Genomic DNA, 113,728 nt, shown 5'->3' with positions numbered 1-113,728 from the left:
GGTGCGTTCACCCGGCTGGTCACCAACCGCGACGAGAGCGAAGCGCTGGCCAAGATCGTCAACTCGGCGCCGGGCACCGAGCATCAGGCGGTCTGGACCATCCGGCGCGACGACGACGCGTTGCGCGCCGGGCATTTCGCCTGCCGGATCGTCGAGGTGCGCGACGACTCGGGCGCGCGTCAGGTGCTGCTGCGCGGAGTGACCCAGGACATCGGCGCCGCCATGGCGGTCTCGGCCGCACCGCCGCCGATGATCCTGGAGTACGCGCTGCTGGAAGCCTCGGCGGAGCCCGGCGAGTACCGCGCCATCGTCAATCTGCGCTCCCTGCGGCTGATCCGGTGGATCGGCAGGCCGATGCCGGGCATCGCCTGGGAAGATCTCCCCGGTCAGCCGCCACCGCAAATCCATCCGGACGATCTGGCGACGGCGAAGACGATGTCACGCGAGCTGGCAAGGCATCGCACCGAAGGGACGGTGCGCATCCGGCGACTCGATGGTGGTTGGCAACCGGTACGGATACGGGCCGCGTTGATGGCGCTGGATCGGCACACCACGGCCGGACTCGCCACGGTCACCGCGACATCGTGACCGCGGCGTCGAAGTCATTCGCGCGGCAGATCCAGCTCGGCCATTTCCTTCTCGATCGCATTCGCGGCGAAATCCACGCCGCGGGAACGCAATTCATGAACCCGGCGCTGGAGTGCCTCCACTCCACCGGGCTGGGCCGCGATGTCGGCGACGCTGATCCGGCCCTTGGGCCGATGCACACCCGACTGCACGTACGACACCGTGATACCTCCTGCCTGCACGCTCACCCACCCACCGACCCGGGTGGGTTCCCCACTGCGCTACAAGTCGCACGACATCCGTGTCGACAGGAGAGCCCGGGTCGCCGGGCACGCTGGCTGAATGCTATCAGCGATTTCTGCTGGACACTTGATCGATGTGCTCTGTATCACACCGCATTCGCCGTGCGGTGCTGGGCGGTATTTGCTATGTAGACAGTCGCATTCAGGCGAATGCCATCTTGCTCTTCGGGGTGGAGTTCCCTGCGGACCTTACCGGGCACGCCCGCCACCAGTGAGCCGGGCGGAATCTGCGCGCCCTCCGGGATCAGCGCATTGGCCGCGATCAGGCTGCCCGCCCCGACGGCGGCGCCGTTGAGAACGGTGGCACCCATCCCGACCAGCACGTCGTCGCCGATGGTACATCCGTGCAGGATCGCGTTGTGTCCCACCGAGACACCGGCGCCGACGGTGAGCGGGAAGCCCGGGTCGGCGTGCAGCACGCAGCCGTCCTGGATATTGCTGCGGGCGCCGACCTCGATCTCCTCCAGGTCGCCGCGCAGCACCGCGCCGTACCACACGCTCACCTCGCCCGCGAGCCGCACGCGGCCGATCACCGTGGCGTTCGGCGCGATCCACGCGCTCTCCTCGATCTCCGGCGCATACTCGCCCAGCTGAATCCGCATGATCACGAACTTAATGGGCGCGGCCGGAGGAAGCCTGCCCGCCTACCGCGGAATCCGCCTGGTCGTGTCCCTGGAAACTGGCGCGGTGGGCGGCGGGGCTGGTGCCGAGGATGCGGTGGAAGTGGTGACGCAGGCTGACCGCCGTGCCGAAGCCGGTGTCGGTGGCGATGCGTTCCACGGAGTCGGCGGTGGATTCCAGCAGCAGCCGCGCGCGGTCGGCGCGTTGCAGCAGCAGCCACTGCTGCGGGCTGCTACCGGTGCGATCGCGGAAGCGGCGGGTGAAGGTGCGCCGCGACATCAGCGCGACCCGGGCCCAGCTGTCCAGGTCGATCGGGTCGCTCAGGTGTGTTCGCGCCCAGACCATGGCCCGCTCGATCGGGTCGTCCTCGGCGGCCTCGGGTACCGCGACCGGAATGTACTGCGCCTGTGAGCCGCTGCGGTGCGGGGCGGTGACCAGCACTCGGGCGAGCTCGGCGGCCGCTTTGCTGCCCAGATCGCATCGGACCAGGTGCAGGCAGCAGTCGAGGGCGGCGGCCACGCCCGCGGAGGTGACGATGTCGCCCAGATCCGACCAGAGGGTGTCGGCACGGACTCGGACCGCGGGGAACGCGCGGGCCAGTTCGGCGGCGGCGGCCCAGTGCGTGGTGACTTCGCGTCCGTCGGCCAAGCCGCTGGCGGCCACCGCCCAGGAGCCGAGGCACAGGCCGACGATCCTCGCGCCGCCCGCGTGTGCGGTGTGCAGCGCGGAGCGCAGCTCGGTGGACAGCGGCATGCCGGGCAGCCAGCTCGGAATCACGACCGTCTCGGCACGGGTGAGCGTATCGAGTCCGTTCCGCACATCGATGTCGAAACCTGCTGGAGTCCGCAAGATGCCGGGGCGTTCCGCGCACACGTCCACCTGGTAGGGAGCGGGGCTGCCCGTCCCTACTCGTCCGAAGACGAGGGAGGGCACGGACAGGTGGAAGGGGCTGATTCCGTCGAAGGCGACGACGGCCACGGTACGCATGGCCTGATATTAGCGATAGGCGACTCGTGGGCCACTGTTGGTGTGCGTTCCGGCTGGACAAGCTCAACGGCATGAGCAAGCAAGCCGTCACCACAGCCTCCATTCCGCCCAACCGAGCCGAGCGCCAGGTAAGCGCGGTCAGCAGCGACACGATCGAGCGCACCGCGTTCGAAGTTCTGCACGTCGGCGGCCCCACACTGCGGTTCCGCTACGCGGGCAGCACCTGGCTGACCGACCCCACGTTCGACGAGCCGGCCGACTACCCGGGGCGCGTCACACTGCACAAACTGATCGGGCCCGCGGTGTCACCGCAGGAGGTCGGCCCGGTGGACGTCGTGCTGCTCTCGCACGACGAACACGCCGACAACCTGGACGCCAGCGGCCGGGAATTCCTGACCACCGTGCCGACCGTGCTGTCCACTCCCGGCGCCGCGACCCGGATCGACGGTGTGCGCGGACTCGAGAACTGGGAGACCGTCACGGTCCAAGGGGTCCAGGTGACCGGTGTGCCCGCCTTGCACGGCCCCGAGGGATGCGAGCCGATCACCGGAATCGTCACCGGCTTCGTGCTACGCGCCGACGGGGAGCCCACGGTGTACGTCTCCGGCGACAACGCCTCCGTCCGGGTGGTGGAGCGGATCGCCGAGCGGATCGGCCGCATCGATATCGCCGTGCTCAACGTCGGCGCCGCGAACATCGGTCTCTTCGGCGACGCCGACGCCACCCTGAACGCACGCACCGCCCTGCTGGCCGCCCAGGTGCTCGGCGATGCTCTGATCGTGCCGGTGCACGGCGAAGGTTGGGCGCACTTCAGCGAGACGCTCGACCATCTTTCCCGTGTTTTCGGCTATGCCGGTCGCGCTGACCAGCTGCGTATTCCCCCCTTGGGCCGGGTCTCCGGCATCTGAGTGCGGGCGGTCGCCCCAGCTGGGCAACGTGCCGAGAAAGTCGCAGGAAAAACCGGACCGGGTGGTCGCCGTGCGCGATCGGCGCGTCGGTCGTGGCGCGGGCCCGGCGCCGGGGCCACGATGGCGGTATGAGGATCGGAGTACCGCGGGAGGTCAAGGAGCAAGAATTCCGGGTGGCGCTGACTCCGGCGGGCACCGGGGAACTGACCGGACACCGACACGAGGTGCTGGTGCAGGCGGGCGCGGGCATCGGCTCGGGTTTCCCCGATGCCGACTATGCCGAGGCCGGGGCGCGGCTGGTCGCGGACGCCGACGAGGTGTGGTGGGACGCCGAATTGGTGTTGAAAGTGAAGGAGCCGATCGCCGAGGAGTATCCGCGAATGCGTCGCGGGCAGGTGTTGTTCACTTTCCTGCACTTGGCCGCATCACGTGAGTGCACCGACGCCGTACTGCGTTCCGGGATCACCGCCGTCGCCTACGAGATGGTGCGCGCCGCCGATGGGTCGCTGCCGCTGCTGGCCCCGATGAGCGAGATCGCGGGCAAACTCGGCACGCAGGTCGGCGCATACCACCTGATGGCCCCGCTCGGCGGCGCCGGACTGCTGCCCGGCGGCGTTCCCGGAGTGCGCCCGGCGGAGGTGGTCGTGCTCGGCGGCGGCGTCGCGGGCTCGAACGCGGCCACGGTCGCCGTCGGGATGGGTGCGCGGGTGAGCGTGCTGGACACCAATCTGCAGCGGCTGCGCGACCTCGACGCCCGCTTCGGCGGCCGGGTCACCACCATCGCGTCGAACGCCGCGGAGATCCGGCGCGCAGTGTTGTCGGCCGACTTGGTGATCGGCGCGGTGCTGGTCCCCGGCGCGCGTGCGCCGAAACTGGTCTCGGAGGACCTCGTCGCGGGCATGCGCCCCGGCGCGGTGCTGGTGGACATTTCCATCGACCAGGGTGGCTGCTTCGCCGCCTCACGCCCGACGACCCACGCGAATCCGACCTTCCGGGTGGCGGACTCGCTGTTCTATTGCGTCGCCAACATGCCAGGCGCGGTGCCGCACACCTCGACGATCGCGCTCACCAACGCCACACTGCCGTACGCGCGCGCGATCGCCGATCTCGGCTGGAAGGATGCGTGCTCCGCCAACCCCGACCTCGCTCACGGGCTCACCGCGGACGCGGGACGGTTGCTGTCGGTCGAAGTCGCGGCCGCGCATGGGTATTCACGTCCGCTCGGCGTCGCGGGTTGACCGGCGACGAGCGTGGCACGCCGGGGTCGCCGCCGGAACGGGGTTTGTATCTCTCCGTCGGCTGACGGGCCGGAAGGAGACGTGGCCGGTAGCCGACCTTGCCTCGCGGACGCCGGTCCGTCGAGGTCGGCACCACGGGTTTCGCCGCCGGGCGGCTATTACTGATCCCGGCCTTCGCCCAGGTACCAGTCGGGCTGACCGGTGGCGGGCAGGTCGCGCAGTTTGTCCGGGTTGCGGACCACATCGATCGCGACGATGCGGCCGTCGTCGACGGTGAAGGAGAAGACGCCGGTGTGCGTGCCGTCGAACACCACGAGGCCGGGCTGGCTGTTGACCAGAACCGCGCGCCCCCAGGCGCCCGTGGCGGATGGCGCGTGGTACCAGCCGAGCAGGAGCTTGGCCACGAGTTCGGCGCCGTGGACGGGCTGCCGGATCGCGGGCACCTTGCCGCCGCCGTCGGCGGTGAGGCTCACGTTGGCGTCGAGTACGCCGAGCAGGGCGCCGAGATCGCCGGAACGCCAGGCCAGCGCGAAGGCCGACACAACCTTTTTCTGCTCGTCCGGTGACGCCGGGAAGCGTGGGGTGCCGTCCTCGACTCGTTTGCGGGCTCGGGAGGCGAGCTGCCGCACCGCGGCCGGGGTGCGGCCGACCACCTCGGCGACTTCCGGGCCGCTCATGCCGAAGACGTCTTGCAGGACGAACGCGGTGCGCTCGGCGGGAGAAAGGGATTCGAGAACGACCAGTAGCGCGGTGGTGACCCGCTCGTCCTGGGTGATCCGGTCGGCCGGGTCGTCCCAGGTGGTGACCTCCGGCTCCGGCAGCCATTCGCCCACGTACTGTTCGCGGCGCACGCGGGCGGAGCCGAGGTGGTCGAGCGCGAGCCGGCCGGTCGCGGTGGACAGCCAGGCGAGCAGGTTGTCGATCTCGCCCGCAGTACCAGCCTCGTACTGGCGCTGCAACCGCAGCCACGCCTCCTGCACCACATCGTCGGCGTCGGTGAGGCTGCCCAGCGTGCTGTAGGCGAGTCGGCGCAGATACGGCCGGTGCTCCTCGAACCGCCGGGCCAGCTCGGCCTGGTCGAGGGGCTCAGGGGAAGGCTGCTCGGAAGTCACTGCTGTTCGCCGTTCGTCGTTGGCCCCGCGGGGGCGAGTCTATGGATGCGTCACCGGTTCGACGACGCAGGGGCACAGAGTGTGACACGTGGGTGACGGCATGGTGTGCGGGTAGGTCGGCGAGCCCACCCGATACTCTCGCCGGGTGCAAAAGGGGACTTCCACCGCAGCCGGGCTGCTGCTCGGATTCGCGCTCGATCGGGTGTTCGGCGATCCCAGGCGGTGGCATCCGGTGGCCGGATTCGGTGCGGCGTCCGCCGCTCTGGAAGGGGTGACCTACGCCGACCGGCGTGTGGCCGGACTGGTGCACGAGGCGCTCGCGGTCGGCGCGGTGGTCGGGTTCGGCGCGGCGGCGCGGCGCGGCGGGGTAGTCGCGACGGCGGTCGCGACCTGGACCGTCCTCGGCGGTCGCAGCCTCGCGGGCGCCGGCCGAGCGATGGCCGATCGGCTGGCGGCCGGCGATCTGGATGGCGCTCGCGCGTTGCTGCCCGGACTGTGCGGTCGCGACCCGGACGTGCTGGACGCGGACGGCCTCGCGCGTGCCGCGCTGGAGTCCATCGCCGAGAACACGTCGGACGCGGCCGTCGCTCCGGTGGTCTGGGGTGCCGTGGCCGGTGTGCCGGGTTTGCTGGGATATCGCGCGATCAACACCCTCGACGCGATGGTCGGCTATCGCAACGAACGCTACCGGCGGTTCGGCTGGGCCGCCGCGCGCACCGACGACGTGGCCAATCTGCTCCCGGCGCGGCTCACCGGCCTGCTCACGGCAGCGCTCGCACCGGTGGTCGGCGGTCACCCCGCGGCGGCGCTGCGGGCCTGGCGCCGCGACGCGGCAGGGCATCCCAGCCCCAACGCCGGAGTCGTCGAGGCGTCGATGGCAGGCGCACTCGGCGTCCGGTTGGGTGGTCGCACGCAGTATCCGCACGGTGTCGAACTGCGTCCGCTACTCGGCGAAGGCCCCGCCCCCACCGTCGCTGACCTGCGCCGAGCCGTCCGCCTCTCCGAAGTGGTGCAGCTGGCCGCCACCGTCTTCGCCGCCGCGGTCGCCGTCGCCGAGCGCTGACCCGTGTACTTCTCGCCGGGTCATCCGGGCGTGCTGATCCCGCAAAGCTCCGCCCCCGGACGATCGCGATCCCGCAAGCCTACGACCAGTCGGCCGGCCCGATTACCGCGTCAGCTCGGGCGGCATCAGGCAGCGCACAGCCGAAAGGGACTGCGCCGCTGGGCAGAGCCGCCCGCTGATCGTGCACCGGATTTCGTTTCGGGGCAGAGTATCTGCGTTCGGCGGCACAGTAGGTGTATTCGAATGAAGTGACGAACCTCCGCGGTCGACACTGATCCGGCAAGCACACGATTTCCGGAACAACCGATCGACCGAGGAGGCATCGTGACCGTTACGGCCATCCAGTTACCGGGGCTGCCCGAGGACTCCGGAAAGCCTTGTGGTGGTGGTTGATTCATGACCGTCCTGGCTTTGGAGATCGGTGCGGCGGGATTCGCCGCAAGCCGGGTGGCCGCTGGCATCGGCACGCTGGACATTCAGCGGATACCGGTACCGGCGGATGGGGTGTGGGACGCCTGCCGAGATCTCCTCCTCGATGTCGCCGGAGACGATGAGATCACCGCGGTCGGCATCGCCTGTCCGAGTCCGATCGACAAGTCGGCCGGGGTGGTCGCTCCCGCCGGAATCACCCAGTGGCGTGCCGGCTTCGGCATCGTGGCGGCGGTGCGCAGACTGTTCCCGGTCGCCATCGTCCGGATGGCATCCGATGGCCTGTGCCTCACGCTCGCGGAACGAAGCATCGGCTCTGCCGCGGGAGCCGAGGCGATCTTGACCGGTGCCGGCATCCTCGCCTTGATCGCGGAGGAACGGGCAATCCGCGGCACACCACTCGGCCACGGCGATGAACGTGCACACAGGCACCTTCGCACTCGAGACGACTACCGACCGGCACAGCGGATGGTGTGCGTTCGCCGCCGGCCGCGGTGAGCGCAGTCCCCCTTCGATGGCGGCCGGGCCGGCACAAGGGATGCGCGAACCAACCCGGACTTCGGCACGACGGCGTCAAAATTTCGTTGTGAGGCAACGAATCACGGTTCCGGCGTTCCGGTGCGCAACCGCGACCGACACTGGTCGGGCACGCGCCGACACGGTCGCGTATGACCGACCGCACCCTGGGAGACACTATGACCGAGCCCGTCATTCAGCTGCCGACCGCCGGCGAGCCGGTATTCGATACGTTCGATCGAATCTGCCGACGCGGTCCGGTCGTTCCGATCGAACTGCCCGGCAACGTTTCGGCCTGGATCGCGGTGAGCTACCAGGCGGTGAGCGAGATCCTCGCCGCTGACGGCACAGTGTTCAGCAAGGACGCGCGCAACTGCCCGGCACTGCACGACGGCACGATTCCGGCGGATTGGCCGATGCGCGCCTTCACCGACATCGAGCACATGCTGAATATGGACGGTGCCGACCATCGAAGGCTGCGCAAGACGATCGGCCAGGCATTCAGCCCGGGGCGGGTCGCCGCACTCGAGCCCCGGATCCGGCGCATCATCACCGAACTCATCGACGCCATTGCAGACCCCACCGGCGAGGTCGACCTCGTCGAAGAGGTCACCATGCCGTTTCCCGTGCGGGTGATCTGCGAGCTGTTCGGGGTGCCGATATCGGATCAACGGCAATTCCGGAGCTGGGCTGCCACGATCATGTCGCATCTGAGTACCGGCGATCAGATTCAGGCGGCGATGGGCGCCCTGATCGGCTACCTCACAGAATTGCTGAACAGCAAACGCCATCGTCCCGGTGACGACCTCACCTCCGCCTTGCTGCACGCCAATGCCGACGACGGTTTGGCCGACAAGGAGCTGGTCGACATGCTGTGGCTGGTGCTGATGGCCGGTCATGAAACCACGGTGCATCTGCTCGGCAATGCGGTGGTGACACTGTGCACCCATCCCGAGCAGCTGGCCAAGGCCCGCACCGAGGACCGGTGGGCGGATGTCGTGGAGGAGATGCTGCGCTTCCGCTCCCCGGCGGGCAATATGTTCAACCGCTACGCGCTCCGGGACGTCACCATCGCCGGCGTCGATATTCCCGCTGGGGCCATCGTGGGATGGTATGGCGGCGTCGGGCGGGATCCTGATCATTACCCGGGCGCCGATGCGTTCGACATAGACCACGACTTCCGAGACCAACTGGCTTTCGGCCGGGGACCGCATTTCTGTCTCGGTGCGCATCTGGCCAGACTGGAAGCCCGCATAGCGTTGTCGGCGTTGTTCAACCGGTTTCCGCGATTGCGCCTGACCTGCGACCCCGCCGTGATTCCCTACAGTCCGCAATTCATCACCTGCGGGCCGCTCACCCTGCCGGTGCTCCTCGGCTCCAGCGCATAGCGCGGGACGGCGGCGCCGATCCAGTTTCATCGAGGTGTCATTGTGAGGTATTCCGAACTGAGCGTGGACGATGCCGAGGAGTGGACCGCGCTCAGCGACAGCTTCATCCCGATGGGGCACAGATACCGTGCTCCGCACACGTGGTGGGCCCATCTGACCGCTCAGGACACCGCCGCGCACACCCTGCTGCGGACGGAGCAGTGTGGAGACAAGGTGGCCGCTCGGACGCTGTCGCACACCCGCCGCGGTCCCGACGACTTCCATTGGTTGGTGTTCCCGCAGCGGGGTGTGTTCACCGCTGTCGAGAACGACACGTCGATCCGGCTCCCGCCCGGTCGCGCGTTGCTGATGAGACTGGACCGGACGTGGCGGCTGCATATGCCTGCCTCGGTGGCGTATGCGTTTCGGGTACCGCGCGTGGAGATCGACTGCAGGCTGCCACCCGGGGGGCCACCGTCGACGGCGCTGGACATGCGATCCGGCCTGGGCCGGGTGGTGCAGACCATGATCCGCGCCACCCATGCCGAGCAAGCCGATCTCTCCGGCCGCGAGTTCGACGCCGTCTGTGATCGAATCGGTGAGCTGCTCTGCATGATGTGGATCGGGGATGTGCGTCCGCAGCAAGGCCATCTGGCCGAAGTGGCCGATTCCGTCCGCCAGTATGTGCGGCAGCACATCGGTGCCGGGGACCTGCGGTTGCCCGCCGTGGCAGCGGCTCTCGGGTGGTCACCCCGGCAACTGCGTTTCGCCCTGCAGCAGTCGGGCACCACGTATCGGGAGGTCCGACAGGAGGCGGCCCTGCGTGCCGCACGCGATCTGCTCGCCGGGCCCGGACACGCCGCGACCATCGGCGAGGTGGCGGCATACTCCGGCTTCACCGAGAGCTGGTTCTCCACCGCATTCAAAGCGCGGTACGGCGAGACACCCCGCGAGTTCCGGCAACGCAGGCTGAGCGAACCGGCCAGCGGATCCGCATGGTCCGAGCGGGTCGCGACCGCGATAGACGCGGCCCTGGCCGACGACACGATTTCACTGGTATCCGTCGCGCGCCGCTTGGCCGTGGGACCGCGGACACTGCAACGGCGGCTGGCCGAGGAAGGTACTACTTGGCGCCGAGAGCTGGACTCCGCGCGCCGACGGCAGCTTTACGATGCGACGGCACAGGATCGCTGATGTTCGTCGCGCTCTGCGGTTGACGCCAAGCGGCTCTTGGGTGCGCGCGCTCGCGCGGTTGGGGCAGTCCGGGATCAGCTGCGGCCGCGGCCGTAGCGGTCGGCGAGGCGGGCCTCGGTGGTAGGCGCGGCAGGCGCGGTGGACTGATTCGCAGAGGTCGATCCAGCCAGAGTCGCTTCGGCGGGAGTTGTCGCGGCGGACCTCTTTTCCTTCCTCCGCTCCCGGATCTCGGCGTAGATGAAATAGCCCAGTCCGAGTGGAGCCATGATGCCGAAGGCCAGCCATTGCAGGCCGTAGGACAGATAGGGGCCCGCGTCGAGTTGGGGGAGGGGGGTCGGGGTGAAGGCGCCGGGCTGGTTCTCGCTCAGCTGCAAGTAGCCGCCGCGTTCGCCGGTCGGCAGCGGCGTGAGTGGCTGGTGCAGCACAGCGGATTCCTGGGTGGTGTCGATGGAATACACCTGGCGGTAGCCGTCCTGGATGCTCGGGTCCTTGCCGGGCGTGACCCCTTCGGACATCCGGATCCGCGCTTCGATCCGCTGCGGTCCGGCGGGCGGGTCCGGGATCGAAGGCGGGCGGGTCCCGTCCACGGCGGATACCAGCCCGCGATCGACGAGCAGTACGCGTCCGTCCGCCAGCCGGAAGGTCGCCAGCACCGCGTAGCCGGGAGCGCCGTCGAGGTGGCGCAGCCGGACCAGCACGGTCGAGTCCGGCACGTAGCTACCGGAGGCGGTCACGCGTCGCCACTCGGTGGCGGCATCCGTATCGGAGAGCACCGCGGTGAGGTCAACGGGGTCGGCCTTCACCGAGTCGGCGATCAGCTGATTGCGGTGCGAGGTGGCCGTGTTCTTGCCGAGCTGCCACGGCGCGAGCACGGTGAAGCACAGGTAGGCGAAGGCGGCGACCAGCACGGCCAGGATCAGCCAGCTGGGGCGGAGCAGGAACGCGAGCCTGCGCATCAGGCTCGTCCGTCTGGGGCAGGTAGCAGGTCGGGTGGCTCGGCGGTGCCCAGCTCGGCGCGGACCCAGTCGAGCAGGCCGGGGACGGCTGCCTCGATCTGGTCGCGCACGAGTTCGAAGTCCGCCGCGTCGCCGTAGTACGGGTCGGCGACGTCCTGGCCGTTGGCGGTGGGATCGAAGGTGCGCAGCAACCGCAGCCGCTGCGGCGGGACGCCGAGGCGGGCGAGTTCCCGCTGGTGTGAGCGATCCAGCGCGACCACGAGATCGGCGTCGAGGTGCTCGGCGCCGAACGCGGTGGCCACGTGGCCGGTCGGATAGCCGAACTTGCGCAGCGTTGCCGAGGTCCGCGGATCCGCGTCGTCACCGACGTGCCAAGACCCGGTGCCCGCGCTGCTCACCCGCACCCGATTGGCCAGTCCGGCCCGATACAAATGCACCGCGAAGATCTTTTCCGCCATCGGAGAACGGCAGATGTTGCCGGTACAGACAAACGAGACGTGCAGCTGACCCACGACTGCCATTCTGGCCGGTGCCGCTACGGGTTCGCCACGTAGGGTGTGGTCTCGTGCCCGAGGACCGCGTCGATCGCGTGAAACTGCGCCACCACGGCGACGTGGACGCGCGCCCGGGCATGCTCGATTTCGCGGTGAATGTCCAGGGTGTCGCCCCGCCGGAGTGGCTGCGGCAGCGCTTGGCGGTGCGGCTGTCCGACCTGGGCCGTTACCCGAGCGCCGAGGACGCCGATGCCGCTCGCCGTGCGGTCGCGGCCCGGCACCGCCGAACTCCTGGCGAGGTGCTGCTGCTCGCGGGCGCGGCCGAGGGGTTCGCGATGCTGCCCCGCCTCGCGCCGCGTCTGGCCGCGGTGGTGCATCCGTCGTTCACCGAGCCCGAACTCGCGCTGCGCGAGGCGGGTGTCCCGGTGGCCAGGGTGGTTCTGGAGCCCCCCTACCTGCTCGATCCCGCCGCGGTGCCCGTCGGCGCCGACCTGGTGGTGCTCGGCAACCCCACGAACCCGACCTCGGTACTGCACCCGGCCGACGCCATTCGTGCCCTGCGCAGGCCGGGCCGCACCATCGTCGTCGACGAAGCCTTCGCCGACGCCGTGCCGGGCGAGCTCGAGTCCGTCGCCGCCGACCCCGCACCGGATCTGCTCGTGCTCCGCAGCCTGACCAAGACGTGGGCGCTGGCGGGCTTGCGCTGCGGATACTTTCTCGGCGCACCTGCTCTCCTGGCCCGCCTCGACCACGGGCGCGCCCACTGGCCGCTGGGCACCTTGCAGTTGGAGGCGATCACGGCGACCGCGAGCCCCGCGGCCGTGGCCGAGGCCGACCGCCGCGCCGCGACCCTGGCCCTGGCGCGTACCGCGATGATCGAACGGCTGACCGGCCTCGGCGTGCACGTCCATATCCCGGCCGACGGCCCGTTCCTGCTGCTGCGCGTCGCGGACGGTGAACTGCTCCGCAAACACCTGGCCGAACAGGGGATCGCGGTTCGCCGTGCCGACACCTTCCCTGGTCTCGGCCCGGACCACCTGCGCGTCGCGGTGCGGGGCGCCGGCGAAGTCGACCGGCTGGTCGCCGCGATTCGATCGGCAGGTGTGTGATCAGCCCGCCGTGTCGGCCGCGTGGGCGTCTCGGCGGTGCGGACGCTATGTAATGCCGGTACGGGTGGACGATTCCTCCCGGAAGGAAATCGACTGTCGTAGGGCAGGACCGAAGCGAAGGAAGGTGGACGATGACGACGCTGGCGGATCTCATCGCGGTGCTCGACGCGGCGTACCCGCCCGCGCTGGCCGAGTCGTGGGACTCGGTCGGCCTGGTCTGCGGCGATCCGGCCGAGGAGCTGACCCGCGTGCTGTTCGCGGTCGACGCCACCGCGGCGGTCGTCGACGAGGCGATCGACTGGCGCGCCCATGCCTTGGTGGTGCACCATCCGCTGCTGCTGCGCGGCGTCGACACCGTCGCGGCGAACACGCCGAAAGGCGCGCTGCTGCACCGGCTCATCCGCTCCGGTTGCGCCCTGTTCACCGCACACACCAACGCCGACTCCGCCGAACCCGGCGTCTCCGACGCGCTCGCCGCGGCACTCGGGCTCACCGTGACCGGCCCGCTGGACGCGAAACCCGAGTCCGCCGTGGACAACTGGGTGGTCCGAGTACCCCGCACACATACCGATGCCGTGCTTGCCGCCCTTTTCGCCGCAGGAGCGGGCGGTGTCGGGGACTATCGCGACTGCGCGCTGCGGGTACCTGGGACGGGGCAGTTCCGTCCGCTGGCCGAGGCGGGTCCGGCGGACGGTGCGCTCGGCGAGCTCCAGCGCGTCGAGGAGGACCGCGTCGAGGTGGTCGCCCCGCCCACGGCGCGCTCGGCGGTGCTCGCCGCGCTGCTCGCCGCCCATCCGTACGAGCACCCGGCCTACCACATCAGCGAACGGGCCCCGCTGCCCTCGTCGCTCGGTATCGGCCGGATCGGCACCCTGCCGGAACCGGAGTCGTTGCGCGCCTTCACCGATCGCGTGGCGAGCGCGCTCCCGCCCACCGCCTGGGGCGTGCGCGCCGCGGGCGATCCGGACCGCACCATCTGCACCGTCGCGGTGTGCGGCGGGGCGGGCGACTCCTACCTGAACGCGGCCACCCGCCTCGGCGTCGATGCCTACGTCACCGCCGACCTGCGCCACCACCCGGTCGACGAACATCTGCGCAAGGGCGGCCCCGCGCTGGTCGACGCCGCGCACTGGGCGACCGAATTCCCTTGGTGCGCACAGGCGCAATCCCTGGTCCGGACCGCGCTGCCCGATCTAGAGACGAGGGTATCCACGCTGCGCACCGACCCGTGGACGGTGGGCGCGTCCGCCTGACCGGCGGCGCGAGCGATGGTCCGAGTCGCGGCCGGGGGCAGGGGCAAGCTCGCGGGAGCGACGATCCCCGAGGCGGTGGTTCGCATAGTCACGGAGGGCCCGGCGAGCAGGGTGGCGCGGGTTCGGCGTCGGCGTGTCCAATGCCATTGTCCTGACGACGAAGTGGCAACGGTTCCAGCGTGTCGGGGCGTGTCGGCGCCGAGCTGGAACGGGGTGGGCGGTTTGGGTGAATCGAGCCGTTTGCCGGGGTAGAACTACTTCATGAGCTTCCCGGTTGATTTCGGGCTGGTGCAGATCGGCCTGATCCTGCTGCTGTTGGTCGGTGTCGCGCTGATCGTTTCCGGTCTGATCGCGGCCCGCCGGGTCGGGATGCGGGCGCTGCTCGCGCGTGGGGCAGGCGGGCTCGCGTTGCTGCTGGTCGCGGCGGTGCTGCTATGGGTCGCGACCCTGCTGCAGACGTATCTGGGACTCACCGGGGAGATCAAGGCGGCGCATGTGGTGGCCAAGCCGGTGGCGGGGCAGGAGCACCAGCTCGACGTCGACCTCACCCTGTACGGCGACGACGACCACGCCGAACAGCGCAGCACCTACCGGGTCGAGGGCGACATGTGGGTGCTGCAAGCGGGCATCGTCGAGCTGGAGCCCTGGGTGAACGCCCTGGGTTTCCACTCCGGCTACCGGATCAGCCGCCTGTACGGCCAGCGCCTCGACGGCGTCGCCACCACGCAGAACCAGATCTTTCTCGGCGGCGGCGACCAGGACTTCTTCGCCGACATGCGCGCGGGCCGCTGGTGGACCCAGCCGTTCGTGCGCTCCGCCTACGGCAACGCGGTGATCGCGGTGCCCGGCGAATACGACGTCTACATCTCCCGGGACGCGATCAAGACCCGCACCGTCGGGGGCTAGCGGCTGCTCGATGGACTTCCTCCGGCTACGCCCATTACACGGGGCGGCCGCCGCGGCGCGGTACGGTTGAGCACCAGTCCCGTCCACCCATCCAGGAGTTTGTCCGCGTTGAATGTCGAACCCACGATCCAGGCCGAGCTGCTCCGGCTCGCCGCCGTCGACGCCGAGCTGACCCGGATCGCGCATCGCCGCACCGTGCTGCCCGAGCAGCAGGAGGTCGCCCGGCTGGAGGCCGAGCGCAACGCCCACTCCGACGCGGCGGTGGCCGTGCAGATCGTGCTGGACGACCTCGACCGCGATATCCGCAAGCTGGAGGGCGAGGTCGAGGCGGTGCGCAAGCGCGAGGACCGGGACAAAGGAATGCTCACCGCGGGAACGGTGAACGCCAAGCAGCTTTCGGAGCTCCAGCACGAGCTGGGCAGCCTGGAGCGCCGCCGTTCGGTGCTGGAGGACGAACTGCTCGAGGTGATGGAACGGCGCGAGGCCTCCGCCGCCGACTACGAGCACGCGGGCGCCCGGCTGAGCAAGACCGAGGCGGATCTGGCCGACGCGCGGCGGCAGCGCGACGAGGCGCTGGCGGATCTGGATGTGGCGCAGGGCCGCTGCGACACCGATCGCGCTGGTCTGGTCGGGAAGCTGCCCGCCGAATTGCTCGCGATCTACGACCGTCAGCGCGCGCAGCACGGTGTGGGCGCCGCGCTGTTGCAGGCCCGCCGCTGCGGCGCGTGCCGCATCGAACTCGACCGCGGCGAGATCGCCCGGATCGCCAAGACCGCCCCCGATGTGGTGGTGCGCTGCCCGGAGTGCGGGGCGATCCTGGTCCGGACCAAGGAATCGGGGCTGTGAAGCCGGGTGCCGAGCGGGCACGGCGATGACCTACCCCGAGGTGATCGTCGAGGCCGACGGCGGCTCTCGCGGCAATCCCGGTCCGGCCGGGTACGGCGCCGTGGTCTACGACGCCGATCACGCCCACGTGCTCGCCGAACGCCGGGAGTTCCTCGGCACCGCCACCAACAACGTCGCCGAATACCGCGGCCTGATCGCCGGATTGGAGGCGGCGGCGGAACTCGGCGCCGAAACCGTGGACGTGCGGATGGATTCCAAGCTGGTCGTCGAACAGATGACCGGCCGCTGGAAAGTCAAGCACGCGGCCATGATTCCGCTCGCCGACCGGGCGCGCAGGCTGGCCGCCGGGTTCGCGCGGGTGCGTTTCACCTGGATTCCCCGCGCTCAGAACGCCCACGCCGACCGGCTGGCGAACCAGGCCATGGACGACGCCACCCTGGTCGGCGAGGTCCGCGCGACGCCGGAGTCCGCGCGGTCGACCGAGGCCGCCGACCCAGCCCTCGCGGTCACCGAGCGCGATCTGCCGAGCTGGATCGACGAAGCCAGGCAGGCGGCCGCGCAGCCCGAGCCGGTGCGGCAGGGCCCCGGCTGGACCCGGGCCATCGGCCGTCCCACCCGGCTGTTGCTGCTGCGCCACGGCCAGACCGAGCTGTCGCTGGAGCGCCGCTATTCCGGTCGCGGCAATCCGCCGCTCACCGCGCTCGGCCGGGAACAGGCCGCACGGGCCGCGAAAATGCTGGCCGTCAGAGGTGGTATCGCCGCCGTGGTCAGCTCACCACTCGGCCGGGCCAGGGAGACCGCGGAGGCCGCGGCGACCGCCCTCGGTGTGCCTGCCGAGATACACGACGGTCTGATCGAGACCGATTTCGGCGCGTGGGAGGGCCTGACCTTCGCCGAGGCCGCGCAGCGCGACCCCGATCTGCACGCCCGCTGGATCGGCGACCCGGCCACCGCCGCGCCCGGCGGGGAAAGCTTCGATCAGGTCCGGGAACGAGTGGCCGCGGCCCGTCGTGATCTGATCGAACGGTATCCCGGTGCGAACGTGGTTGTGGTCAGCCACGTCACCCCGATCAAGACGCTGCTGCAACTGGCGCTCGATGCCGGGCCGTCGCTGCTGTACCGGTTGCACTTGGATCTGGCGTCGCTATCCATAGCGGAGTTCTATTCCGATGGCGGATCATCGGTGCGTCTGGTGAACGACACGTCCTATCTCTGAGGACGCCGCCACCCCTGGAACGAGGGCGAACGCGGTGCGCGAAGGGCGAATTATGCCCTATTGCAACATGTTTGCGTTTCACATTCGCGCGATGCGGTGAATCTCACTTCGACTCGGCCTTGCGCGCCGAGTAGCGGTAGGCTTCCGGACGGTCAGGCACAGGCGTCCTACCCTGCCAGCCTGGTCGGGGCCGACGCTGTTGTGTGCCCTCGATCGGGTGTCACCAAGGGGGACGATGGTCGGTGGGCAGCGCCGCCCATGGACCGCGTCACGGCGGGAAGGGCCTGTGCCGTCGCGTAGTTCGAGAGAGTGCAGGTTCGATGAGCAGTCCGATCAAGGTAATCGTTCTGGGGGCGGGGATCGGAGGACTCACTACCGCGGCCGCGCTGCGGCACGCGGGTTTCGCCGTCGAACTATACGAAGCGGGCCCCGAGCTGCGTGCGCAGGGTTTCGGTCTTTCGGTGCAGGCCAATGGAATCAACGCGTTGCGCACCCTCGGCCTCGGCCTCGATGAGCAACTGCTCGAACGCGGCGGCCGGGTCGAGACCTTCCGCTTCTGCAACCCGGACGGCAGCCCGATCAGGGTGCTCCCGGTGCACCGGCTCGATGCCCAGCTCGGCGCGCCCGCCGTGGCACTGCACCGCACCGACCTGCACGACGTGCTGCTGCGCGCGATCGGCGACACGCCGACTTTCGTCGCCGCGCAGGCGACCCGGTTCGTCGACGACGGCGAGCACGTGCGGGTGGAGTTCGCCGACGGCCGGGTTTCCGAGGGCGATCTGCTCGTCGGCGCCGACGGCATCCATTCCATGGTGCGCGCCCAACTGCACGGCCGCGCCGAACCACGCGCGGGCAATTTCGTGTGCTGGCTGGCCTGCATCCCGTTCGAGCATCGCAATGTCGCGCGCGGCCTCTCGGCGCACTTCTGGGGCACCGGAATGCGGTTCGGCATCCACGACATCGGTCACGGCCGGGTGTACTGGTGGGGCACCCAGACCTTGCCCGCCGACGAGGCGGCGAACTGGCGCGGCGGCAAGGAGGACCTGCTGCGCTTGTACGCCGATTGGGCGCCGGAGGTGCGCGCCTGCATCGAGCAGACCGACGAATCCGCGATTCTCGCGGTGCCGGCCCAGGACCGCCCGCCACTTCCGCGGTGGGGCCGCGGCCGGGTGACCCTGCTCGGTGACGCGGCGCACCCGATGCTGCCCAGTCTCGGCCAGGGTGCCAACTCAGCCATCGAGGACGCGGTAGTGCTGGCGAACGTGCTGCGCAACGCGCTGGATCCGGTTGCGGGCCTGCGCCGTTACGAGCAGCTGCGCGCCGATCGCACCGCCATGTTCGTGAACGGCTCGGCCTCGCTCGCCAAGATCGAGCAGACCACCGATCCGCGTCTGGTGCGGGTGCGCGACACCTACTTCCGGCACGCGCCCACCGAATTCTTCCTGCGCGAGCTCGCCAAGCCGATGTCGTTCCCGCCGCTGGACGGGCCGACCGCGCGGCTGCCGCGCCCGTTGTCGCCGGTCGAGCGCTGGCACTGGATCGCCGATCAGCTGGCGCCGCTGCACATCTTGTCGCGCGTGCGGATCCGCGGACAGGTCGACGCCGGACAGATCCGGGCCGGCCTGGACGAAGTGCAGCGCCGACATCCGCTCTTGCGGGTCGCCGTGGCCGCCGAACCCGACGGCACCGCACCGCGTTTCGTCCCGGTGCAGGCGCCCATCCCGCTGCGCGTGATCGAATCCGAGGACAGCACCACGTGGTTGACCGAGGTCGACGAAGTCGAGCTGCGCGAGCCGTTCGACTGGCGCACCGGGCCTTTGGCCAGGGCGGTGCTGATCAAGGAGACCGACGGCACCAACGAGCTGATCGTGACGTTGCACTACGCGATCGCGGATGGCGAGAGCGCGCTGTCGGTGGCCGAGCAGGTGCTGTACGCGGCCGCCGGGGAAGCGGGCGAGTTCCCGCCCGCCCCGGTGCGGCCCGGCCCGGAAGATCTCTTCCCGCCGCGCTTCCAGGGCGGCAGTGGCGCGCTTCGCACCGCGGGTTCGCTGCTGCGCGACCAGAAGTCACAGCTGCGCAGGCCGCGCAGGCTGGAACCGACCTCGCTGGCTCCGCCCGCACAGCGGCGCAGCCGGGTGGTGCATCGCAGCCTCGACGCCGACCGGCTCGACGCGCTCACCGCCGGCTGTGCACGCCACGGCGTCGGCTTGCAAGCCGCCTTGTCCGCGGCGCTGCTGATGGCGGCGGCCAGGGAGGCGGGCACCGGCAAGGCGACCTGGTACACCGTCGGCAGCTCGGTGAACTTCCGCGACCATCTCGACGGCGCCGCCGCGGACACCGAGGTCGGCACCTATCAGGGCATGATCGCCACCCCGGCGAAGTATGCGCCGTGGGCCTCGCTGTGGGAGATCGCCCTCGAGATCGAGCGCGAATACGGCGCGCGGATGGATCGGCGCGATCATCTCTCCGCCTTGAACCTGTTGAAGGTGGCCGCGCCGAAATCGGCGGCGGCCAGCGCGTCCACCGTCAAACTGATGGATACCCGTGGTCCCGGTCATCTCTGTATGACCTACCTGGGCAGCTATCCCTTCCCGGACAAGATCGGCTCCTGGCAGCTGGAAGGCGCGCAGTTCGTCTCCGGCATGTCGGTGAGCGGGTTCATCATGGCCACCGCCAATGCGACCCACGACGAGTTGTCCTTCAACATCGGTTACGTCGAACCCGCGGTGTCGCGGGATCGAGCCGAACGCCTCGCCGATGAGAGTGTGCGCGCGCTGCTGTCGGCCTGCTGACCCGCCTACACCACAAGACGACAGGAGAGTCCCGGCATCGGCGAAGTCGATGCCGTGATTTGCGATATCGATAACTGGATAACTGTGGTAGCAGCTTTGCGTGTCAGAGATCAGGGTGGGCTTGGTTATCCGCGCACAGCCGGTGCCGCGAGTGTCGCGATAGGAGTGACTGTGACATCCGAACCGAGTGCTACTCCCCATCGACCCGAGGCGTGGCCGGTCAGCGCGTACCAACGAGATGTGTTGTCCGTGGCCTTCCGGTACGGGCCCGCGCCGGTCACCAGGAACGCTTACTGCGCGTTCCTGGACGAGCCCTTCGACATGGCCCGGCTGCAAGCGGTGGTCCGCCGGGCACTGCTCGCCGACGCCGCGCTGCGGCTGCGTTTCGAATTCTCCGAAGGCCGCTTCTGGCAGTGGATTTCCGACGAGCTGCCGGAAGTCGAGCTGATCGACCTGAGCTGGGCCTCGGACCCGGCCGCGGCCCGCCGGGACTGGGTGAACCGGGCCAACCTGACGCCCTCCCCGCCGCGCCGGCCGTTCCGGATCGCCGCGCTGGTCGACGGACCCGACCACTTCTATCTCTACGTGGCGATGCACCACGCGATGATCGACGGGTGGGGCGTGAACGCGTTGTGGGCCGCCCTGGTGGACAACTACAGCCGTTCGGACCTGCCACTCGAACTGCTCGCCGAACCGGAACCGGTCACCGAGGAGACCGACCGCGGCGTGAGCACCTACCGCAAGATCGCGGCCGAACACGAGGAGTATCTGTCGTCTCCGCAGTGGGTCGCCGACCGCGACGCGCTGGTCCGCCGCTTCGAAGGAGTGGTTCCGGCGCTCTTCTCCGGCCGGGCGAGCACCCCGAACGTGGACCGGGGACGCCGGCGCGTGGTGGTGGAACCCGCATTCCTGGACCGGATTCGCGCGACCGGCTTCTCCGTCTTCGCCTTCACCGTCTCGGCGCTGGCCGCGTACCTGACCACCGTCCATCGCTCCGAAGAAGTGGTGATCGGCGTCCCGATGCTGAATCGGCACAGCGCGGAGACCTTCCGCACCGCCGGGCACCGGACGAACGTGGTGCCGCTGCGCATCCGGGTCGACCCCGCCGAGCCGCTGTCGGCGGTCGCGTCCGAGGTGACCGCGCAGATCCGGGAGCTCAAGCGCTACGAGCGCTTTCCCTACGGTGACCTGGCCCGTGCGCTCAGCAGCGATCCGACGGCACCGCCGCTGTTCGACGTGGCGTACTCCTACATCAAGATGCCGTCGTCGGATCATCTCGACAAGATCCTCGGCACCATCGACATCATCAATCCGGGCACGGTGCTCGAGGCGCTGAACATCCTCGCCGTCGAGCACGCGCGCGACGGTTCGCTGAACCTCCAGCTCTACTACGATCGAGACGTCTTCGACGAGAACTTCCCGTTCGAGTCGGTCGTGCGCAGCATAGGTGCGCTCCTGGCGGCGGCGCTGGACCGGCCCGACACCCCGATCTCGGCCTTGCCGCTGATGCCCAGGCGAGAGTTGGCCGCCATCACCGCTTTCGAAACCGGGCCGCGCGAAGAGTTTCCGTACACCACGATCGACCGTTTGTTCCGCGAGGCGGCCGCCGAGCACCCGGACCGAGTGGCGATCGAGGCGGTCGCGGGCTCGGGAGAGCGGGCGCTGCGCTACGGCGAGCTGTCCGCGCTGGCCGACGGATTCGCCGCCCGGCTGCGGGCGCTGGGCGTGACCGGCAACGAATGTGTCCCGGTGGTGCTGACGCGTTCGACGGAGCTGCTCGTCGCGATTTTCGGCACGCTGCGCGCCGGGTGCGCGTACGTGCCGTTGGACCCGGACTTTCCGGCCACGCGCATCGAAACCGTGCTCGCCGACTGCGGAGCGCGCTTCGTGGTGGCCGGACCCGAGCACCAAGCGGTGTTCGACAAGCTGCGCGTCACCCGGATCGCGATGGCCGAGATCGTGCCAGCGCGCGGTATCGACAACGTCTCGCATCCAGCTGATTTGAGCTATCTCATCTACACCTCGGGCTCCACGGGAGTGCCCAAAGGCGTCATGATCGAGCACCGGTCGGTGGTGAACCGGCTGACCTGGATGCAGCGACGCTACCCGTTGCACGCCGAGGATGTGATCCTGCAGAAAACGCCGGTCACCTTCGACGTCTCGGTGTGGGAGCTGTTCTGGTGGGCGATCACCGGCGCCAGATCGGCGTTGCTGGAGCCGGGCGGCGAGCGCGATCCGCGCCGCATCGTCGACGCCATCGGCGCGCACACGGTCACCGTGCTGCACTTCGTGCCGTCCATGCTGGCCGCGTTCGTCGACGAGCTGGCGGCCCACCCCGCGGCGGTCGCGCGGATCGGCAGCCTGCGCCGGGTGTTCTGCAGCGGCGAGGCGCTACCACCGGCGCTGGTGCGCCGATTCCACGCGGTCTTCACCGCGGCCGGGGCGACGGCACCGGAACTGGTGAATCTCTACGGCCCGACCGAAGCCACGGTCGACGTCTCCTATTTCGACTGCCCCCGCGACGATGCGCTCGACGTGGTGCCGATCGGACGGCCGATCGACAACATCGACCTGCTCGTGCTCGACGAAATGGGCCGCCGTGTACCGGTCGGGGTACCGGGCGAACTGAACATCGCGGGCGTCGGCGTGGCGCGCGGATATCGCGGCAGGCCCGAGCTGACCGCGGCCGCCTTCGTCGACGATCGCGCGGTGCCGGGACGGCGGCGCTACCGCACCGGCGATCTGGCGCGCTGGCTGCCGGACGGCAACCTCGAGTATCTGGGCCGCTTCGACGACCAGGTGAAGATCCGCGGCAACCGGGTCACGCTCGGCGAGGTACACAACGCCATGCTCGGTTGCCGCGGGGTGCGTGCCGCGGCCGTGGTAGACGAACTGTCCGAGGCGCACGGTGTGCAGCTGGTCGGCTACTTCGTCGGAACCGACGTGACCGGTGAGGAGATCGCCGCGCAGATCGCCGACCGATTGCCGCGCTACATGGTGCCCACCCGGCTGATCCGGGTAGACCGAATCCCGCTGACCCGCAACGGGAAACTCGACCGCTGGGCGCTCGCCGAACAGCTCGTGCTCGGACACGGCGCCGAGCAGGTCGCGGGTGTCCAGCCGCGCAACGACGTCGAGGCGCGGCTCGCGCGAGTCTGGTGCACGGTGCTCGGCGTCGAGTCGATCGGTGTACACGACAACTTCTTCACCCACGGCGGCGATTCCATTCTCGCGCTGGCCGTGCGCACCACCGCCGAGCGCGCCGGGCTCTACTTCGACGTGGACGCCTTCTACCAAGCGCCGACCATCGCCGAGCTGGCGCGCGTGGTGCGCGACGACCGGGACGGCGACGAGCACGCGCGTGTCTTGTCGCCGCTGGAGACGGTGCCGCTCATCGACCGCGCCGCGCTGCACCGGGTCGAGGACGCGTTCCCGGCCACGGCGCTGCAACTGGGCATGCTGTATCACAGCATCGAGCGCGCCGACTCCGTCACGTACAAGGACGCTTTCCGGTATCGGCTCGAAATGCCCTGGGATGACGCGGAGTTCCGTGCGGCCGTGGACCGGCTGGTGCGGCGTCAGCCCGCGCTGCGCTCGTCGTTCGAGCTGAGCAAGTACTCGATTCCGCTGCAGATCGTGCACACCGAGGCGCCCTACGAGCTGGAGATCGTCGACCTCGGCGATACCGACGAGCTGGACGGTGCGGAACTGATCGAGTCCTACCTCCAGGAACGCACGCACGCCCAGTACGACATCTCGGTCGCTCCGCTGTTCGCCATCCGGGTGTTCGTCCGCCCTGGTCCACACGAACCGGTGGGCACGGTGGACCTGGTTCTGAGCTTCCACCACGCCATCCTGGACGGCTGGAGTGTCGCCACCTCGGTGCTGGAACTGCTGCTGGACTATCTGAGCCACCTCGGCATGACGCAGACCCGCATCGAGGCCACGCCCCATCCGGCGACCGTTCTGGCCGAGTACGCGCAGGCCGAACAGGGCAGCGCGCACGACACGGCGCGCGAGTACTGGCTGACCGCGCTCGCCGGGGCGGAACCCACCGCCCTCACCGCGCTCGGGGCGCACCAACCGGCGGTCGCCGAGGTCCCGCAAGCGAAGGCGCTGGTGCCGCGCCGCTTGGCCAAGCGCGTGACGGCCTTCGCCACGCGACACCAGATTCCCGAGAAATCGGTCTATCTGGCCGCGCACTGCCTGGCGCTGCGGGCACTCACCGGGCGTACGGATGTCACCACCGGTGTGGTCAGCCACGGTCGCCCGGACCGCGCGGGTGCCGAACGAGTGGCCGGGCTGTTTCTCAATACTCTGCCCATCCGGCTGGACAACACCGCGACCACGTGGCGCGCGGCAGTGGAGCAGATCGCGCGCCGGGAACGCGAGGCCTATCCGTACCGTCGCTATCCACTGCGGTCGATCCTCGCCGATGGCGCCCCGGCGTTCGAGACGGCGTTCAACTTCGTCAACTACCACGTCTTCCAGCCCATGGTCGTGCTGGACGGGGTGCGTCTGGTGGACGTCGACGTCCGCGAGGAGACCAATTTCCAGCTGCTGGTGACCGCGGCGACCGACCCCCGCGACGGCCGGATGTGGCTGCGGGTCGACGGCCACCACACGCTGACCACCGAGCAGTGCGAGACGGTGGTGCTCACTCAGCTGCGCATGCTGGCGGGGATCGTGGCCGACCCCGATGGGGTGATCGACCGGGGTGTCGGCCCGGCCACCGCCCGGGACGCCGGCACACTGGTGGCCGAGGCCGCCGCGCTGAACCCGGCGGGCATCGCGGTGGCCGGCGATGACGAATCCGTCACCTACGCCGAACTGATCGAACGCTCCGACCGCCTGGCGCGTCGCCTGGTCGGGCTGGGGGTGTCGCAGGGCGACCGGGTCGGCATTCTGATGAGGCGCCGTCCCGAACTGGTACTGCTCGTGCTCGCGCTGACCAGGATCGGGGCCGCATGTGTTCCCCTGGACGTCAGCTACCCGCGGGCCAGACTGAATCTGATGATCGACCGCGCACGCCCGCACCGCGTGGCCGCCGACGCCGACTATCGCGACATCGTCGACGACGCCGCCTTGGTGCTCGACACCACCCTGCTCTTCGACGACTCGGCAGACGACGCGGATGTCGCACTGCCCGATCATGTTTCGCCCGACGCGGTGGCCTACGTGCTGTTCACCTCCGGCTCGACCGGCGAGCCCAAGGGCGTCGCGATGCCACATCGCGGCCTGACCTCGCTGGTGGATTGGCAGATCCGCGCGGCGACCGGCACCGGCCTGCGCAGCACGCTGCAATTGGCGCCGTTGAGTTTCGACGTGTCGTTCCAGGAGATCTTCACCACCCTCGCGGCCGGGTCGACTCTACGGGTGAGTTCGGCCGACCTGCGGTCGAACGTCGAGCAGCTGCTGAACACGGTGGTGGACGAGGGCATCGAACGGCTGTTCCTGCCGTACGTGGCGTTGCAGGCGTTCGCTGAGGCGGCCGTGGGTCTGCGGAAGTTCCCGACCGAGCTGAAGGTGCTGATCTCCTCCGGCGAGCAGCTGCGCATCACCGACGAGATCCGCGCCCTGTGCAAGGTGGTTCCGGGTTTGGTGCTGGAAAACCAATACGGCCCCACCGAATCTCATGTCGCCACGAAATTCACTTTGCAGGGCCCGGCCGACGAGTTCCCCGCGCTGCCGCCCATCGGCCGGGCCGTCGACGGCGACACCGTGGACCTGCTCGACAGCGCGCTGCGCCCGGTGCCCGACGGCGTGATCGGCGAGATCTATCTCGGCGGCCGTTCCCTCGCGCGCGGCTACGAGGGCCGCCCCGCGCTCACCGCCCAGCGGTTCGTGGCCACCCATGCGGGCGGAATCCGCTACCGCACCGGGGATCTGGGCGTTCGGCTGTTCTCCGGCGACATCGTCTGCCTGGGCCGCAGCGACAGCCAGGTGAAGATCCGCGGCTTCCGGGTGGAGCCGGCCGAAGTGGAGCTGTGCATCCTCGGCCTGGTGGAGAAGTTCCCTGGCATTACCGAAGCGGCCGTGGTGGCGCGCGGCTTCGGCGGTATCGACGGGTCGCTGATCGCGTTCCTGGTCGGCTCGGCGGAACAGACCGATCTGGCCGCGCTGCGGCACGACTTGCGGGCGGTGCTGCCCGCGCACATGGTGCCGTCGCGGTTCGTCTGGCTCGACGAGCTGCCCCGCACGCCCAGCGGCAAACGCGATGACGCGACGTTGCGCGATCATGGCGCGCACGTCACGGATTCCCTAGCGGCGCAACGGGAACCGGCCGACGAGTACGAGCGGTCGGCGGTGCAGGTGCTGGCCGAATACGCCGGTCTGCGCGCGATCGGCGTGGACGACGATTTCTTCGCGGCGGGCGGGACCTCGATCGGGGCGATGCGGGTGGTGATGGCGCTGTCGCGCCGATGGGGTGTCGAAGTGCCGCTGGACGCGTTCATCAGCGCGCCCACCGCGGCCGGGCTCGCGACGCTGGTGCGGGCGGGCGGCGACGTTCACCGCACTTTCGACCCGCTGGTGCCGCTCAACCCCGACGGCACCAAGCCGCCACTGTTCCTGGTGCACCCGATCGGCGGGAATGTGCTGTGCTATTTGACCCTTGTGCGGTATCTGGATCCGGATCGCCCGGTGTACGGACTGCAGGCGGCCGGCGCGGACGCGGGTAGTGCGCCGGAGAAGTCGATCGCGGCGATGACCGAGTCGTATCTGGAAGCGCTGCGGCGGGTGCATCCGACCGGCCCATATCATCTGGCGGGTTGGTCGTTCGGCGGCTATGTCGCCTTGGAGATGGCACGTCAGCTGCCGGAGCATGAAGTGTCCAGCGTGACGCTGCTGGACACCATGGCGCTACGCGCGCAAGCGCGCACGCCGATCCCGGAGGAGAAGCTGATCCGGTGGTTCTTCCTCGAGCTGCTGTGGTACGCGCGCGGAAGCCAGTCCGCCCTGATCGATTTCGAGCCCGACGTGCACGGTTCCGAAGAGCTGTTCGCGGCGATGCTGGCCGAGGCGGTGCGGTCGGAGATTCTGCCCTCCGCCAGCTCGCCGCAGGCGATCCGGCGCCTCTACGAGGTGTTCTACGCCAACTACTCGGCGATGCTGGACTACAAGCTCGAGCCCTACGAGCGGGATATCACGCTGCTGCGTGCCAGCGAGGGACTGCCGCCGGGCGTCGACCTGGCGCACCAGACCGTCGGCAGCATGTTCGACAGCGCGGACAACGGCTGGAAGCAGTACGCGGCCCGCCGGTTCACGGTGATCTCCGTCCCCGGTGATCACCTGGACATGATGACCGAACCGAACATCAGCGAGGTGGGGCTGCGCTTGGACGAGGTGCTCTCCGCCGCCGATCCCGACCTGGATCGGGAGTGGAACGAATCCATGCTGGACGCTTGACTAGCTCACGAACTCACCGCGGCCGCCATTCCGCGCAGCGCGGCCGTGGTGAATTCGTCCAGCGGATAGAACAATTCGATGGCCAGCTCCGACAGCGTGACGTCGGCCGGCGCGCCGAAGGTGGCCATCGTGCTGAACATCGACAGCTCGCCCGCCGGTGTGCGGATCCGGATCGGCACGTCGAAAGGGCCCGGCGGCGTGCCGGCCTCCGCTGTGGCGTCGGCGTCCGGCGGGTCCGGGTAGCCGGACACCTCGTCGTACAGCGCCGCCAGCTCATGGTCGCCGCTCGCGCTGACCTGCCTGGCCAGCCGCTCCAGGAACAGCGCGCGCACCTGGGCGAGGTTGGCCAGCCGGGACGCCAGTCCGTCCGGGTGCAACACCAGCCGGTACACATTCGGGTGCGGTGCCCGCAGGTGCGCGGGAACGCCGTCCATCAGCACGCTCATCGCGGCGTTGCCGGTGACCACGTTCCACAGGCGATCGATGACCACGGCCGGGTAGGGTTCGTGCGCGGCCAGCATGGTCTCCAGGGCGGCTCGGACCGATGTGAGATGCGCGTCGTCGAGGCTGCTCTCCCGATACGCGGGCGCATAACCGGCTGCCATCAGCAGCGTATTGCGTTCACGCAGCGGCACGTCCAGTGTGTCGCACAGACGCAACACCATCGCCCTGCTGGGCATGGCGCGCCCGGTCTCCACGTAGGAGAGGTGCCGCGCCGAGGTATCGGCCGCCAGCGCCAGGTCCAGCTGACTCAACCTGCGCCGCTGCCGCCATTCGCGCAGCAGGACGCCCGCTCTCGATCGCGTCTGCACCGATGTCATTCGGTCAGCTAAGCACCCGTGCCGCCGTCCGGCCATGACCTGTGAGGTTATTGAGACGCTCACTTCCGGCCAGCAGTGTTGGTCCCGACGGATCGACCACAGGAGGACGATATGAGACCCACGACCCTGGCCGGCCGGAGCGGCAACGCCACCTTTCTGCGCACCGCGCTCACGGTGGACGGCTGGAGCACCGGGATCTTCGGCGGGGTGCTGGTGGCCGGCGCCGCATTCCTGCGCGACCCGATCGGGCTGCCGATCGCGTGGAGCATCCCGTTCGGCGTCGTCATGCTGGGCGGTGCGCTCGTGTTGCTGATGATCGCTCGATCCCCGGTGATATCGGCGCGGCACGCACAGGCGGTCGTCGCCGTCAACGCGCTCTCGGCTGCCGGAATGATCGGGCTGGCCGGTTCCGGTGTGCTCGCGCTGACCGGTCTCGGCGTGGCGTTCCTCATGGTCGGCGCCGTGGCGGTCGCGATCTTCGCCGGGCTGGAGTTCGCCGGGCTGCGCAGGCTCGGTTGACGTGGCGGGACGCCGCAAATCCTTTGCGCACGTTCTCGGTGACCAGGTAGAGAAATCCGGATGGACGTCTCGACACCCGAGGTCAGATTGCTCATGCCGGACGATTGGGCGGCATTCCGGCGGGTCCGTCTCAGGGCGCTGGCCGACACGCCGCAGTTCTTCGGTTCCACCTTGACCGAGGCGCGGGCCCGCACCGAGGGGGACTGGCGGCGCGCGCTGACCGATCGGGCGCAGTTCCTGGCCGAGTCGGCGGGAGCCGAGCTGGGCACAGTCGCGGGCATGCCCGATCGGGAACGCGGTGGTGTGCACCTGATTTCGATGTGGGTGGCGCCGCGGGCGCGAGGCACCGGGGTGTCGGACCGCCTGGTTCGCGCGGTGCTCGATTGGGCCGTGGCGGGCGGCCACCGCGTGGTCCGCTTGGAGGTCGCCGAGCGCAATAACCACGCCGAGGGGTTGTATCTGCGTAACGGCTTCGTGCGCACGGGTGTGAGCGGACCCGTGGCCCCGGGCGACGCGCGCAGGGAATTCGAGATGCAGTGGCGTCTGCCGGAGTCCCGTTTGTCCGATCGTTCGTAGGGTAACCGGCCAGCGATGGCATCCAGGAAATCTGTCCGGCGCCGCGCAGCCGAGGACAGGAGACGGTGATGAACGAACACGAACGCCCGGATCCAGACGGTGTCCATGACATCGCCGATGTGGGCGAGAAGGCCGATTCCGAGCGGGAACACGGTTCGGGCCACCATGCCGCGAAAGAATCAGAGCAGGCGGAGCCGGAGGCGGCGACCGCAGGGCGACAGGCGGACGACACGGCAGCCGAAGTGGGCGGCCCTACCGCCGGAGCGGCAGGTATGACGGGGTTGGAGACGCCGACCGTGGGGCGTGCGGGGGAAGAGAGCGCTGCCGAGCTCAGCGCCGCCGCTGCTGCCGGAGTGGCAGGTATGACGGGGTTGGAGACGCCGGCCGAAAGGCGTGCGGCGGAGGAAACCGCTGCTGAGGTGAGCGGCCCTGCGTCCGGAACGGCACCCTTCGCGGAGGCGGAGGCGGAGGCGACCATGACCGGGCGAGAGGCCGAGTTGAGTGGCGCTGCGGCCGCGGCGGCACCGCAGGCCACGCCAGCGGTGGACGAGTCCGTCCGACGCGCAGCCGAGCGTGCGGAGCTGGCCGAGGCCAATGCCGCGAGCGCTGCCGAACTCGGCGCCGCCGGACTTCCCGAAGCAGTAGCCCACCCGGGCCGCACGCTCGTGGACATGGTCCGTGACAAGCCCATACTGGCGGCCGCGCCCGCCGCGGTGCTCGCCTTCATTCTCTGGCGCGCCGTCCGTGGACGATGATGTTCCGGCCGGCGTGCCTCAGATATGCCGCCGGTAGACCTGCCGTGAACCGCCCTCCGGCCCGGTGGCCGCGGCTTCCGCGGGATTGAATCCCATGTGCTCGTAGAACGCACGGGCGCCGCTGGCCGCCGCGCCGGGATGATCGGCCCCGAAGGTGACCACTTCGAGTGTGCCGGGGCAGTGCACGTACCGGCGTATCGCGTCGGTGGTCAAGGCCCGTCCGATGCCATGTCCGCGGGCCTGCTCCGCGACGACCAGCCAGTCCACCCGGTAGGTCGGCGGCTGCGCGCCGAACATGATGGCGCCGAGCACTTCGGCTCCCGCGGACCGGGCGACGAGCGCCGTGCCCGCCCGAATGTGCCGTAGCACCGCCGCATGGAACCCGGCCTCGTCGACCATCGGGCCGAACCAGTGCTCGACTTGCCCCGCCAGTTCGAGCAATCCGGCGAGGTCGTCTTCCCGCGCAAGCCTGACAATCATCCGCGCCATCGTGACAGGATCGGCCGCTGTCGTCGACCCCTGGGACGGATTCAGTCGGCGAACCGCAGGGCGAGGCCGAGTTTCACCGGGCTCCGTTCATGCCGGAACGGGCTGCGCGATATCCGGCCGTGGGGCCGGTAGCCGCATGAGCGTGATGCCATACGTCGCGATCCAGGCGACCCACAGCAGCCAGCTCACCAGGCCGAGCATGCCGAGCGGGGTGAGGTGGTCGAGTACGAGCGGACCCACTGTCGCCCAGCCGAATTGACCTGCGGCCGCAGTCAGTCCGAGCAGGGCATGCCACCGCCGGATCAGTCCGGTACGCCATCCGCCGATGGAGAATCCGAGCATGGCCACGGCGAGAAATGTGCCGTTGAGCGCGAACAGGGCGTTGTGCAGGGCCCAGAGTCCCGCGGCGTCGCCGGTGCTGTGCGAGAGCGCGAGCCGCGTGGCGGCCACGCCGACGAAGGTGCTGTTCTGTAGCAAGAGTCCCGCGAAGCCGACCAGCGACCAGGCCGACCCGAGTGTCCGTTCACGCGGCCACAGCACCGCGACGGCGGCGGCGCCGAACACGATGACGCACGCCCACGCCGCGGGAAGGAATACCGACGCCAGTCGAACCGGACTTACCGCATCGGCGAAGAAGGCTTCCGCGTCGGCGATGTCGGCGCCGAACCGTGGCATGCCTGCGGGTTCGAGGATCAGGTTCGCGCCGACGATGACGAGCGCGAAGCCGAGGCCCGCCAGGCCGCCGATCCATGTGAAGGGACGCGCACATTTCGATTCTTCTATCATGTATTGAATATAAGTACCGTAAACTGAAAGGGGAACCATGATCGCGGAACCGGCCCGGCGCCGCTACGACTCGCTACGCCGCGCCGCCCAGGCACAGCAGACCAGTGTGGAGATCGCTCGGGCTGCGCGAGAGCTGTTCTTGGCCAAAGGCTGGGCGGCGACTACGGTGCGTGACGTCGCGCGCGTCGCGGGTGTCTCGGTGCCGACGGTCTACGCCGCGTACGGCAACAAGACCGGTCTCACGAAAGCGCTCGCCGACGCGGCCGACTTGTCGGCCGACGTACCTTTGTTGCTCGCCGATCTGGAAGCCGCCACCGAGCCGCGTCGGCAGCTGGCCGCGATGGTCGCCTACGACCGTAGGCTCTATGAGCGAGCGGGCGACGTGATCGTGCTGCTGCGCGAGGCGGGACGCACCGAACCCGAACTGGCCCAGGCGTACCGCGACGGCCGCCGCCGTGGCGACGACGCGCACCGTCAGGTCCTGTCCGCGTGGCCCGCCGGCACGCTGCGCGATGGCATCGACGTGCCGGCCGCCGTGGATATCTACGCGGCGGTCTGCAACATCGACGCCTTCACAGAACTCACCGCCGGGCGCGGCTGGTCACCCGAGCGAGTCGGGGCATGGTGGACCGCGCTGCTCACGCGTGAGCTGCTGGAGGAACGGTGATCAGCACAGTCCCGCCAGTTTGTAGAGGACCAGTGATCCCGCCACCGCGACGTTGAGGCTGTGCCCGGTGCCGACCATCGGGATCTCCACGGTGATGTCGGCAAGTTCGAGTCCTTCGGGTGGTATGCCGGTGGTCTCGTGCCCGAGGAGGACGATGGTGCGCCGCCGGGCCGCGGGAAGGTCGGCGAGGCGGACAGATTCGTCGGTCAATTCCACGCCGACGACCGCGGAGCCGCCGTCCCGCTGCCGGGCCAGCCATCGCTCGACGCGTCCATCGATCCAGTGCACGCATTGCCGGTGCCGAAGCGTATTGCCTTGCGCCAGCGCGTCGGGCACCCAGGGCCGTCGCGGCACCGCCAGGCACGCGCCGACCGCGTCGCAGGTGCGCAGCAGCGTCCCCAGATTCACGCCGTGCTTCGGCCACAGCGGTGCGGCGAGTAGATGATTCCAGCAACCGTGGCCGCGCCTGCGGCGCTGTCCGCGCAGTTCCGTGCGGGTCTTGACCCGCGCGGCAGTCATAGCGAAACGGGAACTGCCTTCCCGTGGGAGAGAGTGATATTCATCGAGACGATGCTTGGCGGCGCATCGGAGCCATCACCGAGGGCGGAAACACCCGAGATTTAGTCGTTTCCCACGATACGCCGAGAACGCGGGCCAACCCGCTCAGCGGGGCCGTACGTGCCACCATCCGTTCGCAAGGGTGTTATTGCTGGCACGGAGTTGTCGTTGCCGTGGCACGCGGGCGGCGCTCTGTCGTCGGCGTGGCGGGCGTGAGCCATTCGGCCTCAGAGGGCGCCACGCCGAACAGCATTCGAGGCAATCCTATGACAGCAAGCAACCGGTCTAGGCCACCTTCGCGGCCCGGCCCGCTCGGGCCGGGCCCGCGAATGCATAAGGGCGCAGCCGGATGTGCTCCGTCCCCAGCCCCGGGCAGGCGGAGCGAAGGCCCGGTGCAGCCGCTTACGGCCGCAGCACAGATACCAGGAATTCGGTCTGGTCGTATACCGCCTTTTCGAAGACTTCGTCGAAGTAGATGTCGAAATGTCCCGCCGGATAGCGCTTTACGACGGCGTGCTTGGTGCGTTCGGCGGCGCGCAGCGCCGATTTCACCGGGGCGACCGAGTCGTCGTCGCACAGTGCGTACAGCACCGGCATCTTCAGGGCCTTCGCGCGTCGCCCCGGTGCGTCGAACAGCACCGAGAACGCCACGCGCGCGGCCACTTTCGGCTCGTAGGTCTCGCTCTCGTCGGTCAGCCTGCGGAAGCCATCCAGCACGTCGGGTGCGCTCATCAGCGCCGCGGAGCGCTTGCGCCCGGCCAGCCGGATACGGACGGGCTTGCGCCGGATCGTCCCCAGCAGCAGATCGGTCGCCGCGATGGTGGCCACCTTGGTCACGCTGATCGGTCCCTTCGCCAACGCCGAGGACAGGCCGCTGGTGAACGGCACCTGCGCGACCACGGCCGCGATGTAGTCGTCGTCCGGCGCCACCGACAGTACGTGCCCGCCACCGAACGAAGTTCCCCACAACGCGATTCGGGTCGCGTCGATCCCGCGCACGGTGCGCGCGTAAGCGATGGCGGCATGCCAGTCCGCACGCTGGCGCGCGATGCTGAGCAACTGCCGCGGCGTGCCCTGACTGGCGCCGAAATGCCGATAGTCGAACACCAGCACCGCCATGTCCGCGGCCGCGAAACGCCGCGCGTACCGGTCCAGTCCCATTTCCCGATTTGCCCCCAGCCCGTGTCCCATCACCACTAGCGGGCGGGGTTTGGGTGCACCGTCCGGGCGATAGAGCCACGCCGCGCACTGCTCGCTTCCGGAAGGGAAGCAGACCTCGACACGTTCCATGGCCACTAACCGTACCCAGTATTCTGTTATCGCGGACGAGTTGGTCGGGCGGCCGCGGCGCAGGGAACGGGCACGGTCGTGCCGCCGCCCGGCGCCGAGGAAAGTCCGGACTCCACAGAGCAGGGCGGTTGCTAACGGCAACCCGGGGTGACCCGCGGGAAAGTGCCACAGAAAACAGACTGCCCACGGCCGTAGCGGCCGTGCGGTGAGGGTGAAACGGTGCGGTAAGAGCGCACCAGCGCCCCGGGTGACCGGGGTGGCTCGGTAAACCCCGCCCGGAGCAAGGTCGAAGGCCGCACCGTTCGCGGTGCGGCTGCGCAGGCGTTCGAGGGTTGCTCGCCCGAGCCTGCGGGTGGACCGCTCGAGGCACCCGGCAACGGAGTGTCCAGATGGATGGCCGTCCCCCGGTGCGAACCGGGGACAGGATCCGGCTTACAGACCAACTCGTCCGCCCACCCGCGCTTGCGGCCCTGCCGAGTTCGCGCTCAGCAGCGGCGAGAAGAGGTGCCCTCGTCGGCGGCATGCCGGATCCCGCGACCTGGACCGGCGCATCGCTGCCGGGTAGCGGTGGGCAGCTACCGCCGACTTCGACGGTCCTACGTCCTCCAGCGCGGAGGGATCAGCACATCAGGTTGGCCATCTGATAAATGGCCTTGGCTTCCTCCGCGGTCGGCTGGGTGTTGCCGCCGCCCGCCCGCTTGGTGATGTCGGCGACGACGTCGTTCTCGGACTTGCCCGCCTTGATGTCCGCGCAGGTCTCGGACAGGATGCTCGCGATCTTCGCGTCATCCTTGCCTTCGGCGAGCTTCGGGAACGCGCCGCGGAAGCTGACGACGAATGCACCCGTCTTCACGGTGTCGACCGGGGCGGTGGCGCCTTGCGACGCGGCCGCGGTGGTGGACGAGGCGGCGCTGCTGGGCTTGTCGTCCCCGCAACCGGTGAGGAGCAGGGAAAAGAGGGTGGCGCTGGCCGCGATCGCGGCGGTGGTTCTTATCACGCGCGGGATGCTAGCGGCCGAGGATCACTGCCGCCTCCCGTCAGGTTAACGGGAGGCAACGAGTGTGGGAGAACAAACGCGCGGTCAGGTCGGGTTGATGGTGAAGACCTGAGCCCAGTACGCGGCCTGTTCGGGACCGAGCAGAGGCAGCAAGTAGTCGAACAAAATCGATGACATAAGTGTGCAGCTCCCAATTGTCGACGTACGGCACATTTTCGAAAGCGCGGGCGAACGCGACGCCCGACACGCCGCGTCACGTTAGCAGCGCGGGCGCTGTGGTGTCGCAGCGCGAGATTTTCGCCGCCCCGGTTCGTGCGCCACTGGCCGTAAGAGTGATCGACGTCATAAAGTAGTCGCCGTTGGCAAGGCCCGGTGCGGGGCAGCACCCGGCCATTCATACTTCGATCGCGGGAAAGCAGGTCTCAACACATATGCGAGTAGTTCGCTCCATGGTCGCCGGCGCATTGGTCGCAGGCGCCGCCTCGGTTTTAGCGGTGCTCGGCGCCGGCTCCGCCAACGCGGTCGCGGTGACGCCGCTGCCGGGTGGGGTTCAAGTCGACCTCAGTCCCACCGACACGGTGTGGGTGCATCAGAATCACGTCGGTCTGGCCATCGCCGGGCTGCCGCATCCGTCCGCCGCCTCCTTCGGTCAGGCGCTGGACGCCGCGGCACAGGTGTCGTCCTCGGTCCCTGGTGGCCGGGTCACCTTCACCGTGTACGGTCCGTTCGATCAGTTGAGCGGCACCATGCTGGCGCTGCAGTAGGACCGGCGCCGTAGCGTGGAACTCCACCAGCGGATCGTCTCGGCGCCGGTAGATTTCGGCGCCATTCGTTCCGAGTTCGGCTTGGCCTCGACGTATCCCGCCGAGGCCAGCGCGGAGGCCCGTGACGCGGTCGACGCGTTCGCGGGCAACCGGGTCGATCGCACGGACATCCCGTTCGTGACGATCGACCCGCCCGGGGCCGTGGATCTGGACCAGGCCCTGCATCTCGTACGTACCCCCACCGGCTTCCTCGTGCACTACGCCATCGCCGATGTCGGTGCCGTGATCGCTCCCGATGGCGCGCTCGCCATGGAGTCCGGCGCCAGGGGGCAGACTTTCTATCTCCCCGACGGCACGGTGCCGCTGCACCCGCCGACCCTGTCGGAAGGCTCGGCGAGCCTGTTGCCCGGGCGAACTCGCCCGGCCGCGCTGTGGACCATCGAACTCGACGAGCATGCCGAACCCCAGCGTTTCTCGGTGGTGCGGGCCGCGGTGCGCTCCCGCGCCCGGCTCGACTACTCCGGCGTGCAGGCCGACGCCGAGGCCGGTCGGTTGCATCCCTCGATCGCGGCTCTGCCGGAGTTCGGCGCGCGGCGCATCGCGGCGGGGCTGGCGCGTGGCGCGATCGGGCTGCGGCTGCCAGCGCAATCCGTCGTCCAGGACGAGCGCGCCAACGGACACTGGCGGCTGGTGGTCGAACCGCGCACCGCCGCCGACGACTGGAACGAACAGGTCTCGCTGCTGACCGGCATGTGCGCGGCGCAGATCATGCTGAACGGGAACGTTCCCGCCGAGGAGCGGCTCGCGCTGCTGCGCACCATGCCGCCACCGGCCGAATCCGCGATCGACTCCATGCGCCGCACCGCGCACGCGCTGGGCGTGGTCTGGCCCGCCGAGGAAGCGGTCGGGCAGATGCTGGCGCGCCTGGATCCCAACACCCCCGCGGCGCTGGTGCTGATGTCCGAGGCGACGACTCTGCTGCGCGGTGCGTCCTACACCGTGGTCGCGGGTGCGGCCGGGGCACCGCCCACGCCGGAAGCACTGCGGCACAATGCTATCGGCGCGCCGTACGCGCACGTCACCGCCCCGTTGCGACGGCTGTCGGATCGATTCGCGACCGAGATCTGCCTGGCCCGCTGCGCGGGCACGCAGGTGCCGCGCTGGGTACGGGACGGGCTGATGCGCACGGCCGACAGCATGCGGCGCAGCGATGGCGTCGCGAGCAAGATCGAGCGTGCCTGCATCGATCTGACCGAGTCGACCTTGCTCGCGCGGCGGATCGGCACCGAGTTCGATGCCGTGGTGGTGCGCGAGGCCAACGGCAATCGTCCCGCGGTGATCTTCATCGCCGATCCGCCGGTCCTCGGGCCGTGCCTGGGCGAGCCGCCGGAGGGGTCGGCGGTGCGGGTACGCGTGGTGTCTGCGGACCCGAGAGAGCGGAAAGTGAGCTTCGCGTACCCGGCGTGAATATGCGCCTCAGTGAGCGCAGCGCGCTCGGGGCGCATCGGCTACGTAGGCGAGCCGCCGGAACGGGCGACAGTCCGGGTGCGCCTGTTGCCGGCTGGATCAGTGGAGCGACCTTCGCTGCCTCGGATGGATGCGCGTATTGGGTGTACGCGACGGAGGCGGCGATTACGCGCCCGCCCCGGTGCCGTGTCGGTCCATCGATGCCCTGCCGCGCTGGGGCTGGTGGGGACCTGGCCAGCGGTGATCTACCCGAACAGCGCCGCGGCGGTGGCGGGATAGCGGCTCAGTTCGCGACCGGCCGCGGCGTCCTCGGCGTCAGCGAGGATCTCGTAGAGGTCCGCGGGCTCGCCCGCCGCGGCGGCCTCGGCCGCTCGATCGAGGATCGCATGGCGGGATTCCACCGCGTCCCGGTGGTCGCCGAGTACCGTCTGCAGCTTCTTCGCGCGGCTGCCCAGATCGGCGGCATCGCCCACTTCCTGCGCCGCGGCCTCGCATGAGTAGCGTAAACGCTTGGCGCTCTTGCGAATATCGTGTAGCAGCTCGATGCGCTCGGTCGCGGCGACCGTCGGCTCGGCGCGGACGAGGGATTCGACCCTGGCGAGATCGCTGCGCAGTATATCGCCGAAGACGTCGGCGGCCTCGCCCGTGACGCGGGAGTGGCGCAGCGGCGGGTCGGTGCGCCATTCGGACAGTTCGTCGCGCAGCTTGCGGTAGCGCTCGCTGTCCAACGCGGTCAGGACCTCGGCGTGGGCCAGGCGATAGCGCTCGCGCTCGGCGATCACCAGGCGCGCGGTGACCGGGCCGAGCTCGGCAGGCGGGGTCTGCCCGCCATGGTCGGCCAGGAGGGCGGCGAACCGGTCGGCGCGCACCTCCGCGTCCCGGGCCTCCCCGAGCAGTCCGGCCACCCACTTGAGCTCCGCGACCATCACCGCGACCGGCTCCTTGACGAAAAGCCCACGATAGGACCGCAACACGCTGCGCAGCCGGCGCGTGGCCACCCGCATCTGGTGCACCGAATCCGGTGCGTCGGAACGTACTTCGGGCTCCGCGGCCAGCAGCCGGTCGATATCGTCCCGCAGTGCCGCGACAAGAGCGTTCGCCGCCGTGGTCACCGCGCTCACCCCTCTTTCGCGAATCGGTCGGTCGCTTCGATCAGGTGATGGGTGATGCCGGGCTCGTTCGCCGCGTGCCCGGCGTCGGCGACGATGTGCAGGACCGAACCGGCACACGCCCGATGCAGCTCCCACGCGCTGACCGCAGGGCAGACGATGTCGTGGCGGCCTTGCACGATCACGGCGGGGATGTGCGTGATGGCGCCGATGTCGCGCAGCAGCTGGCCCTCGTCGAGGAAGCCGCCGTGGCGGAAGTAGTGGTTCTCGATCCTGGCGAAGGCGAGCGCGAACCGGGGCTCGGCCGTTTCGGCGACCCGATCCGGGTGTGGCAGCAGCGAACTCGTCGCGCCTTCCCACGTGGACCACGCGATCGCGGCCGCGCGGGCGACCTGCTCGTCGGGCGAGTGCAGCAGCCGGTGATAGACCTCGACGAGATCGTTATCGCGCTCGTCCTCCGGCACCGGCGCGAGGAACTTCGCCCACTCGTCCGGGTAGACGTAGCCGGCGGCGCCGTTGTAGTACCAGTCGATTTCCTTGCGGCGTAACAGGAAGATGCCGCGCAGCACCAGTTCGGTCACGTGTTCGGGATACCGCTGCGCGTAGGCCAGCGCGAGCGTGGAACCCCACGAGCCGCCGAACACCTGCCAACGCTCGATGCCGAGATGTTCGCGCAGCGCCTCCATGTCGGCGATCAGGTGCCAGGTGGTGTTGTGCTCCAGGCTCGCGCCGTCGGCGAGGTGTGGCGTGGAGCGGCCGCAGCCGCGCTGGTCGAACAGCACGATCCGGTAGGCGGCCGGGTCGAAGAACTGCCGGTGGTACGGCGCGGTGCCGCCCCCGGGGCCACCGTGCAGGAACACCACCGGCTTGCCGTCCGGATTGCCGCTGACCTCCCAATACACCGACTGGCCGTCACCGGCCGCGAGCATGCCGGAGTCGTACGGTTCGATCTCGGGGTAGAGGGTGCGCATTCGGCCCGCCCGGCTCAGAAGGCGAGTCCGGAGGCCAGGTCCGGAATTCCCAGTGCTTCGATGGCCTGCTGGCGCACGTCGGGGCAGCTCTTGGTGGCGGCGCGGTCGATGATCGGCTTGTCGGCCAGCACCGCGGCGTTGATGCCGCCGTTGCGCAGCGCCCACTCGTGCACGAGCGCGTTGAGCCCGATCTTGCCCAGCGTTCCGCCCTGGATACGCCAGTTGGACAGTTCCGGCCGGAGCATGTCGCACAGTTGGTTCGCCGCGGCGTCGGAGATCTCCGGGCTGGCCGGTGTGGTGCGGCCGGTGGTTGTGCCCGGCGTCGCGGATGCCGTGGTCGAAGTCGCGCTGCCGGTGGGAGCCGGGCTCGACTCGCTGCCGCACGCGGTCAGGGCCGCGGCGGCGAAAACGCCCGCGATCAGCAGGGAGCTGCGTGAAATCCAACGGCTGTACGGCATCGGTACCTCTGGTCGTGTCGGTATTGTCGGCATCGAGTCTGCCATTGATTTCGCCGACCGGCCCGAACCGGTTGGTTCCGCTGGGAATAGTTCAGCCGAGCGGTTCCAGCGTTGGGCCGGGCAGCGCGAGGCATGGGCGCACTGCCCGGCCGGTCGTCGTCTTCGGTGCGAACGCCGGGTCAGAAGCTGTGTTCGGGCCCGGGGAAGATGCCCTGGCGCACTTCGTCGGCGTACGCGGCTGCCGCGGCGCGCAATTGGTCACCGATGTGGCCGAAGCGCTTGACGAACTTCGCGGTCTTGCCGCTGGTGTAGCCGGCCATGTCCTGCCAGACCAGCACCTGTGCGTCGGTGTCGGTGCCTGCGCCGATGCCGATGGTCGGAATGGTCAGCTTCCGGGTGACCTGTCCGGCCAGCTCGGCCGGCACCATCTCCATGACGACGGAGAACGCGCCCGCCTCCTGCACCGCGATCGCGTCGGCGATCAGCTGCTCGGCACCGTCCCCGCGGCCCTGCACGCGGAAGCCGCCCAGGGTGTTCACGCTCTGCGGGGTGAAGCCGATATGCGCCATCACCGGGATGCCCGCCGCGGTGATCACCGCGATCTGCTCGGCGACGCGCTCGCCGCCCTCCAGCTTCACCGCGTGCGCACCGCCTTCCTTCATGAACCGGGTCGCGGTGGCCAGCGCCTGCTGCGGCGAGGATTCGTAAGCGCCGAACGGCAGGTCGGCCACCACCAGCGCGTGCGGGGCACCGCGCACCACACCGCGCACCAGCGGGATGAGCTCGTCCACGGTGATCGGCACGGTGGTGTCGTAGCCGTACACGACGTTGGCGGCCGAGTCGCCGACCAGCAGTACCGGGATGCCTGCCTCTTCGAACAGCCGTGCCGTGGAGTAGTCGTAGGCGGTCAGCATCGCCCAGCGCTCACCGTCGGCTTTCATCTGCCGCAGATGGTGCACCCGGGTCTTGCGCACGACCTTCTTGGTCTCAGCGGGCACCGCACCGTAGGCAGGGGTTTCCGAATCGGATACGGACATCATCGTCCCTTTCGTCTGTGTCGCCTCGGGGCCCGTCCGGGTCCCCGGGATTGCTTGACGAAACCCAGTGTGCCACCCGTGGCCCGGGCGGCTTAAGGCCGATGACCGGTGCAATTGGTCACAGCGCCGGGCGGGTTTGCCCGAGGAGGTGGCGGTGTTTGCTGGCAATATCGAGGTATGTCGACGGTGTGGAGTGAGCGCGGTGCGCTCGTGGTGGCGGTGCTGGCTTCGGTTGCTGTGCTCGGCGCGGGGTGCGCCATCACCCGCACCGAAACGGGACAGCCGATGCCGACGCCGCCCGCCGGCCTGGAAAAGTTCTACGGCCAGACCGTGCAGTGGGGCGAGTGCACCGGATTCGGCGGACGGGACGACCGCCTTCCACCGAACACCGACTGCGCACGGATCACCGTTCCGGTGGACTACGCGGCGCCGGACGGGCCGACCGCGCAGATCGCGGTGTCCCGGGTCCGCGCGACCGGTCACCGCATCGGTTCGCTGCTGATGAATCCGGGCGGGCCGGGGGAGTCGGGGCTCGGCATGTCGTCACTGGGCAACAAGACACCGTTGGCCGAGCGCTTCGACCGGGTCGGCTTCGACCCGCGCGGCGTCGGCTCCTCCACTCCATCGATCGTCTGCCAGACCGCGCAGGAGCAGGACGCCGAGCGCGCCGAGCCGCAGGAGGACTACTCGCCGGAGGGCATCGCCGACGCCGAGGCGGACAACCGCCGCTACGCCGACCGCTGCACGGAACGGACCGGCAAGAACTTCCTCGCCCACGTGGGTACCCGCGAGGTGGTACAGGACCTCGACGTCCTGCGGGCCGCGCTCGGTGACCCGAAGCTGAGCTATGTCGGTTACTCCTACGGCACCAAGATCGGCTCGGCGTATGCGGAGAAGTTCCCGGAACGCGTGCGCGCCCTCGTGCTCGACGGTGCCATCGATTCCTCGCAGGACCCGGTGCAGGAGTCGTTGCGGCAGGCGGCGGGCTTCCAGAAGGTGTTCGACGCCTACACCGCCGACTGCGCCCGGCAATCGGACTGCCCGCTCGGCACCGATCCCGCGCAGGCGGTACGGCGGTTCCGCGAGCTGGTCGACCCGCTGTGGGACAAGCCGGCGCCGACCACCGATCCGCGCGGGTTGAGCTACGGCGACGCGCTCACCGGTGTGCGTCAAGCGCTCTACACCGACGAGCTGTGGAAGGCGCTGACCCTCGGATTGTCCGAACTGCGCGACGGGCGCGGCGACACGCTGCTGTTGCTGGCCGATCTGTACGACGGCCGCCGCGATGACGGCACTTACACCAACACCACCGACGCGTTCAACGCCATCCGTTGCGTGGACGATCCGCGCATCACCGACCGCGCCGTGACGGGACGGCAGGACGCCGAATACCGCAAGGCGGCGCCGTTCCTGGACGACGGCCGCGGCACGGGTGCGGCGCCGCTGGAGCTGTGCACCGCCTGGCCGGTGCCGAACACCAGTGAACCGCACCGGATTTCGGTGACCGGCTTGCCGACGACGGTGGTGGTGTCCACCACCGAGGATCCGGCGACGCCGTACCAGGCCGGTGTCGACCTGGCCGCCCAACTGGGCGCCGCGCTGATCACCTACCGCGGCAACCGGCACACGGTGGCGCTGGCGGGCGGTGTGCCGTGCGTGGACGACGCGGTCATCGCCTATCTGATCGACCTGACCGAACCCGCGCCGGGACTCACCTGCTGAGCTCGTCCGGATCGGTTGCTGAACGGTGACGCGGAGCGTCCCGCGCGGGGAAAAGCTCACAAAGCGGACGATCCGGCTGTGCAGAGTCTTCCGAAAAAATCCTGCTCAGCAATCTTAAGCGTGTATGTAACACAGATTTAACGCCGGGTGCTTACGCTCGCGGGCATGGATCGCCAGAAGGAATTCGTGCTGCGGACGCTCGAAGAGCGGGACATCCGCTTCGTACGTCTCTGGTTCACCGACGTCTTGGGCTACCTGAAGTCCGTGGCGATTGCCCCCGCTGAGCTAGAAGGCGCGTTCGAAGAGGGTATCGGCTTCGACGGCTCGGCCATCGAGGGCTTCGCCCGGGTCTCGGAGGCCGACATGGTCGCCCGGCCGGATCCGTCGACCTTCCAGGTGCTGCCGTGGGCCACCAGCAAGGGCCACCAGCACTCCGCGCGCATGTTCTGCGACATCACCATGCCCGACGGCTCGCCGTCCTGGGCCGACCCGCGCCACGTGCTGCGCCGCCAGCTCAACAAGGCCGGCGATGTGGGCTTCAGCTGCTATGTGCATCCCGAGATCGAGTTCTTCCTCCTGGAGAACGGCCCGCACGACGGCAGCCTGCCGATTCCGGCCGACACCGGTGGCTTCTTCGACCAGGCCGTGCACGATTCGGCGCCGAACTTCCGCCGCCACGCCATCGACGCGCTGGAGTCCATGGGCATCTCGGTGGAGTTCAGCCACCACGAGGGCGCACCCGGCCAGCAGGAGATCGACCTGCGTTACGCCGACGCGCTGTCCATGGCCGACAACGTGATGACCTTCCGCTACCTGATCAAGGAAGTGGCCATCGACGAGGGCGTGCGTGCGACGTTCATGCCCAAGCCGTTCCCCCAGTACCCCGGCTCGGCGATGCACACGCACATGAGCCTGTTCGAGGGCGAGACGAACGCCTTCCACGACCCCGACGACCCGATGAACCTGTCGGAGACCGCTCGGGCGTTCATCGCGGGCATCCTCGAGCACGCCCCGGAGATCAGCGCGATCACCAACCAGTGGGTGAACTCCTACAAGCGCCTCATCCACGGCGGCGAGGCGCCCACCGCGGCCTCCTGGGGCCGGTCCAACCGCTCCGCCCTGGTGCGGGTGCCGATGTACACGCCGAACAAGGCATCCTCGCGCCGCGTCGAGATCCGCAGTCCCGACTCCGCGTGCAACCCCTACCTGACCTTCGCCGTGCTGCTCGCGGCCGGTCTGCGGGGCATCGAGAAGGGCTACAACCTGCCGCCCGAGGCGGAGGACGACGTGTGGTCGCTGACCACCGCCGAGCGGCGTGCGATGGGCTTCCGCGAGCTGCCCGGCACGCTGGACGAGGCGTTGCAGGCGATGGAGCGCTCCGAGCTGGTCGCCGAGACGCTCGGCGAGCATGTGTTCGACTTCTTCCTCCGCAACAAGCGCAGGGAATGGGCGGACTACCGCAGCCAGGTCACGCCGTTCGAACTCAAGGAATATCTCGGGTTGTAACCCGGGAATGACCTTCGGCGGCATGCCCGCGGTCTCGGCCAGGTAATTTGAGAACCATGGTCCGGCCACCGTCTGCCCGCTCCGCTGTCCCCGGCGTCGGTCGGCTCGGATTGCTCGAGCCGTCCGCTGCCGCGTCGCTGCGCGAACTGGGCTGGGACAACGTCGAGAGCATTCCCGTGCTGTGGGCGCTGTCCCGCGCGCCGGACGCCGATCTCGCGTTGAGCACGCTCATGCGGCTGCGCGAGAGCATCGGCGACGAGTGGGCCGCGGTCGATTCGGCGATTCGCACGGATACGTCGTTGCGCGGCAGGCTGTTCGCGTTGGTCGGCTCGTCCAGCGCGTTGGCCGATCACCTGGTCGCCCGGCCGTCGGCCTGGGAGATCTTGCGCCGCAAGGACTTGCCCGGTCGCGACGAGGTGATCGCCGACCTGCTGGCCGTCATCGAAGCCGAGCCGGAGCCGGGGCCCAGCGCGGCGCCGATGCTGTTCCGTGCCGGGATCTCGGGCCCTGAGGTGGTGGCGTCGCTGCGTCAGCGCTACCGCGACCAGCTGATGCTGCTGGCCGCGCTGGACCTGGCGGCCACCGTGGAGAACGAGCCGGTGCTGCCGTACCAGGTGGTCGGGCGACACCTCACCGACCTGGCCGATGCCGCCCTGACCGCGGCACTGGCCGTCGCGGTGGCACGGGTCTGCAAGGACGAACCGGTGCCGGTGCGGCTGGCCGTCATCGCGATGGGCAAGTGCGGCGCGTGCGAGTTGAACTACGTCAGCGATGTCGACGTGGTGTTCGTCGCCGAGCCCGCCGACGCCACCGCAACGCGGCTGGCGGCCGAGCTGATGAGTGTGGCCGGCCAAGCGTTCTTCGAGGTCGACGCGGCGTTGCGGCCGGAGGGCAAGGCCGGTGCCCTGGTGCGGACGCTGGACTCGCACATCGCCTACTACAAGCGCTGGGCGCGCACCTGGGAGTTCCAGGCGCTGCTGAAGAACCGCCCGGCGACCGGTGATCTCGTGCTCGGCCAGCAGTACCGCGACGCGCTGATGCCGATGGTCTGGACGGCCTCGGAGCGTCCCGATTTCGTCGCCGACGTCCAGGCGATGCGGCGCAGGGTGGAGGACCTGGTGCCCGCCGATCTGCGCGAACGCGAACTCAAACTCGGGCACGGCAGCCTGCGCGATGTCGAATTCGCCGTGCAGCTGCTGCAATTGGTACACGGGCGGGTGGACGAGACCTTGCATGTGCAGGGCACCGTCGAGGCGTTGACCGCGCTCGCGGTGGGCGGGTACGTCGGCCGCGACGACGCGGCGAACCTCACCGCGTCGTACGAGTTCCTGCGCCTGCTCGAGCACCGGCTGCAACTGCAGCGGCTGCGTCGCACGCATACGTTGCCCGCCGCCGACGACGAGGAGGGGATGCGCTGGCTGGCCCGCGCCGCGCACATCCGCCCCGACGGCAGGCAGGACGCGGTGGGCGTACTGACCAGCGAGATCCGCCGGAACGCGGTGCGGGTGCGGCGATTGCACGCCAAACTGTTCTACCGCCCGCTGCTGGAATCGGTGGTGCGGCTGGAGCCCGACGCGCTGCGGCTGAGCCCGGAAGCCGCCATCCGGCAGCTCGCCGCGCTCGGCTACGCGGCGCCGGAACACGCGCTCGGACACCTGAAGGCGCTGACCGGCGGCGTCTCCCGCAAGGGACGCATCCAGGCTCTGCTGCTGCCGACGCTGCTCGAATGGCTCAGCGACACACCGAATCCCGACGCGGGCCTGCTGGCCTACCGGCGGGTGTCGGAGGGGCTCGCCGACCAGATCTGGTTCCTGCGCGAGCTGCGCGACGAGGGTGCCATCGCCCAGCGGCTCATGATCGTGCTCGGCTCCTCGGAATATCTGCCCGACTTGCTGATCAACGCGCCCGAGACGATCCGGATGTACGCCGACGGTCCCAGCGGTCCACTGCTGCTCGGTCCGCAAACGGAGGAGGTCGCGCGCGGCATTCTCACCGCGGCGGCCCGCTACGACGACCCGAAACGCGCTGTGGCCGCAGCGCGTTCACTGCGCAGGCACGAACTGGCGCGGGTGGCGTCGGCCGATCTGCTCGGCATGCTGGACGTGCCGCAGGTGTGCCGGGCGTTGTCGTCGGTGTGGGTGGCAGTGCTGGAGGCGTCGCTGCTGGCGGTGATCCGGGCGAGTGAAGCCGAGCGTGGATCTGCGGCGCCGGCCGATATCGCGGTGATCGGCATGGGCAGGCTCGGTGGCATGGAACTCGGCTACGGCTCCGACGCCGACGTGCTGTTCGTCTGCGACCCGCGCCAGGGTGAAGACGAGACCAAGGCCGTCAAATGGGCGATCGGGGTGGCCGACCGGGTGCAGCAACTGCTGGGGGCGCCGAGTACCGATCCGCCGCTGCTGGTCGACGCAGGGTTGCGCCCGGAGGGCCGCAACGGCGCGCTGGTGCGCACGCTGGCCGCATACGCCGCCTACTACGAGCAGTGGGCGCAGCCATGGGAGGTGCAGGCGCTGCTGCGTGCCCATCAGGTGGCGGGCGACCAGGAACTCGGGGTGCGCTTCCTGCACGTCATCGACAAAGTGCGGTATCCGAAGGGTGGTGTGTCGGCCGACGCGGTGCGCGAGATCCGGCGGATCAAGGCCAGGGTCGACGCGGAGCGCCTGCCCCGTGGCGCGGACCCGGCCACCCACACCAAGCTGGGGCGCGGCGGTCTGGCCGACATCGAGTGGACGGTGCAATTGCTGCAGCTGCGGCACGCTCACGAGGTGCCGGGCCTGCACAACACGTCCACGCTGCAGTCGCTGGACGTGATCGAGCAGACCGAACTGCTCGACGGGAACGACGTCGCGCTGCTGCGCGACGCCTGGCTGGCCGCCACGAAGGCACGCAATGCCCTGGTGCTGGTGCGCGGCAAGCCCACCGACCAGCTCCCCGGCCCGGGCCGCCTGCTGTCCGCCGTCGCACGTGTGGCCGGCTGGCCCTCCGGCGACGGCAGCGAATTCCTTGACCACTACATGCGCGTCACCCGGCGCGCCAAAGCCGTGGTCGAACGCGTCTTCGGCGCTTGATTCCGTCAGTTGCCGATGTGCAGCGCTCCGGCGATGGTGGGCCAGGACCGGGACAGTTCGTCGGCCCAGTACGGCCAGGAGTGTGTGCCGGTGAGCCGTAGATTCACCGTCGCCGGAATCTGCAGTTGGTTCAGCCGGTTCGCGAGTGCGAGGGCGCATCCGAAGGCTCCGGCTTCGAGCGGGCCTCCGACGGTGATGGTGTCGGGGAGCTCGACCTTGCCGGGTAGATCGTGTTCGCCGGGGATTCCACTACCGCTGGACAGGTAGATCGCGGTGCCGCGCAAGGCTTCCGCGTGTGCCATGACGTCGTGGGCGAGCCAGTCGGGATCATTCGGTGGGCCGAACATGTTGTCCGGATTACCGCCGTAGGTTTCGACGATCCCGCGGGCTTGGGCTTGACCAGCGCCTGTGAGGGTGTAGCAGCCGCTGTGGGCCGCGACGACGGAATACATGCCCGGTGTCCGGAACGTGAGCATCATCGCGGCTTCGGCGCCCATGGAGACACCCTGGATTCCGTTGCGGCCGCTGCCTTCGAAGTGCGCATCGATCAGTGGCGGCAGTTCGCGGGTGAGGAACGTCTCCCATTTGTTGGTGCCGAGGACCGGATCGCGGCGCTGCCAGTCGGTGTAGAGATTGGCCGGACCGCCCGTGGTCAGCACGACGTTGACGTTCTTGTCAGCGAAGAATTCTCGCGCCCGGCCGTACTCGATCCAGCTGCTGCTGTTCTCGGGAGCGCCACGACCGTCGAGCATGTACAGAGTCGGTCGCGGTCGGCTACGTTCGGCAGGCACCAGCACCTGCACCTGCACCACGCGTTTCATCGCGGGTGAGTTCACGAATACGCGCAGCCACCGGTCGGTGATCGGCTCGACACGGTCGACAACCGGTAGGGCCGGGAGGGCGGAGCTTTCCGAGGGGGCTTTGTAGCCGTCGGACGACCCCGTATTCGGGCGAGACGACGGCGGGTCCGCGACAACCACCCCGGACGCTGTCGTCAGAGCCCCTAGCATCACCGCTGCCGGCGCAAGCACCCTGGCGATCCACCGCGTCCGCAAGCGCCGACCATCTGGGCGCATCGGGGTCGAACTACCTCGCCGTGCCCGCCGCCCTTCTGCGGTAGGGCGGTGTCGATCAACAGTTTCTTCGCCGCTGGCATTACCAGCACGAACAGCAGGACCCTCGAAGACGCGTTGCACTCCTCCAAGTAGACCAGGAAACACGCAGTTTCCTCACATTGGGAACGAGCAAACCGTGCGACTGTGATGCATATGTTTCGGAGCGGCCGCAACTACCCCGCATCCCCGAGTCCCGGTCACCCGATTCACCCGCTCGGACGACCACGCCATTCGCTGTCATCGGAACCGCAGAAGCATTGTCACGCTGGTGGTTCCGGCGCGGTTGGTGATTTCGGAGCCGACAACTTCGGTGAAGCCGAGGCGGGCGTAGAGGCGGCGGGCGGGGTTTTCGGCGCGGACGCTGAGGCTGATGGCGGGGTATCGGGATTGGATGTCGGTGATGAGGCGAGTCAGCAGAGCGGTGCCGAGGCCGGTGCCGCGGGCCGCCGGTGAGACCGCGATCGCGAGTTCCGGGGTGGTGTCGTCGACGTAGCCGTAGCCGGGGTTCTCGCTGGTGAACAGCCGGATCCAGGCGGCGCCCTCCGGGTGGGTGGCTGTCGCGCCGACAACGCCGAGGTCGTCCTGTGCGCCCCAGCCGTCGACGTAGCGGGACAGGTCCGGGAGGGTCCGGAGAGCGTCGGGTGAGGTCAGGCCTTGTTCGGCGGCATGCGACGCCTCGTACAGCATTTCCCAGAGGAATGACTCGTCATCGCGGGTAGCGGGGCGCAGCAGCGGGGGTGTCACGCCATCGACAGTAGTGGCGGTCGGAAGCGCGTCGTTCGCCCCGGTCTGCGGCCGTTCGTTGTCGGCGCGGCTGACACCCCAGTTTTGTTGGCTTGCGGTGACTTTCCATGTACGCGATGCTGGACTGTTCGCGAACTGATGGGACGATGCGACGGCGGCCGGCGCTTCCGCTGCTCGATCGCTTGTCCAAGTGCTAAGTGGCAGCGCTTTCGGCATACCAGGTCATCGCACCGGTGCCGAGATGAGCGACGCGGCCGACGCGTCTCGACTTGTGCAGGGGCAAGGAAGGGGATTTCGGATGACGGATTTGTCGGCTGAAGAGATTCGCCGCGTGTGGGACGGGCGTGTGCAGCCGGTTTCGGCGGAGTTGCTGCCGGTCGGCGTACCGTCGGCGACCCGGGAATTTTTGACCACGATAGGACTTCCCACACTCCCGGTACTGGATTACACCTTCTTCCGCGACGATCGGTTGTCTGCGCCGATGCGGCGCGGTGGGCGCGAGTATCTGGTGTTCGCCGAGAACACCAGCAACAGCGTGTTCGGGGTGGAACTCGAATCGGAGGCGGTGTACCGGATGCACCGCGCTTACCCAGGTGACCAGAGAGAGTTCTACAACTCGAATCTCGCCCTTTTCGTGTACTTCCATGGCTTGCTCAACCACAACGTGCTGAGCCTGGAGGAGGTCGACGAACAACTGCTCCTGGATGCCGTGAACAGCGTCCGAGTGCCGCTCACCGAGCGAGATCCAGCGGCATTGTCCGACGACGCGCCCTGGCGATGGACCCTCTCGGATCTGGAGACGGAGTGGCAATGATCCCGATCCCGTCCGCACCTGACCGAAGGTCGTGGCGCCGTGGCGCCGACTGTCCGGCCTCGTCCTCGCAATAGTTCTCGCGCTGCTGTTCAGCGGCTTCGACCTCGCGCCGGTCCATGCCGGGCCGACTGGTGCTCCGAAGGAGAATTACCAGCTCAGAAAGGTCTTTCCCGGCGACCCCATGCACATCCCGATCCTGCTGTATCGGTACCGGCATACCGAGGATCTCGCCACTGGGGTACCGAAAGATCAGCAGCCTACGGCGAACGTCTCCTGGGACCGCAACGCCGCGGGTTTCCAGTTCTCGGTCGGCGGAACGATCTATGTCGTGGTCGCCCCGAGTCTGTCCCGATTCAACAACGCCACCACGATCGCGGTCATCGACATCTATCGTCTGGACAATCCGGCCACCGGTCAGTGGACGGTGGTCGACCCGCAACTGAGACCCTTGGCCGACCCCCAGGGGAGGCCACTCGGTGACTGGCGGACCTCCTGGTATCCCAGTGATCAATGGGATGTGAAGAACTTCCCGGCCATCGACGCCGAACGGCGCTCGGGACTGCACTCGGAACGGGTGGCCGACCTCTACTTGGAAGAGGTGGTCAAGAAGCACCACCCCTCGGCCAGAGCCGATGTCGGCCTCTCCGAGCGGATCCCCTGCAACGGGCCTACCCAGTGCCGGGCGAATCTGCAGGTCGGCGCATGGTTTCCCGACCTGCGGGACATGCGCTATATCACCGAGGAGAAGAGCGACAAGCCGCCTGCCGCCGCGCAGAACGCCATGATGAAGATCTACGACACATGGACGTCGCGGGACTTCCCCGTGGGCCCGGACGCTTCCGCCCAGCTGGGATATCACGACTTCACCACGCCTGGCGACGATCCCGCGCAGGGGCCAGCGGCTCGGGCGCTTGCACCTGGCGCCGACCCGGGAGGCATCGACTTCTCGACGCTGCAATTGCGCTACCTGGCGGAAGGGCAGGGCGGCAAACTGGAATACGCTTTCGACGCATCGGCCACCACTGGCACCGACCACGGGCCCACCGAGGGCCGGCTCGCGATGGCCCGGGCCTCGGACGCCTTCTTCGTGTGGCTGAGCCTTCCCTCCTCCACATTCTGGGTCAATTTGAATCCCGCTGAGCCCGATCGGATCGTCGATGACCGACTCGGTAGCACCGACGTGGGGCGCATTCTGCTGCAAGCGGACTTCCAGATGAAGAAACTCGTCGGCACCCTCATCCATCCCGACAGCCCGATAGGACAGCAGTTCTGGGGAAGCTCGAACCTCGCCGGCGGGAGCTGCATCGCCATAAGGCAGTGGATCGTCCCGGAGCCCGGCCGGCGTGTACGAGCAGAATGGCGGCCTGTACATCGTGGATGCGCCGCTGGACGTCAAGTCGGAGACCGACTATTTGCGGGCACAGGGGTCGACCGGCAGCGCCTGTGTCGTTCCGGACGCGGGTTTGGAAACCGCCTTCCGAAATCTGGTCTTGCCCAGGATCAAGGACGCGATCAACGGTGCACTTGAATTCGCCGAGCTGCGTCAGGTGTATCTGAGCCGAGTGGCTGCCGAGTGGTACCGCCAGCGCCATGCCACCGGTGGGGCGCTGGCGAGCATCATCGATAGTGGCGATGTGACCAACTGGCCGGCGCTGCAACCATGGTCTGCACGGGATGTGTTCAACCAGTATGTCGATTCATACAACAAGCACGAATTCAATGTCACCAAACGGATCGAGCGTGGCGACTACCTCTATGACATGACCTACACCTATGGTGGCGTCGACTTCAGCCAGATACCACTGAATCAGCTCACTCGGTCGTCACTCGAGCAGGTCCACCCGGATCTGACCAACGTAATCGGTCAGTCTCTCCAGCATGTGGTACCTGGTCGACGTGGGAAGGTCTGGCTCGGCGCCACCAGCGAACCACTGCGCGAGCAGAACGCCGCTGCCAGGGACTCCTCTTCCATGCTCGACAGCGTCGGCCCGTTGGCTCTTGTCGCGATGTTCCCCCTCGCCGTGCTGATCGGGTGCTATCTGTGGTCTCGCCGGCAGCGCTCGTGACGCGGCAGATCGACGACTTTCGCACCCTCACTGCACAGAGTGGTCAGGTGGGTTTTTGTCGAACGCCCTGACGCGGACTCGAGCGTGGAGGGTGAGGCTGGTGCGGGCGGCGCGCTGTTCGCCCCAGTCGTAGAGGGCGGTGAGGACGGGGACGAGGGTGCGGCCTTCCTCGGTGAGGGTGTATTCGACCTGTGGCGGCACCGTGTCGAAGACGGTGCGGTGGACCAAGCCGTCGAATTCCAGCTCACGCAATTGCTGGACGAGCATCTTCTCGCTGGTGGTCGGCATGCGTCGGCGCAGTTCGCCGTAGCGGTGCACGCCCTCCTTGAGGTGGGCGAGGATCACCGGCTTCCACTTGCCGCCGATCAGGTCGACGGTCACCTCTACGGCGCAGTTGTAGCGCTTGTCGGGCACATGGCCTCCGGGTACTCACCAAAAAGTGCGTTCTTGTAACACTGTAATCGTCGCGATTCCATGTATGCCGTTCGTATCGACCAACGCAGACATGGAGCAAAACCCTATGAAGGTCATCGTTTTCGACCGATTCAAGCCGGGCGTCACGCTGGAGACGATCAACCCCTACCTGCCCGAGGAGGTCGCCAATGTGTGGCGGCTGTGGAAGGCGGGCATCGTGCGGGAGAACTACGCCCGCGCCGACGAGCCCGGCGTGGTGATCGTGTTCGAAGTCGACAGTGTCGAAGAGGCGCAGAAGTACGTCGCGGACTTCCCGCTCACCAAGGCAGGCTACCTGGAGTGGACCTATGTTCCGGTGCAGGCGCCGTTGCCGCTGGAGGCGCTGATGGACCCGGCGGTCGACGTCGCCGAGCCCTACGACCGGACCGCGTGAGCATGCGGCACGCCTTCGGCCTCAGTATTCCGCAGACCGTCCCGGACGCCTGCGATCCCGCGCGGATGGCCCTGCTCATCTATGACATGCAGGTCGGCATCGTGCGCCAGATCCCGGACGGCGACAAGATCGTGCGCGCGTGCGTCCAACTGCGCGATGCCGCGCGGGCGGGCGGGTTCCGGGTGTTCTACACCCGCCACATGTCGCTGCCGATCGCCGCGTCGGGCGTCGCCCAACTGCGCACCGCCATGCAGTGGCAGCGCGTGGACGACCCCGCTGAGCTGATTTCCAGCTTCCCGCAGGGCTCGCCGCAGTTCCAGCTGGTGCCCGAGTTGGCCCCCGGCCCCGACGAGGTGGTGTTCGACAAGATCACCATGTCCGCCTTCGCCGCGACCCCACTCGACATCGCGTTGCGCGACTGCGGAATCGACACGTTCGCCGTCGCGGGCATCGCCATGGAGGTGGGCATCGAGCCGACCGTCCGGCACAGTGTGGATTTGGGCTACTTGCCGATCGTGGTAGCCGACGCCTGTGGGGCGGGCCATCCTGATGCCGCCGAAAGATCCCACGCCGCACTGGAATTCACTGGAGGATCGCTTACGACCGACACGGCGACCTTGAACGGCCTGATGAGCCGGGGCGCACCGTGAGACGATCCATCGCATAGCGATTCAGCAGAAGCTCCCGGCAGCTGCTGGCGTCGCCCGGCGACTGCTAGCTGTCGCGGGTCATGCCGTTGGTGACGCGGTGGCGAAGGTGGTGAGCTGAGGGCGGTTCTTTCGGCGGCAGGATGTGAAGCGCCAACTACCACGTCCGCCCTTGTCGAAAGAACCGCCGTGAATCACCGTAATGCCCCACTGACCGTGGAGCGGGCGCTGCCGCTTGGTGCAGCGTTGTTCGGCGAACTGCCACGATCTCGACCGGGTCGATCTCGGCTGTCGGCGCGGTGCGCAAGAACGGTCCAGCAGGCCCAAGGCCGTCGCTCCCACGAAGAGACGCACTCGGGCAGGCTATGCGTTTCTGCGCACCGCGATCGACGGTTACTCGCGGCTGGCCTATACCGAGGCGCTGCCCGACGAGAAAAGCCGTCACCCCGGCGGAAATTCGGTAGAGGGACGGCATCTCATCATGAAGCGAAACATATTGGGCGGCACGATTGTTTGTGAGCTCACAATGGTGGCAATATCCGGAACGGCCGGGCATGCGAATGCCAGCTGGGCTTGTGGAGGAGGCTGCGAGGGAAGTTATTACCGCCAGGTGGGCACCGGACGGTACGAATTCAGGATCGAGGACAGCAAAAAGGACGGGTATGGCGTCATGGGCTACATCCGCAAAAAGTCCAACGGAGATACGGAGGAGAAGTACGTCGGGGGTGGCGCTGGTGATTCCATGACCGTTGTCCGTGAGTATTCGGCCGGTTACTATGCTTTCCGGCTGTGCACGGTCGATGGCGGGGACCACGTGAAAATCGATTGCACCGACTGGGTGGACGTCGGATAACGACTTCGGTGTCGCACGGTGATGCTGGTAGTTCGAGTCTACGCCGCACCGAAAGATCCGAACCGAGAACGGGTCTGCTCACCGAGTGAGAAAATCAATCTCTGCGAACCCGATGCCACGGTCATCGCCCCGCCACTCCTCGGGCAGCTATGTCTGCGGCACGCGCGAGCATACCGCTGCGCTACCAACCGGACGTTTCGAAGGCCCGCTGGTTGACCGAGCGCGGTGATTCGTGGACACCACTGCGCTCGCTAGGGCCCAGCGGGTTCGCGCGGTACGCCAGGTTGTTCCATCCCGCTGACCCTGATGAAGATCCGGCCGATCCTGATCCATTGGTGTATCGCGAAGGAAACCTCGAACCCGAATCACTCCACAGCGCGTGTCCAGCATTCTCGCCGGGTACACGGTCAATCGCGCGTGGCCTTGCCGCCATCCGGGGCTACTGCGAACCATGTCCCGCCGACGCCCTGCCCGAGCAGATCCCCCGGCTTCTTGTCCTTGGAGAAGTAGTACACCGGCCAACCTGCGATGGTGATTTGGCATGTACCGTCGGGACGTTCGATGAACCCGACGAGCTGAGGGTCGACTCCCGCTGCGTAGACCGATTGGTCCCGGGCCACGATCAGCGGCGGCCACGTCACGGCACACGGCCCGGCGCAGTTGGACACCGACGGCTTCGCGGTGTCCTTGTCGAACCGGTACAGCGCCCGGCCCGACCCGTCCGACACATACTGTCCGACACTCGGATTGTCGGTCACATTGAGCTGCACCACATTCGCGGTCCCGGCCGGTGCTGCGCCGCCGTAGATCTTCAGCCAGCCCTGCGTTTTCGCCACTGCGGAGGCCTGTCCCGCAGCGGTTGCCAGCGTAGCGGTGGACGTGGTGGACGATGCCGCCTGCGACGTCGACGCGGCCGCCGGCTCTGGCCGGCCATCTTTGTCGCCACCACAGGCGCTCAGCAGGCCTGCAAGAACGACCGCGGCCGCCGCGGCCGGTACAGCGGCACGCTGGAATCGATTGGCTGAGCTCATGTTTCGTACCCTTCGTCACTGTTCGATGAGCGCACATTGCATCTCGTCACCCGTATTACGAACTGCTGCGGCCACCGGTTCACTCGGTCGCCACCGTTGCGGTGTGCGCTCCGTCATACTCGCTGTGGCAATGGGCTGGTTCCTCGGCGGCAACCCATCGACCAGGTGATCCGGCAGCCGGGGGGACGGTGAACTTCGGACGGGCATGCCTGCGTCGCTGCGAGGCGTGAATCTGATCTGCTGGCCGCATTTCTGCTGAATCGGTGCCCACTTTCCAGGGGGAACCTCACGCTCGCTGGGCTTGCCCACCTGGAGCGACAAGATCGTCGGGGAAGTGGTGCGCCTGCTGTTGGAAGCGTACTACGAACCGACGTTCTCCGATCGGTTCCACGGGTTCCGTCCGGCGAAAGACTTATCGGGTGCGGGTTTCGAGGCGTCCGTTCCTCCGACACTCTCACCTGCGCTGACACCGCTGTTGTCGTCGACCGGGGGTGGTGTCTCGGCGGGCCGGGTGGATGTGGAAGGCGGTGGGGTGGTGCTGGGTGGGGCGAAGACCGGTTGTGGATGGGTGGGTTTCGACCACGGGGTGCTGCCCGCGGTGGCAGCGGGAGCTACGCGTTCGGCCGGGAGGACGGAGTCCTCGGGTAAGGGAGCGGCAGGAACGGGGACGGGGGCAGCATCACGCTTCCGACGCGTGCGGGTCGGGCGACCGGGCAAGGCGGTTCCCGGGGCAGGTGTGGAGGATGCCGGTTGTTGACCGGATTCGGGCGCCGACCGGAGGAATTGGTCTTCCTCTGCGGTCGCAGGAGTGGCTGCGGATGCGTCGTCTCCGGCATCGGGGATCGGTTCGGTCGCGGCGACAGCGGCGGCAGATACAGAAAGTGGTGCCTGTGAGTGCCCGGTTCCGGAGTCGGCGGAGGTCTGGTTGGCGGGCGTTTGGCCGGCTGCGGCAGGGAGGGTGTTCACACCGGGGGTGCGATGGTGGTCGACCGGTTCCGGAGTCGCAGGCATGGTCGGTTGGTGTACGGTCCAGGGATGTCGCGGCTGATCTGCGGCGGCCGCCGCACCGGTGCCTTCGCCTGCCGTAGCCGGCGCAGCAGTCTCGGGCCCGGCGCCGCCGGTTGGGTGCGTGCCTGTCTCGGGTGCAGGGTCGGCGCTAACAGGATCGCGGTGAGTAGCAGCGAGAGCGGCGGCGGTGGGTGGTCCGGGGGTGGGAGCCGCGGGGGTTACCTGGTGTCCGGTCGACACCCCGATGAGACCATCCGGCATCGTCAGGGCAGGAGGCAGTGGTCCGAAATCGAATGGGGTCGGCGGCGTTGCCGCAGGGGCGTCGAATTCGATGCGTGCCAGTTTCTCGACGAACCGCCGATGGTGTTCGCCGATATCATCACCGAGTGCGGCGAGCCGGTCGGCGCGGCGCAACACCTCCTCCGGATTGATGTGCATCGAGGTGCGGGAATCCGGCACGCCGAGGATGTCTTGGGCGATGTCGAAGACACTCGCGTTGAGGTCGGCGATCAGCTGTTTGATGGCATCCTCGAATTGCATGATGGCCTGTTCGATGATCTTTCCGAAGATGTACTCGGTGACAGTGTCTTGCACCGCGGTGACGATCCGGCGCACCGCCATCGCGACCAGCGGCTGCATGGCGGCGCCCACACCGGTGAACAACAGTGCACCGGCCGCCCCTGCCAGTGCGACGAGTTCGGCGATGGCGACCACCTTCAAGGCGGCGATCATCCCGGCGGCCATGTCCATGGCGTCGGCGACCGCAGGGCCCGCGACCGCAAGCGTTTCCATGTGGGATTTGTCCAAGCGCGCCCACGATGCCACCAGTGCCTGATAGGAGTAGCCGGAGAAATCATTGCCGAGTGCCGTGATCTCGGTGCCTGCCTCACCGAGCGTGGCTTCCACATCGGAGACGAAGGTTCGGACATGCTCGGCTATCTCGCGGACACTGTCTTCATCCACGTTGATCCACGGGATTCCGAGAAAATTGAGGAATACCCCAACCTCTGTCGGTAGCACCACACCCATGAAACCCAACCAACCGGCCGCAACATTCAATGGTCTGAGGACCTGCCGTGAGTAAACACGCTCACGATGCTCGACGCGACGCCTGGTGGTGAGAATTGACCATCAGTTGATGTGGGCCGGGCCGCTCATCGGTCCGGTGTGTCGTCTCCTGCGCGCAGGGTGGCGGTGACGAGCCGGAATGGGGCCGGGCCTGCGGGGTTCAGCAGGATGTCGACGCCGTCGGGGATGATCTCGGGCAGTTTCGCGCCTGCTACCGAGCGCCAGCGCGGCACCAGCGCGCCCTGCTTGTGCCGCTCGGCGGTGACGACGAGCACGCACGGCGCTCCGTCCGGTGCCCGGCTGAGCACCGGCCGGTCCTTGTCGTCGCAGGCGATGTGCAGCATCGAATCCCGTATTCTACCGATAAGATCGTCGGCGAGCTGCTGTCCCTCCGCGATCAGGTGCAGTACGGCGTCGGTCGGGTCGGTCGGCGCGTCTGGATCCTTCGGAATGTAATACGGATTCGGCTGGAAGGGTCCGACGCCGCCGTCCTCGTCCACCATCCAGCCGCCCACGATGACTTCTGCGGGCGGTTCGGACCATGGGGTGACCGACGTCCACGACGGATCGAGGATCACGAACCAGTTGTTCTGCCGGATGGCGCCGCGCATCGGCTCGTCCACATGCCTCCCTGCTGCTCATAGCCTATGTCAGCCCAACGGCCTGTCGCGGGCGGGCGCGTAGTAGCGCACGAAGGGGGATCCTCCGTCGTGTGGCATGCCCACCGATAGCTCGGTGCCGTCGTCGCTGCGGTTGAACTGGGTTCGCGCCGCGATCACATCGCGGGTCAGGCCGGACACTCCCGCCACTGCCGCCTCGCCAGTCTGGAATCTCCACCACGAAACCGGGGGCGGATTCCTCTGGTCAGAGTAGCGGACGGTCAGGGTGACGGGCCGGCTCTGGGGCTCTTGCCGGTGGCGGGATACTCATACTTGACCAAGGGAGAGCTGCCGTCCGGGAGCTGGTCGACGGTCAATGCATTCTCGCCGTCGTAGATCAGATCGAAATAGGTGCGGGACGCGTAGATGTCCCGTTTCAGCTCGGGCTGCAGCACCTCGACCGCGCGGCGTGCGACAGAGCCATCGGCGGCTTGGCACGACACCAATACCAGCGGCCCACTTCGGCCCGCCTTTCCCGTCGCGGCAGCGAGGTGCTGGTTGGCCAGCAGCATCCGCCCGTACTCGGCGCCGTCGAGCGCGACTTGGTATTTGCCGCCGTCACCGTCGCGCACCGTCACGTATATGCGGCTCTTCCCGCCATGCGCGACGGCGAAAACCGGCTTGGCGCCGCGCATGGTGTCCGCGGCCCACGGAGCGGTCATCAGGGAGCCGATTTCGGCGCCGGGATTCCACAGCCGGAGGGTTTCGTCGGCGCTCAGATACTCGCCGGACAGCTCGGGCCACTCCCGGTCACGCTCAACGGTCGGAAAAGTGACACCCGCCGGACGCCCGTCCATGTCAATCAGCGCGACGCTTTCGACCTGGGACGGATGGAACTCGATGCGGCGTCGGAGGGAGGGAGTGAAGCCCTCGATGCGCAGATCTCTGAACGTCTTCGCACTATCCGCGTCAAGGTGTTTGAATCTGGGCACGGCCATGCGCAACTCGTTGCCGAGGCCGGTCAGCTGCTTGCGCAACGCCGCCGCCACGTCCTCGACCGGAGGAGTCAGTCGAATGACGAGCCCGGCCGTTGTTGCCGGAATCAAGACGATACCACTTCCGGCACCTTGACATTAATTCGCATTGGCCACACCGGCGTTCATCATCGAGATGGCGCCGCCTACCGGCACTGTAGTCATAATACTCATAATTACGCGTCGCAAAACGAGACACTTTTAGTCAGAGTCGGACTGGATGGGAACCATTGAAACAGACGTAGATAACGAATAGATTAACATGATCGTTTTCTCGGCACATCAATCGAAAACTTTACGATCCCTTGAAGATCCGTCGTCGCGCCGTCGGCTGGAACCGCAATTCCGCAACTGCGGGCAGGCTTCCAGCCAAGCGGTCGATCGGAGCGGCCGGTACGTTCAGCGCACCCATTGTGCAAAGATTTGAGCGAGCGTTGCGAGCACTCGGCCCCTGGGCTCGGGCGGAAGTGGGTCGGCGGGGCCATGGCCTGTGGGATGACAAGCGAAAGGAGCGCCTCACCTCAAGGGATTGAAAAATGAACTCTTCAGCAGGTGCGCGGGCATGCCCGTGAACTGTCGCGGCCATCGGTTCACTCGGTGCGCCGCCCTGCGTGTGCGCTACGTCATAGCTGCGGTGCCCGAGGTACTGCCGGGCAGTCGGCGGCCGTGGGGACAGCTATCCCGTCGAATGTTCACTGCCTGCCGCGCCGCTGCCGGGTGCTGACGTCTGCGTGACACCGAGCGCCCGCAGTTCGCTGATCTGGTCGGCGGCCAGGCGGCCGCGGCGGTAGTCCGCTCGGCATCGGCCGACCAGGCACCGAGCCGGAATCCCTCTGGTGTCGCTAATCTTTGGGGTGGATCGGCATGTCCGTATTCGCGGCGGTAAGCCGCCAAGTCCGCCAGGTGCCATGCCGCAGGTGCTCGCCCCAGGTCTGCACCATCAGGTCGACTCCCGACCCGAACGACAATCCCGCCATCGAAAGCGCCCTCCGTTCCGCACCGCCGGAAGCGTGGCACCGGCTATGGTCCGCAGTCGACGAAGTCCTCACCGAAACCCCGGAATCCCAAGCAACCTGGAGATTCCAGAACTCCGACGGCTCCCTGTCGATGCCCCACGTCGACTACAGCGTCGCCATCTATCGAATGACCAGCGCCCTCTACGACGTCGATGCGATCGTCGGCTGTCCGTGGATGAAATGGGACCTCGTGACCGCCTATCCGGGCGGTCACGGACTGGATGCCGGCCCCGGTCGCCGACGCCGCCCGGATGCTCACTGCCGTGGTCCGCGCCGAGCGCTTCTGCGACGGCGCAATCCTCGCAGCGCTGCGAGACGGCACCTTGCCCGCCGCCCTGCAGCGGCTGCGCATCTGGTATCAGCAGCAGCCGAACCACTGATCCAGCCGCCAGCCACCTCGACCATTCACAGCTTGGAACGACGCTGCTCTCCAGCGATTGCAAGAAGACCGGGACGACACCTGGTAGCAGTGCGGCCGAGCTGCTCTCCGTAGTGCTGCCGCGTCGGCAGGGGATCGGCCCCGTCCCGGCACTCACTTTCCCAGTCGTGGGGGTTGAGAAGTTCCATGGCACTGTTGGCGCAAAACTTCACGGCCTCCGACGGGGGTCACATGTCGATGGGGTTCGTACTGTGGTTTTGCGCATGTCGGTGTTGCGAGGGCGCCGGGGATTCCGGCACATGGGTTCGGTTGCCGCAGCCGCAGTGGTCGCCGTCGCATCGCTGTTCGTCGCGGCCCCACAAGCCAACGCGGAGGCCGTCGTCGAGCGGATCGAGCGCACCTCTGCGCAGCAATGGCAGATGTACGTCCGCTCCCCTGCGATGAAGCGGACCATTCACCTCGACGTGCTGGTGCCGGCGAACCAGGCGCCATCCCGGCCGACCTTGCTACTGCTGGACGGAAACGGGGCGTCGGAAGCCCAGCCGAGAAGCACCTGGACCCTGCGCGGCGGCGCCAAGGAGTTCTTCGCCGACAAGCCGGTCAATGTGGTGATGCCCGTCGGCGGCGGGGGCACCTATTACACCGACTGGTTGAAGGACGACCCCAAGCTCGGGCACCAGAAGTGGGAGACGTTTCTCACCTCGGAGCTGCCGCCGCTGATCGACCGCGAGCTGAAAGGCAACGGGGTCTACGCCGTGGGCGGACTTTCGATGGGAGCGGGAGCGGCGGCCATTCTGGCCGTGCGGCACCCCGACATGTTCCGGGCCCTGGCAGCCTTCAGCGGCTGCTACTCGACCGACGGTCTCGGGCAACTCTCGGTGCGCCCCGTGGTCCAAGCGAAAGGCGGCAACCCGGACAACATGTGGGGTACCGCGGGCAATCCGGAGTGGGACGCGCACGATCCGAGCAAACACCTCGACGCGCTGCGCGGTAAACCGGTCCACCTGTACGCCGCCACCGGCGTGCCCGGCCCCAACGATGCCCCGTTCGACGATAACTGGTCCTGGCCCAACGACCCGCTGCGGGCGAACGAGATCGAACACGTCTCGCATGACTGCACCGTCGCCATCGCGCCCGCGATGAAACTCTTCGGCGCCGACCTCTCGATCGACTACGCCGCCGTCGGCGTCCACTCGTGGCCGTACTGGAAGGCCGCATTGCCCAAATCCTGGCCGACCCTGCAAGCAGGTCTTGGCGTTCGATAGGACTGGAAGCTCTCGTCGGGAGCACCGAATAGTAGGCCACGCCTGGCCCGCCGGCACGTCAGTGCGAGATTCGCGACAGCGGAGCCCAGCACGCTTGACCCCGCCGATATCCGCGCCAGCACAGCGCTCTACGAGACGTTGTACGACTTCCGACCGCCAACAGATCGGCAGCCCGATGGCCCCGGCGTCACCTTCATGAACATCTTCGAGATTTCCCCCGACGCGGTAGACGGTTTCGCCGTCGGATGGAGCGACCGTGCCCGTCTCATGCGGTCGGCTGCCGGTTTCCGCGATGTACGCCTGCACCGCGCGGTTACCCCGGAGGCTCGCTTCCGGCTGATCAACATCGCCCACTGGGACAGCGTGGTGGCTTGGCAAGCCGCCGCGCAGAACTCGACCATAACCGCCGCGACAGACGCGGCTCGCACCCACGCGACGCCCAACACCGCGATCTACGAGGTCGTAGGCGAACTAGCCGGAAGCGCAGGGTTGGTCGATCAGCAGTAAAATTCGGAGCGGCGCTTTCGTGGCGGCGATGGTCCGGCATTGCCTAGGCTCGGCCGCATGCGTAAATGGATAGACCGGGCATTGCTCGGGGCGGGGTGGTGCGCTGTAGCTGTGGGCGCCGTCGGGATCGTGCTGCATTTCGGAGCGTGGGAGCGGCGAGGACTGGTGTTGCTCGCGTCGGGGGCGTCGTACCTGATGATCGCGGCGGTCGTCGGTCTGGTGCTGATGCTGGTCGCGCGCGGGTGGCGCAGTGCGGCCGTGGCCGCAGCGCTGGCCGTTGCGGTGCTGTGGACGTTGGTACCCGCGTTCGTACCGGAAGGGCGTGCCGCGATCGGCCCGCGGATAACGGTCATGCAATCGAATTTGCTGTTCGGCAGGGCGGATCCGGCCGCCGTGGTCCGCGCGGTACGGGACAACCGGGTCGACGTGCTGACCGTGGAGGAGTTGACCGACGCGGCGGTCGAGAGCCTGGCGGGCGCGGGCCTGCTCGACGAGTTGCCCTACCGCTACACCGAACCCGGTGGCGGCGGTGGCGGCACCGGCATCTACAGCCGGTATCCGTTGCGGGACAACAAGAAGTACGACGGCTACATCCTGAACAACGTCTCCGCGACGATGGATCACCCGCAACGCGGGCCGATCACCGTCTTCGCCTTCCATCCGGTTCCGCCGCCGTTCGATTCCCCCGCCTGGACCGCGGAGATGCGCAAGACTCGCGAAATCCTCGACGCGCACCGCGGCCCGGCCATCGTGGGCGCCGACTTCAACGCGACCCGCGATCACACGGCCTACCGCGACCTGCTACGCGGCCGCTTCGTCTCGGCCGCCGACCAGACCGGCGCGGGCCTGCTGCCCACCTATCCGGAAGACCGACGCTGGGGCCCGGTGATCGGCATCGACCACATCCTGCTGGCCGACGCCACCGCCGAAGACCTGCACAGTCTCACCGTCCCCGGTTCCGACCATCGCGCCCTCATCGCCCGAATCCAGCTGCACTGACCGGCGGCTGGCACCTATCGGAGCTCCGGGCGCCAGCTCCGCGAAGCCGGTATGGTGGTCGGCGACAACGTCTTCCATGGGCAGGGGGCGAGCATGGACAACATCGAGCGATTGCTGCTCGGGCTGTCGGCCTATCTCAGCGAGGAGTTCTCGGTAGCCGGCGCCCGCGACGTTCGGCGTCAGCTCGATGCCGTTCGGGACAGGATTCCGTTTCCGCCTCCGGACACGATCGAGCAGAGTCCGTTGCGAAACTTGTTCGACTACCTCGAGCTGAAGAGCCACGACGCCGTCCTCGGGCGAACGCAATGGCTGCGGGGTGAACTGGCCGAAATCGATCGAGAACTGCTATCGGCGTTGGCCGAAACTCAGCGTGGCGACCTGACCGTGAACGATCTTCAAGAGATCGACAGCCTCTTGTGGGATATGCGCGACCGTGTCGACACATTCGAGCTGATGGACGACGGTCGCTGGCCGCTGCAATGCCTCATCGCTTACGTCGACGCGAGGATGAAACGCTGCCTGGAAACGAACTGAAGGCCAGGCCGAGCGTATCGGCCCCGGAGCAGTCCGAGCGCGTCGCGGGCCACGTCCCGAACATGTGTCAGGTTCCCTGATATTCGTTGGTGATGACTACCCCTCATGATTTCGAATTCGAAGAAATCTACCGAGGCAAAGGCGGCCCGTTCGGGCCGGGCGTCAAACCGCCGTGGAGTATCGGAGAGCCACAGCCGGAACTCGCCGCCCTGATCGAGCAGGGCAAATTCCATGGCGATGTCCTCGATGCCGGATGCGGGGAGGCGGCGATATCGCTGTATCTGGCCGAGCGCGGCTTCACCACCGTTGGACTGGATCTGTCGCCGACCGCGGTCGAGCTGGCCCGCGCCGAGGCCGCCAGGCGCGGCCTGGCCAACGCCTCTTTCGAGGTCGCCGACATCACCTCGTTCAGCGGTTATGACGGCCGCTTCGGCACCATCGTCGACAGCACGTTGTTCCATTCGATCCCGGTCGAGTCGCGGGAGGGCTATCAGCGGTCGATCGTGCGCGCCGCCGCGCCGGGCGCGTCGTATTTCGCGCTGGTGTTCGACCGGGCCGCCCTGCCCGAAGCGCCGCAACCGGGGCCTTCGCCGGTCACCGCCGACGAGCTTCACGAGGTGGTGTCGAAGTACTGGGTGATCGATGAGATCAGGCCGGCGCGAATCCATGGCAACCTGCCTGCGGAGTTGCCCGCGGACGTGGGTTTCCGGTTCGAGGGCATGCGCGACGAGCCGGGCGGCCGCAAATCGGTTCCGGCCTGGCTGCTGTCGGCTCATCTGGGCTGATCCGAGGATTTCTTGTGGCACGCTGTGTTTCATGATCGCCTCCCGGCACACCGCAGCTGAATGGGCGTGGCAGCGGCAGAACGTGTGGTCGAAGACCGCCGATAATTTGAAGTCGGGGCAACATCGTGCGCACCGATTGCGCCTAGGGGCAACGGTGATGGGGGCCGGGCTCGCTCTGGCAGGAAGCCAACTGGGGCCGGTGAACGAGCCCGCCGCGGTCACCGCTGCCGTGGCGGGCGCCGTGATGATGGCCGCCGTCGGTGTATCGGGTAGCCGCCACAGTGTTCGCAACGTCCGCGAATGGACCCGAGCGCGGTCGGTATCCGAGGCGATAAAGAGTGAAGTGTATTTGTTCCTGACCTCGGCTGGGGGCTATGCCGGAGACGACCGGGACCAACGGTTGGAAGCCGAAGTGCAACGGCTGGAACGGGAAGCGGGCGATTTGCAGCGCTACACCGATGACGTCACGGCGACGGTACGCCCGCTGCCAGCGGTCGACGACGTGGACTCGTATGTGCGTCTGCGGGTGCGCCGGTCGCAGTTGGAGCACTATTACGAGCCGAGAGCTCGGCTGATGCGCCGGCGCGTGCGGATGTTCAAGGCGATCGAGGTGACGCTGGCGCTGGTGGCCGCGGCGCTCGCTTCCGTCGCCGCGGTGTCGCCGAATATCGGGGCCTGGGCCTCGGTGGCGACGACCGCGGCCGGGACGGTCGCAGCCCATGCCGCCGCCGAACGCTACGAAATGCTGTGGATCGAATACAGCCGCACCGCCGCCGAGCTGCGTCGCCTCGCCGACCAGCGCACCGCCGCCAACGCGACATCTTTGGCCCCGTCGGAATTGATCGTCGAGTGCGAGAACGTCATCTCCGTACAGAATCAGGCGTGGATGGCCAAGTGGGGAGAGGAGAACAGTTCCGGCTCCGGCGGCAACTGACCCGCTGGTCGCTACACCGGAAGGGACCGCAGCGAGCTGAGCGTGCCCGCCAAGGCGCGGGCCGCTTCGGCGCCCTTGGTGAGGAAGTGCTCGGTGAAGTATGTGACGTGCTCGCTGTGCTCGTGGAAGTGGTGCGGCGTGAGCACGACCGAGAACACCGGCACGTCGGTGTCCAGCTGGACCCGCATCAGCCCGTCGATCACCGCCGACGCGACGAAATCGTGCCGGTAGATTCCGCCGTCCACGACCAAGGCGGACGCCACGATCGCCGCGTACCGGCCGGAGTGTGCGAGACGCTTGGCGTGCAGCGGGATCTCGAAGGCGCCCGGCACCTCGTACACGTCGACGGTGGCGGGATCGAAGCCGAGATCGGTGTATTCGGCGAGGAAGCCCTTGTACGCCTTGCCGACGATCGAGCTGTGCCAGCTGGCACGGATGAACGCGATGGATCCGGTAGTTCCCATGCCGGGATACTACTGGCCGGTAACGTGCGCTTCCAGCCAGCCGACCACGTCATCGAGCACCTTCTCCTGCTCGGGCTCGTTGAACACCTCGTGGTAGAGACCTTCGTAGCGAATCACCGTGAGGTCCTTCGCGCCCGCGCCCCGCTCGATGAGATCCGAGCTGGACGGTGCGGCGATCGCGTCGGCGGTGCCGTGCAGCACCAGCAGCGGCACGGTCAGCTTCGCCAGTCGAGTCTTGACCGTGTTGGTCGCGTTCAGCATCTCGGCGCCGGTGCGGGCGGGCAGCATCCCCCGGTAGACCAGCGGATCGTTGTCGTAGGCCGCGACCACCGCCGGATCACGGCTGATCTGCGACGAATCCAGTTTCAGCACACCGAGATTCGGAGTGAACCGGCTCAGTACCGGCGCGAGCATGCGCTGCAGCGGGTTGCCCACCGGAATGTCCAGCGGCGGCGCGGACAGCACGATGCCCGCCACATCGATCGGCGCCCTGGTGGCCAGATACAGGACGATCAGGCTGCCCATCGAATGCGCGAGCAGGAAGCGCGGCACGCCGGGCTGCTCCCGGCCCGCGATGGACAGCATGGCGGCGACGTTGTCGGCCGCGCCCTCCATCGAGCCGATGTTGGCCTTGCCGCCCGCCGACTTGCCGTGGCCGATATGGTCCAGCGCGTAGACCGCGAAACCGGCGCCGACCAGGCGCTGACCGACGTGAGCGTAGCGGCCGGAGTGCTCGGCCACGCCGTGCACCAGGACGATTACGCCACGCGCCGGGCCGTCGGGCAGCCACGCGCGCCATGCCACCCCGCTGCCGACGCCCTCGAACTCGCCCGACTCGGTGCGAATCGCGGGCGCGACGGGCGGCTCGGTCGGCGTGGCGTCGCGCGCCGTCGGCTCGGTCGTCATGCATCGGCTCCTGACGTCAGTGGCACGCTGGTCGCCGCGAAATGCTCGATCAGCCGCCGGTTGAACTCGATGAGTCGAGCGTAGTTGACCCGGGAAAGGCGCTCGTCGGTTCCGTGAATCGAGGCCAGGTCGCCCTCGTTCAGCACGATCGGGGCGAAGTTGCACCGGGTGGCCGCCAGATCGTCGTAGTGCCTGGAGTCGGTCGCGCCCGGAACGATGCCGGTGGTCACCGCTATTCCCGGAACGACGGCGCGAGCGAGGTCCGCGATCACGTCGAACGCGGGACCGGGGCCGGTGATGTGCGAGGGTTCCGCCGACATTCCCACCAATTCGAACCGGATACCCCTGTCCCGCACCACCTTCCGGCAGTGCGCCAGCACCGCCGCCACCGAGTCGCCCGGCAGGATGCGGAAGTTCACCAACGCCTCGGCGTGCTGCGGCAGCACGTTCGCCCGCACCCCGCCGCGGATCACCGTGGGGGCGGCGGTGGTGCGCACCAGTGCCTCGGTCTGCGGCCGGGCCGCCATCACGCGGGTGATCACCGGCGCGGCGACGCCCGCGAGACCGAGCAGGCGCCGGCGCGGCTGCGGCAGGACCTCCCGTAACCTGGCCAGCATGTCCGCGATCACCGGCGTCAGGCGCAGCGGCATCGGATGATCTTGGATCCGGCCCACCGCTCGCGCGATCCGGCCGACCGCGGTCTGCTTGCCCGGCATGGACGAATGCCCGCCCACCTCGGTGACCGACAACCGGACGGTCGCGTAGCCCTTCTCACCGAGCATGATCGTGGCCACCGGTTGCCGCACGCCGTCGACGACGCCCGCGGTGATCACACCGCCTTCGTCGAGCAGTAGGTCGGCGTGCACGCCCGCCTGCCGCAGATGCTCGGCCATGCGCTCGGCGCCGTACCCTCCGAAGACCTCCTCGTCGTGCCCGAACGCCAGATACACCGTGTGCCGGGGCCGCAAGCCCGCCGCGAGGGACGACTCGACCGCCTCCAGGATGGCCAGCACGCGGCTCTTGTCATCGATCGCGCCGCGGCCCCAAATGTATTCGTCGTCGACCACGCCCGCGAACGGCGGATGGGTCCAGCGCGGTGGGTCGTCCACCGGCACCACGTCCTGGTGCGCGAGCAGGATCGCGGCGACCCGGCCGGGTTCGCTGCCCGCCCACCGGTACAGCCTGCTGTGGCCGAACCGTTGGAGTTCGAGTTCGGCGTGCACCCGCGGGAAGGACTGTTCGAGGTGGGCGTCGAGACACTCGAATGCGGCGTTGTCGGCGTCGAGCGGGTCGTCGGTGGACACGGTCGCGCACCGCAGCGCGGCGGCGAGGCGTTCAGCGGTGAGGTCGTCGACGGGTTCCGTCATCGGGCACCGGTCCGATCCGGCACATTCATGGACACCGTTGCATTGTTCAACATGCCGGGATCGAGGGCGATCGTCTTCTCGTTTCGCCACTTCACGATGCCCTCGGTGAGGCCGCCGGTCAGGTCCGGCTGCCGCGTGCCGGTCAACAGCGGCAGCTCGACATTCGCCGCGGCGACGGTGACCGGGGCGAAGGCGGGAGAGTGCGACCACACGTCGTCGACTACGTCGATGATGCGCACGCCGATCCGGTGTCCGGCCGGAATGGGCCAATCCTGGGCGAGCAACCGGACCTCCGCGGTGTCGGAGACGGGGGCGATGCCGCGGGTGATGACGGTGGCGCGTAGGTCGGGCGCGATGTCGTAGAGCTCGACGGCCACGGTCGCGGTGGGCGGGCCGCTCAGGCGCAGTGTCGCGGTCGGGATGCCGGACAGGTGCTGGTCCTGCGCCAGTGGCGCGGACACCGACCAGAACTCGCGGTCGGGTCCGGGAACCAGGCCGCGGTCGGTGTAGCGGCCGGGACGCAGCTCGACCGGGACCCGCTGCGCGTCGGCGGGCGGCCACGCGGTTTCCGCGCGCCAGCGGCCGTCGAACTGGCCGACGGTGATCCGCGGTCCGGGAATCTCGACGTCGCGGCCCGCCACGTGCTTGTCGAAGAATGCGAGCAGTTCGGTGTCGAAGTGCGGCGTGCCGCATTTGTCGTGGCAGGTGCGGTGGCCCCACTGACCGAACCAAGCCCGGTGCGCACCGGGGCCGAGACCGTTCCACAGGTCGAACACCCGGTAGGCCCGGGTGTTGTAGTCGACGAAACCTTGACCGAGAAACAGCGGAATCGTGTTGCCGCGCAGGGGCGCGACGAGATCACGATCCCGCCAGAAGGCGGTACCGGGGTCGTGATCGCCGATTTCGGTCAGGTAGTGCTGATAGCACTGCCACGGCAATTGCGTTGCGTTGGACCGGTACTCGCCGCTGTCCTCCGGCCGCGGCGGCGTGGACGCGATGAGCAGATGTTCCAGACCGGCGGAATCGGCTGGGCGCACGCCGCTCTCGGTGATGGGCTTCCCCGAGAACTTCCAGGAAATGCCCTGCATGTACAGGTACGAGTACGGGTCGACGACCGGCTCGAACGCGGCGACCGCCGCGAGGCCCTCCGGCTTGCCGGCCAGGCCCATCAGCCCGGTCCATCCCTCGTAGGAGACGCCGAACATGCCCACCTTCCCGGTGGACCACGGCTGCCCGGCCGCCCACTCCACCGCGGCCGCGACATCCGCGCGCTCGCCCGGGCCGCCGAAATCCGGGCAGCCGTTGGAGCCGCCGAACCCGCGCAGGTCCACGATGACGTAGGTGTAACCCGCGGCCAGGAACAGGTCGGCGCTGAGGTTGTCGGTGGACGGGCCACCGGTCAGGCGTGGGTCGCTCAGGTACGCCAGATGCGCGCGGTACGGGCTGACGGTGAGGACGACCGGAGTGCGGGTGTCCTCGGATATACCCGCTGGGCGCAGGATGTCGGCGTGCAGCCGGGTGCCGTCCTTGCTGTCGATGAACGCCTGCTTCCACTGGTAGGGCACCCGGAGCGGTTCGGCGTTCGCCGTAACCGGGGTGACGGCTCCGAGCAGGAGCAGCACCCCGCACAGGGCGCGCAGTAGGACGGGTCGTTCGGTCACCATTGGACTATCGAGTTTGCCCGGGCGGTCGTCCAGCCCCCGGAACCGGGGTAGTCGGCCGAGCCGTCGTCCGCGCGCCGAGCGGACGCCATCCTGTGTTCATCCAGCTGGACCAGCATCGGCACCGTGCCAGCGGCGAATGAACTCGGTGCCGGGTCGGTCGACGCCGTCGCGACGGTCACCCTGGCGCTGCTGGCCGCGTTCCTGTTCGCGGTGTCAGCGGCGCTGCAACAGGGCGCGGCGCGGCAGGCGGCCACCGATTCCGGGCAGGGACGGTTCCTGCTGATCGCCACGATCGCCCGCCGTGTGATCACCGACCACCGCTGGCTGGCCGGTCAGGGCGCGAACGTCGCGGGGTTCGCCGTGCACGCGGTCGCGCTGCGTTTCGGCGGCATAGCTGTGGTGCAGGCGCTGCTGGTCGTGCAATTGCTCTTCGCATTGCCGCTGGCAGCCGTGCGGCGTGGTCGCAGGTTGCTCGCGCGGGACCGGGCCGGGACGACGGCGGTGTGCGCGGGCCTGATTCTGCTTGTCGCGCAGGGCGTTTCCGCGCAGTCCGCGGTGAACACCCAGTTTCTGCCGGAGGCGGGCGCCGGTGTGATCGTCACGATCGTCCTGCTGTTCGGTGCGTCCCGATCGGCCCGCGCCAGCATGCCGTCGACCGTCGCCGACCACGGAAACCGTTCCGCGGCCGCACGAGCCGCAGCGCTGGGCCGGAGGCAGGGCGAGCAGTGCACGGACCCCCTTGGCGAGGCCGTGCGGGGAACCGTCGCAGACAACGCCGGAACCGGGCCCGCCGACGGGCTCGCGCGCGGCGCCAGCGGCGGGCACGACCACAGGCGTGCCGCAGGCCGGCGACATGCCGGGACGCTCGCCGGACGGGTCGTCGCCGGGAGCGGCAGGCTAGCGGATCGGCAGTGTCACGCCGGGTGAGGACGGACTGCCGTGCAGGACCAAGTGGCTCGGGACGGCGGCTGCGCGGTCGTCCTTCTTGTCCTCCTTCTTGTCGTCCTTCTTCTTCTCGTTCTTCTTGTCGTCGCCGGAGAGGTCGAAGGCCAGCCGGATGATGCTGGTGCGGCCGGGATCGATCTGGTCGAAGTCATTGCCGGACGGGTCGAGTTCGGCGGTGGCCGCAGCGTCGGGGGCGACGGCGCGGCCGTCGGCGGTGACCAAGCGCTGATCGGCGAAGGTGAAAGCTTGTCTGCCGTCGGACACGTTGGTGACCGTCAGCGTCACGATGGTGTAGGTACCGCCTGTGGTCACCGGACCGGTGGCGTGGGCGTCGGAAACCACATCGGTCACGATGAAAGCGAAGTTCCCGTCGCGCACCCCTCGGTCCGCGTCTGCGGGCTGCGCGCCATCCGAGGTCAGCGGGGGACCGGTCCAGGCCGTCGCGGGTGCCTCGCGTGTGGACGTGTTCGGAACGGGATCCGACCCGATGCCGCCCAGCAGCCACAGTGCCGTCACGGCTACGAGCGCTGCCCCGGCGGCGACCGGTGCCCACCGACGCAGCGCGGCCTTTCCCCGCGAAGCAGCATGCGATTCCGGCGCGGGCGCCGCCGAGGTCGGCGGCAAGTCGGCGATGGTCATGACGCGGGTCGGTGGTCCACCGTGCGATGCCGCGGAGTCCAGGACCGGTGGGGCCGGTTGCACCGGCGCGGGCAGCCCCAAGGCTCCACGCGCCGCCTCGGCGAATTCTCCCGCGCTGGCGTAGCGTGCGCCCGGTTCCTTGGCCATGCCGCGGGCGATGACGCTGTCGAGCGCGGGCGGGACATCGCGGGCAGCCCGCGACGCGCGCGGGGGCGCGGACATCAGGTGTGCACGCATCTGCTGTGCCGGGTCGCAGTCGCCGTAGGGCAGCTGCCCGGTGAGGGTTTCGTAGAGCACGCAGGCCAGCGAATAGACGTCGGATCGGGCATCGACGGTGCCGGTGAAGCGCTCCGGCGCCATGTAGCCCAATGTGCCCACCACCTGCCCCGTGGCGGTGAGCGCGGTGCCATCGGCCGCGCGGGCGATACCGAAGTCGATCAGATACACGAAGCCGCTGGTGTGCTCGAGAATATTGCCCGGCTTCACATCCCGGTGCACAAGCCCTTCCGCATGTGCGGCATCCAGCGCCTCGGCCGCCTGGGAAATGATCTCGACGGCCCGGCCAGGCGCCAGAACACCCGACCGCAGCCGCGTGGCCAGGTCGACTCCCTCGATGTACGCCATCTCCAAGAACAGATGCCCGTCGACCTCGCCGAAAGCACGAATCGGCACGATGTGCGGGTTGCGCACCCTGGCCCCCGACCGCGCTTCCCGCTCGAAGCGCTGCCGATAGCGTGGGTCAGCGGAATACGCCGCAGACAACACCTTCAGTGCAACGGCTCTGCCGGTACGGTCGCGCGCCAACCACACATCCCCCATACCGCCACGACCCAGCAGCCGTTCGAGGGAATAGTTCCCGAACGAACCGCTGGTACTCCGCACGGACATACCCTGACCGTATCGTCCGCGGTTCGCCGCAAAACGACTGGTGCGCCCAACGCTCGGTGTGCGCCGCTCCGAAGGGTGATCGACCGGGACACCGCAGGTCCAGGCCGTGGAATTGCGTGCGCGCCGAGCTATTCGATATAGCTATGGCATGTGCGAACCAGCCAGGGGCGCAATGTAATCAGCCTGTTGTCGCAAGCGGGTCGGCGTATGATCAGGCCAATGCTGAAGCCCGGGGGAAGAATGAGCGAGGCGGTGACCGCGGACTGGGCCGGGTTCGTGCAAGCGCTGGCGCTGTGTCTGTCGGAGCTGCCCTCGCGTGCGACGCTGATCATCGCCGCGCCGGGCAATCGCTTTGTCCAATTCGTTCAGTACGACATCAAACTGTCCGCTGAGCTGGCTGGAAACGATTACTTGAGTCAACCGATACCGGATGCCGCCGCGCAGGAGTTGCGCGCACTCGGCTGGCATGAGCCGCCGCGGCGCGACGCGGGCAACTGGACCAGAACCCTGTTCTGGCCGATCGCGCCGAACAGCCTGCTCGAGTTCGCCCGCTCGGTCGCCGTCGGGCTGCGCGATGCCCTGGGCGTGGCCGATCCCGTGGAACTGCGCGCGATGGGCTGGACCGAGGCGTCCGGTGATCTGGATCTCACCGTGCTCGGGTCGATCGCCCGCCGCGGCTGGAATTGATCGACCCCGCGCTCCCACGGCATAGCCGCGACTACCTGGGCACTATTCTGAGAGACATGGCAGCAGGTAAGCCCACCAAGGAAGCGAAGGCCGCGGCGAAAGCGGCCCGCAAGCAGCAGTCGCGAGAACGCCGCAGGCAACTGTGGCAGGCGTTCCAGATGCAGCGCAAGGAAGACAAGCTGCTGCTGCCACTGATGATCGGCGCCGTGGTCGGCAGCACTGCCGTCGCCGTCGTGATCGGCCTGATCTTCGGGCTGACCTGGTTCCTGGTGCCGCTCGGCGTGGTGCTCGGCGCGCTGGTCGCGTTCATCATCTTCGGCCGCCGGGTGCAGAAGAGCGTCTACCGCAAGGCCGAGGGCCAGGCGGGCGCCGCGGCCTGGGTGCTGGACAACTTGCAGGGCAAGTGGCGGGTGAGCAACGGCGTCGCCGCCACCACACAGCTGGACGCGGTGCACCGCGTGATCGGCCTGCCGGGCGTGGTGCTGGTCGCCGAGGGCGCGCCGCAGCGGGTGAAATCGCTGCTGGCCCAGGAGAAGAAGCGCACCGCCCGGCTGATCGGCGACACCCCGATCTACGACGTCATCATCGGCAACGACGAGGGCCAGGTTCCGATCAAGGACCTGCAGCGCTACCTGACCAAGCTGCCCCGCAATATCGACACCAAGCGCATGGATCTCATCGAAGGCCGGCTGTCCGCGCTCAGCGCACGCAGCGGGCCCGCGCTGCCGAAGGGCCCGATGCCCGCCGGCGCCAAGATGCGCGGCGTGCAGCGGACCATCCGTCGGCGCTGACCGGCTTACCGAAGCTTCTCACCGCCTCTTATATCCCGGGCCTACGGTCGTTCGTGCGTGTACGGTTGCCGCCTCGAGCACGGTTGAGCAGCCACACGACCCGGTCGTAGGCGAGGACGTGATAGACGATCACCAGCACCGCGAGCGCCAGACCCCATCCCGGCAGACCGGCCGACTGCAGCGCGAGCGCCCCGCCGCCGAGCACCGAGAACTCGATCACTAGGCGCGTCGAGCCGGACACGGCAACCTTCGGCCGCCCGCCACGGCTCGGGTCGCCAGGCACCGAGAAGGCCGCCCACACGACTGCCGCAACTAGCGGCAGCGCCACCGCCAGCAGAAACTTCCACAGCCCTTCGAACGCGCACCAGCCGAAGACGCCGAAGGAAGCCACGGCAACGAGCTCGAGCAGGAATCGGACAGCGAGCATCACCGGATTCAAAGACACCGGCGCAGCCTATCGGCGTGACCCGGTGGCGGGTGGGTCCGATGCCGGGCGGCTCAGCGGGAATGCACCAGTGCCGTACCGGTCGCCCGGTCGTGCATACCGCGGCCGTCGGCGTCGGTGAACAGCGCCGGCACCACGAACAGCAGCAGCACCTGCCTGGCGAGCGCACGGACGAAGCCGACCGGCGCCGGCGCGTCGATGCGTACGGTCCGCAGTCGCAGGAAGTACTGCCCCGGCGTGAAGCCGAACAGGGTCACCGCGCCGACGCCGATGACGAACCAGATCAGCAGCGTCAGGCTCGACGCCGACGTGCTGCGCGCGATGAGCGCGGCGATGCCGAGCGCGATCATCCAGTCCACGAACAGGGCGGCGATCCGGCGGCCCATCCCCGCCAGCGAGCCCGCTCCCGTCTTCGGGAGGCCGAGGTGTTCACCAGGGAACTCGTGGGTTGCCGGATCGCCGGGGTCGGCCGGAGGTCCGGAGAGCCAGGAGCCGGTGATGCGTGCCATGGACCCCAGAATAGGCGCGCGCGATCGGCTGCCCGATTTCGCATAAGCGGAGTTCAGGTCGGCGCGCGAGGCACAAAGCGGCAGGACTACCATGCTGTTCGAGCCCGGGTGGTACGCGCCACCCGCCCAGACGCACGTGTAACACCGGCGAAACACGGGCTTGACTACAGGGAAACACGGCATCCATAGCGTCTGGTCGCGACGAACCCATGCAATCGACACTGGCTGGGAACCGATCCGTAAGGAGAACAAGTGACGTTCAGCACGGCCGACGAGGTCATCAAGTACATCGCTGACGAGGACATCGAGTACGTCGACATCCGCTTCAGCGATCTTCCCGGTGTGCAGCAGCACTTCTCGATCCCGGCGAAGGCCTTCACCACCGACCTCGCCGAGGAAGGGCTAGCGTTCGACGGCTCTTCCGTCCGTGGCTTCCAGTCGATCGACGAGTCGGACATGCTGCTGCTGCCCGACTACAGCACGGCGCGCGTCGATCCGTTCCGCGCCGCCAAGACGCTGAACCTGAACTTCTTCGTGCACGACCCGTTCACCCGGGAGGCCTACAGCCGCGACCCGCGTAACGTCGCGCGCAAGGCGGAGGAGTACCTGCGCTCGACCGGCATCGCCGACACCGCGTACTTCGGCCCCGAGGCGGAGTTCTACATCTTCGACTCGATCCGCTACGACTCGGGCATGAACGGCGCCTTCTACGAGATCGAGTCGATCTCGGGTTCCTGGAACACCGGCAAGGAGTTCAACCCGGACGGCACCCGCAACCGCGGCTACAAGGTCCGCAACAAGGGCGGATACTTCCCGGTCGCGCCGTACGACCACTACGTCGACCTGCGCGACAAGATCTCCACCAACCTGCAGAACGCGGGCTTCGAGCTGGAGCGCGGCCACCACGAGGTCGGCACCGCCGGTCAGGCCGAGATCAACTACCGGTTCAACACCCTGCTGCACGCGGCCGACGATCTGCAGCTGTTCAAGTACATCGTCAAGAACACCGCGTGGCAGGAAGGCAAGACCGTCACCTTCATGCCGAAGCCGCTCTTCGGTGACAACGGCTCGGGCATGCACGTGCACCAGTCGCTGTGGAAGGACGGCAAGCCGCTGTTCCACGACGAGGCCGGCTACGGCGGCCTGTCGGACCTGGCACGCCACTACATCGGCGGCATCCTGCACCACGCGCCGTCGCTGCTGGCCTTCACCAACCCGACGGTGAACTCCTACCACCGCCTGGTCCCCGGCTACGAGGCCCCGATCAACCTGGTGTACTCGCAGCGCAACCGCTCCGCCGCGGTCCGCATCCCGGTCACCGGCAACAACCCGAAGGCCAAGCGCCTCGAGTTCCGTGCGCCGGACTCCTCGGGCAACCCGTACCTGGCCTTCGCCGCCATGATGATGGCCGGCCTGGACGGCATCAAGAAGAAGATCGAGCCGATGGCCCCGGTCGACAAGGACCTCTACGAGCTCCCGCCGGAGGAGGCCAAGAACATCCCGCAGGCCCCCACCAGCCTGGCCTCGGTCATCGACCGCCTCGAGCAGGACCACGACTACCTCACCGAAGGCAACGTCTTCACCGAGGACCTGATCGAGACCTGGATCAGCATCAAGCGCGAGAGCGAGATCGCGCCGGTGAACCTGCGCCCGCACCCGTACGAGTTCGAGCTGTACTTCGACGTGTAAGTCGGCAACCGGCTCTGACCTGCGCATAGCCAGCGAGTCCATCCGTTCCGCGATCAGTGCATCTGGTCGCGAAGCGGGTGGACTCGTCTGCGTTCGGAGCAGGTCGTCATATTCGCGGAAGCGAGTAAGGAACCCACCACTCAGCAGGGCAAACCACGGGGCATTCGCGAGCCGACTCTCCGTATGACGCGCTCGTCCTCACGGAAGATGAATCGATCGCACCCCGGCTGATCGCCCGATCCGACGTCGACGGGTGGCTCGGCAAGGGGGCCGATAAAGGCGTACAGCTCCCAATATCCACCGGAGCCGTCGTTTTTCGGAAGCAGGTCGTAGGCGAGTTCCCGCACCCTCCTCCAGTTGTCCGCGTCGAACGGATCTCGGATGACATCTCCCACTCGGACCTCGGTCACGTCCACTGATTCGGTTCGCATCGGCGGAGTCTGGCACAGGCAACCTGAATGCCAGCTGAAGGCGGCGCGGCCGACCCGCTCCGCCGCGATAGTCGGTGAGTCCATCCGTTCCACGATCTCTTCGCTGGGCAGGGCGGGTTGGTGACGGCGGTGATGCGGCATTCGGTGTTCCAGGTGTAGTGAGACGATCGCCAGTTTCCGCCCTCCGGACGGGGTGTTGCTGTCGAGCATCCGCGGATGCGCCGGGATACCGGACGATCTCCCGCAATTCCAATGCGTCACTACTGGCGAGCGCGTCGCCCACGGTCCTGGCAGGCGCGGGATGGCCGACGTTTTCTTCTCATGCTTGGGAAGCTTGTGGCAAGTATGAAGAACCAGGAATCTATCATCCATGGGAGGAGGTGGCATGCGAAAAGAGCTGGGTGTCAACCCGACTGTGCGTTCGATGAGCGCGCGGTCCGGCATGCCTGTTCAAGGGATGTCAGTTCGCTGCCCGGTCGCCAGGCGGGTGGTTCGTCGTTCGCCGGGGGTGCGGCGATCGTGGCGGAGGATCGGGTCCGCATGATGCATCCGTATACGGTAGCGGCGCTGGAATCCGGTCGGGCGCTGGTACATACCGTCGATGACATGCTGGAGCGGATCGACCGGATCCGCGCCCGGCGGCCTTCCCCCAGTACACGGGTGATTCCGGAAGTGGACGCGATGGGCAGACTCACCGATCTGTACATCGCCCCGGGAACGATCGCGCACGCTGCTAGCAGGCAGGAGTTGGTGGCCGACATCATGGCAGCGATTCGAGACAGCACCATGGATGCGCTGCGGCAGCACGAAATTGCCGTCAAGGGGACGACCTGGCCCAAGGCGCCGAGGCCGCAGCCGTAACTTGCCGGTGTGCTCGACGATCCCCAGGAGTGATGCGGTGACGGATCTGGATACGCCGGATGGTGCCGAGGCTGAGTCGCCGCCCGATTGGCGCAACCTCGTCTACGAGGTGTTCAATCCTGAGTACTCGGTTGGCGTGGCATGCGACCGCAGCGGCATGATCGTCGGTCTCCATCTCGGCGACGAGGTGGGGGAGCACACGGACGACTGGCTGGCCGGCGAGGTTCTTCGAGTCGCTCGATTGGCCTACCTGAAGTCCCGGGTCGGTCGGCGTGCGGAGCTGCTGTACAACGGCGGGTTACCGCGTCTCGCCGACTCGTTGGGGTTACCCACTGAGGCCGAGTACAGCATCATGGAGAAGGCCGAGTTCGGTGAGCGCTTCTGATTCCGGCCTAGCGTGAGCGGCGCGGCGCCGGGCGGTGCGCCGCTCACGCTCTTGCCCTTGTTGTCCCCAAGGTTGGGGATGCGCGAGAATCGAAATAGCGCTCGGAGTGGAAAGAGTTCGTCGATATGAAAGAATTCAGGCAAGATACGCAAAATATGCGTAGTCGGAGCAAGGCTGACCATCTCAAGGTAGCCCCTGCTCGCGAGCGGGCGAAACATAATCCGGATTATTCGACCAACTTCTATACCAATGTCGGTCACGCGGCCCACGGGTTCAAGGAGAAGGCCGAGCGGTATCTCTCGGCTCGTGCCGACGGTTGGAATGGGGTGGGGGATCGCCAGCAACGTAAGGGCGACATCGGGTATTCGGCCGCGGGTGCGATCGATAACACCGACATCGAAGGCGGCTCGAGGGTTCGGCGTTCGGCGCCAGAGGTGTGAGGCGCTGGTGGTCCGACGGGTGTCCGGTTGGGGGGATTCGGTATGGGGGATGTTGCCGGCTTGCGAACGTTTCGGTGGCACGCATGTGATCGAGGGCTGTGCTGATGGGAAATGAAGATCATTGCGGCATCATCAATCGGGGGGATACCCTCAATGAGGGGGATCGACTGTACTCGCCGAATGAAAAGTGCAGGTTGGGTATCCGGGACGGCCGGATGGTCCGCGAGCACATTGATTCCGGCACCCTCGTCTCATCGTCGGGCGATCAAACCATCGGCACCGGGATAGGGCTTGCGGCAATCGCAGCACCGACGCCGCTCATCGAGGCGGGCCCATGACCGATTACTACGTATACAACGAAAAAGGCGAGTTCGAAGAGCGGGACAGCCCACCTGAGTCGGGCTTCTACTATACCCAAGATGGTAGTTTGGATCCTGACTTCGCCCTTTGGGAAGCGAAGCCTGGCGGTGGGGACCCCACAAAGATACAAGAGTGGGATGACCTCGATGACATCGATACCATCACCATCTCCGATGGGCGGGTATTCGAATCGGAGAATCGGGGAGGCACGCTCTATGGCAACCCCGACAAGCCGTTGCCTGAGCAGAATCGTGAACCGACCCCCACTGCAGAGGAACAGGCAGCGGAAGAGGAAGCGCAGCGGCAAGAGACAGAGTTCTTAGGGACCGACAAGGATTTCAAAGCAGGCGACGACCTCGCTGATTCCCCGCTGGAGATCCGGGTGCCGCCGGGTAGCGCGTCGGACGACCTGACGACATTCATCGATCTGGCGAACTATCGGCTCAAGTATTTGATGTACCAAATGGGCGCGGGCAAGAAGCCGGAAGCCTTCGGCTCTGCTGTGGACAAATCTGTTCGCTTCTGGGATGACGACCTGGGGGGCGATTTCTATAACAAAATTGAAGATGGGGCAGCAGTTGAAGCCGGGGGTGCATCGGGCGCTACCGAAGATGCATATCAATCGGCCACAGATTTTCTCCACGAACTGGCCGGGGAGTGGAGTATGTGGGACGATAAGTTCGATGAGGCGAACACGGAGCTCACGCACGACAATTATCGTACATACCAGCGGATGTACGACAAGATTCAGGAAGCCCACGACGACATCTGGGCGGCACTGAAACAACCTCATGCCGGATATTATGGCGGGAGTACGTTCAGCGAAAACAACTTCACGGCGCCGGGCATTCAGAACATAGTCGAAGAAAAGCCGATTTACGGCCTCGTCAACCAAGCGATCGAGTATTGCGTGGGACAGGTCTCCGACTACGCGGATCGGGCCGAGGAGCATGCAGATCGGTTCGGGGATTTCCCGGGGTATCCCTCAGGCGACGGTGGTGACAATGGGGGGGATAATGGCGGAGATGGCGGAGATGGCAATGGGGGAGATAATGGTGGTGACAACGGCGGAGGTAATGGCGGTAACAACGGTGGGGATAATGGCGGTTACAATGGCGGATACGACGGATTCACTGGTCAGGATGGTTCCACACAGCAAGCGGGTTTCCAGAACGAGGATCTGAGTTCCACGTTCGAGGATTTGCTCCCGGGTGCTACGGACACCACAGATCCCCTGGCCGGTACGCAGACCGGTTTGGGCGACCTTACCGGCGATGCGGCGTCGAGCATGGACATCGGCTCTCTGATCCAGGCGGCGTCGCAAGGCGCCGGAACCGGGTCGGGAACCGGCACGACCGTGCCGGCCGGCAATGTCACGCCCCCCGCCAATAACGACAACAGTGCATTGCAGAATCTCGCTTTGATGAGCGCTCTCGGGGGAATGAACCAAGGAAATCAGCCCCGCGATGATAGAGGCTACGAGGAGCGGGCGGCGGCGCGTGAGGAGCGGGCTGCGCGCGAGGAACGGCAGCGTGAACGCGAGCGCAACGCGCAGGCGACCACCACCAATCCCGCTGTTCAGACGTCGCCTCCCGGCGTGACGGCGCCGACCTATGCTGGTACTCCGCCGCCGGTTACGACACAGGGCGATCTGCGGACTTACCAAATCGACAATTCTAAGGTGCAGGTTTCGCCTCCGGTCGAGGAGGCTTTGCGGCGGCAGCACCAGAATGTCGCCATGAATGCGATGGACGCATACAAGGGAACCGCGGGTGAATTGAATGCGGATCATCCGCCCGCGATTGTCGATGATCTGGCCAAGTTGGCGACGGGCGATATCGTGCAGTGGGAGAAGCACAGTGCATTGATCATCAGAGACCAGAACGGGCTGAGTATCCTGGACGACGGTCATCTCGTTCCCTTCGATCCCAACAATCCGCCGTTGACGGAGAAGTACGGGAGTTTCCGGGGCTACCTCCACCCGACCGGTTTGGATAGCGGCACTGCCGACACCGCATCCACGGCGCCGCCTCCGGCGACCGTGAGCACAGCGCAGCCCGGCAGCCCGCCACCTGTTGGGCCACCACAGATCTGAGCGGCCGGAGGTATGGCCCCGAAGAAGGACCTCGTCATCGGTGCGGTGGCGGGGTACGAGTGGGCTGATGTCGAGGTATGGGCGAGGAGCCTCGTGGCGAGCGGATTCGCCGGTGTGGGCGTTGTCGTCGTCTACGACCGGGGTCGCCGCGGCGATGTCGTGGTCCAGAAGCTGAAAGCTCTCGGGCTGTACGCGGTACGGATGTCGCTGCGTGGCAGCGTATACAACACGCGGTTCGACGATATCGCGCAGGTTCTGCGGACCTTCGCGCGTTCGCTCCGGTTCGCCATTGTCACCGACGTGCGTGATGTGTACTTCCAAACAGATCCGGTCTTGTGGTTGGAAAACCACTTGGAACGATCGTTTCTCGCCGTCGGTGAGGGGGTGCGGTACTGCGACGAGGCATGGAATCGGAACAACCTGCAGCGGAGTTTTCCGGCACATGCCGAGCGGTTGTGGCCGAAGGTGGTCCGCAATGTCGGTGTCCTGGCCGGCCAGGCCGGTGCGGTGGCGGATCTGTGTCTTGCCGTCTCCCTGATCGCGGAGTCGGCCGGGGGGCCGGTCGCGGATCAGAGCGCGTACAACTTGCTGCTGGATATGGAGCCGTATCGCTCGGCTGTGCAGTTGGTGGCTTCGGAGGACGGGTTCGCTTGTCAAGGCGCCACGTTGGGGGATCCGCGCTTGCTCCGGACCCTACGCCCGTTCCTTGTGGAACCCGAGCCGGTCCTCACCGCGGAAGGCGTGCGGACCTCCGCGGGCAAGCTGTACCCGATTGTGCATCAATATGATCGGGTACCAGAGTGGAATCGGATGCTGCGGGGCAGACTGCGGTGGGCACCCGCGGTCGACGCGGGCGACATGGTCGGGAGTACGCCCGACAGCGCACTCCGGCAGCGTGAACCTTCCGGATCTGGCTTGGCCCGTATTCTCGGTGATGCCGACGGCGCCTCGATCCTGCATGTGGCACAGAGCATCGGCGTACCTCGGGCCAGCTCGTCGATCCAGCTGTATTCGCCGGCGCCCGACGACTCTTCGCTCGGCGAGGAATCGAAGGTGCGCGAGTGAGCGCGGCTCTTTCGTCCGATCTACCAGCGACCTCCCGGGTTGCCCGGCTGGGTCAGGTGGTCTGGATACTCGTCTCCGCTTCGACCTGCTCACCGGCACCCACGGAGCGTCGATTGATGGTGAACTCGAAACTGCCGTAGCGATTTCGCCCGGTTCCGGCGTCTTCCCAGGTGTACCCGTATTTGCCGATATGCTCCAAACGGAATCGGGTATCGGCGTGGATGCGGAAATCGGAGCGTCGAGCGCGCTCACAGAATGCGAAATCCTCACTGAGATACCAGTGGTTCTCGCCATCCGGGATGATCATCGGCAGGAAGTACGGGACATTGGCGCGCCCGAACCGCTCATTGCAGACCGGGAGCTTTTCCTGTTCCGCGATCTTCTCGTAGACGCACCGTTTGGTGAGCAGGAATCCGCCTGCTGCATATCGGATCTCCAGCGTGCCGCCGCCCGTGCCGAATATGATCTTATCTGTGCCGGGCAACAGGCTGCAGACCAGTTCGCGCGACCTTTTCTTGGGATATATACCGCAGACAATCGGCAAGTCGTGGGACCGCAGCATCCCTACCGCTTTCGGATGGAAGCGGACATCCGCATCGATCCACATCAGCTCCTCGAAACCCTCCGCCAAGGCATCGGTGGCGATTTGGCTGCGCGCCTGGTCGATCGCGGAACAACCGTAGACGCGCCAGACCGGATAGCCGAGCCGTTCGAGTTCCGCCAACCCCTCCGCGCACCCGGGCTCGATGTAGTCGCGCACCGGCACCAGCACGACACAGCGCGAGGGATCCGTCATCATTTCTCCACCTGGCAAAGGGCTCACAGACCAGGGCAACTGTACCCGGCGGGTGGTGATCGACAGTTGGTGGGAAGCCGTGCGGCGAGGCAGATCAGCAGCCGTTGGCAGCCGCCACTCGCCCGGAGTGAGCCGGTCGCCGGTAGGCCGGGCCTCGAGCGGTTTCAGGCGCGGGTTTTCTCCCCACGCCTCGCGGCGGCGAGCTGATTCGGCATTGGTTCATGGCGCGCATAGGTGCGCGTGAAATCGCCGGTGCCGTGCGATATCGAACGTAGGTCGATGGCGTAGCGGCTGAGCTCGAGTTCCGGCACTTCGGCGTGAATCCTGGTGCGCCCGGAGCCGTGCGGTTCGGTGCCGAGAACACGTCCGCGCCGACTCGACAGGTCACTCAGCACCGGTCCGACATACTCGTCGGTGACCAGCACCCAGACTTCGGCGAGCGGCTCCAGCACTCGGATTCCGGCAGTCGCGGCTGCCTCACGGAGTGCGAGCGCGCCCGCGGTCTGGAACGCGGCGTCGGACGAGTCGACCGAGTGGGCTTTGCCGTCGAACAGGGTGACCCGCACGTCCACGAGTGGATACCCGGCCGTGAGCCCACGCGACGCTTGCGCTCGCACACCCTTCTCCACCGACGGAATGAACTGGCGCGGAACAACTCCGCCGACCACCTTGTCCACGAATTCGATCCCCGCCCCTTCGGGCAGCGGTTCGACCTCGATCTCGCACACGGCGTACTGCCCGTGCCCGCCGGACTGCTTCACATGCCTGCCGCGCCCGGTCGCCTTGCCCGCGAACGTCTCGCGCAACGCCACCACGTGGTCGATCACGTCGACCTGCACCCCGAACCGCGTCCGCAACCGCTCCAAGGCCACGTCGCGATGTGCTTCGCCGAGACACCACAGCACCAGCTGATGCGTCTGCCCGTTGTGCTCGAGCCGCAGGGCCGGGTCCTCGGCGGCCAAGCGGGACAGGCTCTGGGAGAGTTTGTCCTCGTCGGCCTTGCTGTGCGCGCGAATTGCGATGGGTAGCAGAGGGTCGGGCATCGGCCATGGCTCGATCCGCAACGGGTTGTCGGTGGACGACAAGGTGTCGCCGGTCTCGGCGCGGCTGAGTTTGGTGACGTAGGCGATGTCGCCCGCGATCGCCTGCCCGAGCGGGCGCTGCTGCCTGCCGAAGGGGGCGGAAATGGCGCCGACGCGCTCGTCCACCTCGTGACTCTCGTGCCCGCGGTCCTCGAGACCATGGCCGCTGACGTGCACCGTGTCGTCGGGGTGCAAGGTCCCGGAGAAGACGCGGACCATGCAGACCCGTCCGACGTACGGGTCGGACGCGGTGCGGATCACCTCGGCGGCCAGCTCGCCGTCCGGGTCGCAGCGCAGCGGTTGCGGTCCCGCGCCGTTGCTGGCCGTGATGGCGTGCTCGACCGGTGTCGGAAACCCGCCGGTGACCAGCTCGAGGAGCTCGACGGTGCCCAGGCCCTGCTTCGCGCCTTCGGGCGCGGGCGCCGCGAAGAGCACCGGATGGAAGCTTCCGCGCGCGACCGCCCGCTCCAAATCGGCGACCAGCGTCGCCAGGCTGATCTCCTCGCCCTCCAGGTAGCGGTCCATCAGGCTTTCGTCTTCGCTCTCGGCGATGATGCCCTCGATGAGGCGGTTGCGCGCCTCCTGCAGCTCGGGTACCTGCTCGGCGGACGGGTTGCTCTGGACCTCCGTTCCGGACGAATAGTCACCTATGCAATGCGGTAGCAGCTCCACCATGCCGGTGACCGGGCGGTGACCGTCCGGGTTCTTCGGGCCGTACACCGGAAGGTGTAGCGGCAGAATGCTTTCCGTCGATCCGCCGCCGAGCACGGTTTGGCATGCGTCGGCCATTACGTCGTACTCGTCGCGTGCTGTATCCAGGTGCGTGATCACGATCGCGCGCGGCATCCCGACCGCGGCACACTCCTCCCACAGCGCCCGGGTCGTCCCCGCGAGTCCTTCCGACCCTTCGGCCGCGGAGATGACGAACAGCGCCGCGTCGGCCGCGCGCAGTCCCGCCCGCAGCTCGCCCACGAAGTCCGCGTACCCCGGCGTGTCGAGCAGGTTGATCTTCACTCCGCCCCACGTCACCGGCACCACCGACAGCTGCACCGAGCGGTGCTGGCGATGCTCGATCTCGTCGTAGTCCGACAGCGACGTGCCGTCCTCGACCCGGCCGGCGCGATTCACCGCCCGCGCGGTGAGCGCCATGGCCTCCACCAGCGTGGTCTTTCCCGATCCGCTGGGCCCGACCAGGACCACGTTGCGGATCTGCTTGGGGCCCTCCGCCGCCACGCCGTTGCCTGCGGGCGCTCCGTTGGTCTTGTCCACCATGCGTCTCGCTCCTTCGCCGACACCTGCGGTACATCAACCTTCCCACCGGGCGTCACCTCCCGTCCACGAATCGGGAGATCGGGCTGTGAGGAGCGCTGGTCACAAGGTGTTCACTGCGGGCGGCCACCATATTGCGCACGGCGCTGGGCCCGGTGCGTTGCCTTTCCGGTCCAGGTAGAACAGGTGCCCGGCCTCGACCAGGCTGGGCGCGAGTCTGCCGACGTCGGCTTCTGGCGCCGCCCAAGAGCCGAGCGAGCCTGTTCTGCCTCAGGATATCGATCCAGACCGGGTGATTCCCCTTTGCAACCGCACCTGAAATTTACACTCCATTGAGTTATGGGTGAACGAAAATCAAGCGATTCTAAAAAATCACCATAGATGTCGGAATCCGGTTGACCCGACGGCCCGATTTGATATGAACTGAGGCGGCTGGGCCGCCCGAATGGGAGATTTCAATGAAGCGGGGAATCAGAAATATTCCACATACGGAGATGGCTGGCGCAGGTACGACGGTCCGGGGTGTCGAGGTTGTCCGCGGGGCCGGGCTCGGTGTCCACGGCGTCAGTTCCATCAGCCTCGACGGGGCTCGCGTATCCAATGCCGAATTGCCGACAGGTCCGGCGTGGTCCGAGGGCCCCGGCGGGAAGGGGAGAGCCCGATGAGCAGGAGTCCAGACGAGGTCGTCGATCTGATCAGAGGGCACTATGATGCGGGGACCTGGGTCGATGGACCCGGTTTTCAGGACGGCCAAGCCGAGGACGCGTTGAAGGCGCTGAGCACGCTGGCCGAGGAGGATCCAGCCGGGTTCGCGGAGGCTCTCGGCGAACTCGTCGAAAACGATTACAACTTCGACAGCAAAGAAGCGGACGGGGTTTCAGCATACATCGGGAAATGGGATAAAAGCTTAATAGAACAACTCATCCACGATGCCGAGGAGAAGGGCCTCACGGATGAATACGCGCATATCATCGAGGCGCTCGAGACCGGTGACGCGTCAGCGGTCGTCACCGAGGAAGAGGAGGCAGCGGAACAGGAAGCGGAACAGCAAGAGGACGAGTTCTTAGGGTCTGACAAGGATTTTAAAGCAGGCGACGACTTCGCTGAGTTCCCGCTGGAGATCCGGGTGCCGCCAGGTAGCGCGTCGGACGACCTGACGACGTTCATCGAATTGGCGAACTTTCGGCTCAAGTATTTAATGTTCCAGATGGGGGAGGGTAAGAAGCCGATCGCCTTCGACGAGGGAAAGGATGATAACTTCTGGGACGACGACTTGGGTGACGACTCGGGTGACAATTTCTATAACAATATTGAATCCGGGGCGTCGGGTGCTACCGAAGATGCATATCAATCGGCCACAGATTTTCTCCACGAACTGGCCGGGGAGTGGAGTATGTGGGACGAAAGGTTCGAGGAGGCGAACACGGAACTCACGTACGATAATTATCGTACGTACCAGCGGATGTACGACAGGATTCAGGAGGCCCATGATGCAATCTGGTCGGTGCTCAAAGAACCCCATGCCGGATCCTACGGCAGTGGGTATCCCTCGTACAGGGAAGACAACTTCACGGCGCCTGGTATTCAGCACCTAATCGAAGAAGCGCCCATTTACGGCATCGTCAACCAGGCACTCGAGGAGTGCATAAAAGATGTCAACGACTACGCGATCCGGGCCGAAGAACATGCAGATCGGTTCGGGGACTTCCCTGGGTACCCCTCGGACGAGGAGGAGAGCGGAGAGGGCGATGGCGATGGCGAAGGCAGCGGTGATGGCGAAGGCGAAGGCGAAGGCAGTGGTGATGGTGATGGCGATGGCGATGGCGAAGGAAGCGGGGACGGAGACGGTAGCGAAACTCCCCTTTACGATGATCCTTTCGCACAAGCCGGTCTAGAGAACGAGGATCTGAGTTCCACGTTCGAGGATTTGCTCCCGGGGGCTACGGACACCACGGATTTGCTGGGCGGTACCGAGTCGATTCTGGGCGGTGACACGCCGTCGAGCATGGATATCGGTTCTCTGATCCAGGCGGCGACGCAAGGTTCCGGGGCCGGGTCGGGAACTGGCATGACCACAGGAAATGCCGCGACCCCAACGAACAACAACAGTGGCACCGATATGATCGGGCCGCTGATGGCGATGAACGCTCTGTCGCAGGCGGGAAACCAAAATAACCGTCCGCCCACGGATGACAGAGGCGACGAGAAGGATCCGCGTGACGAGCGGGAACACGAGCAGAACCGCAACGCGCCGGCGAACACCGCCAACCCAGCTGTTCAGACGTCTCCTCCCGGCGTGACTGCGCCGACGTATGCGGGTACTCCGCCGACGATAACGACACCGGGCGCGGCGGTGGATGTCCAAATCGGCGAATCGACCGTGAAGGCGCCGCAGGGTCCGGTGGCGGAGGCTTTGCAGAAGCAGGTGCAGAATTTCGCCTTCGATGCGAAAGCCGCATACGCGGGGACTGCGGGTGAGTTGACCGCAGATCATCCGCCGGCGATCGTCGATGACCTCACCAAGCTGCAGACGGGCGATTACGTGGAGTGGGAGAGGTTCAGTGCGCTGATCGTCAAAGACGAGAACGGCCAACTGAATATCCTGGACAACGGTCGTCTGGTTCCCTTCGATCCCAATAACCCTCCACTGGTAGAAAAGTACGGTAATTTCAGGGGCTATTTCCACCCGACCGGACTGGATAGCGCCGCTGGTGTCGGATCAGCGGCGCCGCCTCCGGCGACCGTGAGCACAGCACAGCCCGGCGGCCTCCCACCCGTTCCGCCACCGCAGATCTGAGCGGCCGGAAGGTTCCGCCTTGCCTCCGCCGGTGGTCCGGAAGTCCTGACGTCGGCGCGGTCGGCGAAGGTTTGGCGGGCCGCTCGGCAGCGTCCGCGCCGGATTGTCCGCGTCCCGGTGCCCGGAAGGGTCGGCCGCGCATTCCGGGCCGGGGAGAACACGTGCCCCGCTCATACCCAAGACGGACAAACATGGGCGCAGTTCGTCGCTTCGGACCCCGCGAACGCCTACAGTCGCGCGTCTCGGCGTCGATAACCGCCGGCTGCCTCCGCACCGCCGCGGTCCCGGCAACTGATGCGCTTTATGTCAACAGTTGCCGAGACGCCGGTGGCTGGGCCGGCTGACGATCGCGCCGAACGAGGTCAGCTCAGTCGCCGGATATCTCCGCGTACCCGATAGAACCCGCCGCGCGCGGACTCGGCCACGCCGTCGACCACGTATCGGGCGCCCGCACAGCGAATATCCTTGGGGAACTGGACGTTCCATCCGAGCTGATATCCCGGGGAGACGACGCGAACGCGCAGGGCGCCGCCATGGTCCACGCATTCCACGATGACACCGGTTCCGGCGTCGGACGTCACCTCGACGGTGGTGCTCGGCACCACGGCGGAGATCTCCGGAGCCTTCACCGACACCGTCTGGGGCAGCACACCCTGCTCGGCGTCGCGAATGGCGGCTTCGCTGACATCGAGACAGGCCAGCGTGCCGGTGGTGGTCACCAGGTACAGCTTGTCGTCGTGGTACTGCATGGAATAGGCCGAACCGCAGCCGGTGGCCAATTTCCACAGCCGGTTCCCGGCGGCGTCGAAGCAGTACACCGAGGAGTAGTTGTCACCGGCGAAGACGTAGCGTCCGTCGGGTGAGGTGGCGCAGGAGAAGACCGCAGCATCGCATTGGTAGGTCTGCTCGGAGCGGCCGCTCTTGGCCACCATGCGGACCTGACGACGGGCCGTACCGGCGTAGACCGCGTCGGATTCCTGCCAGCCGAAGAGCACCTCGCCGCCGGTGCCGACCTGCCACAGGGTGTTTCCGCTGTCCAGGTCATATTTGGTGACACCGGCGGAATGCCCGTGGTAAACGCCGCTCGGGTCGATGCGCACCATCCACCCCGAGTCGCCGGTGCTGCGACGACTCCACAGCGACTCTTCTTCGTAGTCGATCACGGTGATGCCGCCTTGGCGGTCGGAGACGCCGAGGATGCCGTCGTGAATATCCAGCCAGTAGATGTCGACGTCGGCCGCAATGTCGTAGGCGGCCCTCGGCACCTTGCCCGACAGGTCGTAGACGCGGCCGTCGTCGCATCCGGCGTAGATCCAGAAGTCGTCGGCCACAATGCATTTCACCGAGTCCGGCAGACGGTAGCGGCCGGTGACCACGCCCTCCGGGGTCAGGATGTACACGTCACCGTTCTCATTGCCCACCCAGCAGCGACGCTCGTCGACGAAGATGCCGAAGGCGGCCGCGCCGGAGTCGAAGCTCCACAGCACGGGCGCCGACTTCGCGGTCGAGCGCTGACTGCTGATCGCCCGCCTCGTCACCGGACGCCTGGCCCGCGCACCCATCACCGCGGGCGCATACCCCTTGCGAACCTTCTCGCCGATCTTCTTCGCCGCGGCCGCCTGCGCCTTCTCCTCAGTGGCGAACGAACTGACCTTCGTCTGCCCTTGCTCCCCGATACGGCCGAACCGAACGCTCACCTGCGTGCCCGCGACGGCTACCTCGTAGAACTTGTGCGCCGAACCGCTGTCCTCGGACAGTTCGAGATAGGTGGTTCCCCCGATAGTCATGTGCGCCTCGCCTCTTCGTCAGATCAGAATGGAACGAAAGTTAGCAAGGGGGACCGACATTCAGGGCGGCCGCGACAGATCCCCAGCGGTAATCGCGTGGCAAAGCGCGCCGGTAGCGTCGGCTGTCAAGGTCGGCGGCCGCCCGGCTCTCGGTGGGTTTGGGCTGGTCGCTCGCGGACCCGTCTGGAAGCGCCGACGTTGGCGCAGGTGTGGCGGGACGCTCGGCAGCGTCCGCGACGGATGGCCCGGATCCCGGGCGCCGGGAGATTCGGCTGTGCGCTCGGGCGTCGATAACGGCGGGTTCGGCTGGTTGTGCACCCATTCCGTTCGGCAACCGCGGAAGAGCTCCGGCTCAGGTATAACTCGGATCGTTCTCCTCGCGAAACCCTTCGATCGTGACCTGAACGACCCGCTCGAGTTGGGTCCGTATGTCGGTGTTGTCGGCGGGGACGGCTTTGATGGTGGCTCCGCTGCGGACGAGGTAGCGGCCGTCGGGGTAATCCATCACGTGGAAGCCCCGGGCGGGTGCCGGGCGGTTGTCCCATGCGGGGCCTGCGTAGACCGCGACGTGGGCGATGGTGGTGCGGCGGCGATCGAAGAACTGCTCGGCTCGCGCGCGTGGCGGGGGAGGTGCCCCGACCCGGTATGGGCCCTCATCCTCGGCGTCGAGGTCGTGCCGGGAGACTTCGATGCCGGGGCCGCCGCCACGCGGAGCGTCCGGGAGCAGGTCGATGACGCGACGGCTCACCTGCGCCGCGTCGATCAGCGACATGTGCACGTCCCCACCGCGATCCGGTGACGAGGTCGGTTCCTGCACCAGCAGCACGGCGTGCCGGTACTGCACGGCGGCGTGGATGCGTAGTTTGTCCTGTCCCTGGAATCCCGCGACCTCGATGCGCGCCTCGGGTTCGGCCAGCACGCGCAGCGCACCGTACAGGGACTCGTCCCAGCGCCGGTGCAGTCCGGCGGCTTCGGATTTCCACTCCGCTTCGTACTCGGCGACCGTGTCCGCGGTGGACCGGTATTGCAGCGGGTACGGAAGCACGTCGCGCTCCGCGGCCCGCCACAGCACGGTGAAGCCGAGCGCCGTGAACGACCACTCCGGTCGGCTCATGGGGCCGGTTCGTCCGTCGAGCACAGCAGTCGCGGCGTGCGTGCCAGCGCGGCGTCGCTGCTTCGTGTGCTCATTCGCCGATCACCGGCGGAACCGTCTTCAGCCTGTTCTCCTCGCCGAGACCGGTGAGTTCCTCGCCGTTGCGCTGGTTCACCAGGTACTCCTTGACCTGGTGTTCCTTGTCGTCATCGCCCTTGCCGCGCGCACCGGGCGGCATCATGCCCGGCATCCCGGCCATACCAGGGCGCCCGATGCCGGATCGTGCGGTTGCGGCGGCCGGAGCAGGGCTCGGAGCAGCCGGGATGCCATTGACGCTGCGGTCGGGTGCGGGAGTGCCCAGGCCGGGCACGCTGGCGCCTGGTGTGCCGGGGGAGCCGGGACTCGGTGAGCCGGGGCGGGGCGGTGACGGATCGGTGCCAGGGGTGGTACTTGCCGGTCGGGTCGACGGCTCGGTGCTTGCGGGTGTCGTCTGATCGGTTGTGTTCTGTTGCTCGGCAGGCGGATTCGCCTCCGTTGAGACGGTGTTCTCTGGTGCGCCCTGCGCACCGGGCGGCTGTGTGGGTTGCGCGGTCGTGGGTTTGTCGCCGGGACCAGGCGATTGAGGTTGCCAGCCGTTGTTCGGTCCAGACAGCTGGCTGCCGGACTCGTGCACTGGATTATGCGGTTCGGGTACCAGCGGTACGCCGGTGTCGGCCTCCCGGACCGCGGGATAGAAGACATTCCTGACGACGTGCACCGAAGCGTCGTGTGCGGCATCGGCACGATGCTGGTTCAGCTTCCACGTCGGGCCGGGCACCCAGCTCGCCAGGTTGCTGGTCCACGTGTGACCCGGCGTCTCCTGCACGGCGGGCCGCGTGACCTCGATGCCCGACCGGATAATCTTCACCTTCTCGGCGATGATCTGTACCGAGCCGATCAGCCCGCCGGACTTGTCGACGTACTCTTTGACCCCCGTCCGCCGCGCCTTTGGCCGCCGCGCCTTCCCACTTCCCTTCCATGGCCTTGCCGATCTCCGGGCCGAAACCCTGCAAACCTTGCTGCAGCCGGTTCCGAATGGACTCCCACCGCTGATGCAACGCGACGACATCGGTGATCGACATCGCTTGCACGCGTTCATAGAGGTCGTCGATGCCGTCTGGATTCTTGTACGCACTCTCCGGAACTTTCGGCGACTGGGTCAGCAATTCGGTGCCACCGCGCATGATCTCGGCGATGCGATTGCGCGCGATGGCCGCGTCGGGACTCTCATCGCGCGAGCCACTATCGGGTGGGCCGGATTTCGACTGCTCGTACAGTGCGGCACCGATCGCGACCATGAACGGTAGACCCACGACCATTCCCCCCGATCAGTTCAACAGAGTGTTCGTGTTTTGCGCGTTGGTCTCGTCCTGGGCGCCGATGCGGTCGATGGAGACCTGGATCGTGTCACGCATCAGGGCCAGCACCTCGATGTGCTCCCTCAGTGCGGAGTCTACGTCACCCTCGCCGCCGATCGCCTTGCCGCCCAGCATCTTCGCGAGCTCGTCCGCGCAGTCGAATCTACCGAAGCCAGTGACGTTCGTCATGTAGCGCAGGTCATCGAGGAGAGCTTCGTAGAGGCGGATTTGATTGGCGCACGCGTCGCGACATCCCTTGGCAACCGAAGGGTCGAGGTACAGCTGTCCGGCTTTGGCTTGATCAGCGAGATGGCGCCATAGCTTGATCTCTTCATCCATCGACATTTGTCAAGTCCTTCTGATCAACTCGGAAATACGGGGACCAGGATCTCTGCCACTTTCTCGGCCCGGGTGCACGGGGCTGTGGAATTGCTCGACGAAGTCTGATTGCGGATCAAGATCTGCAATGTCCCCTGCCTCGCGTTGAACAACAAGCTGCATACTTCGTCGACTTTGTCGGATGCCACCCGATGCTCGACTCCTTGGCGTCCGGCAATCGTGACATCCTTGAAGTCGATGTTGTCGGCCTTCTTTTCGAAGTCGTCAACCTTCTTGATTGTGGAAAAGACTCCGACGCTGAAATCCTCGTTGTTCCATGAACACACCTTCCAACCCGGTTCCTCGACACCCGCGACCCCCGAACGTTTCGTTTCCGGGCGGACGCCGATCTGCTGCAATGCGCTGTTCGAAACCTGCGTACACGGATCCCACAGCGCGGCCGTCGCCGCCGATGTATCGGTGACGGCACTTGGCGTGGCGGTGCCCTCCGTACCCGATCCGCACCCCGAGGCAACCAGCGCCATCCCAGCGAGCGCTGCCACCGTCGTTCGTCGTCCCACCGAAGCCTCCCGATCCGGGCCGTCATAGTCGTCCCTGAAGTGTAGGACGCACGAACGCATCGTCTGGTTCCACCGGATTCGGCACCTTCTTGTAGTCCGGGTACGCGAGTCTGTTCACGGCTGAGACGACCCGGTGTCGCCTTGTGCACCGCACGAGGGTGGGCGGTGCACAACTCCTCATGGAATCGCTGGAGGACGGGGGCGTTCGCGGCCGGACTGCTGGAATGCCCCTCGATTTCCGGTTTCCGATCCGGCTCTGCGAGGAGGTGTATATCCTGCGGGGACAATTGCTTTCGGGTGGGACATGCAGGGGAAATTGGCCAATGATCGGGGGCGCTGGACATGTACATGACGACCGGTGAAGTCATCCGGCGGATCAGGAAGTCCCTCGGCATGACCCAGACTGAGCTGGGCGCATTGATCAACTTCTCTCAGCCTGCGGTCTCGGGTTTGGAGCGCGGTGGTCCAGCCTCGCATGATGTTCGTGTTCTGCGGCTCGTGGCCCGTGCGCTTGGGGTTCCGCTTGCCATACTGGTAGTGGAGTCGGACCAGGAGGCAGATGTGGACCGTCGCAACTTCTTCAGAGCAGGGGCACTAGGTGTTGCGGAGGCCGCCATGACGTCGGCAACGGCCTCGTCCAAAGCTGGCACATCGTCCAGTGTGAAAGTCGGCGTGAGTGATGTGGCCGCCATCAGTGAGGGCGTGAACCAGATTCACGAGCTGGATTTGGTGGTCGGTGGCGATCGATTGTGCCAGGTAGCTGCCAGCCAAGTTCGCTACGTCGAGCAGGTTCTCAACCACGGCAGCTACACGGAGGAGGTTGGGCGGGCGCTGACCAGCGTGGGTGCTGAGATGATGACGGCGGCGGGTTGGGTCCATTACGACGCGGGTCGTCTCGACCAGGCTCGTCGGTACTACGCAGATGCGGCGCACGCTGCCAACGCGGCGGGTGATGGGCTCGCTGCGGCCCACGCGCTGGTCAACGCGAGCTGTCTCATGGTCGACCGTTCCGAGGAAGATATGGCAGGGAGTACGCTCGCCCTGCAGTATGCGCAGGCCGCATCACGTGCGTCGCTGCGTGACGGCGGCCCGAAACTACGTGCATTGATGGCGATCCGCGAAGCTGAGGCCTATGCAGTGCGCGGTGACAAAGCGGCGATGACAGCGTCGATCAGCCGGGCATATCGCGCCTACGATTCCAGTCGTGGCCACGATCAGGATTGGGTGTTCTTGCCCGACGCCGAACTAGTCGGTATCACCGGCAGGGCCCAGATGTGGCTGGGCGAGCATGATGCAGCGAACGCCCACTTTCAAGCTGCCATCGATAGCTCGTCGGCTTGGCCTAGAGAGCGTGCAGGTTGGCAGCTCAACGTTGTTGAGAACTTCGTCAATGCCGGTGACATCGCCCAAGCGTGTTCAGTTCTCGCCGACAACTTCGATACCATCTCCAGCCTTGCGTCCACACGTCTGCATCAACGAATCGACGTGATTGTCGACAAGGTTCGCTCGCATGCTGCGGTGCCGGAAGTGCGGGAGTTCTTGGCGAAGCGTGCGGCGCGGGTCGCCGACGTTCGTCGCCCCACCGAACTCGCCCGACCTGAGGCGTAGAGGCTGTCCCTGAAGTGTAGGACGCTGCATCGAATCGTCTGGTTTTCATCGGATTCGACACCTCGAGCGGCCGCTCGAGGTGGCTTACGCATAGTTGAGACGAGACGATCTCGCTTCGTGCACCGGATCGACGCCACGCTCAGTTCGATCGGCTGTGACATGTGCGTTGCGTCCGGCGTTCGATTGTTCACGCTGTCTGGCCACGAAACTCGCGTACCGTTACACCTTCCGTGGAGGCCTGCGATGCGTCGCCGATCGTCATCCAGGTTGTTCGCTCAAAGATCCGAATCCAGTGCGTCGTCCAGATATTTTCCGCTGTAACCCGCCGGTATGGACGAGTCCGCGAGGGTAGTCGATCGGCGGTTGGTTTGGGCATGTCGCGCCGCCATTCGACTGTCCTCGTCGCGTTATTGCACTCGGATACCAGCGAACCTATCTGGACGGGGCACCTACACATGGGTTATCGCGAAACTACGAGTGGCGTCGTGGCGTGTCTGGATTTTGAATTCCGTCGCGGCGGAGCGGTTCCGGACCGGTCCGGGAGCAAGTGACGATCGAGTGCACGACAGTGCTGATGTGCGGGCGGAAGGTGTCGCGTGGCGCGACGACCCATCGCCGGTACCCGGTCCTTTCGTCGCCCGGGGACGGCAGGACTACTTCGCCGCCATCGGGGACGATCGTCGCGGCAGCGCGCAGCAGTGCGGTGAAGACGTCGCTGTCGGCGGCGAGTGTGCCGGTGTCGTCGGGGCGGGCGAGGATGCTCCAGCGGCCGGACCCGTGCGCGATGACAGGTCCGAGCAGATATTGCCTGGAGAGGTCGGTGTACACCATTTCGCCGAGCCATTCGGAGACCGTGACCGCGGCGACGGCACCTGCACGCAGGGTGATTCGTCCCGTTTCGCCGTCCACGAAACACGGAAGTCCGCAGATGTGCCGGTAGTGCAGACAGCGGGTCAGCGTGGGGTCGGCCGGTGCGCTCATGGCTGGCCCATGGTGGCGGCTCGGCTGGGATGGGGAGCTGGGGTCGCGGTCCGATTCATGCGTCATTCGTGGTATGTCCATTCGCTTTTCGAAGATGAGATTGGGAGATCAGTCCCAGAGTTTGCGCGCAGGGCAAAGGCGGAAGGCCGTCGTGCAGCTCGTCATCGACGGTCACGGTGAGTTCCGGAAAACGCCGCGCCAGGTGGTCGGCCACACTTTCGGCTTGTTCGGCGCAGGCCTGATAATCAAGGCGCAGTGCGCCGGATTCGATACGGATATGGCGGATTCGGCGTCGGTCCGGTGGCGCTGTCGGCACATCCGGTTTCACTGCGGCTTGCTGTTGTCCGGCATCATCCGCCCGCGGTCGATCAGCACCTGCCGTGCCGCCGCTTTACGGGGACAGAGTCTCATGCGGCAAGCCACGTGCACCCGCATCACCTCATGGGCTCGACCGAGGGTGAACGGCAGGATCGGCTCCTGCTTGGCAGCCGTGTCGCTCAATGCGAGGAGCTGATACATGGCAAGGGAATTCATGGACGCGACGCCTCTCTGTTTCGAGCACCATCGATCGGCGGTGCCCGGCGCCGGGGGCTGTCGCCACCGGTCCGTCACTCTGGCGGGCCAGTGCGCCGCTGAAACGTGCGGCGTCGGCCCGGCACCGGGCACCTGACACCGAACGCTAGAGGTCGAAAACAGCCAGGTGGGGCCGCAAATTCCAGTCTCCGTTCCGGCTATCGGATGAGGCGTATATCCGGCGGAGGCCGCCCATTCTCGGAGCGGACACTCAGAGGGGCGGCTACCGGGTCGGCTCAGGCCAGTTGGCCGCACGCCGGGTACCGATGCAGGCGGAGGAGATCGAGTCCATGTGGCAGTGTGGGCACCATGTCACACCGGCTCCGAAACCTCAGACCCGGCTGCGCGATTCGTCTGCGTGGCGCGGTATCCCTTACCGTTCTCGCCGTCATCGCGCTGGCAATGTCCGGGTGTGTTGAAACGCAGGAGGAATCCATGAAGATCGGTGACTGCGGCTATTTCAGGAAGGGCCAAGCCAACCGACCGCCGGACCTCGAGCACCGCAGCTGCACGCATCCCGAGGCTGCGTTGGTCGTTGTGGGCAAATCCTTGAACGTAGATTGTCCTGACTCCCGGTTCAGCTGGTCTGCCGGGAGAAAACCGGGCACCAAGCGTCGCTACGTCTGCACGCATCTGAACGCTCAGGTCGGTGACTGCTTCAGCAACGTCAAGTACGGGGAAGGTCACCTGTTCGAGATTCGTAAGGTGCCGTGCACGACGCCGCGCGCGTTCCAAGTGAACACTCGCGTCGAGAGCGACGACATCGGGGTCTGCAAGCCCGTCAGAAGCAAATACCGTGAGACCATTGATATCGCGCACAAGCAGCCGCCGGTGTCGTTCTGCCTGCATCGCGTCGGCACCTGACGACAACGTCGGCGGAGCGGCGAACGGCCGATGGCGCGCACCGTCGATGTTCGTCATCCGCCGCCCCACAGACATCGCCGCCCAGCACGATCGTCGGCGAGATGGGGCAGTGGCGCGACATTCGAAAAGTGTGTGCGACAGTGCTTATCGCCCTCGCTTGATCGATTGTCCGTGACACCGCGGTTGGCTCCGTGCGCAGGTTGACGAACGGTGTGCCGTACATCGTCCGCCAGGGCCGTGCGGCTGCGAGGTAGCGGAAGAATATTGATGGAACCGATCGTCCCCGCGCTGCGTCAGTAACAAGTGATGGACCCAGCGAACGATGTCGGTGTGCGATCTGCACAACGGCGGATCGGTCGGAAGTAGGTAGTTGCGAAGCAGGAGGTGGTGATGGCCGTATTCGATTCGAACCCTGCCGCGGAGGCTATGGCGCAGGTGGCGGCGGACTTCGAGCGCCGGGCCGCGCTGTACCAGGAGTTACAGGGGCGGATGACGGCCCTCACGGTCACCGAGTCCAGTAGCTGCGGCCGGATCAGTGTCACCGTCGACGCCAATGGCGTGCCCACCGCCGTCAACCTGTCGGCGAGCACTCGGGGGATGGACCCGGCGGTCGTGTCCGCCGAAATCATGTCCTGCCTGCGCCGGGCCCAGTCGAAACTGCGCGCACAAGTGACCGAGTTGGTGCACAACACCGTGGGTGACGATCCCGCCGGTGCGGCAATCGTCGAACGATTCGTCCAGCAGTTCCCGGACTCGGAGCCGAGCGAGACAGCATCTCCGGAGTACCCAGCGCCTTCGTATGCTCCGCCGCCGGTGCCGCCCACGTACACCCAGACGCCGTCCGAACCTACGGAGCCCGCACCGTGGGGGTCGCCCCCGCCGCCCCCATCACCGCCGCGCAGCCGAAAACCCAACCGCGAGCAAATCGTCACCCCGGACGATCCCGACCCCGAAGATGAGTACTACCGCCGTAAGTCTTGGCTGGTGTGACCATGACCAACCCTGACGCGATCTCGGTGGACCCCGGAGAAGTACGTGAGCACGCGACGAAGGTGCAAGATCTGATGAAGCTTTTGACGCATTCGCTCGAAGCCGCCACCTACCTCGGTGCCGCGGACGACGGATACGGGGAGATACCGCGTCCGTGGGTGAAACTGGTGCTGGACGACAATCACCGAAATACTATCGAGGTCATTCGCAAGCTCGCTGAGGACGTGGCCGTCCTGCCGGGCAAACTCCGTACGGTCGCAACGACCTTCGAAGACAGAGACGGCGCCTTCCATAACGCACTCATCGAACTGCGTGACTCGATCGCCGACGCACAGAAAGGTGCGAGGTGAGCACCGATATCGGCAACTGGCTCAACGAGCACACTCCCGGTTTCGATGACCCGAAGAAGCCCGAGGGCAATCCGCTGCTGAAGGAAGCCGCGACCGACTACCGCGAGGAGTACTTCCAGGAAGACGTCTTCTTCCTGTCGAAGGTCGGTCTTGCCAGCGACGATTCCGGTGTTCCCGGCATTGTGCAGGGCACCATCGTCGGTGACGCCTGGGAGGTGTACGCGAACCTGCAGAACGGCGATACGTTCGAAGCGCTAACAGGCGGCGTCGGCGTCAGCGCGGCCGTGGCTGGATTCGATCCGTTCGGATTCGTGGGAGATCAGATCGCCGGATGGATGCTCACCCACGTAGAGCCGTACCGGAGGACGCTCGACGGGCTGGCCGGAAACAACGAAATGGTGGAGGGGTACTCCAAAGCCTGGATGAAGATTTCCACAGAGCTGACAGGCATGAGCGGCACGTGGAAGAAAGGGCTGGCGGAGGACATAGCGACGTGGACCGGTAAAGCAGGCGACTCCTACCGCAGCACCGCCACGGATCTCACCGACAAGATCCTCGCGGCGGCTGGAGTGGCTGCCACCCTCGGCGCCACCATGAAGACGGTGTCGGAAATCGTGGCAGCGTACCGCAAGCTGGTGCAGGACATTCTGACCAGCCTGGCGGGAGCGCTCATCGGGTACACCATAGAACTGGCAGTGACCGCGTTGGCCGCGACTCCGCATGTCATCACCGCGGCGCTGGTAAGGATCGCCCGTGACGGTCTGAGAATCTCGATGCTGCTCGCCGACATGCTGAAGGCGCTGAAGGATGTGCACGCGTTCAGCCAGGCGGCGGCCGCTGTCATCCATGCCCTCCTCGGGCCGGACGAAGAACAGGCGAATTGATCTTGAACTGAGTTCGCTGCTGGATACCCTGAGCCGTGCCTATTTGGTTCGACATCGGAGAAATGCAGCAGGTCGACCCCGCAACCTGGCGGGATCCTCTGACCGGTGACATGGTGAACGTGTCGTACTTCGACATCGCCCCCGATCTGCCTGCGCCACTTGAGGATTCGACGACGCTGCGTCGTCGCCTTGCCGAAAGAAGTGCCGAGGGCGGCTGCCTGATCGAAGCTTTCGTGGTGTGGCTGGACGCGCAACCCGCCCTGTTGCGAATGGAGAAAATGCCTTTGCCCAACCAGCCCCAGGGCTTGGTGTTCGCCGCGTCCGTGATTGTCCCGAAGGCGCGCAGCAGCGCGGTGCTTCAGATCCTTTGTCCCGAGACCGGCACTACTGGTATGCGCGAGGCCATGCTCACCGCCAAGATCGGTTTCGACAACATGTTCCCGCCACATCCCTACGCGCCCGAGGTGCGGGGTCGGTTACCGTACAACGCGGCCGACGACATCCGATGGGACGCAGAGTTTCCCGATCACCCGCTCAGCCGTGCCCGCCGCTGGATCGCGCACACCGTCCCGACCGCCCGGCTCGCCCCGGAATTCGCGGCACTGCCCCCGTTCACCGGGTGACACGACGTGGTGGCCTGCGGTTCGATGCCATCTCTCTGGCTGGTTCCGACGTAGCCGTCGGCATGGATGGACTCCAGCGCCGGATCGGTGCCGAACAGGTCGCGCACGGGCAGCGGGACGGTGCGGATGGCAGTGAGTCTGCCCCGAGGTTCTGCGCTTCGACCTGAATTGCCGCATGCATGGCCGCGTCCTCGTACGCTTTCAGAAGATCGAACTCCAGTGTGCACGATGGGTTCGAGTCTCATTGCGGCACAGCAAGTCCAGCCGGGTTGTCCGCTCGGTCCGGTGATGGCAGAGCTATGGTGGTTTGCTACAAAGCCCGACACAGCTACATCCGGTCCGGGCTCGGATGTCTGTGGATACTGGCAGAATAAGACCGGGTCTGACGAGGGGGATCACACCATGGTGTTGACCGCGCGGTTCCAGCCAGGATCAGCCAGCCGTCCATTCGTGAATCGTGAGACCGTGCTGGCTCGCTTCGACGAACTGCTGGCCGAAGCCGCGGAACAACCCCGGGTGATGCTGCTCAGCGGTATCGGCGGGATCGGGAAGTCACGGCTGGTCACCGAGCTGCGTGCGCGGGTCGAGAAGAAGAATCCGGCGGCGGTGCTCGATTTGCAGGTGCCGGGTCACCGGCAGGCCGCGGATGGGCTGGCCGTGCTGCGCGTTCAGTTCGGCGCCCAGAAGATCAAGTTTCATCGCTTCGACCTCGCCTGCGCGGTGTTGTGGCAGCGCATGCACCCGCATCTGCGGCTCACCGCGGACTCGCTGGCGCTGGCCGAGCACAGTGAGATCCTGACCGAAATCCTGAACGACGCCACCGGTATCCCGGTTTTCGGGACCGCGACCAGGCTGCTCGATCTCGGCGCCCGCCGGGTCGTCCGTACGCACCGGATACGTCATGATCCGGTTCTGCAAGAGCTCGACCAGTTGAGTCTCGCGAGTCTGGAGCAAGCCGTTTCGTACCTGTTCGCGGAGGACCTGAAGAGCGGCACCGAGGGCAAGGAGCCCTATGTCGTTTTTCTGGACGCCTACGAAGCATTGATGGGCGGCACCGATCGCGAGGGCCGGGCGGCGGCCTCGGATGCCTGGTTGCGCGATGTGGTCGCGCAGCTGGACACCGGCCTGGTCGTGATCGCCAGCCGGGAGCCGCTGGGGTGGGAGCGCCATGATCCCGAGTGGGCGGCACGGGTACGGACCGCGCCGGTCGACGATCTGCCCGAGGACGCTCGATTCGAACTGCTCGATTCGTCGGGGATCGAGGACCCCGCCGAGCGCGCGGCGATCGCGGTGGCGAGTGCGGGCGTGCCGTTCTACCTGCATCTGGCCATCGATTCCCGCACTCGCGCGGGGTGGCTGCCGCCCGCCGAACTGGTTTCTCCGGAAACGATTCTGGAACGCTTCCTCCAGCATGTGCGTCCCGAGGAAGTGCGGATGCTGGAGCTGCTGGGGTTGCCGCGCACGTTCGATCGGGAAATCTTCACCGCGCTGGCCCGGCAGTTCGAGCTGCCGGGTCATGTCGCGGCGTGGACATCCTTGATCGGGTACTCGTTCGTGTACAACGCGGACGACGGTGACGGCGGCGAGCGCTACCAGCTGCACCAACTGATGGTGGCGGCGCTGCGCCGCCGCTTGGACGCCGAGGTTCGGCGCACTCTGCACGCGGTGCTGCACGACCTTTGGCTCGAACGCGCGGAACGGCCGGCGGGGCGAGTCCTTGCGTTGCGGGAGGCCGGATACCACGGGGTCCGAGGCGGGATTCTGTCCGCGGTGACGCTGCTCGCGTACGTCGATCGGATCGAGGCCGCGGGCGGAAGTCAGGGCGTCGGGGGAGTGATCAGCGATCTCGACCGCTATCTGAGCGAGTCACATGAGAATCTGGCAGGCATGGCGGAACTGTCGGAACTGAAGCGGTGCCTGGAAGCGGAGTCGGCCGTGCTGCTCGGTGATGCCAAGCAAGCCGACCGGCTCACTCGTGATCTTCCCTTGGATCGCACCGGGCCGATCGCGGATCGGCTCGCGGTCGCCGCGGCGAGATCGATACGCCGCGCGGCTGATTTCGCGGATACTCGGCGTCGACGCGAACGCGATGTACACCGAAGCGCTTTCGCTGGCACAGGCGGCAGCGGGCTACTACAACCACAACGTCCGGGTCGACGGCCCGATGGGCGCGGTGAATCTGCGGATCGCCGTCGACGGCGCCGATGTGATGGACCTGCGGCAGTGGCCCGAGCCCGCGGTACTGCTGGCGATCGAACCCTTCGTAGCTTCGGCTCCACGATTGCGCTGGGAATCGACACAGCCCGCATATCAGATCCACGACCACATCGACGGCGACCTGCTGGATCGAATCGCGCCGCGCGGTACGCCGGTGCCGTCCCATGTACCGGGTGACGTGGCTGGGCTCTTCGCCGACCTGCGGCGCATTCCGCGCGAGCTGATACCGCCGGTCGGGGAGGCATGGAACGAGGACCCGGCGGACTTCGCCCGGCGGTTGTCGGCCGTCACCGCACGCGTGCACCGCGAAGGCAGCGCCGTTTCCGGTGAGCTGTACCGTCGGTTGGGCGTCCCCGATCAGCCGCTCGAGGACATCTTCGCTTCGTGGGACACGCTGGAAGCGCGTCCGTTTCGGATCGTGCATGCCGACGTGCATCGGAAGAACATGATCGTGCGGGATGGACGCGTCGTGTTCATCGATTGGGAGCTGGCGCTCTATGGCGACCCGTTGTACGACGTGGCCACGCATTTGCACAAAATGGGCTATCTCCCGGACGAGCAGGAGGCATTCCTCACCGCATGGTGTGAAACCGAACCCGAGGCCGCGAGCGGCGCGCGGCGGCGTGACCTCCAGACATATCTCGACCACGAACGGGTGAAATCCGTCCTTGTCGACTCGATTCGCTACCGCAAAGTGCTCGCGGAGGGACACGCGGGCGCAGCTAGGGAGACGGCGTTGGTGGCCAGTCTGGTCGGGAAGCTTCAGCCGGCACGCGAGGTATGGGGACAGAGCGCGCCAGTCGACCCCGTGGCGGTGGAACCCGCTCTGCGCGAGCGATATCGAGTCGAATCAGGTCAACACGAGCAGTGCGGACCAGGCTCGAGCTAGCCTACTGGCGACAGGGCTCGGCGACATCGGACCAACGGGGGCATCGGATGCCAGACGAGGGACCCAGCAGCAATCCCGGCGAGAACGATCGTCAACAGCAAGGCAATCGCCAGCGTGAAGGCGCATGGGCGATCATCGGTGGTGCCGCTGGCGCCATCGGCGTTGTCGTCGCGGTGATCTTCGGGATCGTGCAGTGCTCACCGGACTCGCCCTCGGCGAGCCCCTCATCATTTACCGCCTCGCCGACGAGCACATCGTTCGTGGCACCGACAACATCGCCGAAACCGGCAATCCTCACCCAGGGCCATCAGAAGCTGGCCAACGTTCAAGGCATCGATCTGGACACCGGACAGATCGAAGACCAAGACCTGCCCGGCGTCGATGTGAGCCCGTCGAAGACCGCCGACAGCCTCAACGCAATGAGCCATGGCACACCACGATTCGCGCTTCCCGCCGACGCCGCAACCGGTCCCGACGCGCATGATCGATGCCGCGCGGTCGCTGCAGGTTCATGGACCAAAACCCTGCCCAATCTCTATGCCTTGCACATCGGCACTACGATCTGTGTGCGCACCGAGCAGAGCAACCTCGCAGTTCTGACGCTGACCCACGTCCCCTCCGCCGCCGAGCAATACCTCGAATTCGACTTCGTCACCTGGCAGGTTCGCTGAACCATCGGCACGATTCGGCGATCGTTGCAGTCGGATTCAGTGCCGAGGTCCAGCCACCCATTGCGGTCAGATTGTCGCGCAGCGAAAGCCACACTGCTCGAGTGCATCGCATGACGAACCGGTTTCTATCGCGCGGCGACCATCGCGTCCACCGTCTCCGGGGACAGCATCTCGTCTGCCACCAGGCCCGCCAACCCGACGAACGCGCCGTTCTCGCCCAGCTGGGACGGGCCGATGTCGAGGTTCCGCAGCGCGCTCGAGTGCGCGTTCGACTCGACGGTGCGTCGCAGACCCTCGAGAAACGGCGGTAGCACGCCGATCGCGCCCCCGACGCGGACATAGGTCGGGTTCACGATCGACACCATCGTCGCGACCACGGTCCCGACGAGGCGCCCGGCCTTTTCGGCCGAGCGGATCGCATCGGGTCTGCCGTCGCCGACGAGCCGGACGACATCGTCCGCCGTGCGCACGCCGAGCGGTCGCAGCTCTCGGACCAGCGCCTGCCCGCTGGCGCTGGCCGCGACGCACCCGCGGCGGCCGCAGCTGCAGCGCTGCTGACTGCCCTCGATCCGCATGTGCCCGATTTCCCCGGCGGAGCCGCTCTCGCCTCGGTGGACGCGTCCCGAGATCACCACGCCCGCACCGATTCCGGTGCCTACCTTGACTCCGACGAGGGTCGCGCCGGGACGACCCAGCGCGCAGAAGTCGCCGAACGCCAACGCATTCGCGTCGTTCTCCAGTAGAACGGGGACGCAGAGCGCGTCGGCGAACGGCTCGCGCAGAGGCGCGCCGTTCCAGTCCGGCATGGTCGGGGGCGCCACGGTGACTCCGCGCTCATGATCGATCTGCCCCGGCACCGAGAGCGCCATCGCGCAGAGGGAGTCTGCTCGCCCGGTCTGTCGCAACAGTTTCCGGCCCGCGTCGAGCAGCATAGGCACGATCTCTCGTGGGCTGTGCCGCAGCGGCAGCCGATGGTCCTCGCGCACGAACACCGTCCCGCGCAGGTCGACCACCGCCAGCGTCGCGTGGCTCTGTCCGAGGTCGGCGACGAGCGCGGTGCGGCCGGTGTCGTCGACCTCGAGCACTTCGGCACGCCGGCCGCCGCTCGATTCCCGGTGGCCCGCGTGGCGAACCAGGCCGAGGGCGCGCAGCACCTCCAGCCGCTCGACCAACGTCACCCGCGACAGGCCCGCGCGTTCTTGCAGTTCCAGCCGGGTCAGCGGGCCCGCGGCGCGCAGCAGGGCGAGCACATGTCCCGGTGAGGTGGGGCTCGACGGCGTGGATGTTGTCGCGGGCATATTGACAATATCCCTCAACGGACTTACGTTAACCAAACTGACAAAAGTCCGAAACGCGGTGTGCCCGAACAGGAGCCATGCATGTCGGTATCCGGTGTGACGCGCAGATCCTTCTTGCGCGCGGCGGGCGCCGGCGCGGCGGCTCTGTCCGCCGCGGCCTGCACCGGCTTCCCGACCAGCGGCAACGGTGGGATGATCTTCCTGTCCACCCAATTCCGTCCCGCCGACGAGGCCGAGCGGTTCCGCGGCCTGCTCGCCGATACCGCACCCGGCGTCGGTTACGTGACCATCGAGGAGAGCCCGTTCTCCAGCCAGGTGCGCAGCCAGGTCGACGCGGGCTCGACGCAGATCGGCCTGCTCGGCGGCCTGCACGGCGACATCGCGCCGCTCGCCGGCGGCTACCTGCAAGACCTCACCGGTCTGCTCGCCGACCTCGGTGACCGAGGCTGGTCCACCGACTACTTGAAACTCGCCAAGGTAGGCACCGACCGTACGTGGTATATCCCCTGGGCCACAGCGAGTTACGTTCTCGCCGCACACGCTGATGCGCTCGCGCACCTGCCGTCCGGCGTCGACGCCGCATCGCTGTCCTATGACCAGTTCCTGGACTGGGCCATTGCCGCGCGCCGTGCCAACGGCAACCGCCCGATGCTCGGTCTGCCCGCGGGCCCGAAGGGCCTGCTGCACCGGTTCACACAAGGGTTCCTGCTGCCTTCGTTCACCGGCGGACAGATCACCACCTTTCGTTCGAACGAGGCCGTGACGGCGTGGCAGTACTTCCGTGAGCTGTGGGCCAATTGCGCGCCGTCGAGCACGAATTACGACTTCATGCAGGAGCCGCTCGACAGCGGCGAGGTGCGCGTGGCGTGGGACCACGTGGTCCGCCTTGTCGACGCCCCCGAGCGCGACCCCCGGAACTGGCGGATGCTGCCCGCCCCGCGCGGCGAGCGCGGCCTCGGCTACATGGCCGTGATCGCCGGACTCGCGGTCCCCAAGGGCAGTTCGGACCCCGAACTCGCGCAGCGGACGATCAACACGCTCACACGCCCGGAAACGCAGCTCCGGCTGCTGCGTTCCAACGGCTTCTTCCCGTCCGTCGACACGGCGATCCCGGACGACCTGCCACCCGCCGTCCAACTCGAGGCCGACGCGGTACGCCGACAGCAGGAAGCGCCGGGCGCCATTCTCTCGCTGCCACCGGTGGGTCTCGGCCAGCGCGAAGGTGAGGTGAGCAAGGTGTTCAAGGACAGCTTCCGCTCGATCGTGCTCGACGGAGCCGATATTCGAGCCACCCTCGATCAGCAGGCGCGGGTGCTCCAGGGCATCCTCGACGACCTGAACGTGCCGTGCTGGGCTCCCGACCCCGCCACCGACCTCTGCCGGGTGGGATAGCCATGATGTCGCGACTGCGCTCTCCGTGGATCCTGCTATTGCCCTCGATCGTGCTCATGCTGGCGCTGTTCGGGTGGCCGCTCGGGCAGGGCGTGCTGGAGGCCTTCCGTGGTGACGACGGCTTCACGCTCGCCAACTGGGAGCGATTGTTCAACGATCCCTATATCTTCAGCGCCCTGCGCAACACGCTCGTGCTGATTGTGATCGTCGTGCCGATCCAGCTCGTGCTCGCCGTCGGCATGGCACTGCTCATGCAGGCACGGCCGCGGTTCGCGGGCGGCCACTTCTATCTGTGGTGCCTGCCGCTGGCGATCTCCGAACTGGCCGCGGGCCTGGTGTGGCTGTCCATTTTCGACAACCGCGGCTATTTGAACTCACTGCTTGTCGGGCTCGGTCTTTCGGATGACGGTGTGCAGTGGCTCAGCTATCAGAACACCGGCACGATGCTGCTCGCGGTGGTGATCGCCGAGGTCTGGCGGGCGACCTCGTTGGTGTTCGTGATCGTGGTGGCGGGCGTGCAGATGATTCCGCGCGACTACGACGAGGCCGCGCAGGTGTTCGGCGCGAACTTCTGGCAGCGGCTGCGGCACGTGACACTGCCGCTGCTCGGGCCGAGTCTCCAGGTGGCGCTGATCCTGCGGACGATCCTCGCGCTGCAGGCGTTCGCCGTCGCCCAGGCATTGACCGGCCGTGACTTTCCGCTGCTCGTCGGTGAGACCTACGAGTGGTACGCCAACCTGCAGAACCCCGCGGTCGCCAGCGCCGTCTCGCTGATCGTCCTGGCGATCTCGCTCGCCACCGCGGTGTTCTATCTGCGGACGGTCCGGCAGCCGGAGGAGGCACGGTGAGCCGCGTCGCGATGAACCAGACCGAGCAGCGCACGCTGCCGCCGATCGATCGTGCACCGCTGCGCAGGCGCCGCCGGCGCAGAGTGGGGGTGCAGGCGGCCTGCCTCGCCGTGACCCTGTTCATGGCGCTGCCGATCGTCCTCATCGGACTCGCCGCGGTGTCCTCACGCGAGGCGCTCAACGAGTTCCCGAAGCCGTTGATCCCCGCCGATTTCTCTACCGAGACACTGGTCGCCTTCTTCCGGGCCACCGGAACCGTCCAGGCACTGGGCAACTCGGTGCTCGTCGGCCTCTACACCGTGTTCTGGTCCCTCGTGGTCGGCGCACCGTCGGGATATGCGTTGGCGCGTCACGTGTTTCGGGGCAAAGACGCCTACCAGGTTTTCATCCTCTTCGTGCGGGCGTTGCCGATCGTGGTGCTCTCGGTGCCGCTCGCCACGATGTTCCTGCGGATCGACGTCTACGACACGGTGTTCGCTGTGACGCTGGTGCACACCACGCTCGCGCTGCCGACCACGGTGCTCATCACGGCGAGCATCTTCGTCGCGGTGCCGCCCGATCTGGAGGAGGCCGCGCGGGTCTTCGGCTGCACCCGCTGGCAGGCGGCGCGCAAGATCGTGGTGCCGCTCGCGCTGCCCGGCCTGGCCGCGTCGTCGATCTTCACCTTTGTCTTGTCGTGGAACGAGATTCTCGGCGCGACGATCGTGACACTCGGGCACCGCACACTGCCGGCGCAGGTGCTCACGGCGCTGGACGAGGCGTCGACCGCGTACCGCTTCGCGGGCGGTTTCGCGTTGATCATCCCGGCGCTGCTGTTCATCTTCGTGATGCGGCGCTACCTGGTGAACATGTGGGGGACGACGCTCAGATGACAGGGGTTCGCTAATGGCTGAAGTGGTGGTCCGGGATCTGGTGAAGACCTATCCCGGCGGCACGGCGCGCGCCACCGACGAGGTCTCGCTGGAGATCTCCGACGGCGAATTCATGGTGCTGCTCGGGCCGTCCGGCTGCGGCAAGACGACCTTGCTGCGCATGATCGCCGGATTGGAGCTGCCCGACTCGGGGCAGATCGTCATCGGCGGCAAGGACGTCACCTATCTCGAGCCGCGGCGGCGCAATCTGTCGATGGTGTTCCAGTCCTATGCCGTGTTCCCCAACAAGAAGGTCGCCGACAATATCGGCTTCGGCCTGCGGGTGCACGGTGTACCCGCCGACGAGATCCGCCGCAAGGTCGCCTGGGCCGCGGAGCTGTTGCAGCTGACGCCGTACCTGGACAGGTACCCGGCGCGGTTGTCCGGCGGGCAGCGTCAGCGTGTCGCGGTGGCGCGGGCGATCGTGATGGACGCCGACGTGCTGCTCATGGACGAGCCGCTCTCCAATCTGGATGCGCTGCTGCGGCTTTCGTTCCGGGCCGAGCTGAAGAAACTCGTCGCGGAACTGGGCACCACCACGATCTACGTCACCCATGACCAGGTCGAGGCGCTGTCGCTGGGCAACCGCGTCGCCGTGATGCGCGACGGGGCGATCGTCCAGTGCGGCCCGCCCACCGAGGTCTACGACGACCCCGCGACCGAATTCGTCGGCGGCTTCCTCGGCAGCCCGCCGATGAACTTCCTGACCGGCGCGGTCGCGGCGGGCGACGACGGGCCGCGCATCGACCTGGGTGGGCAGTCCCTCGCCGTGCCTTCGGCGCTGTCGTCGTTCGAGGGCGGGCAGCTCCGGCTCGGCATCCGCCCGGAGGCCATCGTGGTGGACAACGGCCCCGCGGACGTGACGGTGCGCGGCGAGCTCCAAGTGCTCGAACCGCTCGGCTCGTCGACCTTGCTGACCACCGACATCAGCGGGCAGACGGTGAAAGTCCAAGCACCGCCCGGCTTCCGGGCCGACGAGGGCGGCACGTTGACGCTCCGCGTGCCGCCCGAGGCATGCCGCTGGTACGACCCGGAGACCGGATTGCTGCTGGAGGTCGCGTGATCACCGCCGCGGGCGACCGCGATATCCATTTCCAGCCCGCCCGGCTGGTCGCCCGGGCCACGCTGGTTCTGCGAGACAACGACACGGGCAACCTGGTGACCGCGGCGCCCAAGCTCTATCCGCACATGTGGAGCTGGGACGCGGCGTTCATCTCGATCGGACTGGCCTACTTGGACGTGAACCGTGCTGTCACGGAACTGAGCACGCTGCTGGCCGCCCAATGGGCCGACGGGATGATCCCGCACATCGTGTTCACCGACGACCGCGACTACTTTCCGGGCCCGGACCGCTGGGGCACCGACTCCGCGCCGCAGGCGCCGTCCGGCGTTCGCACGTCCGGGATCTGTCAGCCGCCGGTGCACGCGATCGCGCTGCGCCGCATCGTCGAGATCGCGCGCAAGACCTCGCAGGCCGACGCCGAGCTGGCCGAGCGGTTCGCGCGACGCGCCTGGCCCGCGCTGTATCGCTGGCATCGCTGGATCGTGCGCCACCGTATGCCCGACGCGAGCGGCCTGGTGGCGATCGTGCACGGGTGGGAGTCCGGCATGGACAACTCGCCACGCTGGGACGAGCCCTACGCGGCCGTCGTCCCCGGCCCGGACCTTCCGCCGTACACGCGGCTGGACCTGCGGCAGGTGAACGACGCGAGCGAGCGGCCGAGCGCGGAAGAATACGACCGATACCTCTGGCTCATCGAGCAGATGAAGCACGTGCACTATCACCCCGACCAGGTCGTGCGCGCGTCGAGCTTCCTGGTGGGCGATGTATTCACCACCGCGGTGTTCGCCGTGGCCTGCGATACCCTCGCCGGGCTCGGCGAGGACCTCGGCGTCGATTCCGGGCACATCGGCGACGTGCGTGCGTGGGCGGCGCGAGCGCGGGAAGCGGTCGCAGGCAGTGTGCATCCCGAGACCGGTATGGCGCGCGACCGCGATATCCGGCACGACCGCTGGCTCACCACCGAGTCCATCGCCGGGTTCGCGCCGCTGCTGTGCGGCGGCCTGCCCGCCGACGTCGAGAAACGCCTCATGTCCACCCTGGACGGCCCGGACTGGTCGGGCAATCCACACCTGCTCGCCGCGGTGCCGCCGTCGGTGTCGCCCTCGTCGCCGGAGTTCGACGCGCGCTGCTACTGGCGTGGTCCGCAGTGGCCGGTGATCACCTGGCTGTTCGGCTGGGCGTTCGAGCAGCGCGATTGGCCGCGGCACGCGAGCGAGTTCCGCGCCCAGGGCGTGCATTTGGTGTCGGACGGCTCGTTCGGCGAATACTACGAGCCGTTCACCGGCAAGCCGCTGGGCAGTACGAACCAGTCGTGGACCGCCGCGGTGGTGCTCGACTGGCTGTGCGGGGTGTGGTGAGCCGGATATTTCACCAGGCGGGGCGGATCGGTCCGGGTGGCGCGATCTGGACCAAATCGGCGACGAGTTCCCTGAAGCGCGTCTCGCCCAGTGCCTCTCGCCATGGTGCGACCGCAGCCTGGGCGGCCTGATCGGCGGCGCGAGTGGCGGCCCAGCCGTTCTCGGTCAGCTCCAGCAGCCTCGCCCTGGCATCGTGTGGGTGTGGTCGGCGCAGCACATATCCCTTGCGGACCAATTCCTCGACCAGCTGGGCGGCGGCCTGCTTCGTCACCCCCAGGTGCTCGGCCAGGTCGGCCGTGGTGGCGCCGCCGAAAGAGATGCGGGCGAAGGCGAACCCGTGGGCCGGACGCAGGCCCTCGAATCCCTGCTGGGAGACCCGATCGTGGATCTCCTGCACCAACTGTCCCGAGAGTGCGAGCACGAGCGCGGAGAAGGCCAGGGCGTCGTCCATGGGTTGACTGTAGCTGGTCAATCTGATTGTCTATATGGGCAAGCAGATTGTCTATATGGAGTCCTGATGCCCTTCGCCCGCAGTACCGAGGCCGTCGTTCACGAGATCCACGGCGCCCGCTTCATTTCCTACGTCAGTCCGGCCACTGGCAGCCGGGACCTCGCCGCCTGGCGCGCCGAAGTCCCGGCGGGAACGGCGCCTCCGGCGCACGTGATCAGCCACGAAGAAGCGTTCTATGTTCTGTCCGGCCGACTTCGGTTCACCATCGACGGCGAAGCCGCCGAACTCGGCGCCGGTGACGCGGCGGTGGCGCCAGCAGGCTCCGCGCTCGCGGTGGCCAATACAAGCGACGAGCCTGCGCACATGTGGGTGACTACCCGCGTCGGCCTCAGTGCCGAACTGGCCGATGGCAGTACCATCACGCCGCCGTGGGCCAATTAGTCAGGGGGACCGGGCCTCGGCACACGCCGACGGCAGCGAGCATCGTATGAAGGATGCGGTTGGTGTCCCATGGGTCGCAGCGGCTTGGATCACATGCTCTGCGCCGCAGCGGTCGGTGGCAACACGCGGCGCGCTCTCGTCCCGCAGTCTGGGTCGAATCACCTGGCGGAGGCGCCGATCCAGATGCCGGTGATGACGTTGGCCATGATCGATCGATCGGATTGTGTCTGCCCGTACACGGCGACGACGGTGCCGACGCGTATGTCGGCCGCCCGGGCGGCAGTCATGACGTACATCTTGGTGGCGGTGTTGCTACGGACCTTGACGCTGCTGCCGGTCAGATTCTTGACCACTAGTGTCGTACCGTCGTTGGCGGTGACCTTCCCGACGGCGACCCCGATGCCCAGTCTGGCGGCAGGGGGAACGGATGCGGACGTTGCCGCGGGTGCGGTAGTCGGTGGCGCCGTGGTGCTCGGCGGAGTGGTGGTGCGGAGCGAAGTCGTCGGCGTCGCCTGCTGCTCGATGGAACGGTCGACGAACAGGCAACCGGAGACCACCAATAGCACTACGCCGATACAGAGCCCGACGAGCGCGGATGTACCGAAATGGTATGAGTGATCCGTTAAACGTTCTCTACCTCGTTGTTTCGGCGAAGACGCCGCCGTTGTTCTTGCCCTATAACGTGATTCGTATGCGGGCACAGCTGGCGATTCGCTGTGGGCATCCGAAGGCGAACCGTTGCCGCTCCCGGTGCCCGGTCTCGCGTTCATTCTGGAAATGGTTGCCGCTGAGAGTGTTCCGGGATCGTCCCAAGCTGAGCTGGTGGACCCACTCTCGCTGCCATGCGTGCTCCACCGGGGCATACGGAAAGCGTATGTGTCCCAGCCCACGTGCTTGTTGTCACTGGCGGGAGTACGGATGCCACCAGCCCCGACGGGCGCTCGTCGGCTCGGTCGCTTGATCCACACATCATGGATCGCATGCCGACTACCTGTTGTGGGTGGTCCGTTTTCCGATGGCGGCGCTGAGACCGTCGAGTTCGGCGAGGACATCGGTCGCCGCCCAGATTCGATTGCGTTTGTTCTCCGAGAGCACCTCGAGGATGCCGACTTCGGTCAACCTACCGAGAGCGCGGTACACGCTGGCTTCGGTGGTGCCGGTGATCTTCTGTGCCCTGTCCGCGTTGAAGATCGGAGTATCCAGCAGTGCGGCCAGTACCGATTCGTCTGCGGAGTTCGCCCGCGGCTTGGCGCGGGCGCTCCACTGTGCGGGGAGGTCGGCGAGGGCACGGGCGGATTCCTGCGCGGCCTCGCAGGAGTGGATCGTTGCGACAGCGACGTATTCGATGAATTCGTCGACGAGTCCCTTGCGGTATCCATTCAGCTGGCTGAAGTAGCGGCCGGTGTCGGCGAGCATCGCTGATGCCAACGGGACCGTGACTCGCTGGGTGAGTCCGCGTCGCCGCAGCACCGCGCTGATGAGGGCACGCCCGATGCGGCCATTGCCGTCGGTGAACGGATGGATTGATTCGAACTGGGCATGCGCGATGGCGGCCTGCGCGAGAATCGGCAGGTCGATGCGCCCGACGAAGGCGATCAGGTCGTCCATCAGTTCGGCAACCAGCTCCGGCGGGGGCGGAACGAACAGCGCGTCGATCGGGGTGTAGTCACTGCCGCCGATCCAGTTCTGCACTGTGCGCAGCGAGCCGGAGTCCTGAGCGGTGTAGAAGTCGGGGGCCATCAGCAGGCGGTGCGCCTCCAGGATGGAATCGAGCGTGATCGGACCCTCGGCGGCTGCGGTAACGAGTGCCGCCAAGGTCCGCACGGCGGCCAGTTGCGACCTGGCCTCCTCGCTCGCTTTCCCTCCGGCGACCGCTGTGCCGAATGCGCGCCACCCTGCGTCGATGTGCTCGATCTTCGACGACGCCACGGACTCGCTGCGCAACAGGAAGTCGGCCAATGGCGCCAAGTGCTGACCGTAGCCCGCCTCGAGCCGCGCTACCGCGATCACTGCGTCCTCGTGCGCTCGCGCGACCGGCCCGGAGGGTGCGTATGGCAGGTCGGCGATGCGCGGTGGGATCGAGACTTCGATCTCAGTGAGGGCTCGGTCGGCGCGTGAGCCCTGGCGGTGGCGGGGGATCCACGAGCGGGTGTCCGCGTCGTGAGATGGCCAGCTCATAACCCCCTCCCTTCGAACGAACTGCAAACAAGCGCGCTCACGATATACTTTACATATACTATCCTCTAGTAAATCAGGGCTGGTTGTACTTTGCTTCGATTAGGGAAGAGTGGTCTACGTGCGGCTCGACCGAGCGCAGCGGTGTAAACGACAGCGACTCCTCGTCGGTGAGACGAGGAGTCGCTGTCGCGGATGCGGTCGAGCCTAGCCACTGTTTTGAAAGTGGGTGAGGGTGGGCAGTTGCCCGCTCTCACCCGTGTCGGAGCCATTGGTTGATGGCAGCGATGCGGATGGTGGCC

At 67.2% G+C, this 113,728-nt stretch carries 108 protein-coding genes, 1 other RNA gene and 2 pseudogenes (1 of these 111 cut by a window edge); 65 read left to right on the top strand and 46 right to left on the bottom strand.

What is annotated here, in order from left to right; all coding sequences use genetic code 11:
* Positions 1-588, top strand: partial view of a GAF domain-containing protein gene (locus tag AB0M45_RS22405; protein WP_364332322.1) — the 3' portion only. The gene continues 411 nt to the left of window position 1, outside the view; only the last 588 of its 999 coding nucleotides appear in the window; its start codon lies beyond the left edge, outside the window; its stop codon occupies positions 586-588.
* A gap of 14 nt (positions 589-602) precedes the next feature.
* Here AB0M45_RS22405 and AB0M45_RS22400 read toward each other — a convergent pair whose 3' ends face one another.
* The 3 genes from AB0M45_RS22400 to AB0M45_RS22390 form a co-directional block, all read right to left on the bottom strand.
* Positions 603-815 (bottom strand): hypothetical protein, encoded by a 213-nt coding sequence (locus AB0M45_RS22400; RefSeq protein ID WP_364332319.1) that lies wholly within the window; start codon positions 813-815, stop codon positions 603-605.
* 140 nt (positions 816-955) lie between these two features.
* Positions 956-1,471 carry a gamma carbonic anhydrase family protein gene (locus AB0M45_RS22395; protein ID WP_364332316.1) on the bottom strand — a complete coding sequence of 172 codons (516 nt, stop codon included), beginning with the start codon at positions 1,469-1,471 and terminating at the stop codon, positions 956-958.
* A 10-nt stretch (positions 1,472-1,481) separates the two neighbouring features.
* A complete protein-coding gene (locus AB0M45_RS22390; RefSeq protein WP_364332313.1) occupies positions 1,482-2,477 on the bottom strand; it encodes a helix-turn-helix domain-containing protein in 996 nt (331 codons plus the stop codon).
* A gap of 71 nt (positions 2,478-2,548) precedes the next feature.
* Here AB0M45_RS22390 and AB0M45_RS22385 point away from each other — a divergent pair, with 71 nt between their 5' ends.
* Both AB0M45_RS22385 and ald read left to right on the top strand, forming a co-directional pair.
* Complete coding sequence (locus AB0M45_RS22385) at positions 2,549-3,385, top strand: MBL fold metallo-hydrolase (RefSeq protein ID WP_364332310.1); 837 nt, start codon at positions 2,549-2,551, stop codon at positions 3,383-3,385.
* Positions 3,386-3,513: 128 nt separating this feature from the next.
* A complete protein-coding gene (gene ald / locus AB0M45_RS22380) occupies positions 3,514-4,623 on the top strand; it encodes an alanine dehydrogenase (protein ID WP_364332307.1) in 1,110 nt (369 codons plus the stop codon).
* Positions 4,624-4,781: 158 nt separating this feature from the next.
* On the opposite strand, the gene sigJ is transcribed toward ald, so the two are convergent.
* Positions 4,782-5,735 (bottom strand): RNA polymerase sigma factor SigJ, encoded by a 954-nt coding sequence (gene sigJ, locus AB0M45_RS22375; protein ID WP_364332304.1) that lies wholly within the window; start codon positions 5,733-5,735, stop codon positions 4,782-4,784.
* Positions 5,736-5,880: 145 nt separating this feature from the next.
* Here sigJ and AB0M45_RS22370 point away from each other — a divergent pair, with 145 nt between their 5' ends.
* The 4 genes from AB0M45_RS22370 to AB0M45_RS22355 all read left to right on the top strand — a co-directional run bounded on the left by AB0M45_RS22370 (position 5,881) and on the right by AB0M45_RS22355 (position 10,304).
* The gene (locus tag AB0M45_RS22370; protein WP_364332300.1) at positions 5,881-6,798 is read left to right on the top strand and encodes a cobalamin biosynthesis protein; all 918 of its coding nucleotides are present in this window, start codon (positions 5,881-5,883) and stop codon (positions 6,796-6,798) included.
* A 396-nt stretch (positions 6,799-7,194) separates the two neighbouring features.
* Positions 7,195-7,725: an ROK family protein gene (locus AB0M45_RS22365; RefSeq protein WP_364332297.1), complete on the top strand. Its 531-nt coding sequence runs from the start codon at positions 7,195-7,197 to the stop codon at positions 7,723-7,725.
* A 197-nt stretch (positions 7,726-7,922) separates the two neighbouring features.
* Positions 7,923-9,131 carry a cytochrome P450 gene (locus AB0M45_RS22360; RefSeq protein WP_364332294.1) on the top strand — a complete coding sequence of 403 codons (1,209 nt, stop codon included), beginning with the start codon at positions 7,923-7,925 and terminating at the stop codon, positions 9,129-9,131.
* Positions 9,132-9,173: 42 nt separating this feature from the next.
* On the top strand, positions 9,174-10,304 hold the full coding sequence (locus AB0M45_RS22355; RefSeq protein ID WP_364332291.1) for an AraC family transcriptional regulator: 1,131 nt from the start codon (positions 9,174-9,176) through the stop codon (positions 10,302-10,304).
* Between the two features lie 74 nt (positions 10,305-10,378).
* Here the strand turns inward: AB0M45_RS22355 and AB0M45_RS22350 are convergent, their stop codons facing one another.
* On the bottom strand, positions 10,379-11,260 hold the full coding sequence (locus AB0M45_RS22350) for an SURF1 family protein (RefSeq protein ID WP_364332289.1): 882 nt from the start codon (positions 11,258-11,260) through the stop codon (positions 10,379-10,381).
* A complete protein-coding gene (locus AB0M45_RS22345; protein WP_364332285.1) occupies positions 11,260-11,781 on the bottom strand; it encodes a low molecular weight protein-tyrosine-phosphatase in 522 nt (173 codons plus the stop codon). The genes AB0M45_RS22350 and AB0M45_RS22345 overlap by 1 nt, the downstream gene beginning before the upstream one ends.
* Before the next feature lie 44 nt (positions 11,782-11,825).
* Here AB0M45_RS22345 and cobC point away from each other — a divergent pair, with 44 nt between their 5' ends.
* The 7 genes from cobC (at position 11,826) to AB0M45_RS22310 (ending at position 27,283) form a co-directional block, all read left to right on the top strand.
* Complete coding sequence (cobC, locus tag AB0M45_RS22340) at positions 11,826-12,863, top strand: Rv2231c family pyridoxal phosphate-dependent protein CobC (protein ID WP_364332282.1); 1,038 nt, start codon at positions 11,826-11,828, stop codon at positions 12,861-12,863.
* A gap of 131 nt (positions 12,864-12,994) precedes the next feature.
* Entirely contained in the window at positions 12,995-14,116 is a 1,122-nt protein-coding gene (locus tag AB0M45_RS22335; protein WP_364332279.1) for a Nif3-like dinuclear metal center hexameric protein, read from the top strand.
* A 261-nt stretch (positions 14,117-14,377) separates the two neighbouring features.
* Positions 14,378-15,022 (top strand): hypothetical protein, encoded by a 645-nt coding sequence (locus tag AB0M45_RS22330; RefSeq protein WP_364332275.1) that lies wholly within the window; start codon positions 14,378-14,380, stop codon positions 15,020-15,022.
* 108 nt (positions 15,023-15,130) lie between these two features.
* Entirely contained in the window at positions 15,131-15,868 is a 738-nt protein-coding gene (locus AB0M45_RS22325) for a C4-type zinc ribbon domain-containing protein (protein WP_364332272.1), read from the top strand.
* Between the two features lie 25 nt (positions 15,869-15,893).
* Entirely contained in the window at positions 15,894-17,084 is a 1,191-nt protein-coding gene (locus tag AB0M45_RS22320) for a bifunctional RNase H/acid phosphatase (protein ID WP_364332269.1), read from the top strand.
* A gap of 320 nt (positions 17,085-17,404) precedes the next feature.
* Complete coding sequence (locus AB0M45_RS22315; protein ID WP_364332266.1) at positions 17,405-19,876, top strand: FAD-dependent monooxygenase; 2,472 nt, start codon at positions 17,405-17,407, stop codon at positions 19,874-19,876.
* Between the two features lie 171 nt (positions 19,877-20,047).
* Positions 20,048-27,283, top strand: a complete 7,236-nt coding sequence (locus AB0M45_RS22310) for an amino acid adenylation domain-containing protein (RefSeq protein WP_364332264.1) — start codon at positions 20,048-20,050, stop codon at positions 27,281-27,283.
* Positions 27,284-27,288: 5 nt separating this feature from the next.
* Here the strand turns inward: AB0M45_RS22310 and AB0M45_RS22305 are convergent, their stop codons facing one another.
* Entirely contained in the window at positions 27,289-28,104 is an 816-nt protein-coding gene (locus tag AB0M45_RS22305; RefSeq protein ID WP_364332262.1) for a helix-turn-helix transcriptional regulator, read from the bottom strand.
* A gap of 111 nt (positions 28,105-28,215) precedes the next feature.
* On the opposite strand from AB0M45_RS22305, the gene AB0M45_RS22300 reads away from it, so the two are divergent.
* The 3 genes from AB0M45_RS22300 to AB0M45_RS22290 all read left to right on the top strand — a co-directional run bounded on the left by AB0M45_RS22300 (position 28,216) and on the right by AB0M45_RS22290 (position 29,954).
* Positions 28,216-28,623 carry a hypothetical protein gene (locus AB0M45_RS22300; RefSeq protein ID WP_364332260.1) on the top strand — a complete coding sequence of 136 codons (408 nt, stop codon included), beginning with the start codon at positions 28,216-28,218 and terminating at the stop codon, positions 28,621-28,623.
* Between the two features lie 60 nt (positions 28,624-28,683).
* The gene (locus tag AB0M45_RS22295; RefSeq protein WP_364332258.1) at positions 28,684-29,199 is read left to right on the top strand and encodes a GNAT family N-acetyltransferase; all 516 of its coding nucleotides are present in this window, start codon (positions 28,684-28,686) and stop codon (positions 29,197-29,199) included.
* 68 nt (positions 29,200-29,267) lie between these two features.
* The gene (locus AB0M45_RS22290; RefSeq protein ID WP_364332255.1) at positions 29,268-29,954 is read left to right on the top strand and encodes a hypothetical protein; all 687 of its coding nucleotides are present in this window, start codon (positions 29,268-29,270) and stop codon (positions 29,952-29,954) included.
* Between the two features lie 18 nt (positions 29,955-29,972).
* On the opposite strand, the gene AB0M45_RS22285 is transcribed toward AB0M45_RS22290, so the two are convergent.
* On the bottom strand, positions 29,973-30,434 hold the full coding sequence (locus AB0M45_RS22285) for a GNAT family N-acetyltransferase (RefSeq protein WP_364332252.1): 462 nt from the start codon (positions 30,432-30,434) through the stop codon (positions 29,973-29,975).
* 96 nt (positions 30,435-30,530) lie between these two features.
* A complete protein-coding gene (locus tag AB0M45_RS22280; RefSeq protein WP_364332249.1) occupies positions 30,531-31,229 on the bottom strand; it encodes a hypothetical protein in 699 nt (232 codons plus the stop codon).
* Between the two features lie 37 nt (positions 31,230-31,266).
* On the opposite strand from AB0M45_RS22280, the gene AB0M45_RS22275 reads away from it, so the two are divergent.
* Positions 31,267-31,896 (top strand): helix-turn-helix domain-containing protein, encoded by a 630-nt coding sequence (locus AB0M45_RS22275; RefSeq protein WP_364332246.1) that lies wholly within the window; start codon positions 31,267-31,269, stop codon positions 31,894-31,896.
* Here AB0M45_RS22275 and AB0M45_RS22270 read toward each other — a convergent pair whose 3' ends face one another.
* Together AB0M45_RS22270 and AB0M45_RS22265 are read right to left on the bottom strand one after the other, a co-directional pair.
* The gene (locus AB0M45_RS22270) at positions 31,897-32,415 is read right to left on the bottom strand and encodes a TrmH family RNA methyltransferase (RefSeq protein ID WP_364332243.1); all 519 of its coding nucleotides are present in this window, start codon (positions 32,413-32,415) and stop codon (positions 31,897-31,899) included.
* 441 nt (positions 32,416-32,856) lie between these two features.
* Complete coding sequence (locus tag AB0M45_RS22265; protein WP_364332239.1) at positions 32,857-33,744, bottom strand: alpha/beta fold hydrolase; 888 nt, start codon at positions 33,742-33,744, stop codon at positions 32,857-32,859.
* A gap of 36 nt (positions 33,745-33,780) precedes the next feature.
* On the opposite strand from AB0M45_RS22265, the gene rnpB reads away from it, so the two are divergent.
* An RNA gene (rnpB, locus tag AB0M45_RS22260) (RNase P RNA component class A) lies at positions 33,781-34,195 on the top strand.
* A gap of 168 nt (positions 34,196-34,363) precedes the next feature.
* Here the strand turns inward: rnpB and AB0M45_RS22255 are convergent.
* Positions 34,364-34,741: a hypothetical protein gene (locus AB0M45_RS22255; RefSeq protein ID WP_364332236.1), complete on the bottom strand. Its 378-nt coding sequence runs from the start codon at positions 34,739-34,741 to the stop codon at positions 34,364-34,366.
* A 449-nt stretch (positions 34,742-35,190) separates the two neighbouring features.
* Here AB0M45_RS22255 and AB0M45_RS22250 point away from each other — a divergent pair, with 449 nt between their 5' ends.
* Together AB0M45_RS22250 and AB0M45_RS22245 are read left to right on the top strand one after the other, a co-directional pair.
* Positions 35,191-35,505 carry a hypothetical protein gene (locus AB0M45_RS22250; RefSeq protein WP_364332233.1) on the top strand — a complete coding sequence of 105 codons (315 nt, stop codon included), beginning with the start codon at positions 35,191-35,193 and terminating at the stop codon, positions 35,503-35,505.
* Positions 35,506-35,520: 15 nt separating this feature from the next.
* Entirely contained in the window at positions 35,521-36,972 is a 1,452-nt protein-coding gene (locus AB0M45_RS22245) for an RNB domain-containing ribonuclease (RefSeq protein WP_364332230.1), read from the top strand.
* Between the two features lie 245 nt (positions 36,973-37,217).
* Here the strand turns inward: AB0M45_RS22245 and AB0M45_RS22240 are convergent, their stop codons facing one another.
* The 4 genes from AB0M45_RS22240 to panB form a co-directional block, all read right to left on the bottom strand.
* Positions 37,218-38,084, bottom strand: coding sequence for a CHAD domain-containing protein (locus tag AB0M45_RS22240; protein ID WP_364332227.1), 867 nt, complete (start codon positions 38,082-38,084; stop codon positions 37,218-37,220).
* Between the two features lie 5 nt (positions 38,085-38,089).
* Positions 38,090-39,052: a prolyl aminopeptidase gene (pip, locus tag AB0M45_RS22235; protein WP_364332224.1), complete on the bottom strand. Its 963-nt coding sequence runs from the start codon at positions 39,050-39,052 to the stop codon at positions 38,090-38,092.
* A 14-nt stretch (positions 39,053-39,066) separates the two neighbouring features.
* Positions 39,067-39,510, bottom strand: a complete 444-nt coding sequence (locus AB0M45_RS22230) for a hypothetical protein (RefSeq protein WP_364332221.1) — start codon at positions 39,508-39,510, stop codon at positions 39,067-39,069.
* A gap of 179 nt (positions 39,511-39,689) precedes the next feature.
* Positions 39,690-40,547, bottom strand: a complete 858-nt coding sequence (gene panB, locus AB0M45_RS22225) for a 3-methyl-2-oxobutanoate hydroxymethyltransferase (RefSeq protein WP_364332396.1) — start codon at positions 40,545-40,547, stop codon at positions 39,690-39,692.
* Positions 40,548-40,724: 177 nt separating this feature from the next.
* Here panB and AB0M45_RS22220 point away from each other — a divergent pair, with 177 nt between their 5' ends.
* From AB0M45_RS22220 to AB0M45_RS22210, 3 genes are all read left to right on the top strand, one after another.
* A complete protein-coding gene (locus tag AB0M45_RS22220; RefSeq protein WP_364332218.1) occupies positions 40,725-42,269 on the top strand; it encodes an alpha/beta hydrolase in 1,545 nt (514 codons plus the stop codon).
* Positions 42,270-42,434: 165 nt separating this feature from the next.
* Positions 42,435-43,775 carry a type I glutamate--ammonia ligase gene (glnA, locus tag AB0M45_RS22215; protein ID WP_364332214.1) on the top strand — a complete coding sequence of 447 codons (1,341 nt, stop codon included), beginning with the start codon at positions 42,435-42,437 and terminating at the stop codon, positions 43,773-43,775.
* Between the two features lie 56 nt (positions 43,776-43,831).
* Positions 43,832-46,843: a bifunctional [glutamine synthetase] adenylyltransferase/[glutamine synthetase]-adenylyl-L-tyrosine phosphorylase gene (locus AB0M45_RS22210; protein ID WP_364332211.1), complete on the top strand. Its 3,012-nt coding sequence runs from the start codon at positions 43,832-43,834 to the stop codon at positions 46,841-46,843.
* A gap of 5 nt (positions 46,844-46,848) precedes the next feature.
* On the opposite strand, the gene AB0M45_RS22205 is transcribed toward AB0M45_RS22210, so the two are convergent.
* Complete coding sequence (locus AB0M45_RS22205) at positions 46,849-47,664, bottom strand: alpha/beta hydrolase family protein (RefSeq protein ID WP_364332208.1); 816 nt, start codon at positions 47,662-47,664, stop codon at positions 46,849-46,851.
* 531 nt (positions 47,665-48,195) lie between these two features.
* Complete coding sequence (locus tag AB0M45_RS22200; RefSeq protein WP_364332205.1) at positions 48,196-48,702, bottom strand: GNAT family N-acetyltransferase; 507 nt, start codon at positions 48,700-48,702, stop codon at positions 48,196-48,198.
* Positions 48,703-49,000: 298 nt separating this feature from the next.
* Here AB0M45_RS22200 and AB0M45_RS22195 point away from each other — a divergent pair, with 298 nt between their 5' ends.
* The 3 genes from AB0M45_RS22195 to AB0M45_RS22185 are packed head-to-tail and all read left to right on the top strand — an operon-like array spanning position 49,001 to position 51,582.
* Positions 49,001-49,516, top strand: coding sequence for an SUKH-4 family immunity protein (locus tag AB0M45_RS22195; protein WP_364332202.1), 516 nt, complete (start codon positions 49,001-49,003; stop codon positions 49,514-49,516).
* Positions 49,517-49,547: 31 nt separating this feature from the next.
* Positions 49,548-51,044, top strand: a complete 1,497-nt coding sequence (locus AB0M45_RS22190) for a hypothetical protein (RefSeq protein WP_364332199.1) — start codon at positions 49,548-49,550, stop codon at positions 51,042-51,044.
* Positions 51,007-51,582, top strand: a complete 576-nt coding sequence (locus AB0M45_RS22185; RefSeq protein WP_364332196.1) for a hypothetical protein — start codon at positions 51,007-51,009, stop codon at positions 51,580-51,582. The genes AB0M45_RS22190 and AB0M45_RS22185 overlap by 38 nt, the downstream gene beginning before the upstream one ends.
* A 27-nt stretch (positions 51,583-51,609) precedes the next feature.
* On the opposite strand, the gene AB0M45_RS22180 is transcribed toward AB0M45_RS22185, so the two are convergent.
* Positions 51,610-51,996, bottom strand: coding sequence for a helix-turn-helix domain-containing protein (locus AB0M45_RS22180; protein ID WP_364332193.1), 387 nt, complete (start codon positions 51,994-51,996; stop codon positions 51,610-51,612).
* Between the two features lie 106 nt (positions 51,997-52,102).
* On the opposite strand from AB0M45_RS22180, the gene AB0M45_RS22175 reads away from it, so the two are divergent.
* The 3 genes from AB0M45_RS22175 (at position 52,103) to AB0M45_RS22165 (ending at position 53,929) form a co-directional block, all read left to right on the top strand.
* Positions 52,103-52,429: a hypothetical protein gene (locus tag AB0M45_RS22175; protein WP_043689051.1), complete on the top strand. Its 327-nt coding sequence runs from the start codon at positions 52,103-52,105 to the stop codon at positions 52,427-52,429.
* Between the two features lie 2 nt (positions 52,430-52,431).
* A complete protein-coding gene (locus tag AB0M45_RS22170) occupies positions 52,432-53,079 on the top strand; it encodes a cysteine hydrolase (RefSeq protein ID WP_364332393.1) in 648 nt (215 codons plus the stop codon).
* Positions 53,080-53,311: 232 nt separating this feature from the next.
* A complete protein-coding gene (locus tag AB0M45_RS22165) occupies positions 53,312-53,929 on the top strand; it encodes a hypothetical protein (protein ID WP_364332402.1) in 618 nt (205 codons plus the stop codon).
* A 407-nt stretch (positions 53,930-54,336) separates the two neighbouring features.
* Here AB0M45_RS22165 and AB0M45_RS22160 read toward each other — a convergent pair whose 3' ends face one another.
* The 5 genes from AB0M45_RS22160 to AB0M45_RS22140 all read right to left on the bottom strand — a co-directional run bounded on the left by AB0M45_RS22160 (position 54,337) and on the right by AB0M45_RS22140 (position 58,741).
* On the bottom strand, positions 54,337-54,960 hold the full coding sequence (locus tag AB0M45_RS22160) for a hypothetical protein (RefSeq protein ID WP_364332189.1): 624 nt from the start codon (positions 54,958-54,960) through the stop codon (positions 54,337-54,339).
* A gap of 360 nt (positions 54,961-55,320) precedes the next feature.
* On the bottom strand, positions 55,321-56,931 hold the full coding sequence (locus tag AB0M45_RS22155; protein ID WP_364332186.1) for a hypothetical protein: 1,611 nt from the start codon (positions 56,929-56,931) through the stop codon (positions 55,321-55,323).
* Positions 56,932-57,122: 191 nt separating this feature from the next.
* Positions 57,123-57,659 carry a type VII secretion system-associated protein gene (locus tag AB0M45_RS22150; RefSeq protein ID WP_364332183.1) on the bottom strand — a complete coding sequence of 179 codons (537 nt, stop codon included), beginning with the start codon at positions 57,657-57,659 and terminating at the stop codon, positions 57,123-57,125.
* A 27-nt stretch (positions 57,660-57,686) separates the two neighbouring features.
* Entirely contained in the window at positions 57,687-57,845 is a 159-nt protein-coding gene (locus tag AB0M45_RS22145; protein ID WP_364332180.1) for a hypothetical protein, read from the bottom strand.
* Between the two features lie 71 nt (positions 57,846-57,916).
* Positions 57,917-58,741, bottom strand: coding sequence for a hypothetical protein (locus tag AB0M45_RS22140; RefSeq protein ID WP_364332177.1), 825 nt, complete (start codon positions 58,739-58,741; stop codon positions 57,917-57,919).
* 792 nt (positions 58,742-59,533) lie between these two features.
* Here AB0M45_RS22140 and AB0M45_RS22135 point away from each other — a divergent pair.
* The 8 genes and pseudogenes from AB0M45_RS22135 to AB0M45_RS22100 all read left to right on the top strand — a co-directional run.
* Positions 59,534-59,860 (top strand): annotated as a pseudogene (locus AB0M45_RS22135) (DUF6508 domain-containing protein); the annotation flags it as partial.
* A gap of 46 nt (positions 59,861-59,906) precedes the next feature.
* Positions 59,907-60,065: a DUF6508 domain-containing protein gene (locus tag AB0M45_RS22130; protein ID WP_364332174.1), complete on the top strand. Its 159-nt coding sequence runs from the start codon at positions 59,907-59,909 to the stop codon at positions 60,063-60,065.
* A 298-nt stretch (positions 60,066-60,363) separates the two neighbouring features.
* On the top strand, positions 60,364-61,329 hold the full coding sequence (locus AB0M45_RS22125; protein ID WP_364332171.1) for an alpha/beta hydrolase family protein: 966 nt from the start codon (positions 60,364-60,366) through the stop codon (positions 61,327-61,329).
* Between the two features lie 195 nt (positions 61,330-61,524).
* Positions 61,525-61,836, top strand: coding sequence for an antibiotic biosynthesis monooxygenase (locus AB0M45_RS22120; protein WP_364332168.1), 312 nt, complete (start codon positions 61,525-61,527; stop codon positions 61,834-61,836).
* Between the two features lie 57 nt (positions 61,837-61,893).
* On the top strand, positions 61,894-62,835 hold the full coding sequence (locus AB0M45_RS22115; protein WP_364332165.1) for an endonuclease/exonuclease/phosphatase family protein: 942 nt from the start codon (positions 61,894-61,896) through the stop codon (positions 62,833-62,835).
* Between the two features lie 111 nt (positions 62,836-62,946).
* Positions 62,947-63,369, top strand: coding sequence for a hypothetical protein (locus tag AB0M45_RS22110; RefSeq protein ID WP_364332162.1), 423 nt, complete (start codon positions 62,947-62,949; stop codon positions 63,367-63,369).
* Positions 63,370-63,461: 92 nt separating this feature from the next.
* On the top strand, positions 63,462-64,154 hold the full coding sequence (locus tag AB0M45_RS22105; RefSeq protein WP_364332159.1) for a class I SAM-dependent methyltransferase: 693 nt from the start codon (positions 63,462-63,464) through the stop codon (positions 64,152-64,154).
* Between the two features lie 31 nt (positions 64,155-64,185).
* Entirely contained in the window at positions 64,186-65,088 is a 903-nt protein-coding gene (locus tag AB0M45_RS22100) for a DUF4231 domain-containing protein (RefSeq protein WP_364332156.1), read from the top strand.
* 11 nt (positions 65,089-65,099) lie between these two features.
* On the opposite strand, the gene AB0M45_RS22095 is transcribed toward AB0M45_RS22100, so the two are convergent.
* From AB0M45_RS22095 to AB0M45_RS22080, 4 genes are read right to left on the bottom strand one after another with little or no spacing between them, the layout of a single operon-like run.
* A complete protein-coding gene (locus AB0M45_RS22095) occupies positions 65,100-65,552 on the bottom strand; it encodes a 6,7-dimethyl-8-ribityllumazine synthase (RefSeq protein ID WP_364332153.1) in 453 nt (150 codons plus the stop codon).
* Positions 65,553-65,561: 9 nt separating this feature from the next.
* Entirely contained in the window at positions 65,562-66,458 is an 897-nt protein-coding gene (locus tag AB0M45_RS22090; RefSeq protein ID WP_364332150.1) for a lysophospholipase, read from the bottom strand.
* Positions 66,455-67,825 carry a M20/M25/M40 family metallo-hydrolase gene (locus AB0M45_RS22085; RefSeq protein WP_364332142.1) on the bottom strand — a complete coding sequence of 457 codons (1,371 nt, stop codon included), beginning with the start codon at positions 67,823-67,825 and terminating at the stop codon, positions 66,455-66,457. The genes AB0M45_RS22090 and AB0M45_RS22085 overlap by 4 nt, the downstream gene beginning before the upstream one ends.
* Complete coding sequence (locus tag AB0M45_RS22080) at positions 67,822-69,489, bottom strand: CocE/NonD family hydrolase (RefSeq protein ID WP_364332139.1); 1,668 nt, start codon at positions 69,487-69,489, stop codon at positions 67,822-67,824. The genes AB0M45_RS22085 and AB0M45_RS22080 overlap by 4 nt, the downstream gene beginning before the upstream one ends.
* A gap of 123 nt (positions 69,490-69,612) precedes the next feature.
* On the opposite strand from AB0M45_RS22080, the gene AB0M45_RS22075 reads away from it, so the two are divergent.
* A complete protein-coding gene (locus AB0M45_RS22075; RefSeq protein WP_364332136.1) occupies positions 69,613-70,416 on the top strand; it encodes a DMT family transporter in 804 nt (267 codons plus the stop codon).
* Here AB0M45_RS22075 and AB0M45_RS22070 read toward each other — a convergent pair.
* Entirely contained in the window at positions 70,387-71,961 is a 1,575-nt protein-coding gene (locus tag AB0M45_RS22070) for a serine/threonine-protein kinase (RefSeq protein WP_364332133.1), read from the bottom strand. The two genes, AB0M45_RS22075 and AB0M45_RS22070, sit on opposite strands and share 30 nt — an antisense overlap.
* 219 nt (positions 71,962-72,180) lie before the next feature.
* Here AB0M45_RS22070 and AB0M45_RS22065 point away from each other — a divergent pair, with 219 nt between their 5' ends.
* On the top strand, positions 72,181-72,648 hold the full coding sequence (locus tag AB0M45_RS22065; RefSeq protein ID WP_364332131.1) for a hypothetical protein: 468 nt from the start codon (positions 72,181-72,183) through the stop codon (positions 72,646-72,648).
* A gap of 56 nt (positions 72,649-72,704) precedes the next feature.
* Complete coding sequence (locus AB0M45_RS22060; RefSeq protein ID WP_364332128.1) at positions 72,705-73,439, top strand: DUF4191 domain-containing protein; 735 nt, start codon at positions 72,705-72,707, stop codon at positions 73,437-73,439.
* 28 nt (positions 73,440-73,467) lie between these two features.
* Here the strand turns inward: AB0M45_RS22060 and AB0M45_RS22055 are convergent, their stop codons facing one another.
* On the bottom strand, positions 73,468-73,884 hold the full coding sequence (locus AB0M45_RS22055) for a YrdB family protein (RefSeq protein ID WP_364332125.1): 417 nt from the start codon (positions 73,882-73,884) through the stop codon (positions 73,468-73,470).
* Positions 73,885-73,937: 53 nt separating this feature from the next.
* Entirely contained in the window at positions 73,938-74,393 is a 456-nt protein-coding gene (locus tag AB0M45_RS22050; protein ID WP_364332122.1) for an RDD family protein, read from the bottom strand.
* Between the two features lie 252 nt (positions 74,394-74,645).
* Here AB0M45_RS22050 and glnA (AB0M45_RS22045) point away from each other — a divergent pair, with 252 nt between their 5' ends.
* Positions 74,646-76,082, top strand: a complete 1,437-nt coding sequence (gene glnA / locus AB0M45_RS22045; protein WP_364332119.1) for a type I glutamate--ammonia ligase — start codon at positions 74,646-74,648, stop codon at positions 76,080-76,082.
* A gap of 140 nt (positions 76,083-76,222) precedes the next feature.
* Here the strand turns inward: glnA (AB0M45_RS22045) and AB0M45_RS22040 are convergent, their stop codons facing one another.
* The gene (locus tag AB0M45_RS22040) at positions 76,223-76,513 is read right to left on the bottom strand and encodes a hypothetical protein (RefSeq protein WP_364332116.1); all 291 of its coding nucleotides are present in this window, start codon (positions 76,511-76,513) and stop codon (positions 76,223-76,225) included.
* Between the two features lie 540 nt (positions 76,514-77,053).
* On the opposite strand from AB0M45_RS22040, the gene AB0M45_RS22035 reads away from it, so the two are divergent.
* The 6 genes from AB0M45_RS22035 (at position 77,054) to AB0M45_RS22010 (ending at position 81,719) form a co-directional block, all read left to right on the top strand.
* The gene (locus tag AB0M45_RS22035) at positions 77,054-77,374 is read left to right on the top strand and encodes a hypothetical protein (RefSeq protein WP_364332113.1); all 321 of its coding nucleotides are present in this window, start codon (positions 77,054-77,056) and stop codon (positions 77,372-77,374) included.
* Positions 77,375-77,411: 37 nt separating this feature from the next.
* Positions 77,412-77,759: a hypothetical protein gene (locus AB0M45_RS22030; RefSeq protein WP_364332110.1), complete on the top strand. Its 348-nt coding sequence runs from the start codon at positions 77,412-77,414 to the stop codon at positions 77,757-77,759.
* A gap of 125 nt (positions 77,760-77,884) precedes the next feature.
* Positions 77,885-78,199: a hypothetical protein gene (locus AB0M45_RS22025; RefSeq protein ID WP_364332107.1), complete on the top strand. Its 315-nt coding sequence runs from the start codon at positions 77,885-77,887 to the stop codon at positions 78,197-78,199.
* Positions 78,200-78,303: 104 nt separating this feature from the next.
* Positions 78,304-78,537, top strand: a complete 234-nt coding sequence (locus AB0M45_RS22020) for a hypothetical protein (protein ID WP_364332104.1) — start codon at positions 78,304-78,306, stop codon at positions 78,535-78,537.
* Positions 78,534-80,654, top strand: a complete 2,121-nt coding sequence (locus tag AB0M45_RS22015; RefSeq protein WP_364332101.1) for a hypothetical protein — start codon at positions 78,534-78,536, stop codon at positions 80,652-80,654. The genes AB0M45_RS22020 and AB0M45_RS22015 overlap by 4 nt, the downstream gene beginning before the upstream one ends.
* A 12-nt stretch (positions 80,655-80,666) precedes the next feature.
* Entirely contained in the window at positions 80,667-81,719 is a 1,053-nt protein-coding gene (locus AB0M45_RS22010; RefSeq protein WP_364332098.1) for a hypothetical protein, read from the top strand.
* A gap of 52 nt (positions 81,720-81,771) precedes the next feature.
* On the opposite strand, the gene AB0M45_RS22005 is transcribed toward AB0M45_RS22010, so the two are convergent.
* Positions 81,772-82,491 carry a hypothetical protein gene (locus tag AB0M45_RS22005; RefSeq protein ID WP_364332095.1) on the bottom strand — a complete coding sequence of 240 codons (720 nt, stop codon included), beginning with the start codon at positions 82,489-82,491 and terminating at the stop codon, positions 81,772-81,774.
* Between the two features lie 188 nt (positions 82,492-82,679).
* Positions 82,680-84,869 carry an elongation factor G-like protein EF-G2 gene (locus tag AB0M45_RS22000; protein WP_364332092.1) on the bottom strand — a complete coding sequence of 730 codons (2,190 nt, stop codon included), beginning with the start codon at positions 84,867-84,869 and terminating at the stop codon, positions 82,680-82,682.
* A 658-nt stretch (positions 84,870-85,527) separates the two neighbouring features.
* Here AB0M45_RS22000 and AB0M45_RS21995 point away from each other — a divergent pair.
* Positions 85,528-87,663 (top strand): hypothetical protein, encoded by a 2,136-nt coding sequence (locus AB0M45_RS21995; RefSeq protein ID WP_364332088.1) that lies wholly within the window; start codon positions 85,528-85,530, stop codon positions 87,661-87,663.
* Between the two features lie 362 nt (positions 87,664-88,025).
* Here AB0M45_RS21995 and AB0M45_RS21990 read toward each other — a convergent pair whose 3' ends face one another.
* The 3 genes from AB0M45_RS21990 to AB0M45_RS21980 form a co-directional block, all read right to left on the bottom strand.
* Positions 88,026-89,450 carry a WGR domain-containing protein gene (locus tag AB0M45_RS21990; protein ID WP_364332085.1) on the bottom strand — a complete coding sequence of 475 codons (1,425 nt, stop codon included), beginning with the start codon at positions 89,448-89,450 and terminating at the stop codon, positions 88,026-88,028.
* A gap of 352 nt (positions 89,451-89,802) precedes the next feature.
* On the bottom strand, positions 89,803-90,564 hold the full coding sequence (locus AB0M45_RS21985) for an ESX secretion-associated protein EspG (protein ID WP_364332082.1): 762 nt from the start codon (positions 90,562-90,564) through the stop codon (positions 89,803-89,805).
* A gap of 70 nt (positions 90,565-90,634) precedes the next feature.
* Complete coding sequence (locus AB0M45_RS21980) at positions 90,635-91,450, bottom strand: hypothetical protein (protein WP_364332079.1); 816 nt, start codon at positions 91,448-91,450, stop codon at positions 90,635-90,637.
* Between AB0M45_RS21980 and AB0M45_RS21975 the strand changes: the two genes are divergently transcribed.
* On the top strand, positions 91,419-91,889 hold the full coding sequence (locus tag AB0M45_RS21975; RefSeq protein ID WP_364332076.1) for a hypothetical protein: 471 nt from the start codon (positions 91,419-91,421) through the stop codon (positions 91,887-91,889). The genes AB0M45_RS21980 and AB0M45_RS21975 overlap by 32 nt on opposite strands.
* Positions 91,890-91,910: 21 nt before the next feature.
* Here AB0M45_RS21975 and AB0M45_RS21970 read toward each other — a convergent pair whose 3' ends face one another.
* Positions 91,911-92,285, bottom strand: a complete 375-nt coding sequence (locus AB0M45_RS21970) for a hypothetical protein (protein WP_364332073.1) — start codon at positions 92,283-92,285, stop codon at positions 91,911-91,913.
* Between the two features lie 17 nt (positions 92,286-92,302).
* Entirely contained in the window at positions 92,303-92,821 is a 519-nt protein-coding gene (locus AB0M45_RS21965; protein ID WP_364332070.1) for a DUF3558 domain-containing protein, read from the bottom strand.
* A gap of 366 nt (positions 92,822-93,187) precedes the next feature.
* On the opposite strand from AB0M45_RS21965, the gene AB0M45_RS21960 reads away from it, so the two are divergent.
* Complete coding sequence (locus AB0M45_RS21960) at positions 93,188-94,447, top strand: helix-turn-helix transcriptional regulator (protein ID WP_364332067.1); 1,260 nt, start codon at positions 93,188-93,190, stop codon at positions 94,445-94,447.
* Between the two features lie 471 nt (positions 94,448-94,918).
* Here the strand turns inward: AB0M45_RS21960 and AB0M45_RS21955 are convergent, their stop codons facing one another.
* The 3 genes from AB0M45_RS21955 to AB0M45_RS21945 are packed head-to-tail and all read right to left on the bottom strand — an operon-like array spanning position 94,919 to position 95,962.
* The gene (locus AB0M45_RS21955) at positions 94,919-95,428 is read right to left on the bottom strand and encodes a DNA-directed RNA polymerase subunit beta (RefSeq protein ID WP_364332059.1); all 510 of its coding nucleotides are present in this window, start codon (positions 95,426-95,428) and stop codon (positions 94,919-94,921) included.
* A gap of 55 nt (positions 95,429-95,483) precedes the next feature.
* Positions 95,484-95,756, bottom strand: coding sequence for a hypothetical protein (locus AB0M45_RS21950; protein ID WP_364332056.1), 273 nt, complete (start codon positions 95,754-95,756; stop codon positions 95,484-95,486).
* Positions 95,753-95,962, bottom strand: coding sequence for a hypothetical protein (locus AB0M45_RS21945; protein ID WP_364332053.1), 210 nt, complete (start codon positions 95,960-95,962; stop codon positions 95,753-95,755). The genes AB0M45_RS21950 and AB0M45_RS21945 overlap by 4 nt, the downstream gene beginning before the upstream one ends.
* Before the next feature lie 474 nt (positions 95,963-96,436).
* Here AB0M45_RS21945 and AB0M45_RS21940 point away from each other — a divergent pair, with 474 nt between their 5' ends.
* The 8 genes and pseudogenes from AB0M45_RS21940 to AB0M45_RS21905 all read left to right on the top strand — a co-directional run bounded on the left by AB0M45_RS21940 (position 96,437) and on the right by AB0M45_RS21905 (position 103,489).
* Positions 96,437-96,865, top strand: a complete 429-nt coding sequence (locus tag AB0M45_RS21940) for a hypothetical protein (RefSeq protein ID WP_364332050.1) — start codon at positions 96,437-96,439, stop codon at positions 96,863-96,865.
* A 390-nt stretch (positions 96,866-97,255) separates the two neighbouring features.
* Entirely contained in the window at positions 97,256-97,855 is a 600-nt protein-coding gene (locus AB0M45_RS21935) for a YbaB/EbfC family nucleoid-associated protein (RefSeq protein WP_364332047.1), read from the top strand.
* A 2-nt stretch (positions 97,856-97,857) separates the two neighbouring features.
* Positions 97,858-98,205 (top strand): hypothetical protein, encoded by a 348-nt coding sequence (locus tag AB0M45_RS21930; RefSeq protein ID WP_364332044.1) that lies wholly within the window; start codon positions 97,858-97,860, stop codon positions 98,203-98,205.
* The gene (locus AB0M45_RS21925; RefSeq protein ID WP_364332041.1) at positions 98,202-99,089 is read left to right on the top strand and encodes a hypothetical protein; all 888 of its coding nucleotides are present in this window, start codon (positions 98,202-98,204) and stop codon (positions 99,087-99,089) included. Before AB0M45_RS21930 ends, AB0M45_RS21925 begins: the two co-directional genes overlap by 4 nt.
* Positions 99,090-99,124: 35 nt before the next feature.
* On the top strand, positions 99,125-99,712 hold the full coding sequence (locus AB0M45_RS21920; RefSeq protein ID WP_364332038.1) for a hypothetical protein: 588 nt from the start codon (positions 99,125-99,127) through the stop codon (positions 99,710-99,712).
* Positions 99,713-99,778: 66 nt separating this feature from the next.
* Positions 99,779-100,672 (top strand): annotated as a pseudogene (locus AB0M45_RS21915) (AAA family ATPase); the annotation flags it as partial.
* A 988-nt stretch (positions 100,673-101,660) separates the two neighbouring features.
* Positions 101,661-102,818 (top strand): aminoglycoside phosphotransferase family protein, encoded by a 1,158-nt coding sequence (locus tag AB0M45_RS21910; RefSeq protein ID WP_364332035.1) that lies wholly within the window; start codon positions 101,661-101,663, stop codon positions 102,816-102,818.
* Positions 102,797-103,489, top strand: a complete 693-nt coding sequence (locus tag AB0M45_RS21905) for a hypothetical protein (protein ID WP_364332032.1) — start codon at positions 102,797-102,799, stop codon at positions 103,487-103,489. The genes AB0M45_RS21910 and AB0M45_RS21905 overlap by 22 nt, the downstream gene beginning before the upstream one ends.
* A gap of 125 nt (positions 103,490-103,614) precedes the next feature.
* Here AB0M45_RS21905 and AB0M45_RS21900 read toward each other — a convergent pair whose 3' ends face one another.
* Positions 103,615-104,787 (bottom strand): ROK family transcriptional regulator, encoded by a 1,173-nt coding sequence (locus AB0M45_RS21900; protein WP_364332029.1) that lies wholly within the window; start codon positions 104,785-104,787, stop codon positions 103,615-103,617.
* Positions 104,788-104,868: 81 nt separating this feature from the next.
* Here AB0M45_RS21900 and AB0M45_RS21895 point away from each other — a divergent pair, with 81 nt between their 5' ends.
* From AB0M45_RS21895 to AB0M45_RS21875, 5 genes are read left to right on the top strand one after another with little or no spacing between them, the layout of a single operon-like run.
* The gene (locus AB0M45_RS21895; RefSeq protein ID WP_364332026.1) at positions 104,869-106,179 is read left to right on the top strand and encodes an ABC transporter substrate-binding protein; all 1,311 of its coding nucleotides are present in this window, start codon (positions 104,869-104,871) and stop codon (positions 106,177-106,179) included.
* A gap of 2 nt (positions 106,180-106,181) precedes the next feature.
* Positions 106,182-107,027, top strand: a complete 846-nt coding sequence (locus AB0M45_RS21890) for a sugar ABC transporter permease (protein WP_364332023.1) — start codon at positions 106,182-106,184, stop codon at positions 107,025-107,027.
* Complete coding sequence (locus AB0M45_RS21885; RefSeq protein ID WP_364332020.1) at positions 107,024-107,899, top strand: carbohydrate ABC transporter permease; 876 nt, start codon at positions 107,024-107,026, stop codon at positions 107,897-107,899. The genes AB0M45_RS21890 and AB0M45_RS21885 overlap by 4 nt, the downstream gene beginning before the upstream one ends.
* 13 nt (positions 107,900-107,912) lie before the next feature.
* Complete coding sequence (locus AB0M45_RS21880) at positions 107,913-109,001, top strand: ABC transporter ATP-binding protein (RefSeq protein WP_364332017.1); 1,089 nt, start codon at positions 107,913-107,915, stop codon at positions 108,999-109,001.
* Positions 108,998-110,359: a glycogen debranching protein gene (locus AB0M45_RS21875; protein WP_364332014.1), complete on the top strand. Its 1,362-nt coding sequence runs from the start codon at positions 108,998-109,000 to the stop codon at positions 110,357-110,359. The genes AB0M45_RS21880 and AB0M45_RS21875 overlap by 4 nt, the downstream gene beginning before the upstream one ends.
* A 10-nt stretch (positions 110,360-110,369) precedes the next feature.
* Here the strand turns inward: AB0M45_RS21875 and AB0M45_RS21870 are convergent, their stop codons facing one another.
* Positions 110,370-110,810: a MarR family winged helix-turn-helix transcriptional regulator gene (locus AB0M45_RS21870; RefSeq protein WP_364332011.1), complete on the bottom strand. Its 441-nt coding sequence runs from the start codon at positions 110,808-110,810 to the stop codon at positions 110,370-110,372.
* 66 nt (positions 110,811-110,876) lie between these two features.
* On the opposite strand from AB0M45_RS21870, the gene AB0M45_RS21865 reads away from it, so the two are divergent.
* Positions 110,877-111,251, top strand: a complete 375-nt coding sequence (locus tag AB0M45_RS21865; RefSeq protein ID WP_364332008.1) for a cupin domain-containing protein — start codon at positions 110,877-110,879, stop codon at positions 111,249-111,251.
* A 158-nt stretch (positions 111,252-111,409) separates the two neighbouring features.
* On the opposite strand, the gene AB0M45_RS21860 is transcribed toward AB0M45_RS21865, so the two are convergent.
* Positions 111,410-111,817: a hypothetical protein gene (locus tag AB0M45_RS21860; protein WP_364332005.1), complete on the bottom strand. Its 408-nt coding sequence runs from the start codon at positions 111,815-111,817 to the stop codon at positions 111,410-111,412.
* A gap of 421 nt (positions 111,818-112,238) precedes the next feature.
* Positions 112,239-113,429 (bottom strand): Fic family protein, encoded by a 1,191-nt coding sequence (locus AB0M45_RS21855; RefSeq protein WP_364332002.1) that lies wholly within the window; start codon positions 113,427-113,429, stop codon positions 112,239-112,241.
* Between the last annotated feature and the right edge of the window lie 299 nt (positions 113,430-113,728).

The organism is Nocardia sp. NPDC051787, assembly GCF_040681325.1.
GTDB lineage: Bacteria > Actinomycetota > Actinomycetes > Mycobacteriales > Mycobacteriaceae > Nocardia.
The sequence above is the reverse complement of the archived record's forward strand: the minus strand, read 5'-3'. Positions and strand labels throughout refer to the sequence as shown.

Bases quoted from the DNA above. Each gene is read 5' to 3' on its own strand.
- AB0M45_RS22395 (WP_364332316.1), bottom strand. From the start codon at position 1,471: ATGCGGATTCAGCTGGGCGAGTATGCGCCGGAGATCGAGGAGAGCGCG.
- AB0M45_RS22390 (WP_364332313.1), bottom strand. From the start codon at position 2,477: ATGCGTACCGTGGCCGTCGTCGCCTTCGACGGAATCAGCCCCTTCCAC.
- AB0M45_RS22385 (WP_364332310.1), top strand. From the start codon at position 2,549: ATGAGCAAGCAAGCCGTCACCACAGCCTCCATTCCGCCCAACCGAGCC.
- ald (WP_364332307.1), top strand. From the start codon at position 3,514: ATGAGGATCGGAGTACCGCGGGAGGTCAAGGAGCAAGAATTCCGGGTG.
- AB0M45_RS22365 (WP_364332297.1), top strand. From the start codon at position 7,195: ATGACCGTCCTGGCTTTGGAGATCGGTGCGGCGGGATTCGCCGCAAGC.
- AB0M45_RS22360 (WP_364332294.1), top strand. From the start codon at position 7,923: ATGACCGAGCCCGTCATTCAGCTGCCGACCGCCGGCGAGCCGGTATTC.
- AB0M45_RS22350 (WP_364332289.1), bottom strand. From the start codon at position 11,260: ATGCGCAGGCTCGCGTTCCTGCTCCGCCCCAGCTGGCTGATCCTGGCC.
- AB0M45_RS22345 (WP_364332285.1), bottom strand. From the start codon at position 11,781: ATGGCAGTCGTGGGTCAGCTGCACGTCTCGTTTGTCTGTACCGGCAAC.
- AB0M45_RS22335 (WP_364332279.1), top strand. From the start codon at position 12,995: ATGACGACGCTGGCGGATCTCATCGCGGTGCTCGACGCGGCGTACCCG.
- AB0M45_RS22330 (WP_364332275.1), top strand. From the start codon at position 14,378: ATGAGCTTCCCGGTTGATTTCGGGCTGGTGCAGATCGGCCTGATCCTG.
- AB0M45_RS22320 (WP_364332269.1), top strand. From the start codon at position 15,894: ATGACCTACCCCGAGGTGATCGTCGAGGCCGACGGCGGCTCTCGCGGC.
- AB0M45_RS22315 (WP_364332266.1), top strand. From the start codon at position 17,405: ATGAGCAGTCCGATCAAGGTAATCGTTCTGGGGGCGGGGATCGGAGGA.
- AB0M45_RS22305 (WP_364332262.1), bottom strand. From the start codon at position 28,104: ATGACATCGGTGCAGACGCGATCGAGAGCGGGCGTCCTGCTGCGCGAA.
- AB0M45_RS22300 (WP_364332260.1), top strand. From the start codon at position 28,216: ATGAGACCCACGACCCTGGCCGGCCGGAGCGGCAACGCCACCTTTCTG.
- AB0M45_RS22295 (WP_364332258.1), top strand. From the start codon at position 28,684: ATGGACGTCTCGACACCCGAGGTCAGATTGCTCATGCCGGACGATTGG.
- AB0M45_RS22290 (WP_364332255.1), top strand. From the start codon at position 29,268: ATGAACGAACACGAACGCCCGGATCCAGACGGTGTCCATGACATCGCC.
- AB0M45_RS22285 (WP_364332252.1), bottom strand. From the start codon at position 30,434: ATGATTGTCAGGCTTGCGCGGGAAGACGACCTCGCCGGATTGCTCGAA.
- AB0M45_RS22280 (WP_364332249.1), bottom strand. From the start codon at position 31,229: ATGATAGAAGAATCGAAATGTGCGCGTCCCTTCACATGGATCGGCGGC.
- AB0M45_RS22275 (WP_364332246.1), top strand. From the start codon at position 31,267: ATGATCGCGGAACCGGCCCGGCGCCGCTACGACTCGCTACGCCGCGCC.
- AB0M45_RS22270 (WP_364332243.1), bottom strand. From the start codon at position 32,415: ATGACTGCCGCGCGGGTCAAGACCCGCACGGAACTGCGCGGACAGCGC.
- AB0M45_RS22265 (WP_364332239.1), bottom strand. From the start codon at position 33,744: ATGGAACGTGTCGAGGTCTGCTTCCCTTCCGGAAGCGAGCAGTGCGCG.
- AB0M45_RS22250 (WP_364332233.1), top strand. From the start codon at position 35,191: ATGGTCGCCGGCGCATTGGTCGCAGGCGCCGCCTCGGTTTTAGCGGTG.
- pip (WP_364332224.1), bottom strand. From the start codon at position 39,052: ATGCGCACCCTCTACCCCGAGATCGAACCGTACGACTCCGGCATGCTC.
- AB0M45_RS22230 (WP_364332221.1), bottom strand. From the start codon at position 39,510: ATGCCGTACAGCCGTTGGATTTCACGCAGCTCCCTGCTGATCGCGGGC.
- panB (WP_364332396.1), bottom strand. From the start codon at position 40,547: ATGTCCGTATCCGATTCGGAAACCCCTGCCTACGGTGCGGTGCCCGCT.
- AB0M45_RS22220 (WP_364332218.1), top strand. From the start codon at position 40,725: ATGTCGACGGTGTGGAGTGAGCGCGGTGCGCTCGTGGTGGCGGTGCTG.
- glnA (WP_364332214.1), top strand. From the start codon at position 42,435: ATGGATCGCCAGAAGGAATTCGTGCTGCGGACGCTCGAAGAGCGGGAC.
- AB0M45_RS22210 (WP_364332211.1), top strand. From the start codon at position 43,832: ATGGTCCGGCCACCGTCTGCCCGCTCCGCTGTCCCCGGCGTCGGTCGG.
- AB0M45_RS22205 (WP_364332208.1), bottom strand. From the start codon at position 47,664: ATGAAACGCGTGGTGCAGGTGCAGGTGCTGGTGCCTGCCGAACGTAGC.
- AB0M45_RS22195 (WP_364332202.1), top strand. From the start codon at position 49,001: ATGACGGATTTGTCGGCTGAAGAGATTCGCCGCGTGTGGGACGGGCGT.
- AB0M45_RS22175 (WP_043689051.1), top strand. From the start codon at position 52,103: ATGAAGGTCATCGTTTTCGACCGATTCAAGCCGGGCGTCACGCTGGAG.
- AB0M45_RS22170 (WP_364332393.1), top strand. From the start codon at position 52,432: ATGCGGCACGCCTTCGGCCTCAGTATTCCGCAGACCGTCCCGGACGCC.
- AB0M45_RS22160 (WP_364332189.1), bottom strand. From the start codon at position 54,960: ATGAGCTCAGCCAATCGATTCCAGCGTGCCGCTGTACCGGCCGCGGCG.
- AB0M45_RS22130 (WP_364332174.1), top strand. From the start codon at position 59,907: ATGCCGGCCCCGGTCGCCGACGCCGCCCGGATGCTCACTGCCGTGGTC.
- AB0M45_RS22125 (WP_364332171.1), top strand. From the start codon at position 60,364: ATGGGTTCGGTTGCCGCAGCCGCAGTGGTCGCCGTCGCATCGCTGTTC.
- AB0M45_RS22120 (WP_364332168.1), top strand. From the start codon at position 61,525: ATGAACATCTTCGAGATTTCCCCCGACGCGGTAGACGGTTTCGCCGTC.
- AB0M45_RS22115 (WP_364332165.1), top strand. From the start codon at position 61,894: ATGCGTAAATGGATAGACCGGGCATTGCTCGGGGCGGGGTGGTGCGCT.
- AB0M45_RS22105 (WP_364332159.1), top strand. From the start codon at position 63,462: ATGACTACCCCTCATGATTTCGAATTCGAAGAAATCTACCGAGGCAAA.
- AB0M45_RS22100 (WP_364332156.1), top strand. From the start codon at position 64,186: ATGATCGCCTCCCGGCACACCGCAGCTGAATGGGCGTGGCAGCGGCAG.
- AB0M45_RS22095 (WP_364332153.1), bottom strand. From the start codon at position 65,552: ATGGGAACTACCGGATCCATCGCGTTCATCCGTGCCAGCTGGCACAGC.
- AB0M45_RS22090 (WP_364332150.1), bottom strand. From the start codon at position 66,458: ATGACGACCGAGCCGACGGCGCGCGACGCCACGCCGACCGAGCCGCCC.
- AB0M45_RS22085 (WP_364332142.1), bottom strand. From the start codon at position 67,825: ATGACGGAACCCGTCGACGACCTCACCGCTGAACGCCTCGCCGCCGCG.
- AB0M45_RS22080 (WP_364332139.1), bottom strand. From the start codon at position 69,489: ATGGTGACCGAACGACCCGTCCTACTGCGCGCCCTGTGCGGGGTGCTG.
- AB0M45_RS22070 (WP_364332133.1), bottom strand. From the start codon at position 71,961: ATGTCCGTGCGGAGTACCAGCGGTTCGTTCGGGAACTATTCCCTCGAA.
- AB0M45_RS22065 (WP_364332131.1), top strand. From the start codon at position 72,181: ATGCTGAAGCCCGGGGGAAGAATGAGCGAGGCGGTGACCGCGGACTGG.
- AB0M45_RS22060 (WP_364332128.1), top strand. From the start codon at position 72,705: ATGGCAGCAGGTAAGCCCACCAAGGAAGCGAAGGCCGCGGCGAAAGCG.
- AB0M45_RS22050 (WP_364332122.1), bottom strand. From the start codon at position 74,393: ATGGCACGCATCACCGGCTCCTGGCTCTCCGGACCTCCGGCCGACCCC.
- AB0M45_RS22040 (WP_364332116.1), bottom strand. From the start codon at position 76,513: ATGCGAACCGAATCAGTGGACGTGACCGAGGTCCGAGTGGGAGATGTC.
- AB0M45_RS22035 (WP_364332113.1), top strand. From the start codon at position 77,054: ATGATGCATCCGTATACGGTAGCGGCGCTGGAATCCGGTCGGGCGCTG.
- AB0M45_RS22025 (WP_364332107.1), top strand. From the start codon at position 77,885: ATGAAAGAATTCAGGCAAGATACGCAAAATATGCGTAGTCGGAGCAAG.
- AB0M45_RS22020 (WP_364332104.1), top strand. From the start codon at position 78,304: ATGGGAAATGAAGATCATTGCGGCATCATCAATCGGGGGGATACCCTC.
- AB0M45_RS22015 (WP_364332101.1), top strand. From the start codon at position 78,534: ATGACCGATTACTACGTATACAACGAAAAAGGCGAGTTCGAAGAGCGG.
- AB0M45_RS22010 (WP_364332098.1), top strand. From the start codon at position 80,667: ATGGCCCCGAAGAAGGACCTCGTCATCGGTGCGGTGGCGGGGTACGAG.
- AB0M45_RS22000 (WP_364332092.1), bottom strand. From the start codon at position 84,869: ATGGTGGACAAGACCAACGGAGCGCCCGCAGGCAACGGCGTGGCGGCG.
- AB0M45_RS21995 (WP_364332088.1), top strand. From the start codon at position 85,528: ATGAGCAGGAGTCCAGACGAGGTCGTCGATCTGATCAGAGGGCACTAT.
- AB0M45_RS21990 (WP_364332085.1), bottom strand. From the start codon at position 89,450: ATGACTATCGGGGGAACCACCTATCTCGAACTGTCCGAGGACAGCGGT.
- AB0M45_RS21985 (WP_364332082.1), bottom strand. From the start codon at position 90,564: ATGAGCCGACCGGAGTGGTCGTTCACGGCGCTCGGCTTCACCGTGCTG.
- AB0M45_RS21970 (WP_364332073.1), bottom strand. From the start codon at position 92,285: ATGTCGATGGATGAAGAGATCAAGCTATGGCGCCATCTCGCTGATCAA.
- AB0M45_RS21960 (WP_364332067.1), top strand. From the start codon at position 93,188: ATGACGACCGGTGAAGTCATCCGGCGGATCAGGAAGTCCCTCGGCATG.
- AB0M45_RS21955 (WP_364332059.1), bottom strand. From the start codon at position 95,428: ATGAGCGCACCGGCCGACCCCACGCTGACCCGCTGTCTGCACTACCGG.
- AB0M45_RS21945 (WP_364332053.1), bottom strand. From the start codon at position 95,962: ATGAATTCCCTTGCCATGTATCAGCTCCTCGCATTGAGCGACACGGCT.
- AB0M45_RS21940 (WP_364332050.1), top strand. From the start codon at position 96,437: ATGAAGATCGGTGACTGCGGCTATTTCAGGAAGGGCCAAGCCAACCGA.
- AB0M45_RS21935 (WP_364332047.1), top strand. From the start codon at position 97,256: ATGGCCGTATTCGATTCGAACCCTGCCGCGGAGGCTATGGCGCAGGTG.
- AB0M45_RS21930 (WP_364332044.1), top strand. From the start codon at position 97,858: ATGACCAACCCTGACGCGATCTCGGTGGACCCCGGAGAAGTACGTGAG.
- AB0M45_RS21910 (WP_364332035.1), top strand. From the start codon at position 101,661: ATGCCAAGCAAGCCGACCGGCTCACTCGTGATCTTCCCTTGGATCGCA.
- AB0M45_RS21900 (WP_364332029.1), bottom strand. From the start codon at position 104,787: ATGCCCGCGACAACATCCACGCCGTCGAGCCCCACCTCACCGGGACAT.
- AB0M45_RS21895 (WP_364332026.1), top strand. From the start codon at position 104,869: ATGTCGGTATCCGGTGTGACGCGCAGATCCTTCTTGCGCGCGGCGGGC.
- AB0M45_RS21890 (WP_364332023.1), top strand. From the start codon at position 106,182: ATGATGTCGCGACTGCGCTCTCCGTGGATCCTGCTATTGCCCTCGATC.
- AB0M45_RS21880 (WP_364332017.1), top strand. From the start codon at position 107,913: ATGGCTGAAGTGGTGGTCCGGGATCTGGTGAAGACCTATCCCGGCGGC.
- AB0M45_RS21870 (WP_364332011.1), bottom strand. From the start codon at position 110,810: ATGGACGACGCCCTGGCCTTCTCCGCGCTCGTGCTCGCACTCTCGGGA.
- AB0M45_RS21865 (WP_364332008.1), top strand. From the start codon at position 110,877: ATGCCCTTCGCCCGCAGTACCGAGGCCGTCGTTCACGAGATCCACGGC.
- AB0M45_RS21855 (WP_364332002.1), bottom strand. From the start codon at position 113,429: ATGAGCTGGCCATCTCACGACGCGGACACCCGCTCGTGGATCCCCCGC.